General features: G+C 60.7%; 101 protein-coding genes and 2 pseudogenes (2 of these 103 cut by a window edge). 57 read left to right on the plus strand and 46 right to left on the minus strand.

What is annotated here, in order from left to right; all coding sequences use genetic code 11:
* Together BS626_RS05540 and BS626_RS05545 are read right to left on the minus strand one after the other, a co-directional pair.
* Nucleotides 1-30, minus strand: partial view of an SDR family NAD(P)-dependent oxidoreductase gene (locus BS626_RS05540; RefSeq protein WP_075181394.1) — the 5' end (the start) only. It extends 735 nt beyond the left edge of the window; 30 of the gene's 765 nt are visible here — the first part of the coding sequence; its start codon is at nt 28-30; its stop codon lies off the left edge, out of view.
* Nucleotides 31-512: 482 nt separating this feature from the next.
* Nucleotides 513-1433, minus strand: coding sequence for a LysR family transcriptional regulator (locus tag BS626_RS05545; RefSeq protein WP_075181395.1), 921 nt, complete (start codon nt 1431-1433; stop codon nt 513-515).
* 96 nt (nt 1434-1529) lie between these two features.
* Here BS626_RS05545 and BS626_RS05550 point away from each other — a divergent pair, with 96 nt between their 5' ends.
* Nucleotides 1530-2528 (plus strand): bile acid:sodium symporter family protein, encoded by a 999-nt coding sequence (locus tag BS626_RS05550; RefSeq protein WP_075181396.1) that lies wholly within the window; start codon nt 1530-1532, stop codon nt 2526-2528.
* Here BS626_RS05550 and BS626_RS05555 read toward each other — a convergent pair.
* From BS626_RS05555 to zipA, 3 genes are all read right to left on the minus strand, one after another.
* Complete coding sequence (locus BS626_RS05555) at nt 2523-2738, minus strand: DUF3820 family protein (protein WP_075181397.1); 216 nt, start codon at nt 2736-2738, stop codon at nt 2523-2525. The genes BS626_RS05550 and BS626_RS05555 overlap by 6 nt on opposite strands.
* Nucleotide 2739: 1 nt before the next feature.
* A complete protein-coding gene (gene ligA, locus BS626_RS05560; RefSeq protein WP_075181398.1) occupies nt 2740-4755 on the minus strand; it encodes an NAD-dependent DNA ligase LigA in 2016 nt (671 codons plus the stop codon).
* 65 nt (nt 4756-4820) lie between these two features.
* Entirely contained in the window at nt 4821-5783 is a 963-nt protein-coding gene (gene zipA / locus BS626_RS05565) for a cell division protein ZipA (RefSeq protein WP_075181399.1), read from the minus strand.
* 220 nt (nt 5784-6003) lie between these two features.
* Between zipA and cysZ the strand changes: the two genes are divergently transcribed.
* From cysZ to crr, 5 genes are all read left to right on the plus strand, one after another.
* Nucleotides 6004-6765 carry a sulfate transporter CysZ gene (cysZ, locus tag BS626_RS05570; RefSeq protein WP_075181400.1) on the plus strand — a complete coding sequence of 254 codons (762 nt, stop codon included), beginning with the start codon at nt 6004-6006 and terminating at the stop codon, nt 6763-6765.
* Nucleotides 6766-6913: 148 nt separating this feature from the next.
* A complete protein-coding gene (cysK, locus tag BS626_RS05575) occupies nt 6914-7885 on the plus strand; it encodes a cysteine synthase A (protein ID WP_075181401.1) in 972 nt (323 codons plus the stop codon).
* Between the two features lie 375 nt (nt 7886-8260).
* Nucleotides 8261-8518, plus strand: a complete 258-nt coding sequence (gene ptsH / locus BS626_RS05580; RefSeq protein WP_034916267.1) for a phosphocarrier protein Hpr — start codon at nt 8261-8263, stop codon at nt 8516-8518.
* Between the two features lie 284 nt (nt 8519-8802).
* On the plus strand, nt 8803-10530 hold the full coding sequence (ptsI, locus tag BS626_RS05585) for a phosphoenolpyruvate-protein phosphotransferase PtsI (RefSeq protein WP_075181402.1): 1728 nt from the start codon (nt 8803-8805) through the stop codon (nt 10528-10530).
* A gap of 42 nt (nt 10531-10572) precedes the next feature.
* Nucleotides 10573-11076 carry a PTS glucose transporter subunit IIA gene (gene crr / locus BS626_RS05590; RefSeq protein ID WP_075181403.1) on the plus strand — a complete coding sequence of 168 codons (504 nt, stop codon included), beginning with the start codon at nt 10573-10575 and terminating at the stop codon, nt 11074-11076.
* Nucleotides 11077-11126: 50 nt separating this feature from the next.
* On the opposite strand, the pseudogene BS626_RS05595 reads toward crr, so the two are convergent.
* Nucleotides 11127-11440, minus strand: a pseudogene (locus BS626_RS05595) (response regulator); the annotation flags it as partial.
* Nucleotides 11441-11607: 167 nt separating this feature from the next.
* Here BS626_RS05595 and BS626_RS05600 point away from each other — a divergent pair.
* Together BS626_RS05600 and BS626_RS05605 are read left to right on the plus strand one after the other, a co-directional pair.
* On the plus strand, nt 11608-12786 hold the full coding sequence (locus BS626_RS05600) for an efflux RND transporter periplasmic adaptor subunit (protein ID WP_205949619.1): 1179 nt from the start codon (nt 11608-11610) through the stop codon (nt 12784-12786).
* Nucleotides 12787-12789: 3 nt separating this feature from the next.
* Entirely contained in the window at nt 12790-14730 is a 1941-nt protein-coding gene (locus BS626_RS05605; RefSeq protein ID WP_075181404.1) for a MacB family efflux pump subunit, read from the plus strand.
* Here the strand turns inward: BS626_RS05605 and cysM are convergent.
* From cysM to BS626_RS05650, 9 genes are all read right to left on the minus strand, one after another.
* Nucleotides 14705-15625 carry a cysteine synthase CysM gene (cysM, locus tag BS626_RS05610; protein WP_075181405.1) on the minus strand — a complete coding sequence of 307 codons (921 nt, stop codon included), beginning with the start codon at nt 15623-15625 and terminating at the stop codon, nt 14705-14707. The genes BS626_RS05605 and cysM overlap by 26 nt on opposite strands.
* A 76-nt stretch (nt 15626-15701) precedes the next feature.
* Nucleotides 15702-16790 carry a sulfate/thiosulfate ABC transporter ATP-binding protein CysA gene (gene cysA, locus BS626_RS05615; RefSeq protein WP_075181406.1) on the minus strand — a complete coding sequence of 363 codons (1089 nt, stop codon included), beginning with the start codon at nt 16788-16790 and terminating at the stop codon, nt 15702-15704.
* Nucleotides 16780-17655, minus strand: a complete 876-nt coding sequence (gene cysW, locus BS626_RS05620) for a sulfate/thiosulfate ABC transporter permease CysW (protein ID WP_075181407.1) — start codon at nt 17653-17655, stop codon at nt 16780-16782. Before cysW ends, cysA begins: the two co-directional genes overlap by 11 nt.
* Nucleotides 17655-18491, minus strand: a complete 837-nt coding sequence (gene cysT, locus BS626_RS05625; protein WP_075181408.1) for a sulfate/thiosulfate ABC transporter permease CysT — start codon at nt 18489-18491, stop codon at nt 17655-17657. Before cysT ends, cysW begins: the two co-directional genes overlap by 1 nt.
* On the minus strand, nt 18491-19507 hold the full coding sequence (locus BS626_RS05630; RefSeq protein WP_075181409.1) for a sulfate ABC transporter substrate-binding protein: 1017 nt from the start codon (nt 19505-19507) through the stop codon (nt 18491-18493). Before BS626_RS05630 ends, cysT begins: the two co-directional genes overlap by 1 nt.
* Nucleotides 19508-19691: 184 nt before the next feature.
* Nucleotides 19692-20588 carry a Dyp-type peroxidase gene (locus BS626_RS05635; protein ID WP_075181410.1) on the minus strand — a complete coding sequence of 299 codons (897 nt, stop codon included), beginning with the start codon at nt 20586-20588 and terminating at the stop codon, nt 19692-19694.
* A gap of 94 nt (nt 20589-20682) precedes the next feature.
* Nucleotides 20683-21300, minus strand: a complete 618-nt coding sequence (locus BS626_RS05640) for an RpoE-regulated lipoprotein (RefSeq protein WP_075181411.1) — start codon at nt 21298-21300, stop codon at nt 20683-20685.
* Nucleotides 21301-21367: 67 nt separating this feature from the next.
* Entirely contained in the window at nt 21368-21811 is a 444-nt protein-coding gene (locus BS626_RS05645; protein ID WP_075181412.1) for a DUF2919 domain-containing protein, read from the minus strand.
* Between the two features lie 2 nt (nt 21812-21813).
* Nucleotides 21814-22239 carry a GNAT family acetyltransferase gene (locus tag BS626_RS05650; protein ID WP_075181413.1) on the minus strand — a complete coding sequence of 142 codons (426 nt, stop codon included), beginning with the start codon at nt 22237-22239 and terminating at the stop codon, nt 21814-21816.
* Between the two features lie 189 nt (nt 22240-22428).
* Between BS626_RS05650 and amiA the strand changes: the two genes are divergently transcribed.
* A complete protein-coding gene (amiA, locus tag BS626_RS05655; protein WP_075181608.1) occupies nt 22429-23244 on the plus strand; it encodes an N-acetylmuramoyl-L-alanine amidase AmiA in 816 nt (271 codons plus the stop codon).
* Between the two features lie 67 nt (nt 23245-23311).
* On the plus strand, nt 23312-24223 hold the full coding sequence (gene hemF / locus BS626_RS05660; RefSeq protein WP_075181414.1) for an oxygen-dependent coproporphyrinogen oxidase: 912 nt from the start codon (nt 23312-23314) through the stop codon (nt 24221-24223).
* Nucleotides 24224-24257: 34 nt separating this feature from the next.
* On the opposite strand, the gene maeB is transcribed toward hemF, so the two are convergent.
* The 5 genes from maeB to BS626_RS05685 all read right to left on the minus strand — a co-directional run bounded on the left by maeB (nt 24258) and on the right by BS626_RS05685 (nt 30583).
* On the minus strand, nt 24258-26537 hold the full coding sequence (gene maeB, locus BS626_RS05665; protein ID WP_075181415.1) for an NADP-dependent oxaloacetate-decarboxylating malate dehydrogenase: 2280 nt from the start codon (nt 26535-26537) through the stop codon (nt 24258-24260).
* Nucleotides 26538-26646: 109 nt separating this feature from the next.
* A complete protein-coding gene (locus tag BS626_RS05670) occupies nt 26647-27273 on the minus strand; it encodes a trimeric intracellular cation channel family protein (RefSeq protein ID WP_075181416.1) in 627 nt (208 codons plus the stop codon).
* Nucleotides 27274-27287: 14 nt separating this feature from the next.
* A complete protein-coding gene (locus BS626_RS05675) occupies nt 27288-28532 on the minus strand; it encodes an amidohydrolase (protein ID WP_075181417.1) in 1245 nt (414 codons plus the stop codon).
* A 202-nt stretch (nt 28533-28734) separates the two neighbouring features.
* Nucleotides 28735-29700: a sugar-binding transcriptional regulator gene (locus BS626_RS05680; protein WP_075181418.1), complete on the minus strand. Its 966-nt coding sequence runs from the start codon at nt 29698-29700 to the stop codon at nt 28735-28737.
* 109 nt (nt 29701-29809) lie between these two features.
* The gene (locus BS626_RS05685) at nt 29810-30583 is read right to left on the minus strand and encodes a triose-phosphate isomerase family protein (protein ID WP_075181419.1); all 774 of its coding nucleotides are present in this window, start codon (nt 30581-30583) and stop codon (nt 29810-29812) included.
* A 464-nt stretch (nt 30584-31047) separates the two neighbouring features.
* Between BS626_RS05685 and rpiB the strand changes: the two genes are divergently transcribed.
* The 5 genes and pseudogenes from rpiB (at nt 31048) to nrdG (ending at nt 37267) form a co-directional block, all read left to right on the plus strand.
* Entirely contained in the window at nt 31048-31506 is a 459-nt protein-coding gene (gene rpiB / locus BS626_RS05690; RefSeq protein ID WP_075181420.1) for a ribose 5-phosphate isomerase B, read from the plus strand.
* A gap of 269 nt (nt 31507-31775) precedes the next feature.
* Nucleotides 31776-32726, plus strand: coding sequence for a transaldolase (tal, locus tag BS626_RS05695; RefSeq protein WP_075181421.1), 951 nt, complete (start codon nt 31776-31778; stop codon nt 32724-32726).
* 44 nt (nt 32727-32770) lie between these two features.
* On the plus strand, nt 32771-34774 hold the full coding sequence (gene tkt / locus BS626_RS05700) for a transketolase (RefSeq protein ID WP_075181422.1): 2004 nt from the start codon (nt 32771-32773) through the stop codon (nt 34772-34774).
* Between the two features lie 182 nt (nt 34775-34956).
* Nucleotides 34957-36792 (plus strand): annotated as a pseudogene (gene nrdD / locus BS626_RS05705) (anaerobic ribonucleoside-triphosphate reductase); the annotation flags it as partial.
* Between the two features lie 10 nt (nt 36793-36802).
* Nucleotides 36803-37267, plus strand: coding sequence for an anaerobic ribonucleoside-triphosphate reductase-activating protein (gene nrdG / locus BS626_RS05710; protein ID WP_075181423.1), 465 nt, complete (start codon nt 36803-36805; stop codon nt 37265-37267).
* On the opposite strand, the gene BS626_RS05715 is transcribed toward nrdG, so the two are convergent.
* From BS626_RS05715 to ansP, 3 genes are all read right to left on the minus strand, one after another.
* A complete protein-coding gene (locus BS626_RS05715; protein ID WP_075181424.1) occupies nt 37264-38328 on the minus strand; it encodes a DUF1176 domain-containing protein in 1065 nt (354 codons plus the stop codon). The genes nrdG and BS626_RS05715 overlap by 4 nt on opposite strands.
* Before the next feature lie 173 nt (nt 38329-38501).
* Entirely contained in the window at nt 38502-39080 is a 579-nt protein-coding gene (nudK, locus tag BS626_RS05720; protein ID WP_075181425.1) for a GDP-mannose pyrophosphatase NudK, read from the minus strand.
* A gap of 90 nt (nt 39081-39170) precedes the next feature.
* Entirely contained in the window at nt 39171-40670 is a 1500-nt protein-coding gene (ansP, locus tag BS626_RS05725; protein ID WP_075181426.1) for an L-asparagine permease, read from the minus strand.
* Nucleotides 40671-41347: 677 nt separating this feature from the next.
* Between ansP and acrD the strand changes: the two genes are divergently transcribed.
* Nucleotides 41348-44461 carry a multidrug efflux RND transporter permease AcrD gene (gene acrD, locus BS626_RS05730; RefSeq protein ID WP_075181427.1) on the plus strand — a complete coding sequence of 1038 codons (3114 nt, stop codon included), beginning with the start codon at nt 41348-41350 and terminating at the stop codon, nt 44459-44461.
* A gap of 13 nt (nt 44462-44474) precedes the next feature.
* Here the strand turns inward: acrD and BS626_RS18575 are convergent, their stop codons facing one another.
* On the minus strand, nt 44475-44612 hold the full coding sequence (locus BS626_RS18575) for a hypothetical protein (protein ID WP_170870439.1): 138 nt from the start codon (nt 44610-44612) through the stop codon (nt 44475-44477).
* Nucleotides 44613-44787: 175 nt separating this feature from the next.
* Between BS626_RS18575 and BS626_RS05735 the strand changes: the two genes are divergently transcribed.
* The 5 genes from BS626_RS05735 (at nt 44788) to BS626_RS05755 (ending at nt 48046) form a co-directional block, all read left to right on the plus strand.
* Nucleotides 44788-45234, plus strand: coding sequence for a GNAT family N-acetyltransferase (locus tag BS626_RS05735; protein ID WP_075181428.1), 447 nt, complete (start codon nt 44788-44790; stop codon nt 45232-45234).
* 65 nt (nt 45235-45299) lie between these two features.
* Nucleotides 45300-45671: an ArsC family reductase gene (locus BS626_RS05740; protein ID WP_075181429.1), complete on the plus strand. Its 372-nt coding sequence runs from the start codon at nt 45300-45302 to the stop codon at nt 45669-45671.
* Between the two features lies 1 nt (nt 45672).
* Entirely contained in the window at nt 45673-46800 is a 1128-nt protein-coding gene (dapE, locus tag BS626_RS05745; RefSeq protein ID WP_075181430.1) for a succinyl-diaminopimelate desuccinylase, read from the plus strand.
* A gap of 19 nt (nt 46801-46819) precedes the next feature.
* Complete coding sequence (locus BS626_RS05750) at nt 46820-47011, plus strand: YpfN family protein (protein ID WP_075181431.1); 192 nt, start codon at nt 46820-46822, stop codon at nt 47009-47011.
* A gap of 282 nt (nt 47012-47293) precedes the next feature.
* Entirely contained in the window at nt 47294-48046 is a 753-nt protein-coding gene (locus BS626_RS05755) for a glycosyltransferase family 2 protein (RefSeq protein WP_075181432.1), read from the plus strand.
* On the opposite strand, the gene BS626_RS05760 is transcribed toward BS626_RS05755, so the two are convergent.
* The 5 genes from BS626_RS05760 to dapA all read right to left on the minus strand — a co-directional run bounded on the left by BS626_RS05760 (nt 48043) and on the right by dapA (nt 53787).
* Complete coding sequence (locus tag BS626_RS05760; protein ID WP_075181433.1) at nt 48043-50028, minus strand: tRNA(Met) cytidine acetyltransferase TmcA; 1986 nt, start codon at nt 50026-50028, stop codon at nt 48043-48045. The two genes, BS626_RS05755 and BS626_RS05760, sit on opposite strands and share 4 nt — an antisense overlap.
* Nucleotides 50028-50894 carry a neutral zinc metallopeptidase gene (locus BS626_RS05765; RefSeq protein ID WP_075181434.1) on the minus strand — a complete coding sequence of 289 codons (867 nt, stop codon included), beginning with the start codon at nt 50892-50894 and terminating at the stop codon, nt 50028-50030. The genes BS626_RS05760 and BS626_RS05765 overlap by 1 nt, the downstream gene beginning before the upstream one ends.
* 163 nt (nt 50895-51057) lie before the next feature.
* Nucleotides 51058-51771 (minus strand): phosphoribosylaminoimidazolesuccinocarboxamide synthase, encoded by a 714-nt coding sequence (gene purC / locus BS626_RS05770; RefSeq protein WP_075181435.1) that lies wholly within the window; start codon nt 51769-51771, stop codon nt 51058-51060.
* A 90-nt stretch (nt 51772-51861) separates the two neighbouring features.
* Nucleotides 51862-52893 (minus strand): outer membrane protein assembly factor BamC, encoded by a 1032-nt coding sequence (gene bamC, locus BS626_RS05775; RefSeq protein ID WP_075181436.1) that lies wholly within the window; start codon nt 52891-52893, stop codon nt 51862-51864.
* A gap of 15 nt (nt 52894-52908) precedes the next feature.
* Complete coding sequence (gene dapA, locus BS626_RS05780; RefSeq protein ID WP_075181437.1) at nt 52909-53787, minus strand: 4-hydroxy-tetrahydrodipicolinate synthase; 879 nt, start codon at nt 53785-53787, stop codon at nt 52909-52911.
* Between the two features lie 171 nt (nt 53788-53958).
* Here dapA and BS626_RS05785 point away from each other — a divergent pair, with 171 nt between their 5' ends.
* Nucleotides 53959-54552 (plus strand): glycine cleavage system transcriptional repressor, encoded by a 594-nt coding sequence (locus tag BS626_RS05785; protein WP_075181438.1) that lies wholly within the window; start codon nt 53959-53961, stop codon nt 54550-54552.
* Nucleotides 54530-54997, plus strand: a complete 468-nt coding sequence (bcp, locus tag BS626_RS05790) for a thioredoxin-dependent thiol peroxidase (protein ID WP_075181439.1) — start codon at nt 54530-54532, stop codon at nt 54995-54997. The genes BS626_RS05785 and bcp overlap by 23 nt, the downstream gene beginning before the upstream one ends.
* 34 nt (nt 54998-55031) lie before the next feature.
* Here the strand turns inward: bcp and BS626_RS05795 are convergent, their stop codons facing one another.
* Both BS626_RS05795 and BS626_RS05800 read right to left on the minus strand, forming a co-directional pair.
* Entirely contained in the window at nt 55032-56096 is a 1065-nt protein-coding gene (locus tag BS626_RS05795) for an AI-2E family transporter (RefSeq protein ID WP_075181440.1), read from the minus strand.
* Nucleotides 56097-56139: 43 nt separating this feature from the next.
* Nucleotides 56140-57705: a sensor domain-containing diguanylate cyclase gene (locus BS626_RS05800; RefSeq protein WP_075181441.1), complete on the minus strand. Its 1566-nt coding sequence runs from the start codon at nt 57703-57705 to the stop codon at nt 56140-56142.
* A 315-nt stretch (nt 57706-58020) separates the two neighbouring features.
* Here BS626_RS05800 and BS626_RS05805 point away from each other — a divergent pair, with 315 nt between their 5' ends.
* Together BS626_RS05805 and arsC are read left to right on the plus strand one after the other, a co-directional pair.
* A complete protein-coding gene (locus tag BS626_RS05805; RefSeq protein WP_075181442.1) occupies nt 58021-59481 on the plus strand; it encodes a M48 family metallopeptidase in 1461 nt (486 codons plus the stop codon).
* A gap of 14 nt (nt 59482-59495) precedes the next feature.
* Nucleotides 59496-59855 (plus strand): arsenate reductase (glutaredoxin), encoded by a 360-nt coding sequence (gene arsC, locus BS626_RS05810; protein ID WP_075181443.1) that lies wholly within the window; start codon nt 59496-59498, stop codon nt 59853-59855.
* On the opposite strand, the gene hda is transcribed toward arsC, so the two are convergent.
* From hda to upp, 3 genes are all read right to left on the minus strand, one after another.
* Complete coding sequence (hda, locus tag BS626_RS05815; RefSeq protein WP_075181444.1) at nt 59844-60545, minus strand: DnaA inactivator Hda; 702 nt, start codon at nt 60543-60545, stop codon at nt 59844-59846. The genes arsC and hda overlap by 12 nt on opposite strands.
* A 95-nt stretch (nt 60546-60640) precedes the next feature.
* Nucleotides 60641-61921, minus strand: a complete 1281-nt coding sequence (uraA, locus tag BS626_RS05820) for a uracil permease (RefSeq protein WP_075181445.1) — start codon at nt 61919-61921, stop codon at nt 60641-60643.
* A gap of 64 nt (nt 61922-61985) precedes the next feature.
* Complete coding sequence (gene upp / locus BS626_RS05825; RefSeq protein ID WP_075181446.1) at nt 61986-62612, minus strand: uracil phosphoribosyltransferase; 627 nt, start codon at nt 62610-62612, stop codon at nt 61986-61988.
* 242 nt (nt 62613-62854) lie between these two features.
* Between upp and purM the strand changes: the two genes are divergently transcribed.
* Nucleotides 62855-63895 (plus strand): phosphoribosylformylglycinamidine cyclo-ligase, encoded by a 1041-nt coding sequence (gene purM / locus BS626_RS05830; protein WP_075181447.1) that lies wholly within the window; start codon nt 62855-62857, stop codon nt 63893-63895.
* A complete protein-coding gene (purN, locus tag BS626_RS05835; RefSeq protein ID WP_075181448.1) occupies nt 63892-64530 on the plus strand; it encodes a phosphoribosylglycinamide formyltransferase in 639 nt (212 codons plus the stop codon). Before purM ends, purN begins: the two co-directional genes overlap by 4 nt.
* 131 nt (nt 64531-64661) lie before the next feature.
* Here purN and BS626_RS05840 read toward each other — a convergent pair whose 3' ends face one another.
* The 7 genes from BS626_RS05840 to BS626_RS05885 all read right to left on the minus strand — a co-directional run bounded on the left by BS626_RS05840 (nt 64662) and on the right by BS626_RS05885 (nt 73758).
* Entirely contained in the window at nt 64662-65942 is a 1281-nt protein-coding gene (locus BS626_RS05840) for an alpha/beta fold hydrolase (protein ID WP_075181449.1), read from the minus strand.
* 884 nt (nt 65943-66826) lie between these two features.
* A complete protein-coding gene (locus BS626_RS18295) occupies nt 66827-67672 on the minus strand; it encodes a hypothetical protein (RefSeq protein WP_139308767.1) in 846 nt (281 codons plus the stop codon).
* A 417-nt stretch (nt 67673-68089) separates the two neighbouring features.
* Nucleotides 68090-68293 (minus strand): helix-turn-helix transcriptional regulator, encoded by a 204-nt coding sequence (locus tag BS626_RS05865; RefSeq protein ID WP_075181454.1) that lies wholly within the window; start codon nt 68291-68293, stop codon nt 68090-68092.
* 1 nt (nt 68294) lies between these two features.
* A complete protein-coding gene (locus BS626_RS05870; RefSeq protein ID WP_075181455.1) occupies nt 68295-68813 on the minus strand; it encodes a DUF2975 domain-containing protein in 519 nt (172 codons plus the stop codon).
* 393 nt (nt 68814-69206) lie between these two features.
* Nucleotides 69207-69980 (minus strand): phosphate ABC transporter ATP-binding protein PstB, encoded by a 774-nt coding sequence (gene pstB / locus BS626_RS05875; protein WP_075181456.1) that lies wholly within the window; start codon nt 69978-69980, stop codon nt 69207-69209.
* 11 nt (nt 69981-69991) lie between these two features.
* On the minus strand, nt 69992-71635 hold the full coding sequence (gene pstA / locus BS626_RS05880) for a phosphate ABC transporter permease PstA (protein WP_075181457.1): 1644 nt from the start codon (nt 71633-71635) through the stop codon (nt 69992-69994).
* Nucleotides 71632-73758, minus strand: coding sequence for an ABC transporter permease subunit (locus BS626_RS05885; RefSeq protein WP_075181458.1), 2127 nt, complete (start codon nt 73756-73758; stop codon nt 71632-71634). Before BS626_RS05885 ends, pstA begins: the two co-directional genes overlap by 4 nt.
* A gap of 189 nt (nt 73759-73947) precedes the next feature.
* On the opposite strand from BS626_RS05885, the gene ppk1 reads away from it, so the two are divergent.
* From ppk1 to tehB, 3 genes are read left to right on the plus strand one after another with little or no spacing between them, the layout of a single operon-like run.
* Nucleotides 73948-76008: a polyphosphate kinase 1 gene (gene ppk1, locus BS626_RS05890; RefSeq protein ID WP_075181459.1), complete on the plus strand. Its 2061-nt coding sequence runs from the start codon at nt 73948-73950 to the stop codon at nt 76006-76008.
* A 5-nt stretch (nt 76009-76013) separates the two neighbouring features.
* Complete coding sequence (ppx, locus tag BS626_RS05895) at nt 76014-77549, plus strand: exopolyphosphatase (RefSeq protein WP_075181460.1); 1536 nt, start codon at nt 76014-76016, stop codon at nt 77547-77549.
* Nucleotides 77546-78160: a tellurite resistance methyltransferase TehB gene (gene tehB, locus BS626_RS05900; protein WP_170870440.1), complete on the plus strand. Its 615-nt coding sequence runs from the start codon at nt 77546-77548 to the stop codon at nt 78158-78160. Before ppx ends, tehB begins: the two co-directional genes overlap by 4 nt.
* On the opposite strand, the gene BS626_RS05905 is transcribed toward tehB, so the two are convergent.
* Nucleotides 78161-80386 carry an EAL domain-containing protein gene (locus tag BS626_RS05905; protein ID WP_083615904.1) on the minus strand — a complete coding sequence of 742 codons (2226 nt, stop codon included), beginning with the start codon at nt 80384-80386 and terminating at the stop codon, nt 78161-78163.
* A gap of 228 nt (nt 80387-80614) precedes the next feature.
* On the opposite strand from BS626_RS05905, the gene BS626_RS05910 reads away from it, so the two are divergent.
* From BS626_RS05910 to BS626_RS18300, 5 genes are all read left to right on the plus strand, one after another.
* Nucleotides 80615-80803 (plus strand): YfgG family protein, encoded by a 189-nt coding sequence (locus tag BS626_RS05910; protein WP_371328483.1) that lies wholly within the window; start codon nt 80615-80617, stop codon nt 80801-80803.
* Nucleotides 80804-80863: 60 nt separating this feature from the next.
* Nucleotides 80864-82300, plus strand: coding sequence for a magnesium transporter (gene mgtE / locus BS626_RS05915; RefSeq protein ID WP_075181461.1), 1437 nt, complete (start codon nt 80864-80866; stop codon nt 82298-82300).
* Between the two features lie 228 nt (nt 82301-82528).
* Nucleotides 82529-83848 carry an MFS transporter gene (locus BS626_RS05920; protein WP_075181462.1) on the plus strand — a complete coding sequence of 440 codons (1320 nt, stop codon included), beginning with the start codon at nt 82529-82531 and terminating at the stop codon, nt 83846-83848.
* Nucleotides 83849-83867: 19 nt separating this feature from the next.
* Nucleotides 83868-84839 (plus strand): D-erythronate dehydrogenase, encoded by a 972-nt coding sequence (denD, locus tag BS626_RS05925; protein WP_075181463.1) that lies wholly within the window; start codon nt 83868-83870, stop codon nt 84837-84839.
* A gap of 77 nt (nt 84840-84916) precedes the next feature.
* On the plus strand, nt 84917-85015 hold the full coding sequence (locus BS626_RS18300; protein WP_139308768.1) for a YoaK family small membrane protein: 99 nt from the start codon (nt 84917-84919) through the stop codon (nt 85013-85015).
* 38 nt (nt 85016-85053) lie between these two features.
* Here BS626_RS18300 and BS626_RS05930 read toward each other — a convergent pair whose 3' ends face one another.
* Nucleotides 85054-85824 carry a DUF3750 domain-containing protein gene (locus tag BS626_RS05930; protein WP_075181464.1) on the minus strand — a complete coding sequence of 257 codons (771 nt, stop codon included), beginning with the start codon at nt 85822-85824 and terminating at the stop codon, nt 85054-85056.
* Nucleotides 85825-86306: 482 nt separating this feature from the next.
* On the opposite strand from BS626_RS05930, the gene BS626_RS05935 reads away from it, so the two are divergent.
* From BS626_RS05935 to BS626_RS06040, 22 genes are all read left to right on the plus strand, one after another.
* Nucleotides 86307-86876 carry a fimbrial protein gene (locus tag BS626_RS05935; protein ID WP_075181465.1) on the plus strand — a complete coding sequence of 190 codons (570 nt, stop codon included), beginning with the start codon at nt 86307-86309 and terminating at the stop codon, nt 86874-86876.
* Nucleotides 86877-86948: 72 nt separating this feature from the next.
* Nucleotides 86949-87494, plus strand: coding sequence for a fimbrial protein (locus tag BS626_RS05940; RefSeq protein WP_075181466.1), 546 nt, complete (start codon nt 86949-86951; stop codon nt 87492-87494).
* A gap of 49 nt (nt 87495-87543) precedes the next feature.
* A complete protein-coding gene (locus tag BS626_RS05945) occupies nt 87544-90018 on the plus strand; it encodes a fimbria/pilus outer membrane usher protein (RefSeq protein ID WP_075181467.1) in 2475 nt (824 codons plus the stop codon).
* 35 nt (nt 90019-90053) lie between these two features.
* The gene (locus tag BS626_RS05950; protein WP_083615908.1) at nt 90054-90797 is read left to right on the plus strand and encodes a molecular chaperone; all 744 of its coding nucleotides are present in this window, start codon (nt 90054-90056) and stop codon (nt 90795-90797) included.
* A 23-nt stretch (nt 90798-90820) separates the two neighbouring features.
* Nucleotides 90821-91180 (plus strand): hypothetical protein, encoded by a 360-nt coding sequence (locus tag BS626_RS05955; protein WP_075181468.1) that lies wholly within the window; start codon nt 90821-90823, stop codon nt 91178-91180.
* A complete protein-coding gene (locus tag BS626_RS05960; RefSeq protein WP_075181469.1) occupies nt 91180-92214 on the plus strand; it encodes a fimbrial protein in 1035 nt (344 codons plus the stop codon). The genes BS626_RS05955 and BS626_RS05960 overlap by 1 nt, the downstream gene beginning before the upstream one ends.
* Nucleotides 92215-92223: 9 nt before the next feature.
* Nucleotides 92224-92772, plus strand: a complete 549-nt coding sequence (locus BS626_RS05965; protein ID WP_075181470.1) for a fimbrial protein — start codon at nt 92224-92226, stop codon at nt 92770-92772.
* 24 nt (nt 92773-92796) lie between these two features.
* The gene (locus BS626_RS05970; RefSeq protein WP_075181471.1) at nt 92797-93459 is read left to right on the plus strand and encodes a hypothetical protein; all 663 of its coding nucleotides are present in this window, start codon (nt 92797-92799) and stop codon (nt 93457-93459) included.
* An 80-nt stretch (nt 93460-93539) separates the two neighbouring features.
* A complete protein-coding gene (locus tag BS626_RS05975; RefSeq protein ID WP_075181472.1) occupies nt 93540-93737 on the plus strand; it encodes a DUF4762 family protein in 198 nt (65 codons plus the stop codon).
* A gap of 67 nt (nt 93738-93804) precedes the next feature.
* Complete coding sequence (locus BS626_RS05980) at nt 93805-94479, plus strand: DsbA family protein (RefSeq protein WP_075181473.1); 675 nt, start codon at nt 93805-93807, stop codon at nt 94477-94479.
* 2 nt (nt 94480-94481) lie between these two features.
* Complete coding sequence (locus BS626_RS05985) at nt 94482-95429, plus strand: ABC transporter (protein WP_075181613.1); 948 nt, start codon at nt 94482-94484, stop codon at nt 95427-95429.
* Between the two features lie 5 nt (nt 95430-95434).
* Nucleotides 95435-97540 (plus strand): peptidase domain-containing ABC transporter, encoded by a 2106-nt coding sequence (locus BS626_RS05990; RefSeq protein ID WP_075181474.1) that lies wholly within the window; start codon nt 95435-95437, stop codon nt 97538-97540.
* A complete protein-coding gene (locus BS626_RS05995) occupies nt 97537-98694 on the plus strand; it encodes an efflux RND transporter periplasmic adaptor subunit (RefSeq protein WP_075181475.1) in 1158 nt (385 codons plus the stop codon). The genes BS626_RS05990 and BS626_RS05995 overlap by 4 nt, the downstream gene beginning before the upstream one ends.
* Before the next feature lie 3 nt (nt 98695-98697).
* Nucleotides 98698-100629 (plus strand): ABC transporter permease, encoded by a 1932-nt coding sequence (locus BS626_RS06000; RefSeq protein WP_075181476.1) that lies wholly within the window; start codon nt 98698-98700, stop codon nt 100627-100629.
* The gene (locus BS626_RS06005; RefSeq protein ID WP_075181477.1) at nt 100626-102005 is read left to right on the plus strand and encodes a TolC family protein; all 1380 of its coding nucleotides are present in this window, start codon (nt 100626-100628) and stop codon (nt 102003-102005) included. The genes BS626_RS06000 and BS626_RS06005 overlap by 4 nt, the downstream gene beginning before the upstream one ends.
* Nucleotides 101995-103248, plus strand: coding sequence for a beta-ketoacyl synthase (locus BS626_RS06010; protein WP_075181478.1), 1254 nt, complete (start codon nt 101995-101997; stop codon nt 103246-103248). Before BS626_RS06005 ends, BS626_RS06010 begins: the two co-directional genes overlap by 11 nt.
* Nucleotides 103245-104033 (plus strand): MaoC/PaaZ C-terminal domain-containing protein, encoded by a 789-nt coding sequence (locus BS626_RS06015; protein ID WP_075181479.1) that lies wholly within the window; start codon nt 103245-103247, stop codon nt 104031-104033. Before BS626_RS06010 ends, BS626_RS06015 begins: the two co-directional genes overlap by 4 nt.
* Nucleotides 104034-104047: 14 nt before the next feature.
* Nucleotides 104048-104299 (plus strand): acyl carrier protein, encoded by a 252-nt coding sequence (locus BS626_RS06020; RefSeq protein ID WP_371328484.1) that lies wholly within the window; start codon nt 104048-104050, stop codon nt 104297-104299.
* Entirely contained in the window at nt 104289-105026 is a 738-nt protein-coding gene (locus tag BS626_RS06025) for an SDR family NAD(P)-dependent oxidoreductase (RefSeq protein WP_075181481.1), read from the plus strand. Before BS626_RS06020 ends, BS626_RS06025 begins: the two co-directional genes overlap by 11 nt.
* 638 nt (nt 105027-105664) lie before the next feature.
* Nucleotides 105665-106000, plus strand: a complete 336-nt coding sequence (locus BS626_RS06030) for a FaeA/PapI family transcriptional regulator (protein WP_075181482.1) — start codon at nt 105665-105667, stop codon at nt 105998-106000.
* A 421-nt stretch (nt 106001-106421) separates the two neighbouring features.
* A complete protein-coding gene (locus BS626_RS06035) occupies nt 106422-106676 on the plus strand; it encodes a DUF1471 domain-containing protein (protein ID WP_075181483.1) in 255 nt (84 codons plus the stop codon).
* A 156-nt stretch (nt 106677-106832) separates the two neighbouring features.
* The gene (locus BS626_RS06040) at nt 106833-107372 is read left to right on the plus strand and encodes a DUF2058 domain-containing protein (protein ID WP_075181484.1); all 540 of its coding nucleotides are present in this window, start codon (nt 106833-106835) and stop codon (nt 107370-107372) included.
* Between the two features lie 230 nt (nt 107373-107602).
* Here BS626_RS06040 and BS626_RS06045 read toward each other — a convergent pair whose 3' ends face one another.
* From BS626_RS06045 to guaA, 3 genes are all read right to left on the minus strand, one after another.
* Nucleotides 107603-110641, minus strand: coding sequence for an autotransporter domain-containing protein (locus BS626_RS06045; protein ID WP_083615905.1), 3039 nt, complete (start codon nt 110639-110641; stop codon nt 107603-107605).
* Between the two features lie 916 nt (nt 110642-111557).
* Complete coding sequence (locus BS626_RS06050) at nt 111558-111860, minus strand: hypothetical protein (RefSeq protein ID WP_075181485.1); 303 nt, start codon at nt 111858-111860, stop codon at nt 111558-111560.
* Nucleotides 111861-113917: 2057 nt separating this feature from the next.
* Nucleotides 113918-115343, minus strand: the 3' portion of a protein-coding gene (guaA, locus tag BS626_RS06055; RefSeq protein ID WP_075181486.1) for a glutamine-hydrolyzing GMP synthase. The gene runs 155 nt beyond the window's last position; only the last 1426 of its 1581 coding nucleotides appear in the window; the start codon falls outside the window, past its right edge; its stop codon occupies nt 113918-113920.

Consider the following 115343-nt stretch of genomic DNA (forward strand, 5'->3'; position numbering starts at 1 on the left):
CAGCGCGGTGCGTCCTGTTAATCGCTGCATGCTTTGCTCCTTATCTTGCTCAGCGTCAGCAGCGAGGGTAGCGATCTGCCGCATCAATTCGCGTGACCAAAAAAGCGGCGCTGACAAAAGCGAGATTAAATAGGTGCAATCCCCGCGCTTCCCTGACGAAACTCGGCCCACGCGCCGCCCTGTCCGGACCGATAGCAATACCATCCCAACGTGAGGAAAAAGAAAGAAGGAGGAGGATGACGATGCTCAGCCCGCGACCGCGCTGCTGAGCAGCCCACGCGGCCGCAGCGCATCGAACTGCAGTGTGGCCAGTCAGGCTGCGGCGCTGAGAAAAAATTCAGGCGCTAATCCGGCGGCATACGCAGCGGACCAGTCGCGATATGGCCGCCGGCCACCACGCCAGATGCAGCCGTGGGTTCAGCAGCAGATCGGGAGGCCACAGGCGGGGCAAGCGCCGCGCGCCGCCGGGACATCGTCCGTCAGCCGGGGACTCACCGGTTGGATGCGTATAGCTAAAAGCCGCCGCTGCGCTGCCGACGGGCGGTAAGCTGTGCCGCCTGCTGCCCCACCAGTTGCCACAGCGCCTCCGCCGCCGGGGACAGGGTGCGGTTCTTACGCCTGATCAGCATCAGCGAGCGGTTCACCGTTGGCAGCAGCGGCCGCACCGCCAGCGAGCTGCCCTCCGGCAGGGGCAGCGCCAGCGCCGGGAGAATGCTGATGCCAATACCGGCCTCGACCATCGGATAGAGGGTGGCCGGATGCCCCACTTCTTGCGCCACCGCCACCGCCACGCCCTGCGCCTCCAGCGCCGCATCGATCAGCGCGCGGCTGCCGGACGCGTAATCCTGTAGCACCACCACCCGTCCGGCCAGCCTCTGCCAGCTGACCGTTGTCGGTACCATCAGCGCGTCATCCTCGCGGCACAGCAGCAAAAAAGGCTCTTCCAGAATGGTTTCACAGGTCAGATCCTGGGTGTGCAGCGGGTTAACCACGATCCCAAAATCCACCTCGGCGTTGCGCACGCTTTGCAGAACCTCCTGCTGTAGCCTATCGCGCAGCACCACGCGTACATCCGGATAGCGCTGCCGGCTGGCTGACAGGCAGTGGGGCATCAGGTGCGCCGAAATGGTTTGACTGGCAGCGATGCGCACCGTTCCACGCCGCTGTTCGCCATAGTGACGGACATCCAGCAGCGTCGCGTGCAGCTCATCCAGCACGCTCTCCAGCCGCCTGGCCAGCTGGGAACCGGCTTCGGTCAGCACCACCTCGCGGGTGGTACGATCCAGCAGGCGTACCCCCGCCTCGCTCTCCAGCTCCTTGATACTGTGGCTGACCGCCGACTGGCTCAGGCCAATATGCTGTCCCGCCTGGCTAAAACTGCCGTGGCGCGCCACCGCCACGAACACCCGTAACTGCCGCAGTGTATAATTCATTTATTTTATTCATAGATGGATTTAATAAATCAATTTTATTTCTAAACCCGTCCCCCGCACAATGGGGGCCTCTTTGATTTGCCTCAGGTACTCACGATGGGTTTTCTGCGACTTGACCCGATGATGGTCAAACTGATTATTACCGTAATGCTGGCCAGCTTTCTCCCCGCGCGCGGGGCGTTTGTCCCCTTCTTTGACGGCCTGACCACCGCGGCCATCGCGCTGCTGTTTTTTATGCACGGCGCCAAGCTATCGCGGGAGAAAATTATCGCCGGCAGCAGCCACTGGCGTCTGCACCTGTGGATTATGTTCAGCACCTTTGTACTGTTTCCACTGCTCGGCCTGGCGCTGGTCTGGTGGCACCCGGTCAACGTCGGCGAGGAGATCTACACCGGCTTCCTCTACCTGTGCATTTTACCCGCCACGGTGCAGTCGGCGATCGCCTTTACGTCTATGGCCGGGGGGAACGTCGCCGCAGCGGTATGCGCCGCCTCGGCCTCCAGCCTGCTGGGCGTGTTTATCTCTCCGCTGCTGGTCAACCTGGTGATGAATGTCCACAGCGACGGCCCGTCGAACGGTCTGGAACAGATCGGCAAGATTCTGCTGCAGCTGCTGGTACCGTTTATCCTTGGCCACCTGTCGCGGCGCTGGATCGGCGGCTGGATAGAGCGTCATCGCGGACTGATTGGTAAAACCGATCAAACCTCTATTTTGCTGGTGGTCTACACCGCCTTCAGTGAAGCGGTGGTGAATGGTATCTGGCAGCAGGTGGGGGTGGATACGCTACTGTGGATCCTCGCCGGCAGTTTACTGCTGCTGACGGTTGTGCTGCTGATCAATCTGCTGGCCGCGCGGGGCTTCGGCTTCAGTCGCGCCGATGAAATTACCATGTTGTTTTGCGGATCTAAAAAGAGCCTGGCCAACGGCGTGCCGATGGCCAATATTCTGTTTCCCGCCGCCTCAGTCGGCATCATTGTGCTGCCGCTGATGATTTTCCACCAAGTGCAGCTGATGGTCTGTTCGTTTATCGCTCAGCGCTATAAGAAAAAAGGCGACCAGGCGGCGGCTGAAGCCGCGGTGCCAAAAAGTTCATGACCGCCGGAGGGGCTTAAGCAGCCCCTCCAGTCCCTCGACCTTGATCGCGAGCGTCAGCTGCATCAGCTCACCAAGGCGCCCGGCTGGAAAATCGCCGCTGCGGGCAAACCACAGCAGATACTCCTCAGGCAGATCAATCAACTTCCGCCCGCGGTATTTGCCAAACGGCATCGCGGTATTGGCGATCGCAACCAGCTGGCTTTTATCCATCTCAGTTCCCCAGCAGGCGGACCATTTCCGCCTCGTCAATTACCGCAATACCGAGCGCCTCGGCTTTGCTGAGCTTGGAACCGGCGGCTTCTCCGGCTATCAGCAGATCGGTCTTTTTTGACACGCTGCCGCTGACTTTCGCGCCCAGCGCGGTGAGCTGCGCTTTCGCCTCATCGCGCGACATCAGGCTGAGCGAACCGGTCAGTACGACGGTTTTTCCGGCAAACGGACTGTCAATCTCGTCGGGCTTCACCACCTCCACCGCCGGCCAGTGGATCCCCGCGTCGGTGATAAGCTCAGCGATCACATTGCGGTTACTCTCTTCATCGAAAAAGTGGCGTACATGCGCGGCCACCACGTTACCGACATCCGGTACGGCGATCAGCGCGTCATGATCGGCGGCCATTAGCCCCTCCAGCGAACCAAAATGCATCGCCAGATTTGCCGCGGTCGCCTCGCCCACCTCGCGGATCCCCAGCGCGTAGAGAAAGCGGGCCAGCGTGGTCGATTTGGCTTTTTCCAGCGCGGCAACCACATTTTGCGCCGACTTTGGCCCCATGCGATCCAGTCCGGTAAGCTTACCGGCGGTCAGCGTAAACAGATCCGCCGGCGTATGGACGTACTCTTTCTCCACCAGCTGATCGATAATTTTATCGCCCATGCCGTCCACATCCAGCGCACGGCGCGAGACAAAATGCTTTAGCGCCTCTTTGCGCTGGGCGCCACAAATCAGTCCGCCGGTACAGCGGGTAACCGCCTCGCCTTCTACCCGCTCAACGTCGGAGTGACAGACCGGACAGCGGTGAGGAAACACAATCTCCCGCGTGTCGGCCGGGCGCTCCGCCTCGATAACTCCCACGACCTGCGGGATCACGTCGCCGGCGCGGCGCACCACCACCCGATCGCCAATGCGCAGGCCCAGGCGGGCAATTTCGTCGGCGTTGTGCAGGGTGGCATTGCTGACCATCACCCCTGCCACCTGTATCGGCTCCAGCCGGGCGACGGGGGTGATCGCGCCGGTGCGCCCTACCTGAAATTCGACGTCGCGCACCCAGGTCAGCTGCTCCTGGGCCGGAAACTTGAACGCCACCGCCCAGCGCGGCGCGCGCGCAACAAAGCCCAGCTCTTGCTGCAGGGCCTGCTGATTAACCTTGATCACCACTCCGTCGATATCAAAACCGAGTGACGGACGATCCCGCTCCACGTCGCGGTAAAACTGCAGCGCCTCTTCGGGCGTATGGCACAGCCGCACCCGATCGCTCACCGGCAGGCCCCAGGCCTTAAACTGCTGGAGCCGGTCATAGTGCGTATCCGGCAGCGTGCCCCCCTCCAGCAGGCCAAAGCCGTAGCAGAAAAAGGTCAGCGGGCGTTTAGCGGTGATGCGGGGATCGAGCTGGCGCAACGATCCGGCGGCGGCGTTGCGCGGATTGGCGAACACTTTTTCTCCGCGGCGGCGGGCCGCTTCGTTCAGCTTTTCAAAGCCGGCCTGCGGCATAAAGACCTCACCGCGAACTTCCAGGCGCTGCGGCAGGTTATCCCCCTGCAGCCGCAGCGGTACCGCGCGTATCGTGCGAACATTGGCGGTAATGTTTTCTCCGGTGGTGCCGTCACCGCGGGTGGCGGCCTGCACCAGCAGGCCATCTTCATACAGCAGGCTGACGGCGAGGCCATCCAACTTCAGTTCGCAGCACCAGTCAATGGCCTGCTCGCGCTTGAGCCGCTCCTGCACGCGCTTACAAAACGCCAGAAAGCTCGCTTCATCAAAGGCGTTATCCAGCGACAGCATTGGCACTGCATGGCGCACCGTGTCAAAGACGCTGAGCGGCGCGGCGCCCACCCGCTGAGTCGGAGAATCGGGAACGACCAGCTCGGGATGCGCCGCCTCCAGCGCGCGCAGCTCGCCCATTAGCCTATCGTATTCGGCATCGGGGACTTCAGGCGCATCCAGCACGTGATAGCAGTATTCGTGATGGCGCAGCGCAGCGCGCAGCGCGGTGATGTTGTCCTGGAGAGTCATAGCAGTACCATTAAAGATAAAAAACCCCCTGATTCGGGGGTTTGGGAATAGCGTGGTCAGCGTGGTTATGGGGTGTTTTCCACCACTTCGCGGATGCTGGCTTTGTACGTTTCGAGCTTCTGCGGCGTCATCATCCGCCGCTCATCATCCAGCACTACGCCACCGACGTCATCGGCAATCCGCTGCGCCGACTGCAGCATCAGCTTAAAGTTCTGGAACGCATCGCCGTAGGACGGCACCATCATAAAAATCGAGACGCCCGGGGTGCTAAAATCGCCCATCGCATCGGGGTTAAAGGAGCCCGGTTTGACCATGTTCGCCAGGCTGAACAGCACCGGGCCGCTGCCGGCCGGGCTCAGATGACGATGGAAAATATTCATTTCACCGAACTGGAAGCCGGCCTGCAGGATGCCCTGTAGCAGGGCTTCACCATTGAGAACGCCGCCGGCATGGGCGGCCACGTGCAGAACCAAGACCGCCTCTTTACGCTTTTCCGCTGTCGCGGCGGAGGGTGCGGGCTCGTCGCGCGGCGCCGCGACCGGCGCTGACTGAACCGGGGTGTCTGCCGGCGCTGACGCCGGCTCAGCCGCGCGATCGTCGTGGTGCGGGGGCTCGGCGTGCGTCCGCGGCGCATCAGGCGGCGGCGGAACAGCAGCAGGCTGGGGAGCATCGGCCGGGGCGTCGAACAGCGGATCGTAGCCGTCTGGTGCGTTGGCTCCAGCGGGCGGCGCAAAGTGCGGCTCCTCGCGGCGGGGCGTCGGTTGAGGTTCCGGCTGGCGCACCGGCGCAGGCTCCGGAGTCACCGGCTTCGCGGCGCTCTCCGCATCCTGACGGTGCGCGCGCACCTCACCGATGCCATCGGACTCTTCGCCGGGCTGCGGGTCACTGTCGTGCTGTATGCGTTTGTGCGGGCGATCGCGAAACACGGATGAACGCTCTTTACGACTGGTCCACAGCCCGTGCAATAGCAGCGCTATTATGGCGATCGCGCCAACAACGATTAATATCAGACGCAAATCCTGCATCATTGTATTCTCTGTTGTTCCAATATCTTGCCACCGCGGCAAACTTTATTCTCTAACTGTATTTGCCCTGCCAGACAAGTGCAAGTCTGTACACTGTTTTCTGGTAAATAAGATGCTTCACTTACGCCTTTCTGCTGTTTTTTCAGCCAAAGCGCTACTGGTATCGCGCCGCAGAGGCGTTATAGTGAAGTTCGTCACGCTATCTTCAGGAGTACTCAGGTCCATGGTTTCATCGCTTCCTGCCTCTCAACGCAGCGGTTTTCACTACTTTACTCAAGGCTGGCGGCTCATTCGCCTGCCGGGAATCCGTCGCTTTGTGCTGCTGCCGCTGCTGGTCAACGTCCTGCTGATGGGCGGCGCTTTTATCTGGCTTTTCTACCGCCTCGGCGACTGGATCCCGGCCCTGCTCTCCCACGTTCCCGACTGGCTACAGTGGATAAACTATCTGCTGTGGCCCCTGACGGTGATCGCCATTTTGCTGGTCTTCAGCTACTTCTTCTCCACCGTCGCCAACTGGATTGCCGCACCGTTTTGCGGCCTGCTGGCCGAACAGCTGGAAGCCCGGCTAACCGGACGGCCGGCGCCGGACGCCGGCTGGGCCGCACTGCTGAAAGACGTGCCGCGAATAGTGAAGCGCGAAGTGCAGAAACTGGTATGGTACTTACCGCGGGCGCTGGTACTGCTGCTGCTCTACTTTATACCCGGCGTCGGGCAAACCCTCGCCCCGGTGCTGTGGTTTCTGTTCAGCGCCTGGACATTGTCGATTCAGTATTGTGATTATCCGTTCGACAACCACAAAGTCAGTTTCGCTACCATGCGTGCCGCCCTGCGCCAGCATAAAGCCACCCATATGCAGTTCGGCTCACTGGTCAGTCTGTTTACCCTGATTCCGCTCCTGAATCTGGCGATCATGCCGGTGGCCGTCTGCGGCGCTACCGCCATGTGGGTCGATAACTATCGTTCCCGGCTGGCGTCAGCGCGTTAACGCCCGGCGGAGGCCCCACGCGGTGCCTCCGCTCTGGCTGACGCTTATTTCCGCTTCACATATCCATATGCCATTTGTTTACTTCCGTGCCTCCACTGTTAAGGTATTCTCTGATGGACGCACCATTTCAACCAGTTAAGGACGGGCTATGAGTAAGATTTATGAAGACAATTCACTGACCATCGGACATACGCCGCTGGTGCGTTTAAATCGCATAGGTAACGGCCGTATCCTGGCGAAGGTGGAGTCCCGTAACCCCAGCTTCAGCATCAAGTGCCGTATCGGTGCCAATATGATTTGGGATGCAGAGAAGCGGGGCATTCTCAAGCCCGGTATCGAACTGGTGGAGCCAACCAGTGGCAACACCGGCATTGCGCTGGCCTACGTGGCGGCGGCGCGTGGCTACAAGCTGACGCTGACCATGCCGGAAACCATGAGCGTGGAGCGGCGCAAACTGCTGAAGGCGCTGGGCGCGAATCTGGTGCTGACCGAAGGGGCGAAAGGCATGAAGGGGGCCATCGCCAAGGCTGAAGAGATCGTCGCCAGCAATCCGGACCACGTGGTCATGCTGCAGCAGTTCAGCAACCCGGCCAATCCGGAGATTCATGAAAAAACCACCGGTCCGGAAATCTGGGAAGACACCGATGGCGAAGTCGATGTCTTTATCGCCGGCGTCGGCACCGGCGGAACGCTGACCGGTGTCAGCCGCTATATTAAAAATACCCGTGGGAAAAAAGATCTGATTACCGTGGCGGTTGAGCCCACCGACTCCCCGGTGATTGCTCAGGCGCTGGCTGGGGAAGAGATCAAGCCCGGTCCGCACAAAATTCAGGGCATTGGCGCCGGCTTTATTCCCGGCAACCTGGATCTGAAGCTGGTCGACCGCGTAGTGGCGATCGGTAATGATGAGGCGATCGCTACCGCACGCCGCCTGATGGAAGAGGAAGGCATCCTGGCCGGTATCTCTTCCGGAGCCGCGGTGGCCGCCGCGCTGAAGCTGCAGGAAGATCCGGCCTTCGCCGACAAAAACATTGTCGTGATCCTGCCCTCTTCCGGCGAGCGCTACCTCAGCACCGCCCTGTTTGCCGATCTTTTTACGGAAAAAGAGCTCCAGCAGTAAGCATTGCTGGCCGATTCGGTTAAAAAAGCACCCTTTTGGGTGCTTTTTTGTGGCCTGCGTCAAAGTTTTCACTTATGGCAGATTGAATCACCGCGGTGGCTCTGGTACATAACCAGCGAATTATTTTGAAGCCTGAAATTAATCCCTGCCTGGATGAGAGAATGCTGAATCGCTGAGCGGATTTGGCGCAGGGGGCCAAAAACGGCATAATAGAGCACGACGCGTCGGCGGCCCGCATCGGCCCGGCGCGACGGTATTCGTACTCTGCATTGCGTCATCCGGCGATCTGCCCGACGCACCCATACAAGCTAAAGTGACGCCACCAGGCTAAACTTTAGTTCCACAACACCAATCCACTTAAGTTGGGGAAAGAGCATGTTTCAGCAAGAAGTGACTATCACCGCACCAAATGGTCTGCACACCCGTCCGGCCGCTCAGTTTGTAAAAGAAGCGAAAGCCTTTGCCTCTGAAATCACCGTGACCTCCAACGGCAAATCTGCCAGCGCGAAGAGCCTGTTTAAACTGCAAACGCTGGGTCTGACTCAGGGAACCGTCGTGACCCTGTCTGCCGAAGGGGAAGACGAACAGAAAGCGGTGGAGCATCTGGTCAAACTGATGGCGGAACTGGAATAAGGACGCGCTATCGTTTGGGCCCGTCAGGCGGTGTGCCCGACGCACACCCACTGGCACACCTGCCGCCTGATGTACCCCATTTTTGATCGCGGACAGTCTGTCCGCGTCATTGTTTCTGTACAGTACGTTCATTACGCTGACGCTTAATGCATTTGCGTCGGGTCTGCCAGATAGTGCGCCGGCCGCGCCATCCCGCAATGACTCAGCACCAGGATCGGGTTCACGCCCAGCAACGTCGCCTGCTTCAATGGGCTTCAGTAGATATCACGAATAAAGGTAGGGTTATGATTTCAGGCATTTTAGCATCCCCCGGTATCGCCTTCGGCAAGGCACTCCTGCTGAAGGAAGATGAGATCGTCATCAACCGGAAGAAGATCACTGATGACCAGGTTGAACAGGAAGTACAGCGCTTTCTGGACGGACGCAGCAAAGCCTCTGCCCAGCTGGAGGCCATTAAAATCAAAGCCGGCGAAACCTTCGGTGAAGAGAAGGAAGCCATCTTTGAAGGCCACATCATGCTGCTGGAGGATGAGGAGCTGGAGCAGGAAATCATCGCCCAGATCAAAGATGACCACCTGTCAGCCGATGCCGCCGCCCATGCCGTGATTGAAGGTCAGGCCAAAGCGCTGGAAGAGCTGGACGATGAATACCTGAAAGAGCGTGCCGCCGACGTGCGCGACATCGGTAAGCGCCTGCTGCAAAACATTCTCGGCCTGCACATTGTCGACCTGAGCGCGATTCGCGACGAGGTGATCCTGGTCGCCAAAGATCTGACCCCGTCAGAAACCGCGCAGTTGAACCTGAAGAAGGTGCTGGGCTTTATTACCGATCTCGGTGGCCGCACTTCCCATACCTCGATCATGGCGCGCTCGCTGGAGCTGCCGGCGATCGTAGGCACCGGGGAGATCACCAGCCGGGTGAATAACGGCGATTTCCTGATCCTCGACGGCGTCAACAACCAGATTTACATCAACCCGACCGAGTCGGTGATTGACGAGCTGAAAGCCGTGCAGGCGCAGTACATCGCGGAAAAAGACGAGCTGGCCAAGCTGAAAGATCTGCCGGCGATTACCCTCGACGGTCATCAGGTTGAAGTGTGCGCTAACATCGGTACCGTGCGCGATATCGCCGGCGCCGAGCGCAACGGCGCGGAGGGCGTCGGCCTGTACCGCACCGAATTCCTGTTTATGGATCGCGATTCACTGCCGACCGAAGAGGAGCAGTTTCAGGCCTATAAAGCCGTCGCGGAAGGCATGGGCGCACAGGCGGTGATTGTCCGCACCATGGACATCGGCGGAGATAAAGATCTGCCCTACATGAACCTGCCGAAAGAAGAGAACCCGTTCCTCGGCTGGCGCGCCATTCGCATCGCCATTGACCGCCGCGAGATCCTGCATGCCCAGCTGCGCGCTATTCTGCGTGCCTCCGCCTTCGGTAAACTGCGCATCATGTTCCCGATGGTCATTTCGGTTGAAGAAGTGCGCCTGCTGAAGGGCGAGCTGGAGATGCTGAAAGGCCAGCTGCGCAGCGAAGACAAAGCGTTTGATGAAAGCATCGAGATGGGCATTATGGTGGAAACACCGGCCTCCGCGGTGATCGCTCATCACTTGGCGAAAGAGGTCGACTTTTTCAGTATTGGGACAAATGACCTGACGCAGTATACTCTGGCAGTAGATCGTGGTAATGATCTGATTTCTCATCTGTACAACCCCATGTCGCCGTCGGTGCTGCTGCTGATCAAACAAGTGATCGACGCCTCGCACGCCGCGGGCAAATGGACCGGTATGTGCGGTGAGCTGGCAGGAGACGAACGTGCTACACTACTGTTACTGGGAATGGGGCTGGACGAATTCAGCATGAGTGCCATTTCTATTCCACGCATCAAGAAAATCATTCGCAATGCGAATTTCGATGATGCGAAGGCATTGGCAGAGCAGGCGTTAACTCAGCCGACAGCAGAAGAGTTGATGAACCTGGTGAATACGTTTATCGAAGAAAAAACTATCTGCTGATTCCACGGACGCTGGCCCAAAATTACTGCTTAGGAGAAGATCATGGGTTTGTTTTCTAAACTGTTTGGCGACAAAAACGATTCCAACGGCGCGGCGATTGAGATCGTAGCACCTCTGTCAGGCGAAATCGTCAATATCGAAGATGTACCGGACGTGGTGTTTGCAGAAAAAATTGTCGGTGACGGTGTCGCCATCAAGCCGGCGGGCAACAAAATGGTTGCGCCGGTAGATGGGACAATCGGGAAAATTTTCGAAACCAACCATGCGTTTTCTATCGAATCCGACAGCGGCATTGAGCTGTTCGTCCACTTTGGCATCGACACCGTTGAGCTGAAAGGCGAAGGCTTTAAGCGCATTGCCGAAGAGGGGCAGAAAGTGAAGAAAGGTGACGTGGTCATCGAATTCGATCTGCCGCTGCTGGAGGAGAAAGCCAAGTCAACCCTGACGCCGGTGGTTATCTCCAACATGGACGAAATCAAAGAGCTGCACAAGATGACCGGCCACGTCACCGTGGGTGAAACGCCGATCATCCGCATCAAAAAATAAAGCCTGACGGCAAAATCATACGGCACCCGCGGGTGCCGTTTTTGTTAGCCAGCCGCTGCGCTGCCAGGACGGCAGGGCTTGGGCACGAATCGTCGGCCCCCATCACCAGGCCCGTGACCCGGTCGATATTATCGCCCTTCGCGGTCAGCATAATCACCGGCAGGCGGCTGCGCTGTTGCACCTGCCGCAGCACCTCAATGCTGCCGATATCCGGCAGCATAATATCGAGGATCATCGCCTGATAGCGGCCCGAAACCCCGGCCCTGCCGCTCAGCGCCAGCGTGGCTTCATCCCCTTCGGTACTCAGATAATGACTCAGCATCGTGCCCAGTTCCAAATCATCATTAACCAGCCGGATTTTCATTACGGCACCCTCACAGAAAGATGCCCTGTTTTCGCCGCTGCTGGCCGCCGCCGCCTTTTCGTATTTCTTACGTTCTATTTCGTGCTGATTCAGGTGACGTTTCTTCTTTACCCGACAAAGTGCTATATCATTAGCCTCTTTCACGCTTTTAACCACAGGGAGAGGCCGTGCGTATCACTCGACGTAAACCGGGTCTGGCAGTGCTACTGCTACTGTTACTGCTATTGACGGCCGCCGCCGTCTGGCTACGCCCGTCGACGCCGCAGAAAAACTGGCTGACCGCCACGGTGGTGCAGCGCGATATGCAGCAAACGGTACTGGCCGACGGCACGCTGAGCGCCAGCAAGCAGGTCAGCGTGGGCGCGCAGGCCTCCGGGCAGGTCAAACGTCTGCTGGTCTCGCTCGGCGACACGGTCACCGCCGGGCAGCTGGTGGCGGAAATCGACAGCATGACCCAGCAAAACGATCTGCGTAATGCTCAGGCCGCGCTGAAGAATGTGCAGGCGCAGCGGGCCTCAAAAAGCGCAATGCTGACCCAGTACCGCGCTACGTTGGCGCGGCAGCGCGCGATGCTGGCCGGTAACCTCACCGCCAGAGCCGATTACGATGCGGCGCTGGCGAACGTGCTGAGTACCGAGGCTGACATTCAGGCGCTCGATGCACAGATTGTGCAGGCAGACATTGCCGCCAGCACCGCCGGGGTCAATCTTGGCTATACGCGCATCACCTCGCCGATCGACGGCACCGTCGTGGCAACCCCGGTAGAGGCCGGCCAGACGGTCAACGCCGTACAGAGCGCCCCGACCATCATCAAAGTGGCCGACCTGAATACCATGACCGTCAAGGCGCGGATTTCTGAAGCCGATGTGGTGAACGTACGTCCGGGCATGTCGGTATGGTTCACCATTCCCGGCCAGCCCGATAAGCGCTACCGTGCTACCCTGCGGGCGATCGAGCCGGCACCCGACGCAATCAATACCGATACCAGCACCGCCGGCGCCAGCGGTAGCAACAGCACGACCTCTAGCGCCATCTATTACTACGGCCTGTTCGACGTGGCCAATCCGCAACATATCCTGCGCATCTCAATGACCGCCGAAGTGCATATCCTGATAGGTGAAGCCAAAAACGCCCTGGTTATCCCCAGCAGCGCGCTGACGCTGAACGGCGATCGCTACAGCGTGCGCGTGCTGCTGGACGGCGATCGAACCGAGCATCGTCCGGTGACGCCGGGGATGAATAACAATATCGAGGCGCAGATTTTAAGCGGCCTGCAGCCGGGTGAAAAAGTGGTGCTGGGCGAGGCTGATGCCGGGTCGCCTGACGGCCCATCGCGGGGGGGGTAAGCGGTGAACCTGATTCGACTGCAGCATATCTGCCGCACGTTCCGCAATGGCGACCAGCACATTGCGGTACTAAAAAATATCAACCTCAGCATCGACAGCGGCGAATTTGTCGCCATCGTCGGCTCTTCCGGATCGGGCAAATCGACGCTGATGAACCTGCTCGGCTGCCTCGATAAGCCGAGCAGCGGCGAGTATCACATTGCCGGTGAGTCGCTGGCGACACTGGACGACGATGCGCTGGCGCAGCGGCGGCGCGAATACTTTGGTTTTATCTTTCAGCGGTATCACCTGCTAAACGACCTGACCGCGTTAGGCAACGTTGAGATTCCGGCAATCTACGCCGGCACTCCCCGCGAGGCCCGGCGCGAGCGGGCGCAAGCGCTGCTGACCCGCCTCGGCCTCGGCGAGCGGCTGCACTACCGGCCCGGCCAGCTATCAGGCGGTCAGCAGCAGCGGGTCAGTATTGCCCGCGCGCTGATCAACGGCGGACAGATTATTCTCGCCGATGAGCCGACCGGCGCGCTGGACAGTCAGAACGGTGAAGAGGTGCTGCGCATTCTGAAAGATTTGCATCAGCAGGGCCACACGGTGATTATCGTCACCCATGACCGGCAGATCGCGGCGCACGCTGAGCGCATGATCACCCTGCACGACGGCGTGATTCTGTCGGACACCCGCCGCGAGCCGCTCTCCCCGCCCGCCGCGCTGCCGCCGCCCGCCGCCGCACCGCGTCAGCGACTGGGCGCGCTGCGCGATCGCCTGAGTGAAGCCTTTAAAATGGCGCTGGTATCCATGGTCTCGCAGCGCTTACGGACCCTGCTGACCATGCTGGGGATCATTATCGGCATCGCCTCGGTGGTATCGGTGGTCGCGCTGGGCAAAGGATCGCAGGAGATGATTCTGGCCGACATCAGCGCGATGGGCACCAGCACGCTGGATATCTTCCCCGGCGCCGACTTCGGTGATATCCACGCCGCCAGTATCCAGACCCTGCGGCCCGGCGATATTGATGCGCTCGCCGGCCAGCCCTATATCGCCGGCGTCACCCCGTCCGTCTCCACCAGCGCCACGCTAAAATACCGTAATCAGGCGCTGAACGTGTCGGTCAACGGCGTCAGCGAACAGTTTTTTGCCGTGCGCGGCTATCACCTGGCGCAGGGACACGCCTTCGGCAGCGATGCCATCCGCCGGCTAGCGCAGGTGGCGGTGATTGACGAGCCGCTTCGCGACAAGCTCTTCCCGCACGGCGGCGACCCGCTGGGTAAAGTGGTCATGCTGAATACCATGCCGGTGCAGATTATTGGCGTGGCGACCCGTGAAACCCGCTTCGGCAACGACAGTAGCCTGAACATCTGGGTGCCGTGGACGGCGGTCATGAAGCGAATGATTGGTCAGTCATGGTTTAGCAACATTACCGTCCAGGTGCGGGACAATGTGTCGCTTGACGCGGCGGAAACCGCGGTGACCCAACTGCTGAGTCAGCGTCACGGCGCGAAAGATTTCTTTGTGCTGAATACCGACAGCATCCGCAAAACCATTGAAAGCACCACCAACACCCTGACGCTGCTGGTGGCGGCGATCGCGTTTATTTCGCTGTTCGTCGGCGGGATTGGCGTGATGAACATTATGCTGGTGTCGGTTACCGAGCGCACGCGGGAAATTGGCGTGCGCATGGCAGTCGGCGCCCGCGCCAGCGACATCATGCAGCAGTTTTTGATCGAGGCGGTGCTGGTCTGCCTGACCGGCGGTATCATTGGCGTACTGCTGTCGCTGATCCCCGGCGCGGTGCTGGCCAACAGCGGTGGCAGTTTCCGCATGGTCTACTCGCCGTTCTCCATCGTCGCGGCCTTCGCCTGCTCGACGCTGATTGGCGTGATCTTTGGCTACTTCCCGGCGCGGCGCGCGGCGAAAATGGATCCTATTCACGCGCTGGAGCGGGAGTAGACGCGCCCGCGGCCTCGCTGAACACGCCGGTTGAGAGATAGCGATCGCCGCGATCGCACACGATCGCCACAATCCGGCTGCCGGGCTGCTCCCGGGCGATACGCAGCGCCCCGGCAACCGCGCCGCCGGAAGAGACGCCGCAGAAAAGGCCCTCGCGCGCGGCCAGCAGGCGCATGGTGGTCTCTGCCTCCTGCTGCCCCATATCCAGCACCCGATCCACGTACTCCGGGCGCCAGATCCCCGGCAGATAAGCCTCAGGCCAGCGGCGAATGCCCGGGATAGCGCTGCCGGGTTCCGGCTGCAAACCAATCACCTGCACCGCAGGCGATTGCTCTTTCAGGTAACGACCGACGCCGGTTATGGTACCGGTGGTTCCCATGCTGGAAACAAAATGGGTTAGCGTACCGTCCGTTTGCTGCCAGATTTCCGGACCGGTAGTGCGATAGTGACCCAGCGGGTTATCGGGATTATTAAACTGATCAAGCACTCGCCCTTCGCCGCGCGCGGCCATCGCCAGGGCGCGATCGCGGGCGCCTTCCATCCCCTCTTCGCGGTCGACAAGCACCAGCTCGGCGCCGTAGGCACGCATTGCCGCCATCCGTTCACTGCTCATGTTTTCCGGCATCAGCAGCCGCAGGCGGTAGCCTTTCAGCGCACAGATCATCGCCAGCGCGATGCCGGTATTGCCGCTGGTGGCCTCGATCAGTCGGTCACCGGGGGCGATATCGCCGCGCCGCTCCGCCTGCTGTACCATTGAGAGTGCCGCCCGGTCTTTTACCGAGCCGGCCGGGTTATTACCTTCCAGCTTGAGCCAGACCTGACTGCCGTTATCCGGGCCCAGCCGCTGCAGGCGCACCAGCGGCGTCTGGCCGATTGTTTGTTCGAGGGTGATCACGCGTTTTTCCCGGGCAGAAATAGCCGGGGCCGGATGCGATCCGGCCCCAGTGACACATTCATGTGCGTAAAAAATATCAGGCGCTGCGCGCCAATGCAACCGGACGCAGTGGCGTCGCTCCCTGGTACAGACGCGCCTGCTGCAGACCGACAAACAGCGCATCCCCACGCACCGGGGCCACCGCCGCACCGTCGAACACCACGGTGATCGGTTCACTGTGCCAGCCGCGCGGCTGTACTACCAGCTGCCAGTAGTGGCCGCGCGGGCTCACCTCCAGCACGCTCACCGGCAACGGCGTCTCCAGGCTGCTTTGGCGGCTGACATCGATCTCCCACGGACGCAAAAACAGCTCAACTGCCCCCTGGTGGGCCGGGGTGTAACCCAGCGGCCAGCGGTGTGCGCCAACCTGGCACTGCGAGCCGTGCACCTCACCGTCAACGCGGTTCACCTCGCCGAGGAACTCAAGCACAAAGCGGGTCGCCGGTTCGCGCCAGACCTCATCGGGCGTGCCAACCTGTTCGATATTGCCCTGGCTCATCACCACCACGCGATCGGCCACTTCCATCGCCTCTTCCTGATCGTGCGTAACGAACACTGAGGTAAATTTCAGCTCCTCGTGCAGCTGGCGCAGCCAGCGACGCAGCTCTTTACGCACCTGGGCATCCAGCGCGCCAAACGGCTCATCCAGCAGCAGGATCTGCGGCTCCACCGCCAGCGCCCGCGCCAGCGCTACGCGCTGTTTCTGCCCGCCGGAGAGCTGGGCCGGGTAGCGGCTGGCCAGATGGCCCAGCTGCACCATCTCCAGCAGCTGGGTGACCTTTTGCTTAATGGCCGCCGCGGAGGGGCGCTCGCGGCGCGGCAGCACCGTCAAACCGAAAGCAACGTTGTCAAACACCGTCATATGACGGAACAGCGCATAATGCTGAAACACAAAGCCCACCTGGCGATCGCGGGCGTGCAGGCGGCTGACGTCTTTGCCGTGAAAACGCAGCGCCCCGCTGTTCTGATGTTCCAGACCGGCAATAATGCGCAGCAGCGTGGTCTTACCGGAGCCGGACGGCCCGAGCAGCGCCACCATTTGCCCGGAGGGGATATCCAGCGAAATATCATTGAGGACGCGGGTGCGGCCAAACGATTTATTGATGGCGCTGATGTCAATGCTCATGCTTTTCCTCCTGCTGCAAACGGGCGTTCTGGTTTTCCAGTCGCCATTGCAAGGCGCTCTTCAAAAACAGTGTGACGATGGCCATCAGGGTCAGCAGCGCGGCGGCGGTAAACGCACCAACCGTGTTGTAATCCTGATGCAGTAATTCCACCTGTAGCGGCAGTGAGTAGGTTTCGCCGCGGATCGATCCCGATACCACCGAGACCGCGCCAAACTCACCGATGGCCCGGGCGTTGGTCAGCACGATGCCGTACAGCAGCGCCCAGCGAATATTCGGCAGCGTCACGCGGCGGAACATTTGCCAGCCGGAGGCGCCCAGCAGCACCGCCGCCTCATCTTCATGGGTGCCCTGACTCAGCATCACCGGCACCAGTTCGCGCACCACGAACGGGCAGGTCACAAACACGGTGGCCAGCACCATGCCCGGCCAGGCAAACATCACCTGTATACCGTGCGCATCGAGCCAGCCGCCTGCGGGGCCGTTGACGCCCCAGAACAGCAGATAGATCAGACCGGCAACCACCGGCGAGACCGCAAACGGAATATCAAACAGGGTGAGCAGCAGCTGGCGCCCGGGAAAGGTAAAACGGGTAACCAGCCAGGCCAGCAGCGTCCCGAACACCAGGTTGACCGGCACGGTGATCAGCGCAATCAGCACGGTCAGCCCGATCGCGCTGAGCATATCCGGGTTACTGAGGTTACTCACTACCGGGCCGATCCCCCCGGCCAACGCCTCGGTGAAAATTGAGGCCAGCGGCACGACCAGAATAAACAGCGAGATTAACATTCCCAGCGCAATCAGCAGCCACTTGCCCCGGTTGCCCGGCGCGCGGGAGACGACGTCAGGGGTGGAAAGTTGCGACATCAGTGTCCTCCTAACCGGCGGCCGAAGCGGCTCTGCAGGGTGTTAATAGCAAACAGCAGCAGCAGCGAGGCGGCGAGGATCACTGAAGCAATGGCGCTGGCCGCCGGGTAATCGAACTCCTGCAGGCGAACAAAAATCATCAGTGAGGTCACTTCGGTTTTCCAGGCGATATTGCCGGCAATAAAAATCACCGCGCCAAATTCGCCGAGGCTGCGGGTAAACGACAGCGCGGTGCCGGCCAGCAGCGCCGGTGCCACTTCCGGTAGCACCACGCGGCGGAAACTCTGCCACGGGGTCGCGCCCAGCGTTTGCGCCGCTTCTTCATACTCCGGCCCCAGCTCTTCCAGCACCGGCTGGACGGTACGCACCACAAACGGAATGCTGGTAAAAGCCATCGCCACCGCAATACCCAGCCAGGTGTAGGAGACTTTCACGCCGAAAACCTGGTAAAGCCATTCGCCGTACCAGCCGTTGACCGAAAACAGACCGGCCAGCGTCAGGCCCGCCACCGCCGTGGGCAGGGCAAACGGCAGATCCATCAGCCCGTCCAGCAGGGTGCGGCCGGGAAAGCGATAGCGGGTTAGGATCCACGCCATCAGCATGCCAAACACGGCGTTAAACAGCGACGCGACGCCCGCGGCCAGCAGGGTGACCTGATACGCCGCCATCACCTGCGGATTGGTAATCACCTCCCAGTATTGCGCCAGCGTCATCTGCGACAGCTGCATCAGCAGCGCGCTGAGCGGCAGCAGCAGGATCAGGCAGGTAAAGAACAGCGAGCTGCCGAGGCTAATACCAAAGCCCGGCAGCACGCGCTTATGGCTCGCTGCAAACATCACTGACGCCCCGCCGCTAACAATTTATCCAATTCGCCGCCGCTGGCGAAGTGGGTTTTCATCACCTGGTCCCAGCTGCCAAACACCTCTTCAACGCGCAGCAGTTCGGTGGGCGGGAATTTATCTTGCCTCGCCTGCATCAGCGCCGGATTGTTCACCCGATAGTAGAATCCGGTAATGATGTTCTGCGCCTCGGGGCTCCAGAGATAATTCAGATAGGCTTTGGCCGCGGCTTCTGTACCGTTGCGCGCCACGTTCTTATCCACCCAGGCCACCGGAAACTCAGCAAGGATATTGATTTTCGGCACCACCACTTCGTAGCCCTGATCGGCATACTGGTTGCGGATGGTGTTCACTTCCGATTCAAAGCTTATCAGCACATCGCCCAGCCCGCGCTCCACGAATGTGGTGGTGGCCCCGCGCCCGCCGGTGTCAAACACCTCAACGTTTTTCAACAGGCGGGTCATATACTGCTCGGTTTTTGTCCGGTCGTGGCCATCGGCTTTATCCACCGCGGCCCAGGCCGCCAGCCAGGTATAGCGTGCATTACCGGAGGTTTTCGGGTTTGGGAAGATCAGCTTCACGTCGTCGCGGACCAGATCGTTCCAGTCGCGGATATTTTTCGGGTTGCCCTTGCGCACCAGAAACGCCATCGTGGAGTAGAATGGCGAGCTGTGGTTGGGCAAACGACGCTGCCAGTCGCCGGCAATCAGCTGGCCTTTGTCATGCAGAATCTGCACGTCGGTCACCTGGTTATACGTGACCACATCGGCGCGTAGCCCCTGAAGAATTGCCAGCGCCTGCCTGGAAGAGCCGGCGTGCGACTGACGGATAGTCAGCGTGTCGCCGCTATGCTGCTCCGCCCACTGTTTTTCGAAGGGGGCATTCAGGGCGACAAACAGCTCGCGCGACACGTCGTACGAACTGTTCAGCAGCTCCGTGGCCTGCGCGGCGCTGGCCAGCGTCAGCGACACCGCCAGCGCCGCGCTCATGTTTTTCATCCAGGGAAACGTCATCATGCACCTTGCTCGCTGAATCCGGGGGGAGAGGAGACTCGAATAGCGTTCAGTGTATGAATAACGTGGTCAAAAGCTGTAACGGTTTTATATACCGTTTGGCGATTTGAAAGTCGAAATGGCTATAAGGCGGTAAACAGGACGATACCGTAGCGGCAGGTCGAGGCGACCTGCCGCTAACGCATTAAACTGAAAGCAGTTTTTCAACCGACGGTGCAAAAAAATAGCTGCCGGTCAGCGGTTGAGTAAAGCGCAGCATCGCGTCAAACTTGCCGTCGCGCTCGCCGAACATGCTCAGCAGCTGCTGCTCAATATTGTGTAGCTGCGCACAGTAGGCAATGAAGTAGAGACCGTGCACGCCGCTGGCGCTACCGTAAGGCAAACTCTGGCGCAGGATCTTCAGCCCCTGGCCCTGCTCCTTCAGGTCCACCCGGCTCAGGTGGGAGGTCAGCGGCCGCGCATCCGCCGCCAGCTCCCTGTTATCCTGCTTGGTGCGCCCCATAGTCTGCTCCTGCTTCGCCACCGCCAGGCGATTCCACAGCGTCAGATTATGCTGCCAGCGCTGAGTAAAGACATAGCTGCCGCCGGCATCCTCGCCGTCAGCGATGATCGCGACCTGACGGCGCATGTCACCCTGCGGATTCTCCGTGCCGTCGATAAAGCCGCTTAAATCGCGCTCTTCCACCCAGCGAAAGCCGTGAGTCTCCTCCTGCACCTCCACCACGCCGGCCAGCGCCTGCAGTGCCGCCTGGGCGAGGCTAAAGTTAACATCGTGACGTAGCGATTGAATATGGATCAGCAGATCGCGCTGGGTCGCCGGCGCCAGACCGCCGCCCAGCGGTTGAAAGGCCTTCAGCGCCGGAGCGGAAGCCGGACCGGCCAGATCGCGCCACAGCGCGTCACCGAAAGCCACCACCGCCCCGAGGACGGCGTCGCTAAACTGCTGCTGCAGTTGGGTCAGCTGCTGATGAAAGGCCCGCACGCCCTGACGCAGCGCGTCGGTGCTGCCGGTCACGCGGGCTTCGAGATAAATGGCGAAACGGCAATGCTCTGGTAAGATGCCGCTCTGAGGATGAAACATACTGCGCGCTCCTGAAATCACTGTCTCCTGAACAGGCGGCTATGATAGCCGAAAGCCGCGCGGCACCGCCTGATATTACGCAATTTCCTGCCGCTTAGCGCTGCCAGATAATGCGGCTCACCGTCCAGCTTTTCAGCGCGTCATCGGGCGGGATCAGGCCCTCCGGGCCGTGCCAGTTGCCGGTGAACTGATAGCGGATATGCTGGCTGTCCGGCGCCTGACACACCACGCCATCGCGTAAATCGCCCTGCCCCTGCTCGCAGTGGCCGAACGCTTTACCGTAAAGCTCGCTAAACGGCGTGCCGATTTTGACCCCGCGGGTGGTGACCGCCGCCGGATCGCTCACCGTGACCCGCTGCACCCGGCTGTCGCCGTCCACCAGCAGGTAAACCTGCTTATCCTGCAGTCCCTGCCAGAAGCGCACCACCTGACCGCGATCGCTGCGCATGCCCTGCCGCAGGGTGTAGCGTCCGTCAAGGGCGCGATCGATCGCCTCCTGATTCATCGCGGTTGCGCCGCTCAGCTGCCCGACGCCCGCGTCGCTCACCGTCAGGTCGCTGCCAAACCAGCTCAGCGGATTGAGGCTGGACCAGGACCAGTTAAGCGGATTCCACAGGGTGCCTTCGGAGGCGTCTCCGTGGCTGGCGGAGCCCGCGCACCCGCTCAGCGCGGCAACCGCGACGATGATTAGTGTCCGGGAACTTCTGTTCATGGTTACTCCTTAATATCATTGGCTGCTGCTTGGAGTCGCCAGACGGCAAAAAGTGCCCTCAGGGTGACTATCCGGGGTGAAAACAGGCGCGCAGGCGGCGACTGCCCGCCAGCCACGCCAGCGCCAGCAGGTCGAGCAGCAGCAGCGCCGTGGCCAGCATCGTCTCACCGTCATGCTGCCACAGGCTGACGCCCTGCAACAGGGCCACCGCCAGCAGGTTAAGCAACAACACCCAGCGCCAGGCCGCCCACAGCCGGGGCCAGCGCTGTCGCAGTCCGCTCAGCCAGAGGGCCACCGCCGCCGGAACTCCCGCCACCAGCCCCAGCCAGAAAGCATGACGATCGGGGTAGCACAGCGCCAGCAGCGCAGCCCCCTGTTCGCGCGAGGCACCGGCCATCACCAGCAGCAGCCAGGTACGCGCCTGCAGTAGCAGGATCAGCCAAAAAGCCAGCGGCAGGCGTCGCCGGCCCTCGTCATCATACTCGTCAGGAGTGTCCCGCCACGCCGCCACGCTCAGTACTCGCGATCTTCAATCAGCCGCTTGCCCATTATCACCGGCTCCTGCACTTCGTACTCCAGCTTCTCGTACATGCCGATCACCGCTTCATTCTCTTCCCGCACCAGGATGTGAATTTTCGGGCAACCGCGGGCAATCAGCTTTTTCTCCAGCCGGTTAAGTAAGGCATTGGCGATACCGCGTCCGCGATAATCGGGATGCACGCCGAGGTAATAAGCCGCGCCGCGGTGACCATCGTAGCCGCCCATAATGCTGCCGACCACTTCACCGCCGACCACCGCCACCAGAAACAGGTCGGGATCGTGATTCAGCTTACGCTCAATATCCATCTCCGGATCGTTCCACGGGCGCAGCAGATCGCAGCGTTCCCACAGGGTGATCACTTCTTCAAAATCGTTCTGGTGAAAGACGCGAATTTCCATGGTGTTGACTCATTAACAGGCTAATTTTGCTGATTATCATGGAAATCAGCAGGGGTGCAAGTTTTTGCCGGGAAAAAACGGCTTAGCGCGCTGAAATGAATAGCAAAAGGTTGAAATAGTTCCCCATTCGCCGCCAGGCGACAGTTAGGTTATAACAGTGTTACTGCACATCATTTGGAAACGCTGCTGATGAAAAAAACGTCCTCCCCCCTCTCTCTACCGCGACGTCAGCTGATCCTCGGCGGTCTGGCGGCACTGACGCTGGGCGGCGGCAGCGCGCTCGCCTCTCCTCTCCGGTCCCCGCCATCCGGCGCCAGGCCGGGAAAAACGCTGGTGATGATCGATCCCGGCCACGGCGGCATCGACTCCGGCGCGGTGGGGCCAGAGGGCCACGAAGAGAAACACGTGGTACTGGAGATTTCCCGCCATATTCGACAACTGATGCAGGACCATCCGCACATGGAGGTGAGGCTGACCCGCGACAGCGACCACTTTATTCCGCTCTGGCAGCGGGTGGACATTGCGCAGCAGCACGGCGCCGCGCTGTTTATGTCGATCCACGCCGACGGCTTTACCAACCCTGACGCCAGCGGCGCTTCAGTGTTTGCCCTCTCTAACCGCGGTGCCAGCAGTGCCATGGCGCGCTATCTGGCCGCTAAGGAGAACGCGGTGGATAAGCTTGGCGGCCCGCAGGTTGAGGCCAAAGACCGCTATCTGCAAGAGATTCTGTTTGATTTAGTCCAGACCGATACCATCAATAACAGCCTGACGCTGGGGCGCCATATTCTCGATCGCCTGCGTCCGGTGCACCCTCTGCACAGCGCACATCCAGAGCAGGCGGCGTTCGCCGTGCTTAAATCTCCGTCGATTCCCTCCGTGCTGATCGAAACGGCGTTTATCACTAACCCGCGCGAAGAGCGGCTGCTGAGCACCACCGCCTTTCGCCAGAAGATCGCCAGTGCCATCGGCGAGGGGCTGGTCAGTTACCACGCGCAGCGCGCCTGATGCCCGGCGGATGCAGCCGCCCCCCCGATAAAGGTATACTGCGGCGACTGAACACCAGGAGCCCACGATGAGCACACCCGATATCGCCCAGGTTAAGGCCTTTTTACTCGAGTTACAGGATCGTATCTGCCAGCAACTGGCGCACGCCGACGGCGGCGCGACCTTCATGGAGGATGACTGGCAGCGGCCAGGCGGCGGCGGCGGGCGCAGCCGGGTGCTGCGTAACGGACGCGTATTTGAGCAGGCCGGCGTAAACTTCTCGCACGTGTACGGCGACGCCATGCCCGCCTCAGCCACCGCGCACCGCCCGGAGCTGGCGGGACGCCGTTTTGAAGCGATGGGCGTATCGCTGGTGGTTCATCCGCACAACCCCTACGTGCCCACCAGTCACGCCAACGTGCGCTTTTTTATCGCCGAAAAACCCGGCGCCGATCCGGTGTGGTGGTTTGGCGGCGGTTTTGACTTGACCCCCTATTACGGCTTTGAAGACGACGCCCGACACTGGCATCAGACCGCCAGCGATCTCTGCCGGCCGTTTGGCGACGAGGTGTATCCGCGCTATAAACAGTGGTGTGACGACTACTTTTTCCTGAAACACCGCAACGAGCAGCGCGGCATCGGCGGGCTGTTCTTTGACGATCTGAACGCGCCGGACTTCGATTACGGCTTCCGCTTTATTCAGGCGGTGGGCCAGGGCTACCTTGACGCCTATCTGCCGATCGTGGCGCGGCGCAAGGCAATGACGTGGGGCGAGCGTGAACGGCAGTTTCAACTCTGGCGGCGCGGGCGCTACGTGGAATTTAACCTGGTGTGGGATCGCGGGACGCTGTTTGGCTTGCAAACCGGCGGGCGTACCGAATCGATCCTGATGTCGATGCCGCCGCTGGTGCGCTGGGAATATGACTATCAGCCGGAACCGGATTCGGTGGAAGCCCGGCTCAGCCGGGATTTTCTGGTGGTTCGCGACTGGCTGAGTTAAGCGTGCGGGCGGCGCTGTGCCGCCCGCCGGAGGGCTACAGCGGTTCGGTCTGCGCCTCCGCCACCGCCAGCGCAACCATATTCACGATGCGCCGCACCGAAGCAATTGGCGTCAGCACGTGTACCGGTTTGCTCATGCCCATCAGCACCGGTCCCACCGTGACCCCTTCCGAGCAGGAGACGCGCAGCAGGTTATAGCTGATGCGCGCCGCCTCAACGTTAGGCATGATGAGGATGTTGGCCGAGCCCTTCAGCGGGCTATCCGGCATCAGATCCTGACGGATGCTCTCTACCAGCGCGGCATCGCCGTGCATCTCCCCGTCCACTTCCAGCTCCGGCGCGCGCGCCTGAATCAGCGCCAGCGCCTCGCGCATTTTATGCGCCGCTGGGGCGTCGGAGCTGCCAAAGCTGGAGTGCGACAGCAGCGCCACCTTCGGCTCAATCCCAAAGCGCCGTACCGTCTCCGCTGCCATTAGCGCCATTTCGGCCAGCTCGTCCGGCGTCGGATCGTCATTGACGTAGGTATCGGCAATGAAGGTGTTGCCGCTGGGCAGCTGCAGCGCGTTCATTGCCGCCGCCACTTTCACTCCGGGTCGAAAGCCAAACAGCTTCTGGATAACCGCGTAGTGCTCGTGATACTCCCCGACGGTGCCGCAGATCAGGGCGTCCGCCTCCCCGCGGTGTACCATGATTGCGCCAATCAGCGTCGGATTGCCAATCACCGCCCGCTGCGCCTGCTCACGCGACACGCCGCGGCGTTTCATTATTTGATAATATTCGTTCCAGTAGGCTTTGAAGCGCGGATCGGACTCATTATTCACCACCTCAAAATCCTTGCCGGCCTCGATTTTCAGCCCCAGCTTTTGCAGCCGCATGGCAATCACTCCGGGGCGACCGATCAAAATCGGTTTCGCCAGCCCGAGCGTGACCAGCTCCTGGGTCGCGTGCAGCACCCGCGCCTCTTCACCTTCGGCCAGCACCACGCGCTTCGGTGCCTGCCGGGCCTGGGCAAAGATCGGCTTCATAAACAGATTGGTCTTGTAAACAAACTCGGTCAGTTTTTCCCGATAGGCGTCAAAATCAGTGATGGGGCGGGTAGCCACGCCCGAATCCATGGCCGCTTTCGCCACCGCCGGTGCAATGGTCACGATCAGACGCGGATCGAAAGGTTTTGGAATCAGGTACTCGGGGCCGAACGACAGCTCCTGATCGCCATAGGCGGAGGCAACCACCTCGCTCTGCTCCGCCAGCGCAAGATCGGCAATCGCCCGCACCGCCGCCAGCTTCATCTCTTCGTTAATCGCCGTGGCGCCCGTGTCCAGCGCGCCGCGAAAAATAAAGGGAAAGCAGAGCACATTGTTCACCTGGTTGGGATAGTCGGATCGCCCGGTACAGATAATCGCATCCGGCCGCGCGGCCTTCGCCACCGGCGGCAGAATTTCCGGCTCGGGATTGGCCAGTGCCAGAATCAGCGGGCTGTCGGCCATCTGTTTCACCATCCCGGCGCTCAACACCCCGGGTCCGGAGCAGCCAAGAAAGATGTCCGCACCGGCAATCACCTCATCCAGAGTGCGGCGGCCATCATCCTCCACGGCATAGGCCGCTTTAGTCTCCGCCATGTTGGCTTCACGCCCGCGATAAATCACCCCTTTTGAGTCGCAGACCACGATGTTGTGCTTTTGCATGCCGAGTGAGGTCAGCAGGTTCATGCAGGCAATCGCCGAAGCGCCCGCGCCAGAGACCACCAGCCGCACGTCGCTGATGTTCTTCTTAACGATGCGCAGGCCGTTCAGCACCGCGGCGGTACAAATGATCGCGGTACCGTGCTGATCGTCATGGAACACCGGTATTTTCATGCGCTCGCGCAGCACTCTCTCGATATAAAAACACTCCGGCGCCTTGATGTCCTCGAGATTGATACCGCCGAAAGTGGGCTCCAGCGCGGCAATCACGTCGATCAGCTTGTCGGGATCCTGCTCATCAACCTCAATATCGAACACGTCAATCCCGGCGAACTTCTTAAACAGTACGCCCTTGCCCTCCATCACCGGCTTGCCGGCCAGCGCGCCGATATTGCCGAGCCCCAGCACTGCCGTTCCGTTGGAGATAACCGCCACCAGATTACCGCGCGCGGTATATTTATGCGCCGCCTGCGGATCCTGCGCAATTTCGAGGCAGGGCGCCGCGACGCCCGGCGAATAGGCCAGCGCCAGGTCGCGCTGGGTCGCCAGCGGTTTAGTGGGGGAAACCTGAATTTTTCCCGGTTGAGGGTACTGGTGAAAATCCAGCGCGCTCTGTTTTAACTGGTCATCCATTCTCGATTCCTTTTGTTCACAGCGTAAAAGACGAAGCAAAAGGCAGTATAGAGGCGGGGGACGGGAAAAAACGTTGCGCCAGCCCCCATTTGCGCAGTTGCTGACGCATTCAGTGCGGCCGGCCGCGGTCGCTGCGGATAACCGGCAGGCGCAGGTGAAAATGGAGCGACAGCAGGCGAATAGCGCTGCAGCAGCCAATTGCGCTCCAGGTCGCCAGCGCCGGCGGCAACCAGCCCTGCCCGCCGGCCACTTCAATCAGGGCACCAACCAGCGCGGCGGTGGCGTAGATCTCCTGCGAAAAAATCCCCGGCGCGCGTCCGGTAAGCAGATCGCGCAGGCAACCGCCGCCAACGGCGCTGGTGACGCCCAACAGCACCGCCAGTTCAACGCCTCCGCCGTACAGTGCGGTTTTATGGGCACCAAACGCGGCAAAAAATCCCAGCCCCAGCGCATCAAAAAACAGCGTCGCCCGTTCGAAACTGAGGATCAGTGGCTCCCAGAAGGCGACGCAGATAACCGCCGCCACCACGATCGTCAGATAGACCGGCGTGGTCAGACCGGCCGGCGGCAGCGCCCCGATGCACACATCGCGCATCACCCCACCGCCCACCGCGGTGATCAGCGCCAGAACAAACACCCCCAGCAGGTCAAAACGCTCGCGCACGCCGGCAATGCCGCCGCTCAGGGCAAAGGCAAAAGTACCGAGCCAGTCAATCCATTGAAACAGAGACACCATGCGCGCGCGCCCCGTTAGTGGAGCCAGGTGAGCGCGGCAACCAGCATCGCCTCCAGTCCGGTTTTTACCGTCGGGTCGAGGGTAATGACAAAGCCGGAAGCATGATTGGCGGGGATCTCATCAACCCGATGCTGGCGCACGGCTTCCCGCCAGCGCGAAGCCTCAGTACAGCCGACAAACCAGAAGACGTAGGGAACCTGCCAGTGGCGGCCAAACTGGCTGAAGTCTTCACTGTTCATTGCCGGTGCGGTCTCATAGGCACGGTCACCAAACCACGTGTGGAAGCTGGCAGCAAGCTTCGCCGTCGCGGCCGCGTCATTTTCAGTCAGGGGATAACTGTCAATGACGCTGATCTCGGGCGAGGCAGCGCCCGAGGCGTGGCTCTCGCACTGACAGATGCGGGTGATCGACCCCATTACCCGATCCCGCACCGGTGTCGCATAGGTGCGCACATTCAGTTTAAGTCGCGCCTCATCGGGAATGATGTTCTCTTTAGTACCGGCCTGAATACTGCCGATGGTCACCACCGCGGCCTGCTGCGGCGCCGTTTCCCGCGAGACAATACTTTGCAGGCGCACGGCGCTGTAGGCCGCCATCAGTACCGGGTCTATCGATTTTTGCGGCTCAGAACCGTGCGCGCCCCGGCCTTTAAAGGTCACTTGCAGGCTGTCACCGGCGGTGAGAATCGGACCGGCCCGCCAGCCAACCGTGCCGGCCTCGGCGATCATGACGTGCTGGCCAAGGATAATATCGGGCTTCGGGAAGCGGTCTTTCATGTCGTCAATCATCGCCAGCGCGCCGGCGGCCACTTCCTCTCCGGGCTGAAACACCAGCATCAGCGTCCCCTTCCAGCTGTCACGGTGTGTCGCCAGCGCCTCAGCCGCCCCCATCATCCAGGCTACGTGCAGATCGTGCCCGCACATGTGCGCCACCGGGGTTTTCACCCCCTCCAGCGTCACGCCCTCCGCCTGGCTGGCCCACGGCAGCCCGGTCTTCTCTGCCATCGGCAGCGCATCCATATCGGCGCGCAACATCACCGTCGGTCCTTCACCGTTGCGCAGGATGCCCACCACGCCGGTTCCCCCCACTTTTTCTGTGACCTCATACCCTAACCCACGCAGGTGGTTGGCCACGATACCGGCGGTTCGCCACTCCTGCATCGAGAGTTCGGGATGTTGATGAAGATCTTTGTAGATATCGTTCAGCACCGGCACCAGCCGGTCAATGGTGTCTTGTAATGGTTGCAGTCTGGCTTTCATGCGAATAACCCTTCATGAATTCGTCCCTGGAGATGGCCGCGCCGGCATTAGCCAGCGCTCAGGGAAACAGTAAAGGGCTGCAGCGGGAAAATTAGTGCATCGCGTGCGCCCCGGTCTCGGCGCACGGCGCACGGCTGGGGCGTTGAGATACAGAAAACGTCGTACGAGGCCAGAACCCACGCGGCGTGGCGCGGCGTCCGGCTTATTGGGTAAGATTCAGCAGTGTGCGCACGTTTTGCGCGCTGGTAGCCAGCACATCAATGGCGCCGCTGCGCAGCGCACCGAGGATCGCCATCGCCTTGCTGCTCTCCGCCGCCACCGCAATCACGCAGGGGACCGCGCGCAACTCTTCCATACTCAGGCCGATCACCCGATCGTTCATCACCGTATCCACATGCTGCCCCTGCGCATTAAAGAAGTCGTAGCCGGCAATATCCCCGGTCACCCCCTGATTGACGCTGGCATCAATGATTTCGTGCGGGGTAAACCAGCCCAGCTTCACCATGTAGCTGCTTTCATTCATGTCACCGATTCCCACCAGCGCAAGATCGGCCTTGCGGGCGCGATCCAGCGTCTCTTTGATGGTACCGTTTTGCATAAAGGCGTCTTTCAGCGCACGATTTTCCACGTAGGCGGGGGCATACAGGGTCTCGCTGCTGCCGCCAAATTTTTTCGCCAGTCGGCGGCTGATATGGTCGGCGTTAATCGCATCGCCGGGGCGGTGCGTACCGCCGATGCCGCTGATAAAGTGGCACTGACGCAGCGGTACCTGGCCAGGATGGTCGGCGACTGCCGCCACGTTGCGCCCCTGTCCGACCGCCACGACCGATTGATCTCTCAGGTTGTGCGCCAGATGGGCGGCCACCAGGCCGGCGACCTGGCGCCGCTGCTCATCGGCATCGGCGTGATCAAGGGCGATAAGCACGCGCTGCAGTTGAGGAAAGCGTTCGCGCAGCTGCTGCTCCAGCCGGGTACTGAATACCGGATGATAGCGCACGTTAATTTCGACAATTCCCTCTTCGCGCGCGCGTCGCAGCAGCCTGCCCACCTTGATGCGTGAAATACCAAACCGCTGCGCTATCTCTTCCTGGGTAGTCTCATCCTGATAGTAGGCTACGGCGATTTCCGTGAGCAGTTCGCTATCCTGAGAGAGCGTATTTTTTTCCATCCTGACCTGTTCTCACCTCGGGCTGCCTGAAGGACGTCAGGCGCGTTGGAGGAGTTATATCACTTCCTTCCCCGGTTTCGCCAGGCGTTGCGCCAGTGCGGTATAAGGGTTATTCCGCCGCAATCCGTTGGCTGGCCTCATCCACAATGCTTTCCAGCGCCCGGGGATCGTGGGCGAACCGCCCGAGGAACAGGCCATCCACATCGCTACCCAGCCGCTGAATCAGCCCCGGTCCGGCGCTGCCGCCGTAAATGATGCGCAGCGTGATGCCCGCCGGCAGACGCAGCTGACGCAGTCCGGCGCAGACCGCGCGGATATAGCTGTCCGGAGCCGGTGCGGGTGCGCCAATCGCCCACTGCGGCTCCCAGGCAAACAGCAGGGTACCGCCGAGCCCCTGCCCGACGGTTTCCGCCAGCGCCTCATCCAGCTGCTGCTGGCACAGTGCGATCGCCTGCGCCGGTGTCCCTGAGTGCGCTTCACCAATGCACAACACCGGCGTGAGCCGGTGGCGCAGCGACAGCGCCACTTTGGCCGCGATCTGCGCGGCATCCTCAGCAAAGTGACGTCGCCGCTCGGCATGACCGATCTCCGCCAGCGTGCACCCCAGCTCCTGCAGCATGCTGGCGCTGACCTCACCGGTCCAGGCCCCCGGCCCGGTGTGGCACACGTTCTGCGCCCCTACGCGCACCGGCGTATCGGCAAAGCACGCCAGCACGGCGGGGAGCGCGGGAAAGGCCGGTAAGACAAACAGCCCCACTTTACCGCTTTGGATCGCCGGATGGCGCCGCGCCAGCGCCGCGACCGCCTCGCACCAGTTCAGAGTTTGCTGATAGCCAAAATACATTTTCAGGCTGACGCCCAGCCAGAGTTGCGGTTGAGACATGCTAATACTCCGTGATGAAACACCGGATCCCACCGGCCAGCCTGTGCCGGGGCGTCGCGCGGTGCGCCGGGGAGATCCCCGGCTTACGCAAAAAACACTGGTGTTGGCAACACACGGCATCCCCGGGATCCGTGTAAAAAGGAACGTGCTCACCGGCCCGACGGCCTGTGACAGGCGGCATTGACGTTCAACCACCGCATTGCACAGATGAACAATAATAGATTAAATGCGCAGTGCTCAACCCGGCGATGATAAAAGCGTGAGCGCGATCATAACGTTAAAAAGGACGACAACGGTCCGCTCTCGCGGTTAAGCGGCCGGCACAGCGCCCGGATGGCGGGAAGGATCGACTCACTCACAAAACCAAATGAACAACACTTGAACATATGAACGATTCTGTGCCAGGCTACAGATCGGCCCCCTTCTCCCTGCCCCGTGCAGACGACCGCCTGATGGAGTGAATGATGAAAAAAATTGCTATTGGCGCTGATGATGCCGCGATTGAGCTGAAAAATATCATCAAACAACTGCTGGAATCACAGCACTATGATGTGGTGGATTACAGCAACGATAGTCAGAACGATCGCCCGGTCTATCCGGACGTCGCGTTTGCGCTCGCCAGCGCCATTCAGGCAGGCAGCGTCACGCGCGGCATTTTGCTTTGCGGTACCGGGATTGGCATGGCGATTGTGGCGAATAAAGTACCGGGCGTGCGCGCGGCGCAGTGTCACGACACCTTCTCCGCCGAACGCGCCCGTAAGAGTAATAACGCGCAGGTAATGACCCTCGGCGCGCGGGTAATTGGCCCGGAACTGGCAAAAAACATCGTCAATGCCTGGCTGGCCAGTGAGTTTGAAGGCGGCGGATCCCAGGCGAAAGTCGAACGGATTGATTACTACGAGCAGCACGCCCGACGCACCTGACCCCCGCCTTTTCGCGCGCGCCCCGCGCGAACGCGCGCCGACCACACAGAATGCACAGCAGTCGGCGGCAAATCTGCCAGGCTTAACGCTTACGTCAGGCGTCCGCCGGCGCGGCGGCTCTGCCCGCTGCGCCGCGTTTCGCCTGGCCCGCCTCTCGCAACAATCAGAAAAAGCGGATGTTCATCGCCTGGCGACTAAGGCAGTGTATTACCCCAGCCATTGTTCCCTTTTGCCAAAAAAAAATATACTGTGTATCAAGGAGTTATAAGATGAATCAGTTAGAAGCATTAAAACAATACACCACCGTGGTGGCCGACAGCGGCGATATCGAATCCATCCGTCAGTACCATCCCGAAGATGCCACCACCAATCCCTCTCTGATTCTGAAAGCTGCCGGCCTCAACGCCTACCAACACCTGATTGAAGAGGCCATCGCCTACGCCAAAAAGCAGGGTGGCAGCCAAGAGACGCAGATCATTAATGCCAGCGACAAAGTGGCGATCAACCTCGGGATGGAGATCCTGAAAAGCGTACCGGGCCGCGTGTCGACCGAAGTGGATGCGCGCCTCGCATTTGACCGCGGCATGTGCGTCACTAAGGCCGAAAAACTGGTCAGAATGTACGAGGAAAACGGCATTGATCGGTCGCGGATCCTGATCAAACTGGCCGCCACTTGGGAAGGGATTCGCGCGGCGGAAGAGCTGGAAAAAAATGGCATCCAATGCAACCTGACTCTGCTGTTCTCTTTTGCCCAGGCACGCGCCTGCGCCGAGGCCGGGGTCTATCTGATTTCACCGTTCGTTGGCCGTATTTATGACTGGTATAACAGCCGCAAACCGCTCGATCCGTACGTCGTCGATGAGGATCCGGGCGTGGTCTCAGTGCGCAAGATCTATGACTACTACAAAGCGCACCGCTACAACACCATTATCATGGGCGCCAGCTTCCGTAAGACCGAGCAGATCCTCGCGCTGGCCGGCTGCGACCGTCTGACTATTGCGCCAAACCTGCTGCAGGCGCTGCAGGCCAGCGATGCTCCGGTGGTACGCCAGCTTACGCCCTCTACGCAGGGATTGAACGCCCCGTCGCCGCTGAATGAAGCGCAGTTCCGCTGGGAACATAATCAGGACGCGATGGCGGTTGAGAAACTGGCCGAAGGTATTCGCCAGTTCGCCGTCGACCAGCAGAAGCTGGAAGATATGCTGGCGGCAAAACTGTAATCGCGGCGGGGATAACCCCGCCTTTTTTCCAGAAAGGAGAATGCATGTCATCTCGCAGAGAACGCGCTAATGCCATCCGCGCCCTAAGCATGGATGCCGTACAGAAAGCCAATTCCGGCCACCCCGGCGCGCCAATGGGCATGGCCGATATCGCGGAAGTGCTGTGGCACGATCACCTTAAGCACAATCCCGGTAATCCACACTGGGCCGATCGCGACCGCTTTGTGCTGTCGAACGGCCATGCGTCCATGCTGCTCTACAGCCTGCTGCACCTGACCGGTTACGATCTGCCGCTGGCAGAGCTGAAAAACTTCCGCCAGCTACACTCTGCAACGCCCGGGCATCCGGAATATGGCTATACGCCGGGCGTAGAAACCACCACCGGCCCGCTGGGACAGGGGCTGGCTAACGCGGTAGGAATGGCGGTCGCCGAGCGTACCCTGGCGGGGCAGTTTAATCGTCCCGATCATACGATTGTCGATCACCATACCTGGGTGTTTATGGGCGACGGCTGCCTGATGGAGGGGATCTCCCATGAGGCCTGCGCACTGGCCGGCACGCTGGGGCTGGGCAAACTGATCGGCTTTTACGATCACAACGGTATCTCCATCGATGGTCATGTGGAGGGCTGGTTTACCGACGACACGGCGCAGCGGTTTGAAGCCTACCACTGGCACGTGATCCGCGACGTTGACGGCCACGATCCCACCGCAATCAGCCACGCTATTCAGCAGGCGAAAAAGGTAACCGATAAACCGTCGCTGATCATTTGCCGGACCACCATCGGCTTCGGTTCGCCGAACAAAGCGGGAAAAGAAGCCGCGCACGGTTCGCCGCTGGGCGAGGAGGAAGTGGCGCTGGCCCGCCAGCAGCTGGGCTGGCACCACCCGGCCTTTACGATCCCCAAAGCTGTCTATGACGAGTGGGATGCCCGGCCGGCCGGCGAGCAGCGCGAGCAGGCGTGGAACGCTACCTTCGCTGCTTACGCCAAGGCCTGGCCCGAGCTGGCCGCGTCGTTTACCCGCCGGATGCAGGGGGAGCTGCCGGATAACTGGCAGGCCGATACCGACGCCTTTATCCAGCAGCTGCAGGAAAATCCGCAAAACATCGCCAGCCGTAAGGCCTCACAAAATACCCTGGAGTGCTACGGCAAGCTGCTGCCGGAGCTGCTGGGCGGCTCCGCTGATCTTGCGCCCAGCAACCTGACCCTGTGGTCCGGCTCGGTCGCGCTGAGGGACGATCCGGCCGGTAACTATCTGCACTACGGCGTGCGTGAGTTTGGCATGACCGCTATCGGTAACGGCATTGCGCTGCACGGTGGCTTTATTCCTTATACCGCCACGTTCCTGATGTTCGTCGAGTATGCGCGCAATGCGGTGCGCATGGCGGCGCTGATGAAGGCCCGACAGGTGCTGGTCTACACCCACGACTCTATCGGTCTGGGAGAAGACGGTCCCACTCACCAGCCGGTTGAGCAGCTGGCCAGTCTGCGGGTGACGCCAAACCTCAGCGTCTGGCGCCCCTGCGATCAGGTGGAAACCGCCGTGGCGTGGCAGCATGCGGTGGCCCGCCAGCACGGTCCGACCGCGCTGATTCTGTCGCGCCAAAACCTGCCGCAGCCGGCGCGCAGCGCGGCGCAGCTCCGGGACATTCACCGCGGCGGCTACGTGCTGCGCGAGAGCGAAGGCGGTACGCCGGAAGTGATTCTGATCGCCACCGGTTCAGAAGTGGCGATCACGCTTGACGCAGCGGAGACGCTCAGCGCCGAGGGACATCGGGTGCGGGTCGTCTCCCTGCCCTGTACCGACCTGTTTGATGCGCAGGATGTCGCCTGGCGAGAGTCGGTGCTGCCCTCCTCGGTCACCGCCCGGGTGGCGGTCGAGGCCGGCATTGCCGACTACTGGTACAAGTATGTCGGCCTGAACGGCAGCATCGTCGGCATGAACGGCTTCGGTGAATCGGCCCCGGCCGATCGGCTGTTTGCCGAGTTTGGTTTTACCGCCGACAACATCGTTGCTCACGCGAAACGGCTACTCACAGTACACTAACCGATTCCGGGCGGGGCCAATCCCCGCCCGATCTTCCTGCTGCCACGCCACCTTCCGGTTCCATGCGCTGCATCAATCTGCGGCCGGTTATTTCCCTTCAACAACTACATCCAGGTATTAATATACCCCAACACCGCAATATGATGTAGACAAGGAGCTTTCGCATGTCTGACCCCTACCTGCGCCTGCTGCGCGAGGTGCGCGGCCTGCTGGAACAAAACCATCCGGCGCTGCTGACGGAGAATGCCAATAAGGATAGCCAGGCGATTCCCACCCAGCGCGATCTGCTGGCGGGGATCATGGCGCGCGAATACGCCTGTCAGCACCTGCTGCCGCCGGAGATCGTCACCGCACACCAGCGCGGTGAGATTCACTATCACGATCTGGATTACGCGCCTTGCTTTCCGATGTTTAACTGCATGCTGGTCGATATAGGCGGCATGCTCCGCGAGGGATTTCGCCTCGGCAATGCGGATATTGCCCCACCCCGCTCCATCGCCACCGCCGCCGCACTGACCGCGCAAATCATTGCCCAGGTTTCCAGCCACATCTACGGCGGCACCACGCTAAACCGGCTGGATGAGGTGCTGGCGCCGTGGGTGGAAGCCAGCCTCGCCAAACACCGCGCAATCGCCGATGCCTGGCAACTCACCGACGCAGCCGGCTATGCGCGCGCGCAAACGGAAAAAGAGTGTTACGACGCCTTTCAGGCGCTGGAGTATGAGGTCAACACGCTGCACACCGCTAATGGTCAGACGCCGTTTGTCACTTTCGGCTTTGGTCTCGGCGACAGCTGGGCGGCGCGACTGATCCAGCGTTCAATCCTGACGGTACGCCGAGACGGACTCGGTCAGCAGCGCCGCACGGCAATCTTTCCCAAGCTGGTATTTGTGCTGAAGGCCGGCCACAATCTGCATCCGCAGGATCCCTGTTACGACATCAAGCAGCTGGCGCTGCGCTGCGCCAGCGAGCGTATTTATCCGGACATCCTTAATTATGACCGGGTGGTCGAAGTCACCGGTTCCTTTAAAACGCCGATGGGCTGCCGCAGTTTCCTCAGCGACATACCGGGCGCCCCCGGGGCAGCGCACGAGGGACGCAATAATCTCGGGGTGATCACCCTCAATCTGCCGCGGCTGGCGCTGGAAGCCAACGGCGATTTGGCTGCGTTCTGGCGCCAGCTGGACGCGCGCCTGCCGCTGGCGAGAGCGGCGTTGATGACCCGCGTGGCGCGGCTGAACGGCGTGAAAGCGCGGGTGGCGCCCATTTTGTATATGGAGGGAGCCTGCGGCGTCCGCCTGGGACCGGATGACGATATCGCGCCGCTGTTTACTCGCGGACGCGCCACCCTGTCGCTGGGCTTTATCGGTCTGCATGAAACGCTGAATGCGCTCTGCGGTGATGCTATCCATCCGTTTGACGATCCGGCTCGGCAGCAGCTTGGAGTGGCAATTGTTCGCCATCTTCGCGCGGCCACCGACCGCTGGCAGGCCGAGACCGGCTACGGCTTCAGCCTGTATGCCACCCCCAGCGAGAGTCTGTGCGACCGCTTTTGCCGGCTGGATCGCGCCGCCTTTGGCGACGTGCGTGGCGTCACCGATAAGGGCTACTACACCAATAGCTTTCATCTCGACGTCGGCAAACGGGTCTCGCCGTTCGATAAAATCGACTATGAGCAGCCCTATCCGGCGCTGTGCAGCGGAGGATTTATTTGCTACGCCGAGTATCCCTCTCTGACGCACAACCTGAAGGCGCTGGAAGATGTCTGGGATTATAGCTACCAGCGCGTCCCCTATTACGGCACCAACCTGCCGATCGATGCCTGCCATGCCTGCGGCTTTCGCGGCGAATTTCGCTGCACCAGCAAAGGGTTCAGTTGCCCGCGCTGCGGCAACCGCGATCCCGCCACGGTCTCGGTGATTCGCCGGGTCTGCGGCTACCTCGGCGCGCCGGACGCGCGGCCCTTTAACCCCGGTAAGCAGGAAGAGGTACGGCGGCGGGTCAAACACGGCGAATAACGGAGAAGACATGTACTATCACGCTTACTACCCGCTGGACGTGGTCAACGGCCCGGGCACGCGCTGTACCCTGTTTGTTGCCGGCTGCGCGCATCGCTGCCCGGGCTGTTATAACCGGAGTACCTGGCGGATCGACTCCGGCAGGCCATTTACCGCGGCAGTGGCCGATCGGCTGCTGGCCGATCTGGGGGATCGGCGCATTCCGCGCCAGGGCTTGTCACTGAGCGGCGGCGATCCGCTGCACCCGGCCAACGTCGCAGAGATTGCGCGGCTGGTGACGCGGGTGCGCCAGGCGTATCCGCAGCAGGATATTTGGCTGTGGACCGGCTACCGGCTGGCAGAGCTGAACGCCGCACAGCGGGCGATCCTGCCGTGGCTGGACGTGCTGATTGACGGCCGCTTTGAGCAGGATCTGGCCGATCCGGGGCTGATCTGGCGCGGCAGCCGCAACCAGGTGATTCACCGTCTGCGCTAGTCGCTGACCGCGCGGGTCTGCCACAGCGGCGGCCAGTCGCGACTGCCCTGCCAGCTATCACATGCCGACTGCGCGGCATAGTCGGCCAGTACAAAGGTTTTGCCATTGAATTGCCAGCGCGCACGCCAGCCGCAATCCCCCAGTCCGCGACCGCTGGCGGCGGTAGACAGCTGGCTGCTCACCGCATCGTAACCGGCATTGATTAACTCGAGATGGCGATCGCCATGTCCGGGCGGGGTAAAAGGCAAACGCAGACTGATATCTCGGGCAACGTACGGCGGGCGGCGACTCACCTCCCACCCCAACGACACGGTGTTGTAAGCGCCCTTCTCGCAGCTCACCAGCAGCAGCGCCTTTGCGGCGGTGAGCGGCGCAATCGTCACCGCGCGGCTCAGCGGATCGAGCGAGCAGCCATCGGTATTCACCCGCCAGCTGCCAAAATCTATCAGGCCACGGCGCTCTTGCGGGCTGAGCGGTGGCGCGGCGTTACGCACCTGCCATACCTCCGGCGCCCGCGGCATCGGGGCCAGCGCCGTGGCCCCGCGCGGTCCGCGGCTGACCCAGGCACTCAGGCTACCCGCACGCCCCTGCTGACGATCCAGCTCCGCCAGCGCCGCCGCCAGGCCGTCCAGCCGGAAGGCCGCCTCGGGCTGCCAGGTCATTTGCAGGCTATCGGCGGCCATCATTTGCGCCAGAAACTCGCTGATGGCAATCGCGTGATGGGTGTGCAGATGGTGTGGCTGCACCTGCCAGTGTTTCAGATCGATCTGCAGCCGGCGGCCATCCAGCAGCAGCGTATCGGCCAGCGCTTCGCCGCGCAGCGGGCCGGTAAACGCGCTGCCGTAATCGAGGCGCAGCGTCGGCGCATCGTGGATGCCCGCCTGACGCGACAGGGTCATGACCAGACCGCGGTCGCCCGGTACACTGCGCACCACGCAGGCATTCAGGTTGGTGCAGGTCAGCTGCCAGTGGCCGAAAAGCGTCTGCAGCGGATCGGCACGCAGGCTGCCGCTCAGTAGCAACAAGGCGGTCAGCAGCAGCCCTTTTATTCCGTCAGGCATAGCAGCGATATATCCCCGCAGGAAAAACGGTCGTTAAGGCGCCGCACGCCGGGAGCCGGGGCCGGCAGCGGGCGGGCCGCGCAGGTGAGCATCCATCATCGAAGGGCCGTATGCGGCTTACAATCGGATTTATCGGACTGTCCCGCGCACGTTTTCCACGCTCTATCGCCAGCTCAGGGTCTGAGCCAGCCGCGCAGCTGCGCGTGCTGCAGCAGCATAATGGTTTTACCGTCGACGATCTCGCCGGCCGCTACCCTCGCCATCGCCTCCGGAAACGACAGCTCAAGCACCTCAATCTCCTCATCGTCGACGCCGCCGCCGGCATTGTCGCGCTGATCGGCCGCGTACTCTGCAGCAAAAAAGTGCAGTTGTTCGGTAACGCCGCCGGGAGACATATAGGCGGTAAACAGCTTTTCCACTTCACCAATGCGGTAGCCGGTCTCTTCTATTGCTTCTTTACGGATGCAGGTTTCCGGCGAGTCATTATCCAGCAGGCCGGCGCAGGCCTCAATCAGCATGCCATCGGCATTCCCATTGATCCAGGTCGCTATGCGAAACTGACGGGTCAGCACCACGCTGTTTTTTTCGCGATTATAGAGCAGCAGAGTGGCCCCGTTGCCGCGATCGTAAACTTCGCGCTTGTGGCGCAAAGCACTGCCATCGGGGCGAGCGATCTCGTAGGTGTAGTTCCAGAGGGTGAACCAGTTTTCGGACAGGCATTTCTTTTTGATCACGCGGACTGAGGCTGACATAGCGGCTCCGTAGTCAATAAGGAGCCTGCCATCATACGATCTGCGCGATCAAAACACTATCGGCGGGGACCGGGCGGTCCCCGCACTGCGTCAACCGCGCGGTGACTCTTCCGCCAGCACCGGCGGCGCCTCTTCGTGATGCGCCTCATCATGCTCGGTCTGCGCCACGGCGTAGACGCGCTTGCGCACCGCCAGCCAGCCCAGCGCCAGCAGCGCCGCCAGCAGCGGAATCGATGCCACGGTCCAGGTGCCGTTCGGATAATCGAAGGCCATCAGCACGATCACCGCGGCGAGAAACAGCAGCGTCAGCCACGAGGTGAAAGGCGCGCCCGGCAGCTTAAAGCTGACGTCGTCCGCCTTGCCCTCTTTGATCGCCTTGCGCAGGCGCATCTGGCAGACCACGATAAACGCCCAGGAGGAGATGATGCCCAGTGACGCGATATTTAGCACGATTTCAAACACCTGCGACGGCACAATATAGTTGAGATAAACGCCAATCACGTAGATGGCGCAGGTCACCAGGATGCCCATGTAAGGAACCTGACTGCGGCTCATCTTCGACATGAACTTCGGTGCGCCACCGCCCATCGACATAGAGCGCAAAATGCGGCCGGTGGAGTAAAGGCCGGAGTTCAGGCTGGAGAGCGCCGCGCTGAGCACCACGATATTCATCACGCTGCCGACGTAAGGCACGCCCAGCTTGCTAAAGAAGGTAACAAACGGACTCTGACCGGCCTGATAGGCGTTCCACGGTAGCAGCAGCACCAGCAGCACGATAGAGCCGACGTAGAACAGACCAATACGCCAGATAACGCTGTTAATCGCTTTCGGCAGCATGGTTTTCGGATCTTTACATTCGCCGGCGGCGGTACCCACCAGCTCGACGGAGGCGAAGGCAAACACCACGCCCTGTATTAGCACCAGCGCGGCCAGCAGGCCGTGCGGGAAGATCCCGCCGTTATCGCTGATCAGATGGAAGCCGGTAGCGTTACCGTCCAGCGGCTTGCCGCTGCCGAGGAACACCACCCCCACCACCAGAAAGGCCACGATTGCCAGCACTTTCACCAGGGCAAACCAGAACTCCATTTCAGCAAACCAGCGTACGCCGATCATGTTCATGGTCCCGACCAGCACCAGCGCGCCGAGGGCAAAGACCCACTGTGGTACATCGCCAAAGGCGCCCCAGTAGTGCATATATAGCGCCACGGCGGTGATATCGACAATCCCGGTCATCGCCCAGTTAACGAAATACATCCAGCCGCAGACGTAGGCCGCTTTTTCACCGAGAAACTCGCGCGAGTAGGAGACAAAGCTGCCGCTTGAAGGGCGGTGCAGCACCAGTTCGCCCAACGCGCGGAGGATAAAGAAGCAGAAAATCCCGCAGACCAGATAAACCAGCGCCAGCGCCGGCCCGGCGGCCTGCAAACGCCCCCCGGCACCGAGGAACAAGCCGGTGCCGATAGCGCCGCCGATGGCGATCATCTGCACATGGCGATTGTCCATCGCTTTGTTATAACCAGAATCGTGGGAGTTTAACCAGCGGCGCCGCGCCGCGCGCTGGGCGTCAGCCGACTTTTTATGACTTTTCATTCGCGTTCCTGTTTTGCCTGTCCACAACGGAGCGCCGGCGCACCCAATCGTTTGCGCGCCGACGGTGATACCCCTGCCTGTGATTATTATGTGCTGGCAGGGACCAAAATAATGGCGAAGAATACTAACCTCAACACGTGAGTAACTCAAAACAATGGCGGCGGGAAAAAGTGATATTTTGTAAATTTTGCCGGCGAGGCGACAAATTGACTTTTCCCCCCTTGCGATCGGCCGCGAACGCGCTGGTGGCCGGGGCTGTACAGAATGCATTCAGCTACGGGTGGCTATCTGACCAGCAGAAACGCCTGCTCGCGGGCAGGGTAACGACAACGTGGCTGGTTTGTCGCGCTCGCCGGCCAGGCCAGGCGGTAGGGGACGCCTCGGGTCACGCAACGCCGGATAACCTAACCGGTAGCGCTCCCGGCCCCTCACGGTGCCCTCCCCGCTGGCACGTTAGCGGATTGTACACCAGGGCGGCGAACCCTTTGTGCGCCCGACCGTCGGATCGCCGATCGACGCTAAGCGCGGTAATTTACATTTTCTCCTCAATTTCTCCACGATTCCTGACGCGGCACCCGCTACAGTAATTCGGTACGGTGCGCCCTCCTCGTCCGCCGCCGTGCAGGCCGCGTTTAGCCAACCTCTTTCCCCGGATAGCGTTAAGGAGCAGCACCTCAATGGCGAATTTCTTTATCGGTCGCCCGATTTTTGCCTGGGTACTGGCGATTTTGCTTAGCCTTACCGGGATTCTGGCCATTTCGTCGTTGCCCATTGAACAGTATCCGGACCTGGCGCCGCCGAACGTGCGCATCACCGCCAACTATCCCGGGGCGTCGGCGCAAACGCTGGAAAACACCGTCACGCAGGTGATTGAGCAGAACATGACCGGCCTGGACAACCTGATGTACATGTCTTCTCAGAGCAGCAATACCGGCCAGGCAACCATCACCCTCAGCTTTACCGCCGGAACCGATCCCGATGAGGCGCGCCAACAGGTGCAAAATCAGCTGCAAACCGCCCTGCGCAAGCTGCCACAGGCGGTACAGCAGCAGGGGGTCACCGTCAGCAAAACCGGCGACAGCAATATTTTAATGATCGCCTTTGTGTCCACCGACGGCAGCATGAATAAGCAGGATATTGCCGATTACGTCGCCAGTAATATTCAGGACCCGCTTAGCCGCATCAGCGGCGTCGGCCAGGTCGATGCCTATGGCACCCAGTATGCGATGCGCATCTGGCTCGATCCCAATAAATTGATCAACTACCGCCTCACCACTCAGGACGTGATCAGCGCCATCACCTCACAAAACAGTCAGATTTCCGTCGGGCAGCTGGGCGGCACGCCGTCGGTCGACAATCAGGCGCTGAACGCCACCATTAACGCCCAGTCGCTGCTGGAGACGCCGGCGCAGTTTCGCGCCATCACTCTGCGCGTCAACGCCGACGGCTCGGCGGTCACCCTCGGCGACGTGGCGGACGTGGCGCTGGGCGGCGAAAAATATGACAACCTGTCGCGCTATAATGGCCAGCCCGCCTCCGGGCTGGGGGTAAAGCTGGCCTCCGGCGCTAACGAGCTGCAGACCGACCAGCGGGTACGGGCGCGGCTGGCGGAGCTGTCACAGTATTTCCCCCCCGGACTGGAGGCCAAAGTCGCTTATGAAACCTCGCCGTTTGTCACCGCCTCCATTCGCGACGTGGTAAAAACGCTGCTGGAAGCGGTGCTGCTGGTCTTTCTGGTGATGTATCTGTTTTTACAAAACTTTCGCGCCACGCTGATTCCCACCCTCGCGGTGCCGGTGGTGCTGCTCGGCACGTTCTGCGTGATTTACGCCTTTGGCTATAGCATCAATACCCTGACCATGTTCGCGATGGTCCTGGCTATCGGGCTACTGGTGGACGACGCCATTGTGGTGGTTGAAAACGTCGAGCGCATTATGAGCGAAGAAGGGTTGTCGCCGCGGGCGGCCACCCGCAAGTCGATGGGACAAATTCAGGGCGCGCTGGTGGGCATCACGCTGGTGCTGTCGGCAGTGTTTGTGCCCATGGCCTTTTTTGGCGGGACCGTGGGCGCCATTTACCGCCAGTTCTCGGTCACCATCGTATCGGCGATGATGCTGTCGGTGCTGGTGGCCATGACCCTGACGCCAGCGCTGTGCGCCACCCTGCTCAGGCCGCTGACGCAGGGGGAGCATCACGGACGCCGCGGCTTTTTTGGCTGGTTTAACCGCACCTTTAACCGCACCGCCGATCGCTACGCGCGCGGTGTGGATCGGATGATAGCGAAAGCCGGCCGCTGGCTCCTGCTCTATCTGCTGCTGATTGCGGTAATGGCCGTTCTGTTCATCCGCCTGCCCACCTCGTTTTTACCGCAGGAAGATCGCGGGGTCTTTATGACCCAGGTTCAGCTGCCGCCGGGCGCGACCCAGCAGCAGACGCTGAAGGTGGTGGAAAAAGTCGAGCAGTACTATCTGACGGCAGAGAAAGACAACGTGCTGTCGGTGTTTGCAACCGTCGGCTCCGGCCCCGGCGGTAACGGACAGAACGTCGCACGGCTGTTCGTCAGGCTAAAGGACTGGGACCAGCGCAGCCGCGGGGACAACAGCGCCTTCGCTATCATTGCGCGCGCCAGCAAGGCGTTCCAGGCGATCAGGGAGGCGCGGGTGATCGCGAATAACCCCCCGGCGATCAGCGGCCTCGGCAGCGCCGCCGGCTTTGATATGGCGCTGCAGGACCACGCCGGCATCGGTCACGACAAGCTGATGGCAGCGCGCGATCGGCTGCTGGAGTGGGCCAATGCTTCACCGGAGCTTTCACGGGTGCGCCACAACGGCCTCGATGACAGCCCGCAGCTGCGCATTGACATTGATCAGCGTAAGGCCCAGGCGCTGGGGGTCGACATTGACGACATCAACGCCACCTTGACAACCGGCTGGGGCTCGACCTACGTCAATGACTTTCTGGATCGCGGCAGGGTGAAGAAGGTGTATGTGCAGGCGGCGGCGGAATACCGCATGCTGCCGGACGACATTGCCCGCTGGTACGTGCGCAACAACAGCGGCAATATGGTGCCGTTCAGTGCTTTCGCCACCTCGCGCTGGGAGACCGGCTCGCCGCGCCTGGAGCGCTATAACGGCTACGCGTCACTGGAGATCGTCGGCGAAGCCGCCCCCGGCGTCAGCACCGGTACCGCGATGCAGGTGATGGAAGCGCTGGTGGCCAGGCTGCCCGGCAACCTCGGGCTGGAGTGGACCGGCGTGTCCCTGCAGGAGCGGCTCAGCGGCTCTCAGGCGCCGGCGCTGTATGCCCTTTCGCTGCTGGTGGTCTTTCTCTGCCTGGCCGCCCTGTATGAAAGCTGGTCGATTCCTTTCTCGGTGATGCTGGTGGTGCCGCTCGGGGTACTGGGGGCACTGATGGCGACCTGGCTGCGCGGGCTGGAAAACGACGTCTACTTCCAGGTGGGTCTGCTGACGGTGATCGGTCTGTCGGCGAAAAACGCCATCTTGATTGTCGAGTTTGCCAATGATCTCAACGCCCGGGGGCTGGGGCTGCTGGAGGCGACCCGCCTCGCCAGCCGCCAGCGCCTGCGGCCGATCCTGATGACGTCGCTGGCCTTTATCTTTGGCGTGCTGCCGATGGCAATCAGCCGCGGTGCTGGCTCGGCCAGCCAGCACGCGGTCGGTACCGGAGTGATGGGCGGAATGATCGCCGCTACCCTGCTGGCGATTTTCTTCGTGCCGCTGTTCTTCATGCTGGTACGCCGCCGCTTTCCACTGCAAAAAACGCCGGAATAACCGCAGGCAGCCGTCAGGCTGCCTGCTGTGCGGCCGCTGTTTCTGCCCGCTCCTGGGCAACGATGCCGCTGCTGATGGTGGTTATCTCATCGGGCGACGGCCGCAGCATCGCCTCGATAAACGCTTTCCAGGTGTTCAGTTCTGTATCCATGATCCTGTGTTCCTCGCACGTGTTGCCGGGCGAGTATACCGCGGTCTCAGTGAGGGGAGAAGCGGCGTTCAGGCGGCGCCCACCGCCAATCGCTGGACAGGCGGGTAAGAATCTGTAACGTTGAGATCGGATTCACACGCTTCTCTTCCCCCATCACGATCCTACAGGAGCGCTGATGCAATTGATTTCTGAGACCAACCAACACCCACTCGACGTCGATCTTCCCGCGCTGGCGCGGCTGCTACAGCGCGGCGGGCTGGGTGAACGGGCGCCGGATGCGCTGGAAAGATCGTATCAACACAGCCAGTACCGCTGGTTTGGCTGGCAGGACAACCGGCTGATCGCCACCGCCCACGCCATCACCGACTTCACCTGGAGCGCCTACGTCTCTGATATTGTGGTCGACCCGGACGACCAGGGGCGCGGCTACGGTGACCGGCTGATGCAGGCGATCCTCCGCGACCTCGCCCCGGTCAGCAAACTGTTTATCTACGCGGTACCGGATAAGGTCGCTTTTTATCAGCGCTGGGGATGTCGGCCACTGGCCACCGCGATGGTCTACGCCGACGGGCCCGCCCTCACGCGGCTGCAGCAGGGCGGCTACCTGAGCGATGCGCGGTAAGCGGTTTGACCGCGTCGCCAGACAGGTTATCCTGTGGGCCCTTTTCCCCATTGCAAGAGGCCGCTATGTCCCGCCAGCCTGCCACGCTGTATGGCATTAAAAACTGCGACACCATTAAAAAAGCGCGTAATTTTCTGCGCACTGAGCAGATTGACTACCGCTTTCACGACTACCGCAGCGACGGACTCGACGCGGACTTTTTACAGCGCGCCATCGATGTCCTCGGCTGGCAGGCGCTGCTGAACACCCGCGGCACCACCTGGCGCCAGCTGCCGGAGGCGGAGCGCGCCGCGGTTGACAGTGCGGAGCGCGCAAAAGCTCTGATGCTGGCTCATCCGGCGATGATTAAACGTCCGTTGCTCTGCGGCGCGGACGGCACTATGCTGCTGGGCTTTAACGACGCCAGCTACCACGCTTTTTTTCAGGAGACGCCTTAACATGCACTGTCCGGTCATCGAGCTGACCCAGCAACTGATCCGCCGCCCTTCCCTGAGCCCGGATGATGCCGGCTGCCAGGCCCTGCTGATTGCCCGACTGGAGGCGATCGGTTTCACCATCGAACCGATGCACATCGGTGATACCCAGAACGTCTGGGCGTGGCGCGGCGAAGGCGAAACGCTGGCCTTTGCCGGACACACCGACGTGGTACCGACCGGGGAGGTTAGCCGCTGGATCACTCCGCCGTTTGAGCCCATCATCCGCGATGGCGTCCTCTACGGACGCGGCGCGGCGGATATGAAAGGTTCACTGGCGGCCATGGTCGTCGCGGCCGAGCGCTTTGTCGCCGCCTGCCCCCAGCACCGCGGACGTCTGGCGTTTTTAATCACCTCCGATGAAGAGGCCAGCGCGGTTAACGGCACCGTCAAGGTGGTCGAGCGATTAATGGCGCGCCAGGAGCGGCTGGATTACTGCCTGGTGGGTGAGCCTTCCAGCACTGAAGTGGTCGGTGACGTGGTCAAGAACGGCCGTCGCGGTTCAATTACCGCGAACCTGACGGTGCACGGCGTGCAGGGGCACGTCGCCTATCCGCACCTCGCCGACAATCCGGTGCACCGCGCAGCCGCCTTTATTCAGCAGCTGGTCAGTATCGAATGGGACCAGGGTAATGATTTCTTTCCGCCGACCAGCCTGCAAATTGCCAATCTGCAGGCCGGCACCGGCAGCAACAACGTGATTCCGGGCGAGCTGTTCGTACAGTTTAATGTCCGCTTCAGCACCGAACTGACCGACGAAATGATCAAAGCGCACGTGCAGGCGCTGCTGGAGGAGCATCAGCTGCGCTATACCCTCGAGTGGAACCTGTCCGGTCAGCCGTTCCTGACCGAACGCGGCAAGCTGGTGGATGCGGTAATCAACGCGGTTGAACACTATAATGAAATCAGGCCGGCGCTGCTCACCACCGGCGGCACGTCAGACGGCCGTTTTATTGCCCGCATGGGGGCCCAGGTGGTGGAGCTCGGCCCGGTCAACGCGACCATTCACAAGATTAACGAATGCGTCAAAGCGTCCGATCTGCAACTGCTGAGCCGTATGTATCAGCGTATTATGGAGCAACTGATCGCCTGATGGCGTCTCAGGAGACAGGATGGAATGGCTAAAACATTACTGGTGGATTTTGGTGATCGTGCTGATGGTGGGGATCCTTATCAACGTGATCAAAGATCTGAAACGCATCGATCCCAAAAAATATCTGGACAATAAACCGGATCTGCCGCCGCACCGCGATTTTAATGATAAATGGGATGACGAAGACGACTGGCCTAAGAAAAAGCCCTAATAAATACCCGCCTCTTTTTTTCAGGCCCCGCCGGGGCCTGAACACGTCACGCTTTCCGCCGTTGCGCAGTTCGCGCGCAGAATGGTTATTTAATGCGATTGCCATCGCGATGTACTACTGCTGCCCGCCGTTCGTTTGTAGAATAATCCCGCTTCGCCCTGAGCAGCTGCGCATCAACGCGATCGGCTGCCGGCGGCTTAAGGAAGCCCGCCGTCGCTGACGACGGGCTGGCGCCGCCTACCGGCAGCGCACAGGGATAGTTATTACAAGGTATAATGTCGCATGTTTAAGCTCTCCGTATGTGTATTAACACATAATTCCGAACGCCTGTTAGCCGATGTTTTACAGGCGCTGCTTCCGGTTGCCGATGAATGTATTATCGTTGATTCCGGCAGTAGCGATAATACGCTGAACATTTGTCGGCAATTTGGGATCGAAGCGATATACCATCCTTTTAGCATGCACGGTCAGCAAATGAATGTCGCCATTAGCCGCGCCCGCCACGACTGGGTGCTGTGTCTCGACAGCGATGAAATTCTCGATGCCGCCACCTGCGACTATATTTTACGCCTGAAGCAGGGCGACGCGCCGGATGCCGACTGCGCCTGGCGGCTGACCCGGCAGTGGTATGTGCTGGGCGAAGCGGTGCGCACTCTGTATCCGGTCTCCTCCCCCGACTTTCCCGCCCGTCTGTTCAACCGCCATTGCGCCCACTTCAACGATCGTCCGGTGGACGATGAGGTTGTCGGCTTTCGCCGATCGCACATTATTCCCGGCGCCGTGCGCCACGACACCTTCTATTCACTGCACGAAATGTTCAACAAGCTCAACGCCTACACGACCCGGCTGGTGACCTACAAAACGATCCGCCCCTCGCTGTCGCGGGGGGCATTCAGCGCCATCGGCTCATTTTTTAAATGGTATCTGTTCAGCGGCGCGTTTCGCCAGGGACGGGTCGGCGCGGCCACCGGCCTGTACGCGACGCTCTACAGCTTTCTGAAATATTACAAGGCCTGGCACGCCCGCCGCCGCTAATTATCCTCACGCAGCGCGGCCAGCCGCTGCTGCCAGCGCTGCGCCCGGGCGGCGTCCAGCGCCGCCAGCGCCTGCTGGCATTCGCAACGGCAGGCCTGAAGCAGGCCTCGCCGGCCGGCGAGGCGATGCCGCTGGCAGAGCGCGGCGCTCTCCTCTCCGCGCCGCAGCCCACCGCGCAGCAGCGGCAGCGGCAGCGTGGAGTGCTGTAGCAGCACCTGCAGCGCGGCGCGCACCGACTCCAGCGGACGCTGCCCCCAGGCAAAGCTGGCCAAATCACGCCAGCTTTGCCCATCCAGCTCCAGGCCGCAGCGCGGAGGAAACGGCCACGCATCCGCGGACAGCGCGTGCCCGTCGGCCCCCAGGGTGGCGCGCAGCCGCGCGCTAATCGGCGCCAGTAGCCGTTTCCCCTCGGCGCTGAGCGCTTTGACCGCCATCGCGCTGTAGCAGCCGCTGCTGGCTTCGCGCTGGCTGCCCAGCCGTACCAGCTGAAAGCTGTTGGCCTGCCAGAATGCCCACAGCGCCGGAGTATAGCCAAAGCTGACCGACAGATAATCGCGCCCGGCGGCAGCGCGCTGCGCCTCGGCAATCAGCGCCCGGCCGACGCCGCGGCGGCGCAGCCCGGGAGCAACCGCGATACGGCTGATGCGCAGGGCGCGCAGGGTGGCGGCCTCCGGCCAGCCGGCGTGCGCCGCCAGCGACTGGGCCACCAGATTGCCCTTCGGCCGGCGAAAGCCCGCCCAGACCGCCCGCGCCAGTCTCTCTGACAGCCCCCCCTCCTCCACCAGCCACAGCGCGCCTGCCACCTGCTCTCCCTGATGCGCCACGGCGAAGTGCTGCCCGGGCGCATCCATCATCCGTCGCAGATCCAACGGCGTCGTGCGGTAGTGGGCGCTGGTGAGCAGCTGATAGGCCGACGCCATCCGCGCCGGCTCCCGCCGCCAGCCGTCTGCGGCCAGCCGCTGCACGGTCACCGGCCGATCGCTGACCGGAAACGGCGGGTCGGCAAACAGCAGCAGCCGTGCGGTAAACTGCTCCAGCGGATCCTCGCGCGCCCAGCGCTGCGGCGCATCCAGCGTACACTGGCGCACCGCCGGCAGCGAGGCGCAAAACTTCAGTAAAAAACCGCGGCCGGTACCCTCATAGCCTTGCACGGTGGTAGCCATCAATATCCGGGGGCAGACGGCGACCAGCCGCTGCAGCAGCGGCGTGGGAATGGCCGCGGCCTCATCGATAATCAGCCCCGCAATCGGCGGGGGATCCTCACCGGCCTGGGCCGCCAGTAGCGCATCCGGCGCCATAAAGCACGCGGCGTCGCCGGCCCAGGCCAGCACTACCGCCGCTGCCGCCTGCGAGGGCGCGGTGATCACCACCCGGCCGCCCCAGCGCCGCGCCAGCCTCCCCGCCAGCGCCGACTTACCGCGACCGCGCGGTGCCGTCAGGGATACAATCCCGTGACCCAGGTGGCTGAGCTGTTGCAGCAGCGCGGTCTGCTGCCGCTGCGCGGCGGCCTGCCACGCCCGGGGAGCGGGCGGCGACGGCAGGGCCAGCGCATCGCCTTCCCGCCAGACGATCGCCGCCGAATCGGCGCACAGGCATTGCTGCAGGTGAGCAGTAAAACAGGGCGTGGCTCGCGGCGTGGTGGATTCGCTCCAGCGCAGGCTGTCCGCATCGGGACGCGCAGGCCAGTCGTCCCAGGGAGGAACGCAGAGCAGTAGCCAGCTGCCGGCGCGCAGGGCGCCGCTGAGTGCAGCAAACGCCTCGGCGTTAAATCCCTCCGCGGCGTGAAACACCGCGTGGGTCAGCTCGCGGCCCAGCAGCGTGCGCGCGGCAATCTCCGGCGTACAGTGAAACCAGTCACCCGCCAGCGCGCGCTGCCAGTCGGCGCAGCGCGCCGCGCACCAGGCCGGGGAGCCGCTGAGCACCAGCAGACGTCGCTGACCGGCGGCGGCCATCGCGGCAGTCAGCGTCACCAGGCGAGCCATCAGCGGCTGGCGAAGGTGTCGCACTGCCCGGGATCGCCGCTGTCGTAGCCGCGCTTAAACCAGCCGTAGCGCTGGGCGGAAGTGCCGTGGGTAAAGCTGTCCGGCACCACCCGCCCCTGGCTCTGCTGCTGCAGGCGATCGTCGCCGATGGCGCGCGCGGCATTCAGCGCGTCTTCCAAATCGCCGGTCTCGAGCACCTGCTGTTGCTGCATATAATGTCCCCAGACGCCGGCAAAACAGTCGGCCTGCAGCTCCATTTTGACCGACAGCTGGTTGGCCTGCGTTTCACTGGCGTTCTGCTGCAGCTGCCGGACGCGCGGTTCTATGCCCAACAGTTTTTGCACGTGGTGCCCGACTTCATGCGCAATCACGTAGCCCTGCGCAAACTCGCCGCCGGCGCCCAGGGTGGTTTTCATTTCATCGTAGAAGCCGAGATCGATATACACGGTGCGATCGGCCGGGCAGTAAAACGGCCCCATCACCGACTGGCCGGTGCCGCATCCGGTGCGGGTTGCGCCGCGGTACATCACCAGCTTTGGTGCCTGATACTGTTTGCCCATCTGCGTAAACAGCTTCTGCCAGGTATCTTCGGTGGTGGCGAGGATCACCGAGGTGAACTTCGCCGCCTCATCATCCCGGGCCGGCGCGCGCGGCGCGGATGCGCTTTGCCCCTGGCTGACGCCGCCCTCGCCGGTCAGCAGCGGCGTCAGATCATAGCCGTAATAACCGGCGACCATCACCACCGCGAGGATAATCAGCCCACCTTTGCCGCGTGGAATGCGCATCCGCCCGCCGCCCATGGTGCCCGGCGACTGTCCGCGCCGGTCTTCCACATTGTCGCTTTCGCGACGCCCTTGCCAACGCATAATGCCTGCCCCTGCCGGAAACATAGAGAGTAACGGGTTATTTTAGCTGCCGGGACGGACGATCACCAGATGCCGGGAGCGCACGGCGAGAAATACGGCGCGGGAAGAGAGGATAGCCGCCCGTCCGCAAACGCGGACGGGCGTGAGGGAAACGATTGCGCAGTTAGTCGAGCTGAACGCCCAGACGCTGGGCAACCTCTTCATACGCTTCAATCACGCCGCCCAGACTCTGGCGGAAACGATCTTTGTCCATTTTGTTCATGGTCGCTTTGTCCCACAGTCGCGCGCCATCCGGCGAGAACTCGTCGCCCAGCACCACTTCACCGTTAAACAGGCCAAACTCCAGCTTGAAGTCCACAAGGATAAGCCCCGCGTCATCAAACAGCTTGCTCAGCACGTCGTTGGCCTTGAACGTCAGCTCACGCATCCGCGCCAAATGCTCGCGGCTGACCCAGCCAAAGGTCTCACAGTAGGATTCATTGATCATCGGATCGTGCATGGCATCGTTTTTCAGGAACAGATCAAACAGCGGCGGCGAGAGCTCGATCCCCTCTTCCACGCCAAGGCGTTTCACCAGCGATCCCGCCGCGCGGTTACGCACCACGCACTCCACCGGCACCATCTCCAGCTTCTTCACCAGCGCTTCGTTGTCAGACAACAGCGCTTCCATCTGAGTGGGGATCCCGGCGGCTTCCAGCTTGCTCATGATGAAATGGTTAAACTTATTGTTCACCATGCCTTTACGATCAAACTGTTCAATACGCGCACCGTCCCCTGCTGACGTATCGTTGCGGAACTCCAGTACCAACAAATCAGGATTGTCGGTGCTGTATACGGTCTTCGCCTTGCCGCGATACAACTCAGCTTGCTTTTGCATCTTGTTTAACTCCACACAAATAGAAAACGTACTGGCCCTGAGGCATAAAAACAAACGGGGCCGAAATATTCCGGCCCCGTCAGGTGACACTTAGTTTAACGCCGCCTGCATCACGGCCACCAGCGCATCGTTCTGCGTCTGGCTCAGCGGACGACCTTTGCTGTCGATAAACTGCAGGCTGCTGCGGTTATCGAGGTCGCCGACCTGCAGGGTGTATTTACCGTCGTCAAGGCCGGGGTCTTTAGCTCCCAGCTTATCCCAACCGCTCTCGCCCGGGGCCGAGTAGCTCACCGACAGGCTGCCCTTGTTACGGCTGCTGTCCTTGACCTCCATCCCAATCTTGTTCAGCGCGGCGGGCAGACGCTGCCAGACGGTGTTGAACGGCGCGCGCAGGATCAGGTTCGGCAGGCCGGTCTCGTCCGCACCGCTCTGCACGTCAATCTGGCCGACGCTGCGCTGGGCCCCCGCACTGTCGCGCGCGCTGGCCAGCGTGGTCAGGCGGCTGCTCAGGGTATTGAGCATCTGCGCGTTATAGCGCTGCAGCTGGGCCGGGTCAGTGATGTCGTTACCGTTTTGCTGCAGCTGCAGCAGTTTCACCGTCAGCGACTGCTGATAGCCCTGCTGCTGTACGCCTATCTGGTAGCGACCACGGTATTGATTATCTTCATCCGCGCGGTTCCACTGCACCCAGTCGGTGGTCAGCGTCTGGCTGGCGTCCTGCTTATCGGCCACCGGGAAGTTGGCCTCTTTCACCGCTTCCACCACCTGCGGCCACAGCGAGCCGCCCCGACCGCTGTCAATCAGCAGGGTGCCGGTGTTGCCGCCAAACTGCGTACGGGCGCCGTTCATCAGCGCCAGCGGCTGCGCCGGAGGGCGGATGTCCAGCTGTTTGCCGATGGCGCCCTGGCTGCGATCGGGAGGCACATCGTACTCCCCGTTTTGCAGCGGCAGAATCATGCCACCGGGCACCTTCAGCGACTGCAATTCCGTTGCCTGCAGATAAGACTCATCACCGCTCACCTGGCGCTTGTAGCGCTGATCGTTAGAACAGGCCGCCAGCATCATGACCAGAGACAGCCCGACGACCTTTGCCAGCGCCGATTTTTGTACAGAGTAAGCCATCAAAACTCCCTTATTTTACAGCAGGCCTGCGTGTTGCAGTGCCTGCCTAACAACCGGACGCGCGTCGTCAGTGATCGGCGTCATCGGCAGACGCAGCGTATCGGTAGCAATTAATTCCAGCTGTTTTGCCGCCCATTTCACCGGAATCGGGTTCGGTTCAACAAACAGTTGATGGTGCAGCGGCATCAGGCGCTGGTTCAGACGGCGCGCTTCGGCAAAGTTGCCCTGACGCGCCAGCGTGCACAGCGCCGCCATTTCGCGCGCGGCCACGTTTGCGGTCACGGAGATAACCCCATGGCCACCCAGCTGCATCAGATCCAGCGCGGACGCATCATCGCCGCTGACGATAATAAAATCGTCATGGACCCGCTCTTGGATCTGGGAGACGCGGGATAAGTTCCCGGTGGCTTCTTTGATCCCGATAATATTTTTGATTTTCGCCAGCCGCCCAACGGTATCCGGCAGCATGTCACAGCCGGTACGCGATGGCACATTATAAAGCATCTGTGGCAGATCGGTGCTGTTAGCAATCGCGGAGAAGTGCTGGAACAGCCCTTCCTGGGTGGGGCGATTATAATAAGGGGTAACGGTCAGGCAGCCCACGATGCCGCTGTTTTCAAAGCGCCGGGTCAGCGAAATCGCTTCCGCCGTGGCGTTGGCGCCGGTACCGGCAATGACCGGGATACGCCCATCGGCCAGTTCCAGCGTCATCATCACCACGTCGCCGTGCTCATCGTGGCTCAGCGTGGCGGATTCACCGGTGGTGCCGACGGACACCATCGCCGAGGTGCCGCTGGCGACGTGATAATCAATCAGTTTTTTCAAACTCGCCCGGCAGACATTACCCTTGTCATCCATCGGCGTAATCAGTGCAACAATACTTCCCGTGAACATTGGCCATCCCCTTCACAAACTTGTGCCTCATGGTACGGTTGAGCGGCAGTGAAAAGCAAGCCGCCATGCCCCTTCCAGCCCTTGGCAGAGGGTATTTTTTATGTTTACCTTACGGTTATTACTCTTACTAATCTCCCGTCACGCTGCGCGGGTTCAACAGGAAGCCTCACTGTGTCGCAATCACAGCCACACCATCTGGTGATCACCGCGCTGGGCGTCGATCGCCCGGGGATCGTTAACGCCATCACCCGACACGTCAGCAGCTGCGGTTGCAATATTGAAGATAGTCGCCTGGCGATGCTCGGAGACGAATTCACTTTTATCATGCTGCTGTCTGGCAGCTGGAACGCCATTAACCTGATTGAATCTACCCTGCCACTCAAGGGCGCGGAGCTGGAGCTGCTGATCGTGATGAAGCGCACGCAGGCCACGCCGCGCAGGCCCATGCCGACCACCGTGCGGATACAGGTCGAAGTGCCAGATTCCGCGCACATTATTGAACGCTTCACTAATCTGCTCGACAGCCAGCAGATGAATATTGCGGAGCTGGTGTCGCGCACCCAAGCCGGCAATGACAGCCGCCCGCCGCAGCTCTATATTCAAATGACCGCGCACAGCCCGGTCAGCGGCGAGGCGTCGCACGTTGAACAGGCTTTTAACCAGCTCTGTACAGAACTGGGAGCTCAGGGCACGATGAGTGTCATCAATTACTTACCGCATGAAGAAAAAATGGAGAGCAGTCATGAATCCACTGAAAGCCGGTGATACTGCACCGACATTTAGCTTGCCCGATCAGGATGGCGAACAGGTCAATTTAGCCGACTTCCGGGGACAGCGCGTACTGGTCTATTTCTACCCGAAAGCGATGACGCCGGGTTGTACGGTGCAGGCCTGCGGCCTGCGCGACAACCTTGACGCGCTCAAGCAGGCCGGCGTCGAGGTGCTGGGCATCAGTACCGACAAACCGGAAAAACTCTCCCGCTTTGCCGAAAAAGAGCTGCTGAACTTCACCCTGCTGTCGGATGAAGATCACCGGGTCTGCGAGCAGTTTGGCGTCTGGGGCGAAAAGACCTTTATGGGCAAAACCTATGACGGTATCCACCGCATCAGCTTTTTGATTGATGCCCACGGCACGGTAGAAAAAGTGTTTGATAATTTCAAAACCTCGAACCACCACGATATCGTGCTGGCGTACGTCACCGCCGCCTGAGTGGCGGCAACGCGCCTCCCCCGGCGGGGGAGGCTTACGCCTCGTCGCCGTACAGGGTATCAGGCCAGGCGTGCACCACCGCTTTAATCAGCGTCGCCAGCGGAATGGCAAAAAACACGCCCCAGAAGCCCCACAGCCCGCCAAAAATCACTACCGACAAAATGATCACCAGCGGATGCAGGTTAACCGCCTCGGAAAACAGCACCGGCACCAGCACGTTGCCATCCAGCGCCTGAATCACCAGATAGACCACCAGCATGGTCCAGAAGTCGCTGCCCAGCCCCCACTGAAACAGCCCGACGCCTATCACCGGCAGCGTCACCATCAGCGCCCCGATATAGGGGATCATCACCGAGAAGCCAATCAGTACCGCCAGCAGCAGCGCATAGTTCATGCCCAGCGCGGCAAAGGCGATCCAGCTGGCCACGCCCACTACCAGCATCTCCAGCACCTTGCCGCGGATATAGTTGCTGATTTGCTGGCTCATTTCATTCCATACCTGGCCGGCCAGGCCGCGATCGCGCGGCAGCACGCGCCGCACGCCGTTCAGCAGCTGCGTTTTATCCTTCAGCAGGAAAAACACCATCATCGGCACCAGCACCAGGTAGATAGCCAGCGTCATCAGCCCCACCAGCGAAGCCAGCGAGTACTTCACCACCGACTCTCCGACGCCGCTCAGGCGGCCGCGCAGGTTCTCCGCCACGATATCAATCACCCCGGCATCCACCAGCGCCGGATAGCGCTTCGGCAAGCCGGCGGCCCAACCGTAGAGGGTATTCAGCATGGTCGGCGTATCGCGCACCAGGTTGATGCCCTGCTGCCATACCAGCGGCGCGATGACCAGCACCGCAACCGACAGCAGGCCGGCGAACAGCATCAGCACAATGCCGGTTGCCGCCGAACGCGACAGTCCGGCCCGCTGCAGCTGTGAGGTCGGCCACTCCAGCAGATAGGCCAGCACCAGCGCCACCAGCAGCGGCGCCAGCAGGCCATTGAAGAAAAATAAAATAATAAAGCCGGCCAGCAAAATGACCAGCAAGGCAATGGCCTGCGGATCGCTGAAGCGACGGCGGTACCACTGCAGTAACAATTCCAGCATGCCCTTCATCCTTATGACAAAAAATCCGACTGTTGCGCAGACCTCAGTGCGACGGCGCGCCGGCGGCGATCGCGCAGTCGCGGCCGGCGCGCTTGGCCTGATACAGCGCGGCATCCGCCTCGCGTAGCGTCTGCTCAATGCTGACGCCGCCCGGCAGCCACTCGGCAATGCCGATCGAGACTGAAACCTGACCTACCGGCGGCAGCGCGCTGTATCCGATCGCCTCGCGCAGCCGGTTAGCTATCTGCACGCCCTGCCCGAGGTCGGTAGCGGGCAGGATCATTAAAAACTCCTCGCCGCCGTTGCGGCACACCACATCGCTCTGCCGCGCCTGCTGCTGCAGCAGTCGGGCCACGCTGATAATCACCGCATCGCCGTGCTCGTGCCCCCAGGTATCATTAACCCGCTTAAAGTGGTCAATATCCAGCGCCAGCACGGCAAATGACTGGCGGGTAGCGAGGAAATACTCCAGCACTGCGGTCAGGCCGCGCCGGTTGAGCAGCCCGGTGAGCGGATCGGTCTGCACCTCCACCCGCAAACGCCCAATCTTATCCTGAAACAGCGTGATACCGGTGAGCAGCGCGCGCTTAATTTGCGCCGACTCAAAATACCACGAGCGAATGCGGCCGATCTCGGTCGAGACGCTGGTGTTATCCATCTGGCTGGCGTTGCGCGCCAGCTGCCACAGCGGTAGCGCAATCAGCCGCGCCAGCAGCCAGGCGCCGATCAGGGTCAGCAGTACCACCGGCAGGGAGTGTTTCAGTACGTTTAGCAGCAGGCCGCTTAACGGCGCGAGGGTCTTTTCCGTCGGTTTGATGGCATAAATGGTCCAGCCGGGCGTCGGTACCACTGCATAGCCGACCAGCTGCGGCGGGCTGCTTACCTGCTGAGCGCCATTCTGCTGCTGTTCGCGCGCGGCATTGCCGATCGGCGGCGGACGCTTCTGGCCCACCAGTTTCATTTGCTGATGGTAAAGCACGCGGTTTTCACTGTCGCTCACCATCAGCGAGGAGCCGTCGCGGTAGTACTGCGCACCCAGTAGCTGCTGCAAAATACTCTTCTGCCGCAGATAGAGGGTTCCCCCCACGTAGCCCTGATACTCTCCCTCCTTTGACCAGATCGGCCACGAGATAAATACCACCAGGTTATTCGCAGCCGAAATGGCCGGCTGACTGATCAATGGTTTGCGCTCGGTCAGCGCCTGCTGGGCAATTTCCGTACGCAGCTGACGTCCCAGCAGCTTCAGCGATTCCGGCGAGACGCCTTTTACCCAGCCGCGGGCATCAACAATCAGCACCGAGTTAAAGCTGTGGGTCTGCTCGCGCAGCCGCGTCACTTCGCTCGTCAGCAGGGCGCTATCGCTGAGGCGATCGGCGAGATGGCTGGCGCTCCAGGCGAGCTGGGACTGCGCCTGTTGAAAATAGAGCTCGGTCGTCGACGCCAGCTTGGTGGCGTAGACCCGATTGGCTTCCAGAGTGGTATCGATCAGCGCCTGTCGCTGCACGCGCCAGCTGGCGTACAGGGAGGTAGCCAGCGTGATCACGATACTGGCGATGGCCAGCAGGGTAATCAGGGTACGTAAATCTCGCTTAAATAAGGAGAGTCTCACTCTGGTCGCACCTTGACGGTGATCATCACACTGAAGTCTCGCGGCTGGGGAAAAGGAAACGCCAAAACGTCAGCGTTATTTCAGTGTACACACCCACCGGCCGATCGGAAACGGTGACCCGCCGGGCAGATGAAAAAAAACGCCGCCGGATTTCCGCCTCGCGCCAGCCGTCAGGCACTGCGATTTTTCTGCGCCGCGCCCGCCGGCGGGTCGCGCGCAGGCGTTTCCTTCCGTCCTGAGTGCCGTTAAGATGGTGCGGCAGCCGCACCGCTGTCACGCGCGGCCCCCTCTCACGTACTGGTTACAGGACGGAATATGCTAACCCGGATGAAAACAAGCCTGCTTACCGCGCTGCTGATCGCCTCGTGCGGCAGCACCCTGTCCGTGCAGGCGGACGTCGCCGATCGCCTTCCCGATATGGGGACCACCGCCGGCGCCACGCTGTCCATTAATCAGGAGCTGCAGATGGGCGATTTCTACGTGCGCCAGCTGCGCGCCAGCGCCCCGCTGATTAACGATCCCCTGCTTAACGGCTATATCAACGATCTGGGCCAGCGGCTGGTGTCCCACGCCTGGTCGGTACGCACGCCGTTTCACTTTTTCCTGATCAGCAACGATGAAATCAATGCCTTCGCGTTTTTTGGCGGCAACGTCGTGCTGCACACCGCGCTGTTTCGCTACGCCGACAACGAGAGCCAGCTGGCCTCGGTCATGGCGCACGAAATTTCCCACGTCACCCAGCGCCACCTGGCGCGCGCCATGGAGGAGCAGCAGCGTAATGCCCCGCTCACTTGGGTGGGTGCACTGGGATCGATCCTCCTGGCGATGGCCAGCCCGCAGGCCGGCATGGCGGCACTGAGCGGCACGCTGGCCGGCTCCCAGCAGGGGGTGATTAGCTTTACGCAAAACAATGAGCAGGAGGCGGACCGCATTGGCATTCAGGTGCTGTCGCGCGCCGGATTTGATCCGGAGGCGATGCCAAACTTTCTGCAGAAGCTGGCGGACCAAACGCGCTACGCGTCAAAACCGCCGGAAATGCTGCTCACCCACCCGCTGCCCGACAGCCGGCTGGCCGACGCGCGCAACCGCGCCAATCAGATGAAGCCGGTGGTGGTCCACTCCTCCCAGGCGTTTTATATGGCAAAGGCGCGAGCGCTGGGCATGTATGCAACCGGACGTAATCAGCTAACCGATGAGCTGCTGAACAGCTGGCAGAGCGGCAACAGCCGGCAGCAGGCGGCCGCACGCTACGGCCAGGCGCTGCAATTCTTACAGGCCAAAAGCTATGCCAATGCTGAACGGCTGATTGCACCGATGCTGGCGCAAGATCCTGATAATATTTGGTATCTGGATATCATGACCGATATCGATCTCGGTCAGGGGCAGGCGGCCCGCGCCATTGCCCGCCTGCAGGGGGTTAAGGGCGAAGCGGCGCGCAGTCCGGTTATTCAGCTGAACCTCGCCAATGCGCTGGTTGAAGGGAAGCAGCCGGCAGCGGCCAGCCGTATTCTTAACCGTTACACTTTCGCGCACCCCGATGACAGCAACGGTTGGGATCTGCTGGCGCAGGCCTCCGCGGCACTGGGACGGCGCGACGAGGAGCTGGCGGCGCGCGCGGAGAGCCTGGCGCTCAGCGGTCAGCTGGATCAGGCGATCACCACGCTCAGCAGCGCCAGCAGCCAGGTGGCGCTGGGCAGTCTGCAGCAGGCGCGCTACGATGCGCGTATCGATCAGCTGCGACAGCTGCAGCTGCGCTTTAAACAGTATCAACGTTAATCAGGAGAAGCTCGATGCACCCGGTTTTCATATGGCATAACCCCCGCTGCTCTAAAAGCCGCGAAACGCTGGCGCTGATTCAGGCGCAGGGCATCACGCCGGACGTTATCCTCTATCTGCAAACGCCGCCGGATACGGCCACGCTGCAGCGTCTGCTGCGGCAGTTAGGCATGCAGGATGCCCGCCAGCTGATGCGGCAAAAAGAGCCGCTGTATCGCGCGCTGAATCTCGGGGAGGCCTCGCTGAGTCAGGCCGCGCTGCTGGCGGCGATGGCGGCCCATCCGCAGCTGATTGAGCGGCCAGTTGTGGTCTGCAACGACCAGGCGCGACTGGGGCGACCGCCGGAGCAGGTGCTGGAGATCCTACAGGCTTAGCGTATCTTTCACGAACGGGATGGTCAGCTTACGCTGGGCGGAAATAGAGGCTTTGTCCAACTGGTCCAGGGTCTCAAACAGGGTACGCATCTCGCGATCCAGCCGCTTGAGCAAAAAGCGCCCGACATCGTCGGGCAGTTCAAAGCCGCGCTGGCCGGCGCGCAGCTTAAGCGCCTGCAGCTTATCCTCATCCGACAGCGGCTGCAGACGATAAATTTGTCCCCAGTCAAGGCGGGAAGCGAGATCGGGCAGGCCCAGGTTAAGCTGGCGCGGCGGGCGGTCAGCGGTGATCAGCAGCCGCGTTTTGCCGGTTTCCAGAATGCGATTGTAGAGGTCAAAAATCGCCAGCTCCCAGGGCGCATCGCCGGCGATGCATTCAATATTGTCAATGCAGATTAGCGACAGCTGCTCCATGCCTTCCAGCACATCCGGTACAAACCAGGTGCGCTTATCCAGTGGCACATAGCCCACCGCATCGCCGCGGGCCGACAGTGCGGCGCAGGCGGCGTGCAGCAGATGACTGCGTCCGCCGCCCTCACGCGACCAGAAATAGAGATAGCTACCGTGTTCCTGAGTCAGCGCCGCATGCAGCGCCGCCAGCAGCGCGGCGTTGTCCCCCGGCCAGAAACTGGCGAAGGTTTCATCATCAGGCAAAAAGAGTGGCAGCGAAAGCTGCGCCGATGCGTTCAGAAGTACCTCAAATCCGCGATGGCAATAAACGCCGGAATTCTACCACAAAACCGACCGCGTGCCACGGGCGGGATCGCCCGCGCGCGGCAGCGGGATCAGGGGCGATCCGCCTCACGTTCCTCCACCGGCTCTTCCGGTGCAATCAGTGAAATCACTTTAAAAATCAGCGCCAGGGCGATGCCCACCAGCGTAGCCAGCGCCATGCCTTTTAGCTCGGCGGCCCCTACGTGGACCTTCGCGCCGCTGACGCCGATGATCAGGATAACCGAGGTCAGGATCAGGTTTTGCGCCTTGTTATAATCCACCTTCGATTCAATCAGCACGCGGATCCCCGAGGCGCCAATCACTCCGTACAGCAGTAGCGAAACGCCACCCATCACCGGCACTGGCACCGCCTGAATGGCCGCCGCCAGTTTGCCAACGCAGGAGAGCAGGATGGCAAAAATCGCCGCCCCGCCGATAACCCAGGTGCTGTACACGCGGGTAATGGCCATCACGCCAATGTTCTCCCCGTAGGTGGTGTTTGGCGTGGAACCAAACCATCCGGAGATCATCGTCGACAGGCCGTTAGCAAACATCGAACGGTGCAGGCCCGGATCGCGAAGCAGATCCTTTCTCACGATATTGGCGGTCACGACCAGATGACCGACATGCTCAGCAATCACTACCAGCGCCGCCGGCAGAATCGTCAGCATCGCCGCCCACTCGAAGCGCGGGGTATAGAACGTGGGCAGCGCGAACCACGGGGCGTGATACACCGGCGCCCAGTCCACCATGCCCAGCGAAAACGCCAGCGCATAGCCCACCAGCACGCCAATCAGAATCGGGATAATCGCCAGAAAGCCGCGGAACATCACCGACCCCAGCACGGTAACCGTCAGGGTCACCAGCGACACGGTAAGCACCTTGCCGTCCGGTGCGGTCCCTTCCGCGGGCAACAACCCGGCCATATTGGCCGCCACGCCCGCCAGCTCGAGGCCGATCACTGCCACAATCGCCCCCATCGCCGCCGGGGGAAACATCACGTCCAGCCAGCCGGTACCGGCTTTTTTCACGATCAGCGCCACCAGGCAAAACAGCGCACCGCTAAGAATAAATCCGCCCAACGCCAGCTCGTAGCCGAGCGGCAGCAGCAGCAGTACTGGCGAAATGAAGGCAAAGCTGGAGCCGAGGTAAGCCGGGATTTTCCCCCGACAAATCAGCAAATACAGCAGCGTGCCGATGCCGTTAAACAGCAGCACCGTAGCCGGATTAATGTGAAACAGAATCGGTACCAGTACCGTGGCGCCAAACATTGCAAACAGGTGTTGCAGGCTCAGCGGGATAGTTTGCAGCAGCGGTGGGCGCTCACTAACGCCTATCGCACGTCGTGTCATGGTGTTCCCCTTGCATCTTCTACAGGCAATAAAAAGCCGACTCTGCGGTCGGCTTGGTGTTTCATTATTTTGTGCCAAAAATCTTATCCCCGGCGTCGCCGAGTCCGGGAATGATATAGCCCTTCTCATTCAGCCCCTGATCGATCGAGGCGGTGTAGAGTTCAACGTCCGGGTGCGCCTTCTCCAGCGCGGCGATGCCTTCCGGTGCGGCCACCAGCACCAGCACCTTGATGCTGCTGCAGCCGGCGTTTTTCAGCAGATCGATGGTGGCGATCATTGAACCACCGGTGGCCAGCATCGGATCCACCACCAGCGCCATGCGCTCTTCTATATTGGAGACCAGCTTCTGGAAATAGGGCACCGGCTCAAGGGTCTCTTCATCGCGGTAGACCCCGACCACGCTGATGCGCGCGCTAGGCACGTGCTCCAGCACCCCTTCCATCATTCCCAGGCCCGCACGCAGGATCGGTACTACGGTGATTTTTTTGCCTTTAATCTGCTCAACCTGCACCGGGCCATTCCAGCCTTCAATAGTCACACGCTCGGTTTCCAGGTCGGAGGTGGCTTCGTAGGTCAGCAGGCTGCCGACTTCTGAAGCCAGCTCACGAAAACGCTTGGTGCTGATGTCATTCTCACGCATCAGGCCCAGTTTGTGTTTAACGAGTGGGTGTTTCACTTCCACGATCTTCATGCTTGTACTCCCGACGTGTATGGCAACAGAAAAAAAAATCGCGAGATTATAGCGCTATTTGTCGCTGACACCATATGACCGGTGACAATTCGCGAAAAATTCGCGGCTGAGAAGATCATCGTCGAAAAATCACCGGCTGGCAAAACGGGGGGCAGATGGCACTCGCAAACGTTTGCCTGCGCTGGTAGAATTGCCGCGCTTCATGTTCATACCACCAACCGCATATGCGTGGGGAAATCGCTGTGACCGCAAAAACCTCTCTGAGTTACAAAGACGCCGGTGTAGATATCGATGCCGGTAACGCTCTTGTCGATCGTATCAAAGGCGTAGTGAAAAAAACGCGTCGCCCGGAAGTGATGGGTGGCCTGGGGGGGTTTGGCGCCCTGTGTGCGCTACCGCAAAAATACCGTGAGCCGGTGCTGGTCTCCGGCACCGACGGCGTCGGCACCAAGCTGCGCCTGGCGATGGATCTGAAACGCCACGACACCATCGGCATCGACCTGGTAGCAATGTGCGTCAATGACCTGGTGGTACAGGGCGCCGAGCCGCTGTTCTTCCTTGACTACTATGCCACCGGCAAGCTGGACGTCGATACGGCAGCCAGCGTCATCACCGGTATTGCCGAAGGCTGTACCCAGTCCGGCTGCGCGCTGGTTGGCGGGGAGACCGCCGAGATGCCCGGCATGTACCACGGCGAAGATTATGACGTGGCCGGTTTCTGCGTGGGCGTGGTAGAGAAAGCCGAGATCATCGACGGCAGCAAGGTACAGGACGGCGATGTCCTGATCGCCCTCGGCTCCAGCGGCCCGCACAGCAACGGCTATTCGCTGGTGCGTAAAATTCTGGAAGTCAGCGGCACCGACCCGGAGCAGACGCCGCTGGCCGGCACCACGCTGGCCGATCACCTGCTGGCTCCCACCCGTATCTACGTCAAGAATATCCTCAGCCTGATTGCGCAGATGGACGTCCACGCCATTGCGCACCTTACCGGCGGCGGCTTCTGGGAAAACATTCCGCGCGTGCTGCCGGACAACACCCAGGCGGTGCTGGAAGAATCCAGCTGGCAGTGGCCACCGGTATTCCAGTGGCTGCAGCAGGCCGGCAACGTCAGCCGCCATGAAATGTACCGCACCTTTAACTGCGGCGTGGGCATGGTGATCGCGCTGAGCGCGGCGGATGCCGATAAAGCGGTGCAGCTGATGACCGACGCCGGCGAGCAGGCGTGGAAAATCGGCGTGATCGCCGCCACCGACGGCGGCGAGCAGGTAGTGATTAACCCATGAAGCGCATCGTCGTACTGATCTCCGGCAGCGGCAGCAACCTGCAGGCGATCATTGACGCCTGCCAGCAGGGGCGCATTGACGGCCGTCTCGCGGCCGTCTTCAGTAACCAGGCCGACGCCTACGGCCTGACCCGCGCCCGCGAGGCGGGCATTCCCGCCCACGCGCTGGACGTGCGCGACTTTGCTGACCGCGAAGCGTTTGATCAGGCGCTGATGGCTGAGATCGATCGCTATGCTCCGGACCTGGTGGTACTGGCGGGCTACATGCGCATCCTCAGCCCGGCGTTTGTGCAGCACTGGCAGGGACGGATGCTCAATATCCACCCTTCCCTGCTGCCGCGCTATCCCGGCCTGCACACCCACCGGCGAGCGATCGCGAATGGGGATGAGCAGCACGGTACCTCTGTGCATTTTGTCACCGAAGAGCTGGACGGCGGACCGGTAATTTTACAGGCGCGGGTGCCTATCTTTGCCCAGGACAGCGAAGCGGAGGTCGCCGCCCGGGTACAGCATCAGGAGCACGCCATCTATCCGCTGGTCGTGAGCTGGTTTATGCAGGGACGCCTCACGCTGCGCGACGGCGCCGCCTGGTTGGATGGCCAGCGCCTACCGCCGCAGGGCTACGCCGGCGAGTGATCGCCGGCCTCATCCTCTTCCCGGTGGCGCTCAGCCGGCCTCTTTTCCCGCCGACTCACGCCCGGCCCCGGGTCTGCATCGGTCAATTCTCCGGGCCGCACCCCGGCCCGTTTACCGCAGCCGCAGCCCGCTTATGACTCCTGCCCCTCCTGCTGACCTGCGCTGTCGACCGCGGGAGGAAGGGAGTACGGAGTGAAGGGCTCCTCCCCGTCCACCTCTTCTGCCGGCAGGCAAAAAGTCTCATCGCGTTTTTTTTCCGGTTCCAGCACATATGCCACCACGGCGCGATCAACGCAGCGATTAATGCCACTCAGTGCCAGCGTATGCCCATCCCCCTCCAGCGTGACCAGTGGACTGTTAAACTTGCTGGCCATCGCTCTGGCGTTGTGCCACGGCGTCGTCGGATCATAGCGCTGTGCAACAAACAGTAGCGGGGGCAGAGGAGGAGCGGTAGCAGGGCGTGAAGCATGGACATGATTTCGCCATGGCCATATCTCACAGAGATCGGGGAGACGATTTTCCCCGGACCCGGAGTACGTTGCCGCGAAAGCCTCTCTGAGACGTTTTTTTTGCACGTTAATCTCATGCTGACTGAGTGGCGGCAGGGATTGATCGAGGCAGCTGATCACGTTTAATGCATCCATATCACCATAGGTGCTGGCATAATCCTCCAGCCTGTCGGTTATTTCTTTACTCACCTCTCCACGATCTAACTCACTGACTGCCCTCGCTAATACCGGCCAGTCCGACCGCCAAAGCAGCAGATCGGTGGTCAGCAATATCAGCTCATCGTCAGACACTTTCCGCCCTTGCAGGCTGTAAACCGGAGAGGCCCGCAGCCAGCTTAATAAATTTTGGAATTGCGCTGTCGCGCGCGTTTTATCGGGGGATAATGGACAGCGTCCGGTTTTGGCACACCAGGCGGTAAATCGTTCAAAAGTATGCTGATAAGACTTTGACTGATTAAGCTGTAGGGCATAATCATTTTTCGCTTCATCCAGATCGACAACGCCATCCAGTACGATAGCCCGAACGGAAGTCGGGAAGCGTTCAGCGTAAAGTGCCGCAACCTGGGTACCGTACGAATATGCCACGGCGGTCAGCTTACTTTCCTGCAGTGCCTGCCGGATACGATCAACATCGTTAACCGCTTCGTCGGTCCCCATGTGCTTCAGTACCTCAACGCCCGTGTTTTTGATGCAGCCCTCGAGCATACTATAGGCATCTCGCTGCGTATCGTTAGCATCAGCATTGGCCTGATACCCATTTTTGCAGCGAATCGTTGGCGTCGAGCGCCCGACGCCCCTGGCATCATACGCGACGATATCCCAGGATTCCCGCAGCCTGGCAACGGGCTGTTCAGGGGAGAGCGAGGGCTGAATGCCTGGCATGCCCGGACCGCCCGCTATCATCACCACACTCCCCTTTCGCACGCCCGTTGCCGGTAGCAGGGTTACAGCAAGCCTGACCGTTTTATCGCTCTGATCCGCGGCAATACTGGTGCCTATTTTATACTGAAGTGGCACGACCAACCATCCACAGCGCAGTGAGTCGAGAGGTGGCGATTGAAACCAGGTGTGAAACTCAGCGTGCAGGCAAGAATCCCATCTCAGGGAGGTCGCCTGGCTTGCGTAAGTCGTTATACTCGTCACGAGCCATACGCAAAACGGGGTGATTGCCCTGAAATAAAACATTCCGTCCATCGGTTAACGCCCCCCGCAAGGTGAAAAAGTCAGATGGCTTCAAAAATAAGATCGCGCGCCGGGTGAACATCGGGCTTCCCATCGCGCAGGCTGACAGCGGGCAGTCGGTACGCGCGGGGCGTATTGCGGTTAACACACCGCCTCGTCTTCCCTTCCCATCCGGGATGGCAGGCCCGCTTTCCTGGAGAGCAACGTGTTAAAATGTGCTGAAAAGCATCCGCCCTACGCCCCGTGAAAACGTTCTTGCGGCCGCCCAGTGAGAGGCGCGGCCATCCAGGCAGCTCCGGAAGGCTTCCCTCAGGCTGACCTGAGGTAGAGACCGTGAATCAGGCGCCCCGACGGCGGCTTAGCAGAGAGGCGGGAAACATTCATGGTTATCTGATCCAGCACAGCAACGTTCGGCGGCCCGGTTACCCGCGTCTTTCGCTTTTTGCTGAGGCTTTGCCACATCGTGGTAAGCGCCTGGAGCAGTATAATCTTGCCCACGCCACACAGGACAATGCGCGACGACACCCGCGCATTGTCCTGCCAACACCTTGATTAAAATAGCGATTCTGTCCCCAACGCGGGTATAATGACGGATGCGCGTGCCGTCACAATACCTCTTTCTCCGTAATAATAAATAACTTACCACCGTGTTTAAATGTGACATTCGGCGCCCACTCTCCCGCTACCGGAACAATGTTTTTCACGCCCAGCGCCTTCATCGCGTCCAGGGTATAGGTCCATCCTACGATGTCCCTATCTTTCGCATGGGAGCTGAACTTTTCATGTTGCCCCAGTTTGACCAGATTAATATCCACGCCATTCCTTTGATAGAAATCAGACTCCAGTTTAATTGCGTTTTTATGTCCTAACACGCTACTGTCCAGCGAGTCATCAGCCGTTAAACCTTCACCCTCCAGGTCATTAAATTTTTCCGATGCTTCACCACCATGAAAACCAACAACGGAGTGCTTGTGAAGAAATTTTTTATTTCCGGCAACAAAAATATAATTAGCCGCAGAGGAAAAAACCTCACCCACAATGTCAACGTCCATATTCCTCATTTTGATGAGTTCTGCAAAGCATAAACCTATGACAGTTACACCACCTTGAGAAGATATTTTAAACGTATTTACCTCGCTGTTATTTTTTAATAACCTGGCAAAATCCTTCAGGCTACGATAGGATAAATGTCCATCCATAGAAATGGCGTCACCCTCCATTTTTATTACTACGCTATCGAGGCGGTTGTTAACATTCACGGACTTGAAAAAATTTCGCATCGCCTCATCCGCATACTCCCCTTCCTCATCGCTGATGCTAAACCTTCCTGCACAATCAACCCCGGTGGACGGCCGCTCTTTATGTTGTTCCACCGTATAGATAAATACCAGAAGAAACGCAACGGTCACCAGCACGTAAATGACTACAGAATAGACCTTAGCTTTAAGCATTAATTATATCTCCATGGTGTTTTCATCCCCGGACAGATCAGTTGTTAAAAACCCGGTGCATTCATTTTTAAACGATGCAACAACTTTATTACACTCATTTTTAAAAATGCCGATAATGACGCGCATCGATATTAAAGCCCGTGGTGGGTTTGCTTTTTTATGCGATTAGATGATTACTTCATATAATTCATCATATGACTCTCTTCTCGCTGATCGAGATCGTTACGCTGTAGATGAATGTCTTTCAGACAGTCAGAATACTTATCTGACCCCACCTTATATCCGAATTTCTCGCACTGCGACTTATCCATATTAAACTGCTGTTCCGGGCTGACGCACGCAGCAGATAAGAAAGCGATAGCCATAACAGTGAACACCCTCATAATGCGCTCCATTTTTCAACGTTAACACAGCTCGTTAACTTTCATAAGTCAAAATATCACCCGGCTGGCAATCAAGATAAGTACATATTTTTTCAAGCGTTGAGAACCTGATCGCCCTGGCTTTACCGCTTTTTAAAATAGATAAATTAGCTTCTGTTATATCAATTTCTTTAGCCAGCTCCTTGGAGGTTATCCCTCTGGCCTTAAGCAACTCATCCAGTCGGATTTTTATGGCCATATTATATTACCAGCTCTTGTTCTTCTTGCAGCGCATTCGCTATTTTCAGCACGAAGGCAAGAATAAACAACCCGATACCAATTGGGATATATATTATATTGTTAAGATCAATATATACCTCTACCTCACCGGCCTTTGCATGGTACAGTGACATTATCATATCCGTAGCAAGATGATAGACGGCCAGGATGATAAAACACCCTCCTGTAATATAAATTCGTTTAACCTGGAAAAAGTTAAATACGCCTCTCACTCTGATACTCTTGAACAGCAGATACAACTGACAAAGTAGAAAACTGACGATCATATCAGAACACAAGAAAATCACAGCCTGGGTGAACCTCGATAACTCACTGTTGAAAACACTTTGACAATCTGTGCTAATGTGAAATCCCTGAATCACCGTATCATTCGGTAGCCAGGCCCGCACCTGACCTAACACAGGAATAAATACAACGCTAAAAAACAAAAAGTACTCCATCATCTTACAGCATATTTTGAGTTTTTTTGAATTGTTCATCTCCTCTCCTTGGCAGTAAGCCACTTGCCCTGTTTCATGTATGGTATTGCTCAGCATGGTGATACGGTTAAGTATCGGCCACGCGGCAATTATTATTGTTTATCGATAACAAAGCAAGAAATTATTGTTTTTCAATAACAGATGTAAGGCATTGATAATAAATATTAAAACCCTGAAATCCAGATTAAAAAATAAAATATCGATACTTTTAAGGCGTAAAATTCTGGGATTGTCGTTAATTTCATTTTTTAATACCACCACAGTTAACCGCGCGACGCCCCGCTTTCAGCCCCGGTGACGCAGACCTGATATCACCAGCCTGATCCGCAGGCCACCTACCGCTGAGCGGAAGCGGCGTCCCCCTGCCCGAGCGCATCGCCCTGATCGCTGGGATTACCCAAAGCGACCGGTGATGTACTCTTCCGTGCGCCGCTGCCGCGGCGTGGTGAACAAGGTGTCGGTGTCAGCAAACTCGACCAGTGTCCCCTGGTGCAAAAAAGCGGTGTAATCGGAGACGCGTGCCGCTTGCTGCATGTTGTGCGTAACCAACAGCAAGGTGAAGCGCTGGCTCAGGGTCGTCATCAGCTCCTCAATCACCAGCGTAGAGAGGGGATCCAGCGCGGAGGTGGGCTCATCCAGCAATAACACCTCCGGTTCCACCGCGATGGCACGGGCTATCACCAGCCGCTGTTGCTGTCCACTGGAGAGCGTCAGCGCAGGCTGTCGCAGGCAATGTTTGACTTCCGGCCAGAGCGCAGCGGCGCGCAGCGCCCGCTCCACCGCCTCATCCAGCACCCGCCTGTCGCGCACGCCCTGCAGGCGCAGGCCGTAAGTCACGTTGTCATAGATAGACTGGGGAAAGGGATTGGGACGCTGAAACACCATCCCAACCCGGCGGCGCAGCGCGGGCAGCGACGGGCCTCCCTGCAAAATGGAGCGCCCCTCCAGCAGAATGTCACCTTCTATCCGGTGACCGTCAATCGGATCGTTCATGCGGTTCAGGCAGCGCAGCAGCGTTGATTTCCCGCAGCCAGAAGGACCAATCAGCGCCGTAATACGCTGACGCGGCAGCGCCAGATTGATCTGGCTAAGCGCCTGTTTATCACCATACCACAGTGAAATGTTCTGCAGCACCATCGCGGCGCGCGGCGCGACGTTATCGGTCATGATAAGCTCCCTTAAGTCAGCGTTCGGTATCGTTCGCGCAGGCGGTGGCGCAGCCCCATCGCCAGCAGATTCAGGCTAAGAATGATCAGCACCAGCAGCAGCGCGGTGGCAAACACCAGCGGCTGCTGCGCATCGGCATCCGGATGTTGAAACGCCAGATCGTAGATATGAAAACCGAGATGCATAAATTGACGATCGAGGTGTAACCAGGGGAAGACCGCATCCACCGGCAGCTCGGGCGCCGATTTCACCACACCAACCAGCATCAGCGGCGCGGTCTCACCGGCGGCGCGCGCCACCGCCAGAATCAATCCGGTTAGCATCGCCGGCACCGCCAGCGGCAGGGTGATCTGCCGCAGCGCTTCGCTGCGCGTCGCGCCCAACGCCATCGCCCCCAGCTTCAGCTCCGGCGGAATACGCGAGAGTCCCTCCTCGGTGGCGACAATCACCACCGGCAGGGTCAGCAGGGCCAGGGTTAAGGCCGCCCACAGTAAGCCTGGCGCCCCAAAGGTGGGATTCGGCAGCGCGTCGCTGAACAGCAGGCGATCAACGCTGCCGCCGACCAGCCAGACAAAGAACCCCAGCCCAAATACGCCGTAGACAATCGACGGCACGCCGGCCAGATTCACCACGGCGATACGTACCAGCCGGGCCAGCGCGTGATTACCGGCGTACTCATGCAGCCAGACGGCGGTAATCACGCCCAGCGGCATCACCATCACCGACATCAGTAGCACCATCAGTACGGTCCCGAAGATAGCCGGAAAAACCCCGCCCTGCGCCTGCCCGGCGCCGGGAGAGTCGCTGACAAAATGCCAGAGCTGGTCGGCAAACTGCTGCAGTTTAGCCCGGAAGCTCAGGGTATTGGGATACCAGAAGGCGCGGATGTCGGCCAGCGGAATACGCTGCAGCTGACCGTCGGCATCGCGCAGTACCAGACGGGTGCGCTCGCTCTCCGCGGTGAGCATCCGCAACCGATCGCTGAGCCGGCTAAACTGCCGCGTCAGCGCCGCGCGGTCGGCGCGGTAGCGCGACTGCGCTTCGGCATCAAAGCGCCCGGTAGACTGCCGGCGAGTGCGATCCGTCTCCAGCCTCTCCAGCCGATCGTTGAGCCGCGCCAGGGTCACCCGCCGCAGCCGATCCGCCTGCCTGACGCTGGCATCGGCCTGCGCCAGCCGGTGGCGCAGCGTCGCCTGCAGATCGCCAGCCACCAGCGGCTGCCCCTGCTCTTCCAGTCCGCTCAGCCAGCCCCAGCTCATCCCGACGCTGCGACGCTGCAGCGCCAGCGCATCCGCAGGCCGCTGGCGGGAAACGATATCGTCAGCGGTCAGCGAGCGAAACGCGCTGCCGGGAGCACGCTGCGCATCGCCGCCGACGTGAATCACGAAGCGACGCTGCGCCTGCACGCCGGCCGGTAGCGTCATGCCGCGCTGGGCCAGTGCTTCGCGGCTAAGGATCCGGTCCGACACCACCTCCCCCAGCAGGGCACCGCGCCCATCGCTCAGGGTGAACAGCGTCAGCGGCTGCGGCCAGAAATAGCGCAGTCCCTGCCAGGCCAGCAGCGCAATCAGCAGCGTAAACGCCAGCAGGCTGAATGCCACCGCGCCGGCGGTCAGCCAGCGCCAGCGGCGATTTTGTCGCTGCGCGTGGCTCATCCCCGGCCTCCGGTGGCCTGATAGCGCTGGCGCAGACCGTGGCGCACCCACTCGGCCAGCGTATTCACCACCAGTGTAAACAGCAGCAACACCAGCGCGCTGAGAAACAGCACGCGATAGTGGGCACTGCCGGCCGCGGCTTCCGGCATCTCAATCGCCACGTTGGCGGCCAGCGTACGCAGACCGTGAAACAGCCCACCGTCAGTTTGCGGCGTGTTACCCGCGGCCATCAGTACAATCATGGTTTCGCCGATCGCGCGACCGAAGCCGATCATCAGCGCGGCAAAAATACCGGCCGAAGCGCCCGGCAAAACCACGTGCACCAGCGTCTGCCACGGCGTCGCACCGAGCGCCAGCGAAGCCTGACTCAGCTCGACCGGCACGCTAAACAGCGCATCTTCTGCAAGGGTAAAGATCAGCGGCACCAGCGCAAACCCCATCGCCACGCCGGCCACCAGCAGATTGCGCTGCTCGTAGCCGTCGCGCCAGCGGGCGGTAAAAGCTTCGCCGGTGAGCATCGGCACCAGCCACAGGGTTACGCCGCTGACCAGCAGCAGCAGCGGGATCAGGATCAGCATCTCGCGCCCGGGGCGCTGCCGCCAGCGCTCCGGCAGCCGGGCATTGCACCAGGCGCAGCCCAACAGCGTCAGCGTCAGCACCACCGGCAGCAGCAGCACGCCGATCAGCCGGTCGCCCAGCGTCGGCGCCAGCCACAGTCCGGCAATCAGCCCAACCACCACGCTCGGCAGCGCCCCCATCATTTCCATCGCCGGTTTTACCACCCGACGCAGCCCCGGCGACATAAACCACGCGGTGTAGATCGCCGCCGCCAGTGCCAGCGGCGTCGCAAACAGCAGCGCCAGCCCGGCGGCCTTCAGCGTACCGCTGACCATCGGTACCAGGCTGAATTTAGCCTGATAGTTATCACTGGCCGCGCTGGATTGCCACACCCAGTCCGGTGCCGGATAGTGTTCATACCACACTTTCTGCCACAGACTGCGCCAGCTGAGATCCGGCCAGGGGTTATCGACACGGTAATGTTGCCACTGGCCAGCACGCTCGAGCAGCAGCCCATCGCCGTGCGGGGAAAAACGCAGCGCGGAGATCCCGGTGCCCAGCGCTTCACGGGCCAGCGCCCCTTCGCGCTTGCTGCTGAACAGCGTGAGCTCACCCGCCGGGCTGAGGGTGGCAAATACCCGGCGCAGCGGCTCCACCAGCAAATGCCGGTGGCCATCGGTTCCCGCCACCCGGCGAATAAAGGTCAGCTGCGGCCCGTCGCTGCCGGGCACATCAAACCACTGACTGATGCCCTGATCATCGGCCACCAGCAGCGAGGCACCGCCGCCGAGCAGCGCCAGCGCCAGCGGCGGTCGCGGTAACGCCACGCGCTCGCGCAGTCGAGGCAATCCGCTACCGGTATGCCACAGCGTCAACTGCTGCTGCTGCTGCAGATAGAGTTGCTGGCCGTCCGGCGTAAGCAGCAGGCGTTCAGCCGGGATCTCCGCCAGCCACTGTCGCTGCGGCGCGGCACCGGGCCGCAGACGCAGCAGCATGCTGCCGCGCTCGCCGCTCACTGCCAGCGTCCAGCGGTCGCCCTCGCCGGTGGCCAGCGCCAGCGCGCGAAGACGGCCCACCTCGGGCACCGTCAGTTCCGGCGCAAAAGGAAAACGCCAGCGCGGGGCCGCCGGCTGACTGAGATCGACCGTTACCAGGTGCAGGCGCCCGTCGGCATCGGCCAGCGCCAGCGCGCTACCGTCACGGTTGGTGGCAACCTGACGCAGCGGCCGCCGATCGGAAAGCGCCTGGCCGGCGGCAATCGCCCCGTCGGGCAGCGAAAAAAAGCGTCCCTCGCCGGCGTTATCAATACGCCAGCCGGTCCGCTGGTCGGCGTCAAGGCCGAGGACACGAGCTGGCAGCAGACTGGCCGGCAGCGCGTTCGCGGCGGAGGGTGAAAAGGTCGGCGAGGCGAACAGCGGCAACACCACCCACAGCAGCCAGCCAAACAGCAGCAGCATCACCAGCATCACGCTGACGGCGCTAACGGTCACCAGGCCGCGCGTGAGCCGGTCCCACAGCAGGCGGCGGCGATCGCTGAATGACGCGGGAATGGGATGTTTATCCATGAGCAAAGTTCGGCCCCTGTGGGTTGGACGGAGTATGTTGCCCGTAACCCCTTGAGAACACAATCGGCGTACCTGGACTTTCTTGCCATACTCTCGCCATAATGAACGTGGATACTGCTGACCAGCGAGTGTCTCTTCCGCTGACGGGCAACCCGACCGGCTGCCCTGCCTCACTGTTACGGAGAAAAAATGGGTCAGGAAAAGCTGTACATTGAAAAAGAACTGAGCTGGCTTGCGTTCAACGAGCGCGTGTTACAAGAAGCAGCGGATAAATCCAACCCTCTGATAGAGCGTATGCGCTTTCTCGGGATCTACTCCAATAACCTCGATGAATTTTACAAGGTGCGCTTTGCCGACCTGAAGCGGCGCATTCTGATCGGCGAAGAGCAGGGATCGTACAGTACCCCGCGGCATCTGCTGAAAAAAATTCAGGCGCGCGTACTGAAGGCGGACCAGGAGTTTGACGGTCTGTATAACGAACTGCTGCTGGAGATGGCGCGCAACCAAATTTTCCTGATAAACGAGCGGCAGCTCTCCCCGAATCAGCAGGCCTGGCTGCGGCACTACTTTAAGCACCATTTGCGCCAGCATATTACGCCGATAGTCATTAACCATGACACCGACCTGACCGCTTTTCTGAAAGACGATTACACCTATCTGGCGGTGGAGATCATTCGCGGCGACAGCATTCGCTATTCGCTGCTGGAGATCCCGTCGGATAAGGTTCCGCGCTTTGTTAATCTGCCACCGGAGTCCCCGCGCCGTCGCAAGCCAATGATTTTACTGGATAATATACTACGATACTGTCTGGATGATATCTTTAAAGGCTTCTTTGATTACGATGCGCTCAACGCCTACTCGATGAAGATGACCCGCGACGCCGAATACGATCTGGTTACCGAAATGGAGTCGAGCCTGCTGGAGCTGATGTCCTCGAGCCTCAAGCAGCGGCTGACCGCCGAGCCGGTGCGCTTTGTCTATCAGCGCGATATGCCGGACGCGATGGTGGAACTGCTGCGCCACAAGCTGAGCATCTCCAACTCCGATTCGGTGGTGCCGGGTGGGCGCTACCATAACTTTAAAGACTTTATCAGCTTCCCGAATGTCGGCAAAGCCAACCTGGTGAACAAGCCGCTGCCGCAGCTGCGCCACCAGTGGTTTAACCATTTTCGCAACGGTTTCGACGCCATCCGCAACCGCGATGTGCTGCTGTACTACCCTTATCACACGTTTGAGCACGTGCTGGAACTGCTGCGCCAGGCGTCGTTTGATCCCAACGTGCTGGCGATCAAAATCAATATTTACCGCGTCGCCAAAGATTCACGCATCATCGACGCCATGATCCACGCCGCCTATAACGGCAAGAAAGTGACGGTGGTGGTCGAGCTGCAGGCGCGCTTTGACGAAGAGGCCAATATCCACTGGGCCAAGCGGCTGACCGAAGCGGGCGTTCACGTCATCTTCTCGGCGCCGGGGCTGAAAATTCACGCCAAGCTGTTCCTGATCTCTCGCCGCGAGGGGGATGAAGTGGTGCGCTATGCGCACATTGGTACCGGCAACTTTAACGAAAAAACCGCGCGGATTTATACCGACTATTCGCTGCTGACCGCCGACGCGCGCATCACCAACGAGGTGCGCCGGGTGTTCAACTTTATCGAGAACCCTTATCGGCCGGTCAGCTTTACCCACCTGATGGTCTCGCCGCAAAACTCGCGCAGCATGCTCTATCAGCTGATCGATACCGAAATCGCCAATGCGCAGAACGGACAGCCGGCCGCCATTACCCTGAAAATTAACAACCTGGTGGACAAAGGGCTGGTCGATCGCCTCTACACCGCCTCCAGCGTCGGGGTACAGGTCAATCTGCTGGTGCGCGGCATGTGCTCGCTGATTGCCAATCTGGCCGGCATCAGCGAAAATATCCGCGTCATCAGCATCGTTGATCGTTACCTTGAGCACGACCGCGTCTATATTTTTGAGAACGGCGGCGATAAAAAAGTGTTCCTCTCCTCCGCTGACTGGATGACACGCAATATCGACTACCGTATCGAAGTCGCCGTGGCGCTGCTGGATCCGGTGCTGAAACAGCGCGTGCTCGATATTATTGCCATTTTATTGAGTGATACCCTGAAAGCCCGCTACGTCGACAAAGAGCTGAGTAATCGCTATGTACCGCGCGGCAACCGCCGTAAAGTGCGTGCGCAGCTGGCCATCTACGATTACATCAAAAACCTGGAACAACCCGACTGATCACTATGCCAATATCACAAAAAAACAGCCCGAAACCGCAGGAGTTTGCCGCAATTGACCTCGGTTCCAACAGCTTCCATATGGTGATCGCCCGGGTGGTTGACGGGGCCATTCAGGTGTTGGGTCGTCTGAAACAGCGGGTGCATCTGGCCGATGGGCTGGACGAGAACAACGTGCTCAGCGAAGAGGCGATGCTGCGCGGGCTGAACTGCCTCGCGCTGTTTGCTGAACGCCTGCAGGGGTTCAGTCCAGCCAACGTGACCATGGTCGGTACCCACACCCTGCGCCAGGCGGTCAATGCCGAAACTTTTTTGCAGCGCGCCGCCGAGGTGATCCCTTACCCGATTGAAGTGATCTCTGGCCATGAAGAGGCGCGGCTGATCTTTATGGGGGTGGAGCACACCCAGCCGGAAAAAGGCCGCAAGCTGGTGATCGACATCGGCGGTGGCTCCACCGAAATGGTGATTGGCGAAAACTTTGAAGCGAAGCTGGTAGAGAGCCGGCGAATGGGCTGCGTCAGCTTTGGCCAACACTTTTTTCCCGGTGGGGTTATCACCCGCGACAACTTCCGCCGCGCGCGGCTGTCGGCGGCGCAAAAGCTGGAGACCATGGCCTGGCAATACCGCCTGACCGGCTGGGATACCGCGATGGGCGCCTCCGGCACCATCAAAGCCGCGTGTGAAGTGCTGCTGGCGATGGGTGAAAAAGAGAGGATCATCACCCCGGCGCACCTCGAGACGCTGATGGAGGCGGTACTGCAGTTTAAGCAGGTGGATGCGCTGAGCCTGCCCGGACTGTCGGAAGAGCGCAAATCGGTGTTTGTGCCGGGGCTGGCTATCCTTTGCGGCGTGTTCGACGCGCTGGCGATTCGCGAACTGCGCTACTCCGACGGCGCGCTGCGCGAAGGGGTGCTGTACGAGATGGAGGGGCGCTTCCGCCACCAGGATATCCGCAGTCGCACCGCCCAGAGCCTCGCTAATCAGTACGCCATCGACAGCGAGCAGGCGCGACGCGTGCTGGATACCACCCAGCAGCTCTACGCCCAGTGGCAGCAGCAAAATCCGCGACTGGTCAATCCCCAGCTGGCCACGCTGCTACAGTGGGCCGCCCTGCTGCATGAGGTGGGGCTGAGCATTAATCACAGCGGTATGCAGCGCCACTCGGCCTATATTTTGCAAAACGGCAATCTGCCGGGGTTCAACCAGGATCAGCAGCTGTGCCTCGCGACCCTGGTGCGCTATCACCGCAAAGCGATCAAAGCGGATGAGATGCCGCGCTTTACCCTGTTTAAAAAGAAACAGTTTCTGCCCATGATCTTCCTGCTGCGGCTGGGCACGCTGCTTAATAACCAGCGCCAGGCGACCACCACGCCGGAGCGGCTGACGCTGACGACCGACGACGGCCACTGGACGCTGACCTTTCCGCACGGCTACTTCAGTCAGAACACGCTGGTGCAGCTCGATCTGGAACGTGAACAGCACTACTGGCATGACGTCACCGGCTGGAAGCTGATGATCAATGAAGAGGAGGCCGCGCCGTGACGCAGCAGGCAAACGGCGCGACGCTGCAGGCCATCACCGCGCGCTGGGGACTCAACCCGGCGCATTCTGAGCTGCAGGCAGCGCTGCCGCTGCTGCACGGCGGCCGCGCGCTGGATCTCGGCTGCGGCGTCGGGCGCAACGCGCTCTGGCTACAGCAGCACGGCTTTGCGGTTACCGCCTGGGATAATGATCCGCGTAAGCTGGATCGCCTGCGGCAGATGATCGCCGCCGAGGCGCTTAGCGAGATTACCGTTGAGGCACACGACCTGAACCGACTGCGCTTTAATGGCGCATGGGATCTGGTGATTTGTACGGTGGTGATGATGTTTTTACAGCCGGAGAGCATTCCGCAGCTGATTGCCGATATGCAGGCCAGCACGGTTAAAGGCGGCTATAACCTGATCGTCGCTGCCATGGATACCGAGGATGCCCCCTGCCTGCAGCCATTTCCGTTTACCTTCCGCTCCGGCGAACTGAGCCACTACTATCGCCGCTGGCAGATCATGAAATACAACGAAGATCTCGGGCAGCTGCACCGGGTTGACGCCGACGGTAACCGCATCACCCAGCGTTTTGCCACCCTGCTGGCGCGCAAGGCGCCGCCGGAGTAATCACTCCGGCTCGCGGCAGAGCGGCCGTGGATGGTCTATCAGGTAGCCCTGAATATAGTCGACGCCCAGCGCGTTCAGCGTGGCCTGCTGCTCTGGCGTCTCCACGTGGGTAGCGATGACCTGCATATGCTTCAGACGGGCCAGCGCAACAATCGATGAGACCAGCTGAAAATCAACGCTGCTATTCTGTAGCTGCTCAACCAGCGGGCCACCGATTTTCAGCATATCCAGCTGCACTTCGCGCAGGCGCGTGTAGCTGGAGAAAGCGGTGCCAAAATCATCAATGATCACCTGGCAGCCCATCTCCCGCAGCTGCGACAGCGTGCGGTTTCCCCAGGAGAAATCGCTCATGACCTGCGACTCCTCCACTTCGATCATGAGCTGCCACGGCTCCACCTGCCAGCGGCGCAGCTTCTCCGCCAGCTCGTGCGCAAAGCGCGGACGACACAGGGTGCTGGCAAACACATTTACCGAAAAGCGCGCACCCGGCTGCGACGCGCGCTGGCGGTGAATACAGGCCAGCGTACGATCAATCACCCAGTTATCGACGTCCCAGGTGAGGCCGAACTCGTGCACCACCGGCATAAACTCGGCCGGTTTCAGCCACTCGCCGGCCTCGTTACACAAACGCAGTAAAATCTCATGAAAGTGGTCACCGCGGGCCCCCTCCACACGCTGCGCCAGCAGCTGAAAACGATCGTGCGTGAACGCCGCCTGCACCTCTTCCAACAGCCGGCGTTTGTTTTCGGCATCGTGCCGCAGAGGCGGCGAATGGCGCAGGTGCAGCCCTTCAGCCCGGCCGCTTTGCAGCGACATTTCCGCCACCTGGCTTAGCTCTCCCAACAGCGCATAGAGTCCGCTAACCGGATGCCGCACGCTGCAGTAGCTGATGCCGATGCGCGGATGCAGCGGCAGGCTCTCCCAGCTCAGGCGATACAGGCGCAGCCGCGACTCAATTTGCTCTATGCGCGTTTGCATGCCTTCATGATTCAGACGAATCACCAGATCAAAGCCCGGCAGCTGACAGACGGCCTCCTCCGGCTGTAAATCGGGCTTCAGCCAGGCCGCCAGGCCGCGCTTGTAAGCAATGCGCAACTGCAGGCCGTACGTGCGGCCCAGCTGATCCAGCTCGGGAATACGTAAAAAGCACAGCACCGACACCGGCTGACGCTGGAGATCCTCGATTAATGCGCGCAGATTAGGCAAGCCGATAATCGGATCGGTCAGGGCGGCGCGGCGGGCAAAAGCGTGCAGCTGGCGCTGGTGGGTACAGACCGCCGCCATAATAAACAGGGTAATGGTCAGCACCAGCATATTGGCGGAGACCACCGCCATGTGCTCCGGCAACACCGGGTTCACCAGGATATTATCGCGATACTGGTAGAGTGCCTGCAGCAGCAGCGACCAGCTCAGTAGCGTGAACAGATAGCCAAAGCGCATCGCCGCCCACAGCATCAGCGGCAGCAGCAGCGTCAGGGTGTAATCGGTCAGCAGCAGATTTTCCGTCAGGGATCGGCCTTCAATCATGAAGCCCATCAGTGCGCAGATCAGCAGCAGCCAGACGCCAAATTCGCGCAGGCTGACTCGCGGACAGAACTGCCGCCGCAGCTGGTGGGCCAGCACCAACAGGTAGCGCGGAGTTTTAGCAATGCGGATCAGCGAATAGTAGAGCGGCACCGCGCACAGCGCGGAGATCAGCGAGGCCTGATAATTGATCAGATTGCGCACCGACAGCGGCACGCTGCCAAACACCGACAGGCTGGCGGGAAACAGATTCACCGCAATCAGCAGCTGCATCAGCGCCAGCTGCAAGCAGGGGGACAGCACCGCCAGCCAGCACAGGCGCACCAGGTTATGGCGCAGGCTGCCGACGCTCACGCCCCAGCGCCGGCCCATCTGTGCCCGATAGCCCCACCAGCAGAGCAGCAGCCCGATTTGCAACGCCAGCACCATCGTACTGGCATACAACGGGCCGTAGATCGGGACGTAGCGCAGCAGCAGCGCCAGCACCATCCCGGGGATGGCCGCCCAGCTGAATACCAGCAGCAGCGAGATCATCATCGCGATAGGCAGATAAATCAGGTAGGCGTAACCGTCCGGCATCATCAGCCGGGTGGAGAGGTGCGCCGACAGCGGCATTAAAATCTGCGGCAACAGCAGAGGAAGCCCCCACCAGCGGGCATTGACGCGCGACCAGCAGCGGGAAAAAAAGGTATACATGTTCATGGCTCATCCAGGGCGCCCGCTGGGCGCCGACATCCGTCATCCCTGTCCGCGAAGGAAGGCACCCCCCGTCGCGCGCGGCGCACAGTGTAGCGTAAATTTCCAGTAGGCTGAAGACGCGCGTATCACGGATAGCGTTGGCCAAAGCGGATTGACGTGACGCGCCGGCTGTGCCTAAATGGCATCATTGCCCCCGCGGGCCTGAACTGGAAACCGTGCGTGAACCACGCGATGAAAATGAAACGACAGCAGAAAACCGGTCTGATGACGCGCATCGTATTGCTGATCAGTTTTCTGATTTTACTGGGCCGCCTGCTGTACGCCATTCCCGGCGCTATCGAGCATCGGCAGCAGAAACAACAGGCGCAATCGGCGCCGGCAACCAGCCTCTCGGTGCAGCCCGTTCGGGACAACCCCTGACTTGCTCCGGGCCTGGACGCCCTCTATGCTTAAACTTTTGGTTGTTTTCAGGGAAGTCTCATGTCTGTCGCCCACTCTTATGCCCAGCAGCTGGGCGAAATACGCAGCCGGATTATTTCACTCCTCATTGAGCATGATGCCCTCACCCGGGCGATTCTCGAACATCCGCAGGTTGAAACCCCCGACCAGCTGAGCCATCTCAGCCCGCTGGTCATTGAACTGCGGGGCTACATCAACGGCCTGCACGCGGCGGACATCGCCGATATTCTGGAAGCCCTGCCCAACGACGAGCGCCTCGCGCTGTGGCGACTGGTGGATAACGAACGCCGCGGCCGCACGCTGGTTGAAGCGTCCGAAACCGTCTGGGAAAGCCTGATCGCCGAAATGCGCGACCGCGACATTTTGCGTGCGCTGGCACCGCTGGACATTGATGATCAGGCGTGGCTGGCGAAGTACCTGCCGCGCGACCTCACCGGTCGCCTGCTGGCCTCGCTGGAGCCGGCTCTGCGCGCGCGGGTACTGAACGTGATGGAGTTCGATCGCGACAGCGTCGGGCGCATTATGGACTTTAATATCCTGACCGTGCGCGAGGGGGTGACGCTGGAAGCGGTACAGCGCTTTCTGCGCCGCCGCAAAACCATCCCCGACGGCACCGATAAACTGTTTATCACCTCACGGCAGAATCAGCTGCTCGGTGAGCTGGCTCTGACCGATATCCTGCTGAATCAGCCGGAGACGCCGGTGGTCAAGGTGATGAACGCCCTGCCTACCACCTTTCTGATCACCGATAAAGCCGAAGAGGCCGCCGGCGCGTTTGAGCGTTACAACCTGATCTCCGCCGCGGTGATTGACGAGCAGGGCAAGCTGATTGGCCGCGTCACCATTGAAGATGTCGTAGACCTGGTCAATGAAGAGAGCGACAGTAACATCCGTAAAATGGGCGGGTTAAGCCCGGAAGAGGATGTGTTTGCGCCGGTGCAGAAGGCGGTGCGCCGCCGCTGGACCTGGCTGGCGATCAATCTCTGCACCGCCTTTGTCGCCTCGCGAGTGATTGGCCTGTTTGAAGACACCATTTCGCAGCTGGTCGCGCTGGCCACGCTGATGCCGATCGTTGCCGGTATCGGCGGCAACACCGGTAACCAGACCATCACCATGATTGTGCGTGCGCTGGCCCTGCACCAGGTTGAACCGGGCAACTTCTCTTTCCTGATCCTGCGTGAGCTCGGCGTAGCGCTGATTAACGGCGTGTTCTGGGGCGGCATCATGGGGCTGATCACCTGGCTGATGTACGACAATCCGGCGCTGGGCGGGGTGATGATGCTGGCAATGGTGCTCAACTTACTGCTGGCGGCGCTGATGGGCGTGCTAATCCCACTGATCATGACCAAACTCAAGCGCGATCCGGCGGTCGGCTCCAGCGTGCTGATCACCGCGCTCACCGATACCGGCGGTTTTTTTATCTTCCTTGGCCTCGCCACGCTGTTCCTGCTCCCCTGAACGCCGGCTATCCGGCCCCTGTCCGCGCGCCGTCGACGGACAGGGGCTGATTTGTTACTTTTTGATAACCAATGTTCTTATATGTGATTACTCTCGCAGAAAAAAGCCCTCCCACCGCCTAATCTAACAAAAAATAACAAAAGACGATCGGCCTCCTTGCCGCTGCGGTGCAGTATCGCGACGGAAGACGGGCTGGCAACCTCCCCTACACCGAGAGAAGGATTTCCCATGAGCACTCCGCTTGCACTGCCCTCCGCCCGGACGACCCCCGACGCCGTCGAGGAACAGGCGTGGAAAAAAGCCGTCTGGCGTATCTTACCGATTCTGATGATAAGCTACGTGATGGCCTATCTGGATCGCATCAATGTCGGCGTGGCCAAGCTACAAATGTCCAGCGATCTCGCCTTTTCAGAAACCGTCTACGGGCTGGGCGCCGGGATCTTTTTTATTGGCTTCTTTTTCTTTCAGATTCCCAGCAATATGGCGCTGCATCGCTTCGGCGCCCGCCGCCTGCTCGGCATCCTGCTGATCTCCTGGGCATTCATTGCTCCGCTCACGGCCTTCGTCACGACCGCCGGGCAGTTCTACGCGGTACGCTTTCTGCTCGGTCTGGCTGAATCGGGCTTCTATCCCGGGGTGATCCTCTACCTGTCCGGCTGGTTCCCGACCTGGCGGCGCGGCAAAATGTTTGCCCTGTTTGCCACCGCTGTCCCGCTGTCCGGCGTGCTGGGCGGGCCGTTCTCCGGCTGGATCATGGAGTATTTTCACCAGCACGGCGGGCTTGCCGGCTGGAAATGGTTATTCATTATTCAGGGCACGCCGTCGCTGCTGGTCGGGCTGCTGGTACTGTGGCTGCTCACCGACCGCATTGAGCAGGCCCACTGGCTGAGCGCCGAAGAGCAGGCGCTGCTCACCGCGCGCCTGCGCGAAGATAACGCCCGGCAGCCGGCCATCGCCAGCGCCGCCTGGCAGTCGGTGTTCCGCAGTGGCAAAGTGTGGCTACTGACCTTTATCTACTTCTGCCTGATTGCCGGCTTTTATACCGTCAGCTTCTGGCTACCGACGCTGGTTAGCAACGCCGGCGTGGACGACGTCTTTACCGTCGGCCTGCTTACCGCCATCCCCTATGCCGCCGCAATCGTGACCATGCTGCTGGCTTCACGCAGCGCCGACCGGCATCGCGAACGGCGCTGGCACCTGGCGGCGATCGCCGTACTCGGTGGCGTTGGCATGATCATTTCCGCACTGTTCAGCGACAATCTGTGGATCGCGATGGGCGGTCTGACGCTGGGCGCCGCCGGCGCGCTGAGCACCCTGCCGCTGTTCTGGAGCCTGCCAACGGCGTTTCTCGGCGGTGCGACTGCGGCAGTAGGCATCGCGCTGATCAACTCGTTTGGCAACCTGGCCGGCTTTCTGGCGCCGTGGATGATGGGCCTGCTGGCCGACCTCACCCACTCTACGCTCACCGGAATGCTGCTGATCTCCGCCACGCTGTTTGTCGGTGCGGCCGCCATCTTTTTTATTCCAGGCCGCCTGGTCAATCGTTAATCTGTTTGAGAGGATAAACATGAACGTTGTCGTTACCGGCGCCGCCGGATTTTTAGGGAAGAAACTGGTTAGTGCGCTGTTAAAAAAAGGCGCGCTGCGCGATGCTCAAGGAACGCTGCAGCCTGTCACGCGCGTGGTGGCCTGCGATATCGTTCCGCTCAGCGGCATTGACGATCCTCGCCTGGTCGTCACCTGCGGGGATTTAAGCGATGCGGCGCAGCTGCCCGGCCTGCTTGGCGATCGACCAATCGACTCGCTGTTCCACCTCGCCGCGGTGGTCTCCGGCCAGGCCGAACAGCAGTTCGAACTCGGGATGAAAATCAATGTGGATCTGCCACGGCAGCTGATGGAGCACCTGCGCCATCAGCCGCGCCGCGCCCGCCTGATCACCACCAGTTCGGTAGCGGTATTCGGCGGCGCGCTGCCGGAAAAGGTGCCGGACTCCCAGGTGTGGATGCCGCAAAGTTCGTACGGCACGCAAAAAGCCATCACCGATTTGCTGCTGGGCGATTACAGCCGGAAGGGCTTTCTTGACGGACGCAGCCTGCGGATGCCGACCATCGTGGTACGCCCCGGCAAGCCAAACGCTGCCGCCTCGAGCTTTGCCAGCGGCATCCTGCGCGAGCCACTCAACGGCGAGGAGGCCGTGTGCCCGGTGGACGTGACCACTCGCCTGTGGCTGCTGTCGCCCAATATGGCGGTGGCGGCGCTGATCCACGCCCACGAGATAAGCGAAGATTCCCTCACCCAGGGCCGCGTCATCAATATGGCCGGCCTCTGCGTCACGGTTGAAACGATGCTGGCCGCGCTGCGACGCATTGCCGGAGACCCGGTTGCCGATCGCGTTCGCCACCAGCCGGACCCGGCCGTTCGCCGCATCGTCAACTCCTGGCCGGGTGATTTTCACGCCGCTTATGCCCACGCGCTGGGTTTCCAGGCCAACCGCAGTATCGATGAAATGATTCACGAATTTATTCAGGAAACGGCATAGCCCGGGCACCGTTTTTTATGGGCCACAGGGCCAGGATAGGTTATAACAGGCCCTGTTTACGCTTTTGGTGGATCATCATGAACAAAAACGCCCTCGCGCCTGCCGCTATATTTATTGCCGCCATGGCCTTCCTCGCCTGGTTTATCCTGAGCGGCGCCGCCGTTCCCGGCGCCTAGCACCGACGCGGCGGGCGGGGATACGCCCGATCCCGCCGCTATTCTTCCCCGGCGGGGTCACTCTGCAGGTTTGCCCGCCCCAGCCCGCCAATAAACGGCAGTCGCAGCTGCGGCGGTGACAGACCGACGCCGAAGCTGAGTCCCAACACGTTGACCTCCACTCCCTCCTGCGCTCCCAGCGTGACCCCCGCTACGCCCAGCAGCGACAGCTGCACGCCGCGTCCGGAGGGTGGCAGACCGATCGGATCGGTCAACTCACGATAATCTTTTCCCAGCGCATTCGCCGGCATATTCAGCTGCAAATCCGGTACCTCGCGGCCAATGTGCGCCAGAAAGGTATTGCTGTTCGGTCCGGGCCACGCGCGATAGGTGTCCCGCCACGGGTAGTCGGCGATGGCCGCCTCAATCTGCGGGATCATCACCTGCGCCTTTGGCCCCCAGTGCTGCTGCAGCAAACGCGGCGTTTCGCCGTACCAGTAGCCGTCCGGTGGGTTAGCGTTACGGCGCACCTTGTCACCCGCACCCCAGCCGATAACTTCATAGCGCTGAAACTGGCGATCGCCGGCGCGTTTGAAAATGATCCACGGATGCACTGCCACCGCGCCGCGCCAGCCCCAGGTCGGTGCGGCATAGACCTGAACGATCGCCGTATTCACCCAGCGCGAGGGATCCGGCGCGACGCCGGCCGAATCGCGGCGTGCAGACCACCAGTGCTGCCCGGCATCGGGGTGGCGCACGGCCTGGGTGCAACCGATCGCCAGTGAAAACAGCATAATGGCCACGCCTGCCGGCCCGTTCCCTTTTTTCATGTTCCCCCTCCCCGCTGCGGCGCGGCGCGTGAAATTTACAGTATATACGCCAGCGGACGACGGCCAGCCTGGCACCGCGTGACGCGCCCCGATTGCCGCCGGCTCGCTGCCGTTGTGTGCACTTGTGCGGGAAAAATCTGACGATTTCTGAGCATTCGCCTGCGCTGGCCACGCCGTCGCAAAACGTACCTCCACGACTAAGACAATTCTTACAACGTCGCGAGATAATTCATAAATAATATTTCATTATAAAAACTTTAAATGCGTATAAGCAGCAATTTAATTTCTATTCTTTTAGGGTGTTTTATATTTTGATAGCATCCACACCTGTTCAATTACGCTATTTTCACATTTAATTACTGTGGTAATGCTATCGCGCCAGTTGAACATTAAGGACAACGCCTGACATGGATCGATATACCGATTTATCGTGAGGTGGGCATTCTTCATTTCTCAGGATATGAGTATAAACAGGACGCATTATGAAAAAGATTAACGTTGTTATAGCCATGGTTTTTAGTGCCGCCATGGGTTCAGCCTCTGTATTTGCTGCGGATACCACCAGTGGTCAAATTAAGTTTGAAGGCGAACTGGTGAATACCGCTTGCGGCCTCTCCGCTAACTCCAGCCCGGTCAGCGTCAATTTTTACCAGGTACCGGTTTCCGCTCTGAAAAATGGCGCGCGCGCGGCCAGCGTTCAGAAAAATATTGAGCTGCAATATTGCGATACTACCGTCGCGCAGAGCGCCGTGGTGACCTATAACCCCACCAGCCAGAACAGCGTCGATAATTCGCTGGCCGCCTTCACTTCCGGCACCGCTTCCGGCGCCGGGATTGGCCTGCTGGATAGCGCCAACCAGGAAGTGCAGTGGGGCCAGGCCACCGCGGCAGTCCGGCTGAAAGATGGTACCAACGCCATTCCTTTCGTCGCCTTCCTGCGCGCGGAAAAGACCACCACCAGCAGTGAGGGTAGCGATCCGGTCGTGTCGTACAGCAACGTGACCGCCGGTTCGTTCCAGTCCACCATTAACTTTGAAATTGCCTACCAGTAATTTCGTCTGATTAACGCGTGCGGGCACGCGCCCGCACCGTTGTATTCCGTCACCGCCACAGGGAGAGTGGAGATGCACATCAGCAATACCGGCGTTTTACTCGCGTATTTCTCTGCGCTTCCCGCGGCAGTCTGCGCGACGCCACCGGCCACGCCGGGGCATATGCAGATCAGCGGCGAACTGCTGGCCGGAACCTGTGAGTCAGCCAGCGCATCCCACGATACGCTGATCGATTTTGGTGTGATCCCCGCGCGACTGATTAACGCCAGCCCCGCCGGCTATCCAACTCGTGAGATCTCCCTGCGCCTGAACGCCTGCCCGGCCCTGGCTCACGGCAGCGGCCTCCGTCCCTATTCATATGCCACGCTGACCCTGTCGGGGGAGCACGCGCAGGGCGATCCGAGCGCGCTGGCCGTGAGCGGGGATGTCGACGGTATTGCGTTACGCTTTCGCGACGCGCAAGGCCATATTTTACGGTTAGGGGAACCATCTGAAAATACCGTGCTTTATTATCAGCACGACGTAATGACAGTATTCGCATCCGTTATTCGCATTAAGCCAACGATACGCTCGGGAAATTTTAATGCACTGGTAAGATACTCATTAAATTATAACTAATTAATTAATTTATTCAGACTATTCAACATTTACGTCAGGGCTGGTTATTATGTCAGTAGCGTTCAGAGTAAAAACAACCGCGTTTGTTTTTCAGACACTCAGCGTCTGCTCTGTGACGCCGGTCTGCGCCGATCAGCGGGTAGAATTTAATACTGATGTTCTCGATGCGGCCGACCGCAGCCATATTGATTTGTCGCGTTTCTCCACCGACAACTATATTTCTCCGGGTGATTACCTGTTGGATATTCGCGTTAATGGTCAGTCACTGGGGCAGGAAAAAGTCCGCTATGTCAACACCGCGCCGGATCGCAGTGCCGAACCCTGCATCAGCGACGATCTGCTGGATAAGCTGGCGCTGAAAGATGAAACCCGGCAGCGGCTGACCCGACGCGAAGCACAGTGCACCCTCCTTTCCAGCCTGCCGGGTGCGCAACTCCGCACGCAGGCGGGGATGCTGGATATCACCGTGCCGCAGGCGTGGATGAAATATAACGATCCCGACTGGACTCCGCCGGAGCGCTGGGATAACGGCGTGGCCGGACTGATCTTCGACTACAACCTGAACGGTCAGCTGACGCGGCAGTTCGATCGTCAGCCGGATACCCGCTCCCTGTCGGGCTACGGCCAGGCAGGCGTCAATCTGGGCGCCTGGCGCCTGCGCGGTGAGTATCAGACCAGCTACTACAGTCAGCCGCGCCGTTTCCAGTACGACTGGAACCAGTTTTACGCCTTTCGACCGCTGCCGCAGATGGCCGCAACCCTGACTCTGGGCGAGATGTATCTGAATTCGCAGCTGTTTAGCAGCGTACGTTTTACCGGCGCCAACCTCGCCAGCGACGAACGCATGCTGCCGCCGGCGCTGCAGGGCTACGCGCCGGAAATACACGGGATCGCCAACGGTAACGCCAAAGTGATTGTCAGCCAGAGCGGACGAGTTATTTACGAGACCACCGTCCCGGCCGGCCCGTTTAATATTCAGGATTTGCGCAGCTCAGTGCGCGGCACCCTCGACGTCCGCGTAGAGGAGCAGGATGGGTCAGTCAAGACCTTCCAGGTGAATACCGCCGACATTCCCTACCTCACGCGCCCGGGCTATGTTCGCTACAACCTTGCGGCCGGTTCGCCCTCAACGACGCGTCACCGGGTGCAGGGGCCCGCCTTTGCCTCCGGTGACTTTTCTTGGGGGGTGAGCAATGCCTGGTCGCTTTACGGTGGCCTGCAAAGCGCCGGCGAAGACTACACCGCGACCTCGCTGGGGATAGGCCGCGATCTGAATCGCTTTGGCGCGCTGTCGTTGGACGCCACCGAATCATTCAGCCGCCAGCGTAACGGACAGCGCCTGCAGGGGGCCTCGTGGAAGCTGAGCTATGCGAAAACGTTCGACGAATACCACAGTGCAATCACCTTTGCCGGCTATCGCTTCTCGCAAAAAGATTTTCGCACTCTGGCGCAGCACCTGGACGATCGCGACCGGTCACTGACGACCCGCGGACGCGAAAAAGAGATGTACACCGTGACCGCCAACAAAACGTTTTGGGCGGAGCGGGCAGACCGCGCCACCACGCTGTTTCTCTCCTGGACGCACCAAAATTACTGGGATCGTCAACAGCGCGACCGCTATGGCGTTGCGGTGGGACGCAGCTTCAGCCTCGGTGATACCCGCGGCATCAGCGCCAACCTGTCGGCCTGGCGCGCCGACTATCGCGGTCGCCAGGATGACAGCCTGGCCCTGTCGCTATCGATTCCGCTGGGCGACAGCAAATGGGCCGGCCTGGACGTACAAACTGACGGTGGACGCACCAGCCCAATGGCTTCCTGGACCGATAACAGCGATGCCAATAATCTGTGGCGCCTGCGCGCCGGTGCCAGCCAGCAGGGACGCGGCAGCGTCGATGGCTACTATCAGCGCCGCGCCGCTCTGGCGGAGATGACCGGCAGCGCCAGCTATCAGCAGGACCGCTTTATCGCGCTGGGCGGCTCACTGAGGGGGGGCTTTACCGCCACCCGCTACGGTGCCGCGCTGCACAACGGCGGCGGCACGCTGAATACCGCTCGCATCATGGTCGACACCAACGGCATTGCCGATGTACCGCTAAACGACAAACGTTCACGCACCAACCGCTTCGGCATCGCCGTCGTACCGGACATCGTGAGCTACAACCGGTTTGACACCCGCGTCGATGTGGATGCCATGGCGGACAACATCGAGCCGGCAAAAGCCATCAGTACCACCACGCTGACCGAAGGAGCAATTGGTTACCAGACCTTTGGCATGGCAAAAGGGCTGCGAATGATGGCCACCCTGCAGCTGGCCGACGGGAGCGCGCCGCCGTTTGGCGCCGAACTGTTCAACCGCGATGGCATCAGCGTGGCGATGGTGCTGGACGATGGTCTGGCGTGGCTGGCCGGGGTCAATCCCCAGGAAACCCTGAGCGTGAACTGGGGAGGCAAAACGCAGTGTCACGTCACACTGCCGGCCACCATTGACGATCGTTCGGTCGGTACCCGGCTTCGTTGCCAGTAACCCCTCATAGATGAACGGATGAAAAGATGAAAAAAATGCACGCTACCCCTCTTGCCGCAGGCGCACTGATCCTCGCTCTCGGCGTTACGCTCCCGCAGGCGCAGGCAGGGATCTCGCTCGACAGAACCCGGGTGATCCTGACCGAAAATGAGAGCTCCGCCAGCGTCAATCTGGTCAACACCAGTCCGACCATCCCCTTTCTGGCGCAGTCCTGGGTGGAAGATGAGCACGGCAAAAAAATCACCACGCCACTGATGGTTCTGCCGCCGCTGCAGCGGATCAACGGCGGGGAAAAAGGGGTGGCGCGCATCACTAAAACCGCCGGGATCGCCGCGCTGCCGCAGGATCGTGAAAGCCTGTTCTACCTGAACGTGCGTGAAATTCCGCCCAAACCGGATCGGCCCAACACCCTGCAGCTGGCGATGCAGTCGCGCATCAAGCTGTTCTATCGTCCGGCGGCGGCGATCCCGAAAAGCAAAAGCGAAGTCTGGCAGGACCAGGTGGTGTTCGTGCAAAACGGCGATCAGCTGACCGCGCAAAACCCCACGCCGTGGTATATCACGATTCTGGGACTGTCACGCCTCAACGGCGACAAGCTGACGCGCTTCCCCGGTATCATGATCGCCCCCAAATCCAGCCAGTCTTTCGCCGTGACCGACAGCCACCTGCGCGAATTTTCCATGATGTACATCAACGATTACGGCGGGCATCCGCAACTGAACTACCGCTGCGAGGGCAACACCTGTAAAGCCCTGCCCACCGCCCAACAGCCCAACTGAATAACGGAGTAAGGACGCTGACGATGCGACACGCTTATTCTCTGCCCGGACTGCTGGCGCTCGGCCTGACGCTCCCCGCGTTTCCTGCCGACGATCGCGCGGTGGTGCAGGGCGGCGCCCTGCTGCCGACGACGCCCGCCGACGCCCTTGCGCTTTTTCCGGAAAGCGTAACTCCATTATCGGCCGCGTCATCCACGGCGCTGACCGCCGGCCGCTCCTCACCGCCGCGCTTCCGCCGCGCGCCGCTTCCGGTCCGGTTCCACCTGAAAGATTGTCTGAAAGAGGCATCGCGACTGTTCATTCGCCGGGTGCGCTGCGCGTTCAGCAGCCGTGGACAGGAAAATCTGCCCGCACGGCAGCCCGTTACTCCGGAGTCTCTGTAATGAAGATCTGCATTCGACGTTCCATGCTGCTGGCATCCCTGCTGCTGTCCGGTGCCGCATTCGCTCAGCCACACGGCGTGCTGGAGCCAATAGCCGGTACCTTTGACTACAATATCGATTTAAACAACACCGACATTACCAATAATACCGCCGGTGCCACCATTAGCCGGGCCTACGATCTCAGCGGGACCTATACCGCGCAGGTCTGGTGCAATACCAATATCACCAATGCGCCGATTTACTTTTCGTCGACGGCGACATTAATGCCGGACAGTCAGCGGGCCGGCTATCTGAAACTGAATGATTACCTGTCGGTGAAAATTGAAATTTGGGTTAGTGGCGCGGTGCAGGCCTATTTCCCTGTGCCGTTTAACGACATTTCCAATCGGCTGAATAACCGCTGTATTGCCCCATCGTCGCGCATCACTCCCGATTTGGGTTCCGGCTCGCGCGGGCGGGTCACGTTCATGGTGACCAAGCCAATCATTAACGGCATTCGCCTGGAAGGTACCGAAATTGCCAAGCTGTACGGCAGCCTGGTACCCGGCAATCGCGGCAGCGTGGCGCTGTCGCGTACTAATATTAATTCCGCCATCATCACCGTGCCGGATAAATGCATCATCAACCAGGGAACGCCGATCACCGTTGATTTTGGCAATATTCCAGGCAGCGGAAGTAAACTTAACGGCGTTAATTTTAGTAAGAATATTCCCATTCACGTCAAGTGCCAGGGTGGCAGTTTTGCCAGCGGTGCGCTGAACATCAAACTGGGGATCCAGCAGGCATCACCTGCGTTTGAAGATGGCCGCTATCTGAGCGTCAGCGGCGTGCCCGCGCGGCCGGAGCTGGGCATTGCCCTTAAAGACAGCAGCGGGCAGCCAGTGATCCCCAACCAGTTTTATCGGGTTCCCGGCTTCACCCAAAACGAAGGTAACTGGAATCTGGTGGCGGCGCCGATTGCCAAAAGCGCCAGCTCGGTGATTCAGGAAGGCGCGTTCAGCGCGTCGGCCGCCGTCGTTGCAGAGTTTCAATAAGGAGCGGGTATGAGACATTATCTCGCCGCCGCCGCGCTGGTGCTGCCCCTGACCGCCCCCTCGCCGGCGCAGGCCTATGGCGAACTGATTGGTGGCCAGATGGATTTCAAAGGGGTGGTGGTCGCCTATCCCTGCTCGATTGCACCGGAGTCCGGGAACCTCCCGGTCAATTTCGGCAAGCTGTCTACTCGCGATCTTTATCATGACGGCAAAAGCCCGCCGGTGACCTTTACGCTGCGGCTGCTGGACTGCAACCCGCAGCTGGCCAGCGCGGTCACGGTGACGTTCAGCGGCAGTGAAAATCCGCATCTGCCGGACCATCTGGCGATCAAAGCCGCCGCGCCGGACGGGGCCAGCGGCATCGGCATCGGTCTGCAGGAGCGCAACGGCACGCCCATTCGGCTGGGGATCGCCACTCTGCCGGTCACGGTGGATCGCGGCGTCACCCAGTTAACGTTCCAGGCCTTTGTGGCGGCGGAGCCGGAGGCGTTGAGCAAAGCTACGCTGACCACGGGGCCGTTCACCGCCACCGCCAACTACATCCTGAACTACCAGTGACGGCCACGGAAAAGGATTTCAGCTATGACGCACGCCTGCTGCCTGTTTGACAGCGATCCCTGTTTCTCGCTGGGGCTGGAAACGCTGATTCGCGCCCAGTTTCCCGATCAATCCGACCTGCGTTTCTATCTGCCAGCGCGCGCGCCGCAGCTGCTGGCGCGGCTCGGAAAAAGCGGCGGCAGATCGCAGCGACTGTGGGTATTTTGCGATCTGGATGCGCTGCCGCCGCCCCGTTTTCAGGCGCTCAGCCAGCTCAAAAACCTGCTGCGGGAGCGCAATAAAAAGTTGGTCATGGTACTCAGCCAGCACCATCTGCCGTTCTTTTTCACGCTGTTCACCTTTTTACCCGAGGCACACTGGCTGTTAAAGCACGAAGGAATGGCTAACGTGCGCCCTTTTCTTAACGGCCTGCTGGAGGAGCGGGCCGGCGAACGGCGCTTCTGCCCGTCGCTGGTGGACTATACCCGCACGCGACTGCGCAGCGGTCAGCCCTATCACGTGCTAAGCAAAGAGGAGTGGTGGCTGGTGGAGAAATTACTGACTGGCACCACGCTGTCGCAACTTGCGCGCGAGACCGGGATAGACGTTCGTCGCCTCAGTTATATCAAGCGTCGCCTGATGCTGAAAATGAAGTTAAAAAATAACGTGGAATTTTTTTCTGAATTTAAATGGATCGGCGACAAGTAATTACTTTACCGGTGTCTGACATTCGGTATATCACTCTGCACTTGACGGCAGAAAACTCACTACGATGAAAGGAAAAAGTAATGAAGAAAATGAATATAGCTGAAGCAGCACGCGTAATTGGCGGTACCTGCTATACCTGCAAAACACATTTTGATTTGGTGAGCGATGGGACCAGTAAGACCTGTAAAGAAATCACCACCTGCACCGACAAACACGGCAAAGTGGTCTCCAGCACGTCCAAAAATGTGGCGTCCAGCAACTGTGGCGTCGTGAATTAATCTGTCCGCCGCACCGACCCGGGGGCATCCCCGGGTATTTTAGGGTTGTGCAACTGAGAACGTGCTGATGCTAAAAAATACGCGCTTTATCTTATTCAGTTATTCGCTGGTGCTGATTATCGTCTCATCGCTGGCCACGATATTATGCTATCACTTGTTTGTATTTAATACCTTCTCCGACGCCAACTCGCCGAGCGCCACGTTTCGCGAACTTAACGACGCGGAGGTAAAAAACAGCCCGATATCAGAAGACAACACCATTATCGAAGTGCTGTCTCTGGGCTGCCACTACTGCGCCGTCAATGCCGACAAGCTGCAGGACTTTGCCCGGACGCTGCCGGCGAACGCCCGCTTTCAGGTGATTCATCTGACGCAGGACGGTCGCGGACTGTCCGCCTGGGCGCCGCTGTTTGCCACGCTTGAGGTGATGGGCATAGAAGAACGCTTTCGCGATAGCGCCTGGCACGCGATCATTACCCGCAGCAGCGATCTTAACGACCCGCAGACGCTGCAGCGCTGGCTCGCCGACCATCACATCGACGAGGCGGCCTTCCAACAAGCCCGCCACAGCGATGCCGTGCGGGCGCGCCTGCAGTATATGGCTGACGTAACGCGTTTTTACCGTATTGACGCCACGCCGATGTTCATCATTAACAAGCGTTATGTGGTGGCGCAGGACAGCGACTTCGCCGCCTTTGCCGCACGGATGCGCCAGCTACTGGCTGGGGAGCCGCGCTCGTGACGCTGCGGCTGGCGATCCTGTGGGGCGTATTCTGCTGCCGTAACGCCGCGGCGGCGCTGGGCACGACGCGCCGCCACCTCCAGCGCGCCGTAGGCCAGCGACTGGCCAGGGGGCTACGTTTTTGCCCGCTGCCGCTGCTGCTGGCTATCGCCCGCGCGGGCTGCGCGCTGCGTCTGTTCGGCCGCGGCTGGCGCGCACAGCGCGCGGTAGCAACCGAAAACATCCGCAGCCTGACCGGACAGCCGCCGGCCCTGCCGGCCGACTGGATTGCGCTGCGCCGTCGCCTGCTGGAACAGGCAGCCACCTGGGGACAGCATCCCGCGCTGCGGCAGCAGATTCAGCGCTGCGCCGCCGAGCTGGATCGCGTGGTTGCGCCGCTGCACCGCGCGCGGCAGCCGGTGATCCTCGCACCGCTGCACACGGTATCCGACGTCCTTGCCGCCATGGTCGGCGCAAGCGTTACGCCGGGCAAGGCCAGCGTCGTGGTCTCCGCCAGCGCAGAGCACTATCCCGCTGATGTGCGGGCGCTGGGTGGCGTCCAGCTGGCCTACTGCTCTATTCATCAGCAGAGCGACAGCCTGGCGCTGCGCCTCGCCGCGCTGGTGGGCGACGTCACAGCGGGCGAACAAAACCTGATAATTTTTCCCGACATCACGCCGGATTACACCCTGCAGGCCGAGGGCGCGCTGGCGGCCCGCCTGCCCTGCCGTCTGTTTGGCCGTGCGGCGCACCTGCATCAGGGGGCGGTGCGCCTCGCCGGCATGATGTCGGCGCGGGTCGTGGTGTATCACCTCTGGTATGAGGGCGGGCTGCATATCCGCATTCACGATCCGCTGGCGGCGGACCAGGTGGCTGACACCCTGCCAACGCTGATCGAACAGACGCTGCGCGCTCGTCCGCATGAATGGCTGCTGTGGCACAGCCACTCCCTCTTTTTTATACATCACTGAACACTATGCACAAGAAGCCAATACCCGACGTTATTTTTCAGGAAGAGACCCACGAGTGCGGATTAGCCTGCGTGGCGATGCTTGCCGACACCCAGGGACAGCCGGTGGCGCTGGAGACGCTGCGTCAGTGGTTTCCCGCGTCCGATCACGGCACCTCACTGGAAACGCTGATGATCATCACCGCGCGGCTGGGGATCGCTACCTCACCGGTACATTTTGACCATCGCGAGCTCGGCGATTTGCCGCTGCCCGCCATTTTGCACTATGGCGCCAACCATTTTGTGCTGTTGGCCTACCGCCAGGGGCAACAGGTCTGCGTCATCAATCCGGCTATTGGTGAACAGTGGCTTCCCCTGACGGCGCTGAAGCGGGAGATCAGCGGTTACGCGCTGATTCTGGACGCCGGGCAGACGCTGGCGGCAGATCCGTCCCTGCCGGTATCAGCCAACACCGATCGTCCCCCTCGCCCCCTGAGCCTGCGAGAAACGGCGGCGGTACCCGGCATTTATCGCCTGATGCTGCTGGCATTCGTCGTCTCACTGACGCTGTTTTTAATGCCGATCATGGTGAGCAACGCCATCAATCAGGCGTTTTCCAGCCGCACGGACGGTGCCTTTCCCTGGGGCGGCTTTATCGTCGCGTTTCTGGTTGCCACGCTGCTGGCGATTGGCGTCAGGATCGTCAGCGAGCGCTATATCAAAGCCTTTGTGCTGGTCCACAGCGGCACAGGATTTTCCCGCCTGCTGGCGAACCCACTGCGCTTCTTCGAAAAACGCGCCCCCGGCGAGATTTTCAGCCGCTTCACCGCCTGGCAGGGCGGCATGTTGCAGAAAATTGAGCTGGATAATGCCCTGCGCATCGACTGGGTCATCGCGGCGATTGCGCTGGGGGTGATGTGTTGGATCGCCCCGCTGCTGGCGGCTGTCTCGGCGGTGGGCGTCACCGTAATGGGGCTGATCAGCATCTGGGCGGTGATCCGCGATCGCTGGTACACCCAGCAGCTACAGCTGAAAAGCGCGGCGCTGAATGACTTTTTTATGGAGACCCTGCAGGGGATCCTGACGGTGAAAACCGCCGGACTGGCACCGCTGCGTCAGCGCCAGTTCGCTGACTACAGCCGTCAGCTGTTTGCCTGTCTGCAGCGCCAGAAAATCTATCAACAGGTAAAAGAGGGGCTCTACCAGCTTACCGGCAACCTCGAAATGGTGGTTTTTATGCTGATGGTGCTGCCGATGGTTCACGCCGGGCGCATCTCTCTCGGCGACTTTTTCGCCTACAGCTTCCTGCGGCAAATCTTCACCTCTTACGTGACGCACCTGTTTTATTCGGTGATCCAGAAATCGCAGCTGCACGTAATTGACACGCGCGCTCGCAGCCTGTTTATGCCGGTCAGCGCCTCAGCTGTAGCGACACCGCCGCCGCCGGTCACGCCCTCAGCGGATCTGCGCTTTGAGCAGCTGACGTTTGGCTACGATCCGCAGCAGCCGATCCTCCGCGCACTGTCTCTGTCGCTGGTGGCCGGCGAGCACCTCGCCATTATCGGTGAGTCCGGGGCCGGAAAAAGCACCCTGCTGCGGCTGATAGCCGGTCTGTTTTCACCGCAGTCCGGAGCCTGTTATGCCGGCGAAACGACGCTGACGCCGGCGCAGCTGACCCAACGCGTCTGGCTGCAAAGTCAGGAGGACATTCTGTTCCACGGCTCGGTTCGCGACAATATCACGCTGTTTGCTACCGGGCATAGCGAGCGCGATCGCCGGCGACTGCTGGCTCTGCTGGCCTCGCTGGATCTTGACGACGCCATCCGCGCGCTGCCGGGTGAGCTGGATGCCCTGATCCGCGAAAGCCACGCCGCCCTGTCGCTCGGCCAGCGCCAGCGGCTCCTGCTGGCCCGCGCGATGTACAGTACCCGCCCCATCCTCTTGCTGGATGAACCGACGGCCAACCTGGATGAAGAGACGGCGGCCAAGGTGATGACGGCGCTGCATACGCACTGTCGTCAGCAGGGAAAAACGCTGATTGTGGTTACCCACAGCGAGCAGGTGATGTCGGGCTTTAGCCGCGTCTGGCGGCTGGATAGCGGCGCGCTGACTCCCGCAGGAGCGGCATCATGAACCGCACACGGCGTCTGACTATTGCCGGTGGCGCGGTGGCGCTGGTCCTGCTGACAGTGGGACTCGCGCGACAGCTGCTGTCGCCGCTCCCCCCTGCCCACCCTTTGCAGGCGATCCCCCTCGATCGCGGTACCATTGAAAAAACCGTGATCGCCTCAGCGACGCTGAAACCGGCGATGCAAGTCGAGGTTGGCGCCCAGGTCAACGGCCAGCTGCGCAAGCTCTATGTGCGCCAGGGCGATCGGGTCCGCAAGGGGCAGCTGCTGGCGGAGATCGATCCCACCCTGCAGGAGTCTGAGCTGAACACGGCGCAGGCGCGGCTGGCCAGCGCCAGCGCGCAGAAGCGCGCCTCGCAGGCCACGCTGCAGCGCGACAGGCTGGCCTACCAGCGACAGCGCCAGATGATGCGCGACGGTGCCGGCGTACAGAGCGATCTCGAAGTAGCGCGGGCGCGCTACGCAGCGCAGCAGGCGCAAATGGCGGTTGACGATGCGCAGATTGTGCAGGCGCAGATGGCCGTCAAGACCGCACAGGCCAACCTGAGCTATACGCGCATTGTGGCGCCGATTGACGGAGAAGTGCTGGGGATCGTAACCCGGGAAGGCCAGACCATTGTTTCATCACAAAGCGCACCGACGATTCTGGTGCTGGCCAATCTCGAACAGATGCGGGTCGAAACGCGCATTTCCGAAGCTGATATTCAAAAAATTCACGCCGGTCAGCCGCTGGAGTTTTATGTGATAGCCAATCCCGAACGACGCTACCGCGCCACCATGGGCTATGTTCAGCCGGCCCCGCCAGAGGCGCTGACCGAGACAGGTAACCGCTGGGGCAGCGGCGGTCCGGCCAGTTCAGCCGCCGTCTATTACACCGGCAGCTTTGATGTCGCAAACCGCGATCGCCTTCTAAAAACGGCGATGACCGCGCAGGTTCTGATCCGCATTGCCCACGCCGATGGCGCCCTGCGCATTCCGCTCAACGCGCTCGGCGAGCCGCTGGGAGCGGATCGCTATGCGGTGATGGTGGCGGTTAACGGCCAGCCTCAGCGTCGCGTCCTGCAAACCGGACTGCGCGATCGGCAATATGCTGAGGTGATAAGCGGGCTACAGGAGGGGGATCGGGTTCTGGTCGCCTCCGCGCAGGGAGAGGAGTGAACGATGCAACCGATTATCTCGCTGCGTGACGTTTCGCGCGCCTGGACGATAGGCGGCCAGCATGTGACCGTGCTGCAGGACATCTCCCTCAGTATCGATCCCGGTGAAATGGTGGCCATTGTCGGCGCATCCGGCTCCGGCAAATCCACCCTGATGAACCTGATTGGCTGCCTGGATCGTCCGACCGGCGGCGAAGTGTGGCTGAACGCCATTCCTACGCACCGCGCCGATGCGCGCCAGCTGGCCGAACTGCGCAGCCGCTATCTGGGCTTTATTTTTCAGCGCTATCATCTGCTGCCCTGGCTGACCGCCAGCGAAAACATCGCCATGCCGGCACGCTACACCGCGATGCCGGCCAGCGAGCTGCAGGCGCGGCGCGCCTCGCTGGCGCAACAGCTGGGCATCGCCGACCATCTGCATCACCGGCCAGCTCAGCTGTCCGGCGGCCAGCAGCAGCGGGTCAGCGTCTGTCGGGCGCTGATTAACGGTGCGCCGCTGATCCTTGCCGATGAGCCAACCGGGGCGCTCGACAGCGCCAGCGGGGCCGCACTGATGCAAATTCTGCATCGCCTGCATGCGGCCGGCCACACGGTGGTGATGGTCACGCACGATCCCACCATCGCCCGCCAGGCGCAGCGAGTCGTCACTCTGCACGACGGGACTATCGTGAGCGATGTCCGTCAGACAGCACGCGACGCGCCAGTGCCGCTGACCGCCCGCGCGCCGGGCCGGGCGCCGCTGCCCGCCAGGCTGGGCAGCGCGATGCTCATGGCGCTTCGTGCCCTGCAGGGACACCGCCTGCGAGCCTTCCTGTCGATGCTGGGGATCATTATCGGGATCGCCTCGGTGGTCTCCTCGATGGCAATCGGAGAAGGCGCCCGTCGCGCGATCATGGCGGAAGTGGGCCAGCTGGGTAGCACCACGCTGACGATTCATCCGGGAACCGGCTGGGGTAATCAGCCGGCCTGGATGTCGCGTGCGCTGACGTTAGCGGACGTGGCCAGCCTGCAGACGCTGCCGTGGGTCAGCGGCGTGTCACCGCTGTTCAGCAGCACCGCACTGGCGGTGTACCGCGATCGTCACGCCGATCTGATGCTGCAAGGCGTCGCGCAGGATTATGCGACACTGCAGGGGCTGCACATCACGCACGGTCAGGCTTTTAGCTCGAGGGACGTACGGGACGGCGAGCCGGTAGTGATCCTCGATAACACCGCTCGCGCGACGCTGTTTCCCAACGAGGCCGATCCCAGCGGGCACATTGTGCAGATCGCCGGCGCCCCCTGGCGCGTGATAGGCGTAGCCTCGCGTCCCGGTCCGCAGGTCATTGGCGGCTTGATGGCCGGCTGGGTCCCCTGGACCTCCCTCCAGCAGCGACTGGCAGGCGATCGTCCGCTGGAGGGCATTGTGCTGCGTTTCTCACCGCCGCTGACGCCGGCCACCGCCGCGCAGCGCGTTGAACGTCACCTGCTGCGCACGCACGGACAGCGCGACTTTTTTACCCAAACCGACGACCAGCTGGCCGCCGCCTTGCAAAAAACCGCCGACTCCATGTCGCTGCTGATCACCGCCATTGCGGCGATCTCACTGCTGGTCGGCGGCGTGGGCGTGATGAATATCATGCTGGTGTCGGTGACCGAACGTACGCATGAGATAGGCATCCGACTCTCCGTCGGCGCCCGCCCGGCAGATATTCTGATCCAGTTTTTGATCGAGGCGGTCACCCTTTGCTGCCTGGGCGGCGCGGCCGGCGTGCTGGCGTCGTGGCTGGCAGGGCAGATCTTTGCGCTGTTTACGCCGGCCTTTCCGATGGTTTTCACCCTGCTACCTCTGTTACTGGCCTGCGGCGTATCCGCCACCATCGGCCTGATCTTTGGCTATTTTCCGGCGCGCAAAGCTTCCCGCCTGCCGCCGACGGAGGCGCTGGCACGCGAATGAAATCGGCTTTTCTGCTTATTCTCCTGCTGCTTTCCGGCTGCGGTTCGCTGACCCGCAGTGAGTATCAGCGACCGCTGCTCTCGCTGCCGCAGCAGTGGCCCGCCGCCCGCTCCACGGATCGAACGCCTCCGGCAGCCAACTGGTGGGAGACCTTTGGCGATCCACGCCTTTCGCGGCTGATTGCCGCAGTGCTGGCCAGCAATAACGATTTGGCCGCCGCCGGCATTCGCCTGCAGCAGGCGCGGGTGGCGGCCGGACTTGCCGCCGGCAATCTGACGCCCGACGTCAGCGCCGACAGCGGCGCCAGCAACCGTCAGGCGCTGCGCGGCGCTGCATCCCGGGAAAGCTACCGTAGCGCCCTGAACCTCAGCTACGAGCTGGACCTGTGGGGCAAGCTGGCGCGCACTCGCGAAGCGCGCGACTGGCAGGCCGTTGCCAGCGCTGCGGACTATCAGGCCACGCTGCTGAGCACCATTGGCACCACCGCGCAGCTTTACTGGAACATTGCGCAGTACAACCAGCAGTACCGTAACCTGCAGCAGCGGCAGATGATTGCCGCGCAAACCACCCGGCAGGTTGCGGTGCGGCTGCGCGCCGGCCAGGTGGGGCGCCTCGATCTGCTGCAGGCGCAGCAGGCTGAACTGGCGCTGGATAACCAGATCAGCGTACTGATTCAGCAGCGCGCCAGCGCGCGGAATGCGCTGGCGCTGCTGCTGAATCGTCCGGCGGAACAGCACGCGGCGGAAGCTCCGGCCATTGACCGCCTGCCGCCCCTGCCGCTGCGGCAGCAAACGCCGCTGGCGGTGCTGGCCAGCCGCCCCGATATTCAGGCGGCGGAATCGCGCCTGCGCGCCGCTCTGGCGGGCTGGGATGCGACGCGCCTGAGTTTTTATCCGACGCTGTCGCTCAACGCCTCGCTGGACGCCGGTAGCACCCTCTTCCGCCAATGGTTTCGCGAACCCGAGCGCAGCGTGGGGGCGCTGCTGACGCTGCCTTTTGTACAGTGGCACCACGGCCAGCTGACCATTCGCCAGGCCAGTCTGGAGATGCGCCAGGCCGCAGTGAGCTTTCGGCGCACTGCCTATGCCGCACTGGCGGAAGTGGATAACGCGTTGGCGCGCCGGCAAAGCGCCTGCGCACAAGCACAGCGGCTGCAGCAATCGCTGCGCCTCAGCGCTGAACGGCTGGATCTGACCCGTCAGCGCTACCTTGCCGGGGCGGTGGATTTCACCACGCTACTGGCTGCACAGGACAACAGGCTCGATCTCGATAACGCGCTGGCCCAGGCGCAAAACGACGTTCTCACCGCCACATTGCAGCTCTGGCTGGCCCAGGGCGGTGGCGATATGCACTACAGGATACTTTATGCACACTAAACATCAGCCCAAACGCGTCGTGGTCACCGGCTACGGCGCGGTGACCCCGCTTGGCGCCAGCGCCGCCGAAAGCTGGCAAAGCATCATGGACTCACGCCTTGGCTACCGCTACGTGGATAACGCCGCGCGCCAAATTCAGACCCGGTTTATGGGACTACTGCCGGAGGAGCCCAGCCTGAAGGGCATGCCGGCGGTGATACGTCGCCGGCTGCCGCGCTTTGCCCGCCTGACCGTCGGGGCAGCACGTCAGGCGATGCGCATGGCCTTTGGCGATGCCCTGCCCGGCGAGATTTACGATCCGCTGGCCTGCGGCGTCATCATGGGCACCGGCTGGGGCGGGCTGGACGAAAGCTACGATGCGCAGGCGGAGTTTGCCGCCAGCGGCGTCACCTCGCCGTTTAACTGTTTTTTTGCCATGCCGAGCGTCACCTCCGCGGCCTGCAGCCAGTTCTGGGGGCTACAGGGCTATCAAAATACCGTTATCGCCGCCTGTGCCACCGGCACCATGGTGGTCGGTGACGCCTTTACGGCGATCCGCAGCGGTCGGGCATCGATGATGCTGGCCGGGGCCGGCGAGTCGCTTACCAGCCACTGCGCCGTGTGGAACATCGACGTACTCGGGGCGCTCAGTAAAGAGGGGGAAGACCCGCAGCGCGCCAGCTGCCCGTTTAGCGCGCACCGCAGCGGTTTTGTCCTGGCCGAGGGCGCAGCGGTGCTCTGTCTGGAGGAGCGCGACAGCGCGCTGGCGCGCGGCGCGACCCTCCTTGGCGAAATCACCGGCTACGCGAACTACTCTGATGCCTGGGACTTTACCTCACCGGCCGAAGACTGCGCGGCGCGGGTGCAAACCATCCGTCAGGCGCTGGCGCAGGCGCAGCTCACCGCCGCACAGCTCGACTATATCAACGCGCACGGCACCTCAACCCCGCTGAACGACGCCAATGAAACCCGGGCACTGAAGATGGCACTGGGCAGGCAGGCGTATGCAATTCCCACCTCCAGTACCAAATCTTACTCCGGTCACCTGATCTCCGCCGCCGGCGTCTTCGAAAGCATCGTCTGCCTGCAGGCGATGGCCCACGGCATCATGCCGGCCACCGCTAACTATCAGCAGCCGGATCCCGTCTGCGACCTTGACTACATTGTTGACGGTCATCGCGCCGGTCATCTACGGCGCACGCTGAACCTCAGCTTCGGCTTCGGCGGCGCCAACGCCGCGCTGGTCCTGGAGCGCGCATCATGAATCGTCTGCTGCGCTACGGAATGGCCGACGCCCAACAGTGGGCCGCTTTCTCCGGGGACAACAATCCGATCCACTTCGATCCCGCGCGAGCCCGCGCGCTGGGTGGCAGCCAGCCCAGCGTGCACGGGATGCGTGCGCTGCTGGATGTTAAACAGGGCGCCAGCGCCAGCGTCAGCGACGCGGCCTGGCTGCGCTGTGCGGTGCGGCTGCGGCGACCGCTGTGGTGCGATACCGATTATCGCTTACAGCGCGATCCGCGCCGCGCCGGCGGCGTTCGCGTGATTGATTCGCAAGACGGGGCAACCTGCATCTCCTGTCAGATAACCGCAGCCCCGGACGGCTTCGGCGAGGCGGCGCTCCACCGCACGCGCCTCTCGCCGACCGCGATCGCGCCGCTTAGACGCGCCTTTGCCCCGCTGCTCCCCGGTGCGCAGCAGTGGCATTTTGCCGACGCGCTGCTGTTTCGTCATCTGATTCAGGATCCAGCCGTACTCCGCCAGCCGCCGCTGGCCAGTGAGCTACCGGCGGCCGCCACGCTGGAGAGCCTGTTCCGGCACTATTCGGTGGTCCAGACCCACCAGGAGACCCTGTTTGATCACCGGCTGCTGGCCAGCTGGCAGCCGACGGCGATAGCGGACGATCTGATCGTGGAGACGCTGCCGCCGCTGGTGATTGGCACGCTCAGCGCCGGTGCGATCGTGCGCCTGACCGCCAGAACCCACTTTCATCATCTTGCCATCAGCAGCGCCATTACCCTGAAATGGGGGCCGCTGGGCACAGTGTAAGCCAAGGAGATACCGTGACTGTTTATGAAAAAATTTGCGAAATGATCTGTGATGCTAAGGATGTCGAACCGGCGACGCTAACGCCGGACACTACCCTGCCGGAGCTGGCACTCGACAGCCTGGATTACGTTGAGCTGATGGTGCTGGCCAAACGTGAGTATCAGGTGACCCTGACCGCCGATGCCTTCATCCAGCACCCCACCATGACGCTGCGCGAGCTGAGCGCGCTGATCGCGGCGGAGCAGGAGCGTCAGCATGGCGGATAACTGGGTATTGATCACCGGCGGCAGCCGCGGCATTGGCCAGGCGCTGGTGTGTCAGCTGGCGAGCGAATGGAGTATTTTCTTCACCGGTCGGCGCGAAGCGGGCATCGCGCAGACGCTGGCGCGGGCCCGCCCGGCGCAGGGTGCACGCTGGCTGGAAGGTGCCGTTTGTGACGGCAGCGATGATGCGGCAGTCACCCAGCTGGCCGCGCGGTTACTGGCAGAACGCGGGGCTCCCGCGGCCATCATTCATAACGCCGGCATCGCCCGCGACGGTTTGCATATTCACCAGTCGCCACAGGCGTGGCGAACGCTACTGGATAATAATCTGATCGCCATCGTCAACTGGCACCAGGCCCTGCTGCCCGCGATGATGGTCCGCGGTAGTGGTGCCATCGTGCTGATGTCCTCCGTGACCGCGTTTAAGGGCAACAGCGGCCAAACCGCCTACGGCGCCAGTAAAGCGGCGATGATGGGGATGGCCCGATCGCTGGCCCAGGAAGTGGGCCGCTTTGGCCTGCGCGTCAACTGCCTGGCACCGGGGCTGATCGCCAGTGATATGCTGGATGACATTCCGGCGGCCAGGCTGAAAACGCTGCGGCAGGCCATCCCGCTGCGGCGGTTAGGCACTCCGGAGGAGGTCGCACACGCGGCGGCATTTCTGATTGCGGACCAGAGCCGCTATCTCACCGGGCACACCCTGGTGCTGGATGGCGGCCTCACCGCCTGACCCCGGCGGCGGGTCGTCGCATTCAGGCGAGCCCGCCGCCGTCCACGCTGCAGTCCCCATCGCGACGCTTTCCCAACCCGCGCGCGGCGGCGAAGGGCTATCAAAGCCACTACTGAAATCGGTAAAACCACCCGCGCGCCGCGCGCGCCGGCGAAGGAGATCAAGACGTCCGATCCCGATTCATGTTTAAACCCGCGATCCCCCTCCGACGGCGAAGGCCTTGCCGGCCGAAAAAGCGGTCCCCGCCGCTTATCCTTTCAGATACGCACGCCGGCACTCCCGGACGCTTTACCCTCCGCCGCGTGATGGTAACAGCCTGCTCACGCCCCGCTAACCGTCCGGCCCCGTGCAGAAAAAGTCACCGGGGTCTCCTTCCTTTAGCACCGATAATGCCCGATGGCGGCAGCGGCGGGGGGCAGCGTTTCGATAACGGCTGCACAGCGCGGTTCTTTCTTTTTCTTGCGCGCGAACGGAATACGTCGAGGTGCGCGAAAATTAAGCAATCGCAGAACTAAAACATTAAAAAATATTATTAAATGGATAAAAAACCTATCTTTAAGCTTTTTAACTATTAATATTGCCTGCCCGATCGCGCAATTCCATACTGGCCACTCCATGATTTTGCTGGAGTATGACTCATGAAATCTTCACCTTGCGCTTATCTACCGGGACCGGACAGTGATGCCCCGGTTCACCCCTTCGACAATTTGATGACCCTGGCACAGGAAATGGGGATCGGTAAGGATGACATCGCATCCATCAATACCCCGGAAAAAATGCGCATCTTACATCTCCTGCAGGCGCACTCACCTTCCGGATTGTCAACGCGCGAGATAGCCAATTATTGTGGTATCTCTATCTATAAAGTGCGTCATTTACTGCTGCCGCTGGAGAAGTGCGATTGCGTGATCCGAAATAAGCGGCATAAACATCACCACTGGTATATCCCCGCCTCACTGCACTGTTCCGGCTGAACCTGCCGACGTCAGTCGGCGGCGCGGGCGATCCCCGCAGCTCATTCCGGCAACTCCCCGGCTCACTGCTCGCCTCCGATCGTGCCGCCATCCGTAGCGGAGCGTCTCACCGCCGCGCCCGTCAGGGCAATGCCGCCCCGCGCGAGGCCGACAGGAGGCCGCGCCCGCGGCGCGGGAACGCGTCAGCGCCTGGCACGGCAGCCTCGCGTGACGCCCCACCGCCGTCTCAGCGTCCCGTGACGCGTAGCGCATAAAGTTTACTGCCGAAACCGTTCACCGTGCGAATGATAGGTGAGATTGCTGCGCACTGGTTTGACCACGGTTTAAACAGCTAACTTGCACATCGGTAATAATCTCTTATAGTCATATGGCTTACCTTTATAGTCATATGACTTACCTTCAATCATACAAGGAGTACGGCATGAAGTTATTAAAAAGTATTATCATTATCACCTCTCTGGCGTCCTTCTCTACCTTAGCTGCCCAGCAAATCACGCAGGAAGACGCGGCAAAGCATGAGAAAATCGGTACCATCAGCATCACAGAAGATGGCTTCACCATGGATAAAGATGGCCTCAGCAAAAAAGTCGATGAGAAGGGGGGTAAATATTACGTTATCACCTCAGAGCAGGGCCATCAGGACAATAAAACCATCAACGCAGACATCTATAAGTAACCCTCTCTGCGAATCGCCCTCCGCTGCGGCGGAGGGCTTCGGCCCGATCCGGGCCTGCACTTCCTCTGCGGCACGCCCGCGCGGCCAGCCGTCCCCTGGCACTCTTCACCCGGTTAGGGATATAATTCCGCCTCCCCCATCGCCCGCGAAAAGAAGATGACAAAACTTACGTTACAAGAGCAGATGCTTAAAGCCGGTCTGGTCAGCAGCAAAAAAATGGCCAAGGTGCAGCGCACCGCCAAAAAATCCCGCGTGCAGGCGCGTGAGGCGAGAGAGGCCGTCGAGGCCAATAAACAGGCGCAAGCCGAACGAGACAAAGCGCTTAATGAGCAGCACAGGCAGGCGGCGCTGGCGAAAGAGTATAAAGCGCAGATCAAGCAACTGATCGAAATGAACCGCGTGGTGATTTCACGGGGGGATATCGGCTATAACTTTACCGACCATAACCTGATTAAAAAAGTGTATGTCGACAAAGCCACCCAGGCTCAGTTGATCAATGGCCGGCTGGCCATTGCCCGTCTGGCCTCAGAAAAGCAGGCGGAAGCTGAATACGCCATTATCCCCGCCGGCGTGGCGGATAAAATTAAACAGCGAGATGCCAGTCTGATTGTCTACCACAGCGCGCTGACGCAGGAAGCCAAAGACGAAGAGGATCCGTACGCCGACTTCGTGGTGCCCGATGATCTGATGTGGTAGCGGGGCATGGCACAGAGAGCCCGACCTGGCCGGGCCGTCTGCGCCATGCCACCGCGCGCCTCTCTGCACTGGCTCAGCCCATCGCCCCGGCGATCACAGGCTCCATTGCCACACGCGGCCTGAGCTAAGGCGGTGGCGCTCCTCTGCCGCGCCTTGACGGTCTGCGGCACACAGGCGCCCCCAACGACCGGGGGCGCGGCCCGGCGGCGGGGGAAAATCCGCTGACAGGATTAAAAGCGCCAGGAGACTTGTGCGCCCAGATGGTTGTTTTGGTGACGGTGCGATAACAGCCCGCTATATCCGAGCGACAGCGTCGTGCGTTGACTGACGGTGATATCCGCCCCCGCGCTGGCTAACAGCCCCTCGCGCGAGATCGGTACGCTCCCCACACTGAACGGCGCTGAACCGCCGCTAAACTGCAGCCTGACGTCCCGTCCGGCATCACCAAACTGATGCTGCCAGCCCAGCTCGCTTCGCAGAGCAAGGGCCGCCTGTTGATTAAGCTGCCATACGCTATCGGCCCGCCATCCCAGCGTGGAAACCGTGGCATCGAGGCGTTGATCAGCCGCGCGCAGCGCCGCCGCGCCGCCCGTCTCCCCCATCCCGTCGTGCATAAACTGCACGTGGGCCAGGCGCGTAAACGGCTCCAGTCGCAGCCTGTCGCTTTTCACCTCGTAGCCCAGCTCGGCAAACAGCTGCGCGCTGCGCGCGCCGTAGCTGGCCGTGGCGCGATCGGACTGCGTCGCGAAGTCTATCGAGCGGGCACTGTCGATGCGGTGCCAGCTGTAACCCGCGCCGCCGCGCAGCGTGAACTGACCGAACTGCCTGTCGCCGTAAGTGGCCACGTGATAGTTATCGCTGCTGGCAGTAGCGCCATTACCACCGCGCAGAGAAGTTCGGGTGTAACCGGTGGCCATCCCCAGCCGCCAGCGTTCGGCAGGCCCCGCGTCCAGCCCCATCAGCACGCCAGTGGTTGAAGCATGGTATCCCGTAGCATTCGTATCCCCCGAGGCGCGATCCCACGCGCCCAGCAGCTGCGCCCAGGCACCGCGCTCATCCGCCTTGATTGCTGACGTGCTCGCCATTCCCTCCGCCTGACGAAGCCGGGCAATCAGGGTCTCACGCAAATAATAACTGTCGCTGATCAACGCGGAGGCAATATCCGCATGAATCTGCCCCCCCAGCTGACGATAAGCATGACGCGCCTCATCGGCGGTACTGCTGTGCAGAATGCTCTCGTAAACCGGATTTCCCGTCGCCAGGGTGTCGGCCGCAGCGGCCACCGCCCGCTCGTTTTGGGTCTGCGCCACGCTGGCGAAGCGCGTCTGGTTACGACCAACGTCCAGCGTTACCGCCTGCGGTTGATAGCTTAACCCGGCGCCGAGAAACAGATAGTTGGGGACAACGGTGTCAAATTGGCCACGGATCCCCTGCTGCGCAGTCAAAATGGTATAGTGCCGGCCCAGCAGACTGCGCACGTCACTCTGCGTCAGCAGATTGTCACTGCGCGCCAGCATGACCGCCACCTCTCCGCCATCGATCGAGGCCGCACCGCCACTCTGGATCCGGTTGCTTTCACCGGACGCCCCTACCGCGACCGCATAGCGGGATCCCGGTGCAAAGCTGACGTCACGCGACACCCTGAGCGTCTCCCCGGCGTTACCCGGCGCGGCGATACCGCCCTCGCGCACGCGCAGCGATCCCAGCACGCCGCGACCGCTAATCACCCCGTCGCGCTGCACGCTGACATCCGATGCTAGCGATCCCCTGACCTCCAGCCGTCCCCGATTGATCAGCGTGGGACCAGAATAGGTATTCACGCCGCTGAGTACCAGTGTCCCCTCTCCCTCTTTGGTCAGCCCGCCGTGGCCAGCAATGTTATTTCGCCAGAGATCCCAGCCACATTCCGGTCCCAAACAGCGTCGCTCGAGCGGTGTCCCCATGTCCAGGCGTTCCCCCACACCGGCAACGTTGGCGACAAACTGCGTCTGGGTGTAGGAACCGGGCACATAGAATTGCGCCGGAATGTCTTGCGGCGCAATGAACATGCCGGGACCGTCCATCGCCGATTTCAGATTGATTTTCCCCCAGCCGTAGAGCGTATCAATGCCGGGCGTTCCCAAATCACTGGCCGTGGTTTTCAGTACAGTGCTAATTTGATCTGCCGTCATGTAGGGAAAACGCTGCATCACCACGGCGGCCGCGCCGGACACGTGCGGGGCCGCCATCGACGTGCCGGACATCGTGTCATAACCGGGGGCGATACTTAATGCGCCCCGGCGAAGCGCATCCCGGGTAATCGGGCCGCCAGAGTGGGAGACCAACTCGCCTACCGTGCTGTAAATATCCGTCCCCGGCGCGGCGACGCAATAGCTGGCCGTGTGTCCGCAGCGCGTGGAATCGGGAGTCAACTCATCACCGAATTCAAGGTTCACCACCGTCAGATAGCGATCCAGGACTTCCGGGAAAAGATGGGGGATACTGGCGGCACTGCTGGGCACGTTATAGTTATTTTCATTACCGGCAGCGAACACCACCAGTTTGCCATAACGCGCGGCGCGCAGCATGGCGCTGGCGGCGTACAGGCCAGGATCGCCATTTGCCTCTCCCCGATCGGTGGAAAAGGGGCGCTGACTTAACGCATCAATCAGCGGCCTGACCGCCGCCAGTTTTCCCACCCAGTACTCGGGCGCCAGGTGCTGATATTGCCACCGGCCGTCGGGAAAATAGCGTGGCTGCCCCTCATCATCGGTTTCGATGTCGACACTGTCCCCCCAGCTGTTATTGATTACCCGCACATCACGTTGAATCAGCTGTTCCAGTTGCGGCGCATCCGAATCTAATTTGTCGGTGGTCAGCGTGGCGGCAAAAGCGACCCCATGCATGCCTATCCCGTCACGCCCCGCCGCGGCAATACCGGCAACGTGCGTACCGTGTGATTCGAACACAATATTGCCACTGTCATCATCATAATTAATCGGCTGATCCCAGGAGAGCACATTTAAGCGGTCCGCCAGATCCGGATGCGCAAACACGTTGGCATCCAGGATCCCGATATTTACGCCGCTCCCGCTGTAGCCGCGGGCATAAGCATACTGCGCGTGAATAGCATTTAGCCCCCACTGCCGGCTAAATTCCGGTGTCATCCAGCTGGCCACGACGCCGGGAGAACCGGTCTCCTGATAGGTTTTCATTAAGGCCCACGCCGGCGGCTGGAATAACGAGCAGCCCAGTGAGGTAACGAGCATAAAGCGCGATGATATATTCATGTCTTATTCCAGAAAATGCATCAGGTGCCTCGTAAGCATGGTCGCGGTGCAGGTGACGATGCCACACAAATGTTACAATATGAAACTTACTTACATTTTTATAAACAGACTTAAAACATTGAACCGCTTTCAGAACAATCCTTCAGCGTGGCACCGCGCTTAATATATCTGAGGCGTGCGATAAGCATCGGCAGGCGATAAAATATCCCGGAGTGAACAACACGATAAACAGGGCAAGAGCGGTGAAGCCCATAGTGATAATGATACGGCGCAATTACGGCAATATGTAAAAATGGAGGCCCGTAATGCGGGCGACAGCGGCGCCTGTCATTCAGATTATTCTGTACGCCATGATGGTGCGAGTGTGATTGTTATGCGCCGCGCCGTCGACCAGCGTCCCTCAGAATGTAAGCGTGTTATCCGGATGATGTAAGCGACGTGATGCCCACTGGATTATCGCAAGCGCGGGCAGATCCCCGCCGGGCCATCGCGTTGCCGCTGTGAAGGTTAAAACAGGCGTGAGCGACAGCGCAGTTTGCTGCCAAAAATTGTCGCCGGACAGGGCAGCGCTGACGAGGCAATATCGCCTCGCTTACCGCTATGGGGCCGCCACCGCAAGCAGAGAAGCGGAGCAACGCAACCGGACTGCCCCCGGAAAGCCCGTGATGCCGATGCCTCTGCTTAAACCGTACGTGTTGACAGGGCGTGCCGGAATGGGCTGAGATTGTCAAAGAATACGTCCCGATAACTTCCCGAAGCGGGCAGCACCGTCGGTCACTCGTCACGATCCCCGGGCACAAAGCCGCACCACAGGATCAGAGATGCCCTCCGATCCTGATGGCGGCCAGAAAACCGTGTATCAGGCACGTCGCTTATTGCGGGATAGAGACCCGACGCAGGCCAACACGCCTGTAAACTACGATTTTATAAGCGGCATGATACACTGCTGAAATGCAGCAAGATCATGTTTATCTTGCTCCGTCATCGCCGTATTGCTGGATTTACCCGTTTCATCCGTCAGGCTGAACTCACCGTTAAACTCGCGCTCCTTATTGAACTTACCCGAAATTGTCAGGCTATATTCATGGCCCTTCTCCGGCAAAAGTTGCATACAGCTTTCGATATTATTTGGCGTATGACCGCTCTCACTTTTGGCAGCCATTACGGGTGAAGAAACCAGAACAGCGGAAAAAGCAAACAGAAAAAAATAACGATGCATTTAACTCTCCTTGTGCGACATAGTTAAATCAGACATATAGCATAGGTCTGACATGGACCCTCTGCAAAAGTTCATCAGCCTGGCATCTATATCAAAAAAAACTCGCCGCACATATTATGACGCGGCCGCGATAAGATTATTCCGCACAACGACAGGCCACATACATTACGCTTCCTCAACACAGAATAAACAGACATATATTTTTATAAAAATCGTGATATTAAAAACGCACACCGCCTGTCACTGACATTATTATCACCACCCGCCTGATGCCCGTATTCTTTATTCTCCCCCATCAGTGAGCCCACAACCAGTCGCTTTCTCGCTTCACGCGTCTCCTTCGCAGACACGCGCCGCGTCTTAACCTAAACACTCTGCTCGCTCGCCGGAGTGTTAACCCGCGGCGGACATCTTCAGAAAGAAAAGGGGCTGCAGTTAAAAATTGACGCCACTCGCCGTCAGAGCCCCTACTATCCCGCACCTAACACTCTCCCCAGCGCGTAAGCGAAATCTTACCCAACGGCCTCTGTTCAGCGCATTCAGCGCGAATGCCCCCGGGCGGGACAGCAGCAAGTTACCAAACACAGAAAAGCCTTCATCAACCGACCCGATCCGGCGGGAAATAAGGTCACCATTTTCATTACCCACCCCGCCGATTAATGAACACGATAGAAATCGGCCTGCAGTGCCCGATAACCATTCAGTGATCTCCTCAAGCCTTTCACTGCAGTGGCCTGTTTCTCAATCCTGTCGCCCCCTTCTGCCACGGGCCGGCATAAGAGAGCCGATCAGGTGAGACTTCTGATGGCGTGAGCGGGATGCCGCTTGCGCGTTTTTGCGGCTGTCTGATGACCCGCCTTACCGCCGCTCCTCACCGCTGGCAGCCTGCGCAGACCGATCGCCGCGGGCAGATCCCGGCAGCATCCCCCCGCTCCGGCCACCGAGAGGGCCGCCGCGGACGCGGGCTCGCTGACGCTGATGCGGCCCGCGATCCCGCGGCATCAGAATGGCCTTCCATGCTGCCGGGGTACACGCGATCCGCAGAAAACGGGCCGTCGGCACCGCCACCGCGCGCTACGGCGGCTTACCCGCCCTGCACTGGCCGGTGCTGATATCGGCAATGCAATCAGCAACAGCGCGTTACCGGCAGCAGCACGCATCAGCGTCATCCCGGTATGCATAGCCCACCCAGACGGGCGGCGGGCCGGCCTGCAACCGCAGCGCTTACCGCTCCGCCTGCCGCGTGTGGGTGGCCCGGACAGTGCCCTTTCACGCCGGCAGGTCGATCACCGATGCCGGGGTTCGCCAGACCGGAAAGGTGCCGAAGAGGCGCTACGGAGCAGAATGCCCCGCCCGGCTCCGGCATTCACCGCCTGGCGCGCCGCCCCGGTGTGGCGCCCGCGCTGCCGGGATTGATGAGAACATCGCTGGCGGCCGTATCGACAAACCTGCATGACCGGTAGAAAACATTACCTCGCTGGCCGCAGGAAATCGCCATCCGCTCCGTCCAGGGTATCCGTTACTCGCTTACAGGTAGTCTCGCTCGCTCTTTTGTAGCACCGTCCGTTTTCCCAGGCTTCAGGTATTTCCGGATAAAAAGTGCCGCCACAGCCAACCGTGGCCATGGATATTATCGTCACTAACAGGACTTTCACGTGCATCTCCTCGTCTCTGTGCAGGGGGGGACCCAAAAATCCGGGTATCGCTGCGCGGTTGCACCAGGGGGCCGGTCACGGCGCTCTGACTGCCCGCCCGGGCTGATGATTGACGAAGGCGCCGAGCTCCGCCGCCCCGGCATCACACCGCGTCCCCTGTTGTTCTGCCCCTGGTCAGGACGCATCAGGGCAGCATGATTCCCCAGTGAATGGCGGCAGGGTATCGCGTACCAGACACCGCATCGGGTTTACCCCGGCGCTCTGCCTTGCGATCGTCCCGGGGTGCCTGGCGACGCGGTATTTTGCCAGACAGGGCCATCGCCATAATAAAAAAAGCCCACAGTGATGCGGGCTTAGAGGTACTTTACTGCTTTTACGTGCAGGCTGTTGCCAGACGCGAAATCATTCCCACTCGATGGTGGCCGGCGGTTTACCGCTGATGTCGTACACCACGCGGGAGATGCCGTTGACTTCGTTGATGATGCGGTTGGAGACCCGGCCGAGGAAATCGTACGGCAGGTGCGCCCAGTGCGCGGTCATAAAGTCGATGGTTTCTACCGCCCGCAGTGAAACCACCCAGTCATATTTGCGGCCGTCGCCCATGACGCCCACCGAACGCACCGGCAGGAAGACGGCAAAAGCCTGACTGACTTTATTGTAGAGATCCGCTTTGTGCAGCTCTTCAATAAAGATGGCGTCGGCGCGGCGCAGCAGATCGCAGTATTCTTTTTTCACTTCGCCCAGCACGCGAACGCCGAGGCCCGGGCCCGGGAACGGGTGGCGGAACAGCATCGCGTGTGGCAGGCCCAGTTCAAGACCAATCTTGCGCACTTCGTCTTTGAACAGCTCACGCAGCGGTTCGACCAGCCCCATTTTCATCTCTTTCGGCAGGCCGCCCACGTTGTGGTGCGATTTGATGACGTGGGCTTTGCCGGTTGCCGAGGCGGCGGATTCGATGACATCCGGGTAGATGGTGCCCTGCGCCAGCCACTTGACGTCTTCCATCTTCAGCGCTTCTTCGTCGAATACGTCGACAAAGACGCGGCCGATGATTTTTCGCTTGGCTTCCGGATCGTTTTCGCCGGCCAGCGCGTCAAGGAAGCGCTGCTCGCCGGCCACGTGGACGATATTGAGGCCGAAGTGATCACCAAACATCTCCAGCACCTGATCGGCTTCGTTGAGGCGCAGCAGGCCGTTGTCGACAAAGACGCAGGTCAGGCGGTCGCCGATGGCGCGGTGCAGCAGCATGGCGGTGACCGAGGAGTCAACGCCGCCGGAGAGGCCGAGGATCACCCGGTCATTGCCGACCTGCTGGCGGATGCGTTCCACGGCGTCTTCGATGATTTTGGCCGGGGTCCACAGCGCTTCGCACTGGCAGATGTCGCGTACAAAGCGCTCCAGCATGCGCAGGCCCTGGCGGGTGTGGGTGACTTCCGGGTGGAACTGCACGCCGAAGAATTGCTTCGCTTCGTTAGCCATAATGGCAAACGGACAGGTTTCGGTGCTGGCAACAGTAACAAAGCCGTCCGGAATAGCGGTGACTTTGTCGCCGTGGCTCATCCAGACGTCCAGCAGCGGTTTGCCGGCGTCGCTGATGGCGTCTTCGATATCGCGAATCAGCGCGCTCGGGGTGTTCACCTCCACCTGCGCATAGCCGAATTCGCGCTCGCTGGAGCCTTCAACTTTGCCACCGAGCTGCATCGCCATGGTTTGCATGCCGTAGCAGACGCCCAGCACCGGCACGCCGGCGGTAAAGACGTAGTCGGGCGCGCGCGGACTGCCGGCTTCCGTGGTGCTTTCCGGCCCGCCGGAGAGGATGATGCCGTTC

This window comes from Pantoea sp. 1.19 (genome assembly GCF_001922585.1).
In the GTDB taxonomy this organism is placed as follows: Bacteria; Pseudomonadota; Gammaproteobacteria; order Enterobacterales; family Enterobacteriaceae; genus 1-19.

Bases quoted from the DNA above. Each gene is read 5' to 3' on its own strand.
- ptsH (WP_034916267.1), top strand. From the start codon at position 8,261: ATGTTTCAGCAAGAAGTGACTATCACCGCACCAAATGGTCTGCACACC.
- BS626_RS06010 (WP_075181478.1), top strand. From the start codon at position 101,995: ATGCACACTAAACATCAGCCCAAACGCGTCGTGGTCACCGGCTACGGC.
- cysA (WP_075181406.1), bottom strand. From the start codon at position 16,790: ATGAGCATTGACATCAGCGCCATCAATAAATCGTTTGGCCGCACCCGC.
- BS626_RS05805 (WP_075181442.1), top strand. From the start codon at position 58,021: ATGCTAACCCGGATGAAAACAAGCCTGCTTACCGCGCTGCTGATCGCC.
- BS626_RS05640 (WP_075181411.1), bottom strand. From the start codon at position 21,300: ATGAACAGAAGTTCCCGGACACTAATCATCGTCGCGGTTGCCGCGCTG.
- BS626_RS05945 (WP_075181467.1), top strand. From the start codon at position 87,544: ATGTCAGTAGCGTTCAGAGTAAAAACAACCGCGTTTGTTTTTCAGACA.
- BS626_RS06045 (WP_083615905.1), bottom strand. From the start codon at position 110,641: ATGAATATATCATCGCGCTTTATGCTCGTTACCTCACTGGGCTGCTCG.
- BS626_RS05950 (WP_083615908.1), top strand. From the start codon at position 90,054: ATGCACGCTACCCCTCTTGCCGCAGGCGCACTGATCCTCGCTCTCGGC.
- crr (WP_075181403.1), top strand. From the start codon at position 10,573: ATGGGTTTGTTTTCTAAACTGTTTGGCGACAAAAACGATTCCAACGGC.
- BS626_RS05680 (WP_075181418.1), bottom strand. From the start codon at position 29,700: ATGGAAAAAAATACGCTCTCTCAGGATAGCGAACTGCTCACGGAAATC.
- BS626_RS05910 (WP_371328483.1), top strand. From the start codon at position 80,615: ATGAAAATGAAACGACAGCAGAAAACCGGTCTGATGACGCGCATCGTA.
- BS626_RS06040 (WP_075181484.1), top strand. From the start codon at position 106,833: ATGACAAAACTTACGTTACAAGAGCAGATGCTTAAAGCCGGTCTGGTC.
- BS626_RS06025 (WP_075181481.1), top strand. From the start codon at position 104,289: ATGGCGGATAACTGGGTATTGATCACCGGCGGCAGCCGCGGCATTGGC.
- BS626_RS05965 (WP_075181470.1), top strand. From the start codon at position 92,224: ATGAGACATTATCTCGCCGCCGCCGCGCTGGTGCTGCCCCTGACCGCC.
- BS626_RS18300 (WP_139308768.1), top strand. From the start codon at position 84,917: ATGAACAAAAACGCCCTCGCGCCTGCCGCTATATTTATTGCCGCCATG.
- mgtE (WP_075181461.1), top strand. From the start codon at position 80,864: ATGTCTGTCGCCCACTCTTATGCCCAGCAGCTGGGCGAAATACGCAGC.
- BS626_RS05735 (WP_075181428.1), top strand. From the start codon at position 44,788: ATGCAATTGATTTCTGAGACCAACCAACACCCACTCGACGTCGATCTT.
- hemF (WP_075181414.1), top strand. From the start codon at position 23,312: ATGAGCACACCCGATATCGCCCAGGTTAAGGCCTTTTTACTCGAGTTA.
- purC (WP_075181435.1), bottom strand. From the start codon at position 51,771: ATGCAAAAGCAAGCTGAGTTGTATCGCGGCAAGGCGAAGACCGTATAC.
- BS626_RS05740 (WP_075181429.1), top strand. From the start codon at position 45,300: ATGTCCCGCCAGCCTGCCACGCTGTATGGCATTAAAAACTGCGACACC.
- BS626_RS05995 (WP_075181475.1), top strand. From the start codon at position 97,537: ATGAACCGCACACGGCGTCTGACTATTGCCGGTGGCGCGGTGGCGCTG.
- BS626_RS05755 (WP_075181432.1), top strand. From the start codon at position 47,294: ATGTTTAAGCTCTCCGTATGTGTATTAACACATAATTCCGAACGCCTG.
- BS626_RS05765 (WP_075181434.1), bottom strand. From the start codon at position 50,894: ATGCGTTGGCAAGGGCGTCGCGAAAGCGACAATGTGGAAGACCGGCGC.
- BS626_RS05955 (WP_075181468.1), top strand. From the start codon at position 90,821: ATGCGACACGCTTATTCTCTGCCCGGACTGCTGGCGCTCGGCCTGACG.
- BS626_RS05940 (WP_075181466.1), top strand. From the start codon at position 86,949: ATGCACATCAGCAATACCGGCGTTTTACTCGCGTATTTCTCTGCGCTT.
- BS626_RS06035 (WP_075181483.1), top strand. From the start codon at position 106,422: ATGAAGTTATTAAAAAGTATTATCATTATCACCTCTCTGGCGTCCTTC.
- BS626_RS05970 (WP_075181471.1), top strand. From the start codon at position 92,797: ATGACGCACGCCTGCTGCCTGTTTGACAGCGATCCCTGTTTCTCGCTG.
- BS626_RS06050 (WP_075181485.1), bottom strand. From the start codon at position 111,860: ATGCATCGTTATTTTTTTCTGTTTGCTTTTTCCGCTGTTCTGGTTTCT.
- nudK (WP_075181425.1), bottom strand. From the start codon at position 39,080: ATGTCAGCCTCAGTCCGCGTGATCAAAAAGAAATGCCTGTCCGAAAAC.
- BS626_RS06000 (WP_075181476.1), top strand. From the start codon at position 98,698: ATGCAACCGATTATCTCGCTGCGTGACGTTTCGCGCGCCTGGACGATA.
- ligA (WP_075181398.1), bottom strand. From the start codon at position 4,755: ATGACTCTCCAGGACAACATCACCGCGCTGCGCGCTGCGCTGCGCCAT.
- BS626_RS18575 (WP_170870439.1), bottom strand. From the start codon at position 44,612: ATGGATACAGAACTGAACACCTGGAAAGCGTTTATCGAGGCGATGCTG.
- BS626_RS05650 (WP_075181413.1), bottom strand. From the start codon at position 22,239: ATGGAAATTCGCGTCTTTCACCAGAACGATTTTGAAGAAGTGATCACC.
- BS626_RS05670 (WP_075181416.1), bottom strand. From the start codon at position 27,273: ATGGTGTCTCTGTTTCAATGGATTGACTGGCTCGGTACTTTTGCCTTT.
- tkt (WP_075181422.1), top strand. From the start codon at position 32,771: ATGTCATCTCGCAGAGAACGCGCTAATGCCATCCGCGCCCTAAGCATG.
- cysZ (WP_075181400.1), top strand. From the start codon at position 6,004: ATGGTTTCATCGCTTCCTGCCTCTCAACGCAGCGGTTTTCACTACTTT.
- upp (WP_075181446.1), bottom strand. From the start codon at position 62,612: ATGAAGATCGTGGAAGTGAAACACCCACTCGTTAAACACAAACTGGGC.
- cysK (WP_075181401.1), top strand. From the start codon at position 6,914: ATGAGTAAGATTTATGAAGACAATTCACTGACCATCGGACATACGCCG.
- cysW (WP_075181407.1), bottom strand. From the start codon at position 17,655: ATGTCGCAACTTTCCACCCCTGACGTCGTCTCCCGCGCGCCGGGCAAC.
- ppx (WP_075181460.1), top strand. From the start codon at position 76,014: ATGCCAATATCACAAAAAAACAGCCCGAAACCGCAGGAGTTTGCCGCA.
- denD (WP_075181463.1), top strand. From the start codon at position 83,868: ATGAACGTTGTCGTTACCGGCGCCGCCGGATTTTTAGGGAAGAAACTG.
- cysT (WP_075181408.1), bottom strand. From the start codon at position 18,491: ATGTTTGCAGCGAGCCATAAGCGCGTGCTGCCGGGCTTTGGTATTAGC.
- BS626_RS05840 (WP_075181449.1), bottom strand. From the start codon at position 65,942: ATGATAGCGGGCGGTCCGGGCATGCCAGGCATTCAGCCCTCGCTCTCC.
- nrdG (WP_075181423.1), top strand. From the start codon at position 36,803: ATGTACTATCACGCTTACTACCCGCTGGACGTGGTCAACGGCCCGGGC.
- acrD (WP_075181427.1), top strand. From the start codon at position 41,348: ATGGCGAATTTCTTTATCGGTCGCCCGATTTTTGCCTGGGTACTGGCG.
- amiA (WP_075181608.1), top strand. From the start codon at position 22,429: ATGAAAAAAACGTCCTCCCCCCTCTCTCTACCGCGACGTCAGCTGATC.
- BS626_RS05635 (WP_075181410.1), bottom strand. From the start codon at position 20,588: ATGTTTCATCCTCAGAGCGGCATCTTACCAGAGCATTGCCGTTTCGCC.
- BS626_RS05715 (WP_075181424.1), bottom strand. From the start codon at position 38,328: ATGCCTGACGGAATAAAAGGGCTGCTGCTGACCGCCTTGTTGCTACTG.
- BS626_RS05935 (WP_075181465.1), top strand. From the start codon at position 86,307: ATGAAAAAGATTAACGTTGTTATAGCCATGGTTTTTAGTGCCGCCATG.
- BS626_RS18295 (WP_139308767.1), bottom strand. From the start codon at position 67,672: ATGCTTAAAGCTAAGGTCTATTCTGTAGTCATTTACGTGCTGGTGACC.
- BS626_RS05865 (WP_075181454.1), bottom strand. From the start codon at position 68,293: ATGGCCATAAAAATCCGACTGGATGAGTTGCTTAAGGCCAGAGGGATA.
- BS626_RS05555 (WP_075181397.1), bottom strand. From the start codon at position 2,738: ATGGATAAAAGCCAGCTGGTTGCGATCGCCAATACCGCGATGCCGTTT.
- arsC (WP_075181443.1), top strand. From the start codon at position 59,496: ATGCACCCGGTTTTCATATGGCATAACCCCCGCTGCTCTAAAAGCCGC.
- BS626_RS05980 (WP_075181473.1), top strand. From the start codon at position 93,805: ATGCTAAAAAATACGCGCTTTATCTTATTCAGTTATTCGCTGGTGCTG.
- rpiB (WP_075181420.1), top strand. From the start codon at position 31,048: ATGAAAAAAATTGCTATTGGCGCTGATGATGCCGCGATTGAGCTGAAA.
- BS626_RS06005 (WP_075181477.1), top strand. From the start codon at position 100,626: ATGAAATCGGCTTTTCTGCTTATTCTCCTGCTGCTTTCCGGCTGCGGT.
- ptsI (WP_075181402.1), top strand. From the start codon at position 8,803: ATGATTTCAGGCATTTTAGCATCCCCCGGTATCGCCTTCGGCAAGGCA.
- ansP (WP_075181426.1), bottom strand. From the start codon at position 40,670: ATGAAAAGTCATAAAAAGTCGGCTGACGCCCAGCGCGCGGCGCGGCGC.
- BS626_RS05545 (WP_075181395.1), bottom strand. From the start codon at position 1,433: ATGAATTATACACTGCGGCAGTTACGGGTGTTCGTGGCGGTGGCGCGC.
- BS626_RS05885 (WP_075181458.1), bottom strand. From the start codon at position 73,758: ATGGATAAACATCCCATTCCCGCGTCATTCAGCGATCGCCGCCGCCTG.
- bcp (WP_075181439.1), top strand. From the start codon at position 54,530: ATGAATCCACTGAAAGCCGGTGATACTGCACCGACATTTAGCTTGCCC.
- BS626_RS05990 (WP_075181474.1), top strand. From the start codon at position 95,435: ATGCACAAGAAGCCAATACCCGACGTTATTTTTCAGGAAGAGACCCAC.
- dapA (WP_075181437.1), bottom strand. From the start codon at position 53,787: ATGTTCACGGGAAGTATTGTTGCACTGATTACGCCGATGGATGACAAG.
- uraA (WP_075181445.1), bottom strand. From the start codon at position 61,921: ATGACACGACGTGCGATAGGCGTTAGTGAGCGCCCACCGCTGCTGCAA.
- tal (WP_075181421.1), top strand. From the start codon at position 31,776: ATGAATCAGTTAGAAGCATTAAAACAATACACCACCGTGGTGGCCGAC.
- pstA (WP_075181457.1), bottom strand. From the start codon at position 71,635: ATGAGCCACGCGCAGCGACAAAATCGCCGCTGGCGCTGGCTGACCGCC.
- BS626_RS05905 (WP_083615904.1), bottom strand. From the start codon at position 80,386: ATGAACATGTATACCTTTTTTTCCCGCTGCTGGTCGCGCGTCAATGCC.
- dapE (WP_075181430.1), top strand. From the start codon at position 45,673: ATGCACTGTCCGGTCATCGAGCTGACCCAGCAACTGATCCGCCGCCCT.
- BS626_RS05685 (WP_075181419.1), bottom strand. From the start codon at position 30,583: ATGTCTCAACCGCAACTCTGGCTGGGCGTCAGCCTGAAAATGTATTTT.
- BS626_RS05975 (WP_075181472.1), top strand. From the start codon at position 93,540: ATGAAGAAAATGAATATAGCTGAAGCAGCACGCGTAATTGGCGGTACC.
- BS626_RS06015 (WP_075181479.1), top strand. From the start codon at position 103,245: ATGAATCGTCTGCTGCGCTACGGAATGGCCGACGCCCAACAGTGGGCC.
- BS626_RS05550 (WP_075181396.1), top strand. From the start codon at position 1,530: ATGGGTTTTCTGCGACTTGACCCGATGATGGTCAAACTGATTATTACC.
- BS626_RS05920 (WP_075181462.1), top strand. From the start codon at position 82,529: ATGAGCACTCCGCTTGCACTGCCCTCCGCCCGGACGACCCCCGACGCC.
- BS626_RS05960 (WP_075181469.1), top strand. From the start codon at position 91,180: ATGAAGATCTGCATTCGACGTTCCATGCTGCTGGCATCCCTGCTGCTG.
- ppk1 (WP_075181459.1), top strand. From the start codon at position 73,948: ATGGGTCAGGAAAAGCTGTACATTGAAAAAGAACTGAGCTGGCTTGCG.
- BS626_RS05930 (WP_075181464.1), bottom strand. From the start codon at position 85,824: ATGAAAAAAGGGAACGGGCCGGCAGGCGTGGCCATTATGCTGTTTTCA.
- purN (WP_075181448.1), top strand. From the start codon at position 63,892: ATGAAGCGCATCGTCGTACTGATCTCCGGCAGCGGCAGCAACCTGCAG.
- BS626_RS06030 (WP_075181482.1), top strand. From the start codon at position 105,665: ATGAAATCTTCACCTTGCGCTTATCTACCGGGACCGGACAGTGATGCC.
- BS626_RS05870 (WP_075181455.1), bottom strand. From the start codon at position 68,813: ATGAACAATTCAAAAAAACTCAAAATATGCTGTAAGATGATGGAGTAC.
- zipA (WP_075181399.1), bottom strand. From the start codon at position 5,783: ATGATGCAGGATTTGCGTCTGATATTAATCGTTGTTGGCGCGATCGCC.
- BS626_RS05675 (WP_075181417.1), bottom strand. From the start codon at position 28,532: ATGAAAGCCAGACTGCAACCATTACAAGACACCATTGACCGGCTGGTG.
- BS626_RS05750 (WP_075181431.1), top strand. From the start codon at position 46,820: ATGGAATGGCTAAAACATTACTGGTGGATTTTGGTGATCGTGCTGATG.
- BS626_RS05795 (WP_075181440.1), bottom strand. From the start codon at position 56,096: ATGCTGGAATTGTTACTGCAGTGGTACCGCCGTCGCTTCAGCGATCCG.
- maeB (WP_075181415.1), bottom strand. From the start codon at position 26,537: ATGGATGACCAGTTAAAACAGAGCGCGCTGGATTTTCACCAGTACCCT.
- BS626_RS05630 (WP_075181409.1), bottom strand. From the start codon at position 19,507: ATGACGTTTCCCTGGATGAAAAACATGAGCGCGGCGCTGGCGGTGTCG.
- bamC (WP_075181436.1), bottom strand. From the start codon at position 52,893: ATGGCTTACTCTGTACAAAAATCGGCGCTGGCAAAGGTCGTCGGGCTG.
- pstB (WP_075181456.1), bottom strand. From the start codon at position 69,980: ATGACCGATAACGTCGCGCCGCGCGCCGCGATGGTGCTGCAGAACATT.
- BS626_RS05760 (WP_075181433.1), bottom strand. From the start codon at position 50,028: ATGGCTCGCCTGGTGACGCTGACTGCCGCGATGGCCGCCGCCGGTCAG.